The sequence below is a fragment of the Actinokineospora diospyrosa genome, from assembly GCF_024171925.1.
Classification (GTDB): Bacteria; Actinomycetota; Actinomycetes; order Mycobacteriales; family Pseudonocardiaceae; genus Actinokineospora; species Actinokineospora diospyrosa.
Genome location: NZ_JAMTCO010000002.1, coordinates 57,672 through 149,985, shown reverse-complemented (window position 1 = coordinate 149,985; position 92,314 = coordinate 57,672). Strand labels below are relative to the sequence as shown.

Below are 92,314 nucleotides of genomic sequence, written 5' to 3'. Positions count from 1 at the left end.
CGCCAGGACTTCCGTTTTCATTCACTTTCGCGGTCACTGGTTCAGGGGTGTCGTCTCCGTGCCTGCGCCGCACCGTGGCATCGTACGGAGCGGCTGGCGGGCTCACTTGGTGGCCACGCGGGTTCGGCTTGCGGAGTTGCCCGACGTCGCTGGGGCGTCATCGGGTGGCCCCCGTGGGGGGTGTGAAGACACCTACTCCCCCGATATGCCCCCAAATCCCCCTTGGTTCCAGCGTTCTTGCTGGTCAGTGCCGGTCAGTTGGATGCACTCAAAATCCGTCCAGTGTGCGTTCGAATCGCACCGGGGGCACGTACAGCATCCACAAGCGCCTGAGCCGTCCTGGCCGGGCGTTTCGTGTTTGTCGATCATGGTGTTGATGGTCTCGGCGGTGCTGATGATCTCCGGGAGGGTGTCGCCCGGTAGGCGGACGCTGATGGTGACGTGGGCGCCGTCGTCGGTGGGCGCGACGGACAGGCTGACCGCCTCGAACAGGCTTTGTAGCAACGGTTCCGGTGCTTCGGACAGGCGCCTCAGGACCTACCCGGGGAAGATGTCGTCCGGTGGGTCGAAATCGTCGTCGTCCTCGTGTGGGACCGTGGGGGCGTACTGCCTGATCTCACCTTCCCGGATCATCCAGACTCGGAAGAACGCCTGCTCTTGATCCAACAAGAACAGCTGGAACTGGTTCGGGTACCGCCACGGCGCCCCGCGGAACCAGTCGACCACCGCGCCCAGGTCGGCGTGGTTGAGCGTGCCCGCCCAGACGACGCACTCCGGGTATCGCGGGCCACCCCACTGCGTGCCCTCCCCGGTGATCAAACGAAGCGACCCGGTACCCCGTCGCCCCGGGTCGTTCCGCTTCGGCAGGTCGGCCCGGCACCACTCGTTGAACAGCTCCACAACACGGCTGTCCCCCATGTCGACCGAGACCATCACATTCGTCACACAGCTCACCGGTGCATCATCGCCCACCACCCTTGAGCATCCCGGCCACCAACCGCTTGCGGTACCGGGGCGGGCTCCGGAGTGCAGAGCATCGGGGTACGCGTCGCGGAAGCCGGGTGCCCTGGTTGCCCACTGTTCGGCTCGGGTTGGGGTGTGTCCGGCGGCGATGAGTCGGATGAAGACGAAGGCGGGGTCAATCCATGTGGCGCCGGTTCGCCACCACGCCCAGTCGATCACTCGCGCCGTGTCGGCTGTGAGGAAGTTCGCTGGGGTGAGGTCGGTGTGGATGAGGGCGGGGCCGTCCATGTGTTCCGGGGCTTGCGCTGCACTCGCGGACCGCCTCTACCAGGGCGGCGGTGTCCACTGTGGCCATGGCGGGCATCGGGTGGGCCGCAGAACACCGTGCTCCGCCACACGTACATACCGGTGCGCTCAAACCGCCACCCACTCGGGTCCGCCCGACGAGTCGCGCTGACGACCGGGGTGGGCGGCGCAGGGTGGCCGCACTCACACAAACTAACTAACTTGGTTAGTGACTTAGTTTGGTAGCCTTTTCGCTATGACTCCTCCAGCACCCGATGCCGACCGCGCAGGTACCGCGCCCGCCGTGGCCGCCGACCAGGTCGCGGGCAGGTGGCGGGTCGACTCGCCGGGGGTGGGCAACCCGGTCATGGAGCGCCTGCAGGAGGTCGGGGCGCTGACGCGGGTCATCGAGAAGCGGCTCAGCGGGGCGCTGGGTGTCAACGCCACGGGCTTGGCGGCGATGGAGCACCTCACCAGCGAAGGCCCGCTGACCGCGAAGGACCTCGCCGACCGGCTGCGGGTGTCGACGGCGGCGAGCACGCACATCGTGGACCGGTTGGAGAAGGCGGGGCACGTCGTGCGCCGCCCGCACGCCACCGATCGCCGCAAGGTGCTGGTCGAGCCCGTCCAGGAGTCGATGACCCGCATCTTCGAGCACCTCACCCCGCTGCTGAGCGGCGTCGAGAGCCTGGTCGAGGGGCTGAGTCCCGGCGACCGGGACGCGGTGGAGAACTTCCTGGCCGGGGTCGTGCGGATCTACACAGATACCGCCGACGCCCTGCCCCGCGACTGACCCCGCCCGCGGGCATCCCAACATCCACGCGGTTCGTGCCGGTGCCGTCCCCGGTCTGACCGCGTTGCTCAAGCACGTTCGGAGGAACGGACATGGCTGTGCCCGAGAAGACCACCCGGCCGAGGTCGGTGTGGTGGCTGCTGGCGACGGTGCTCGTCGTCGAGCTGATGGACCTGCTGGACTCGACGATCGTCAACGTGGCCGGTCCGGCGCTGGAGCGGTCGTTGGGGGCGAGCCCGGTGGGGCTGCAGTGGGTGATCGGCGGCTACGCGCTGACCCTCGGCGCGGGTTTGGTGCTGGGCGGGCGTTTGGGCGACCGCTACGGGCGCCGCCCGGTGTTCCTCTTCGGACTCATCGGCTTCATCGCCGCGTCGCTGCTGTGCGCGGTCGCCCCGAGCACCGGCCTGCTGATCACCTTCCGGCTGGTCCAGGGGGTGGCCGGGGCGATGATGTTGCCCCAGGGGTTGGGGATCCTGCGCGACAACCTCACCCCGCGCGAGCTGACCAAGGCCTTCGCCGTGTTCGGTCCCGTGCTCGGGCTCGGCGGTGTGCTGGGCCCGGTGCTGGGCGGCGCGCTCGTGGACTGGGACCTGTTCGGCCTCGGGTGGCGGCTGGTGTTCCTGGTCAACGTGCCGGTCGGCCTCGCCGCGCTCGCGCTGTCGTGGCGGCTGGTGCCCAGCGGTGCGAAGACCCGGTCGCTGCGGGTGGACATCGTCGGGGCCGTCCTCGTCGCCGGTGCCTCCGCGCTGCTCGTCCTCCCGCTCAACGAAGAGCAAGCCGCGGGCTGGCCACTGTGGACTTGGCTGTCCCTCACCGCGGCAGCGATCGGCTACGTGGCGTTCACGTTGTGGCAGCGCCGAATGGTGCGCCACGACCGCACCCCACTGGTCACCCCGAGCCTGTTCGGCAAGTCCGCGTTCACCGTCGGGCTGGTCGCGGTCGCGTTGTTCTTCGGCGGCCTGATCGGCACCCAGTTGGTGCTGACGTTCTTCCTGCAGATCGGGCAGGGCTTCACCGCCGGGCAGGCCGGGTTGGGCAACCTCCCGGTCGCGCTGGGCACGGCCATCGGCGGTGGCATCAGCGGCGGGCTGCTCGCCGCGAAACTCGGCCGCGCGGTGCTGCAGGTGGGCGCCGTGGTCCAGTTCGCCGGGATCGCGTGGCTGTGGCTCGCCCTGGCGGGCACCGGCGAGTTCACGATCTGGCGGATCGTGCCCGGCAGCGTGGTCGCCGGGATCGGCGCGGGCATCGTGATCGCCGCGGTGTTCAACACCGTCCTCGGCGCCGTCGCCGATGACGAGGTCGGCTCCGCGTCCGGCGTCCTGTCAGCGGTCCAGTCCATCGGCGGCTCGGTCGGCGTCGCGGTGTTCAGCACCGTGTTCTTCGCCGGTGCCCTCGCGGACCGGGCCACTGACAGCTTCCGCGACGCCCTCGTCGTCCAGGCGATCATCATCGGGCTGTTCCTGCTCATCTCACCGCTGTTCCCCCGTCGGGCCCGCCCCGAGGACACCGTTGTCGCGGAGGAGGAGATCCCATGTCCCGCAACGTCTTGATCTCGGGCGCCAGCATCGCCGGGCCCGCGCTGGCCTTCTGGCTGCACCGGTACGGGATGACCCCGACCGTGGTCGAACGCGCCGCCGAGATGCGGCTCGGCGGGCAGACGGTCGACCTGCGCGGCGCCGGCCGCACCGTCATCGAACGCATGGGGCTGGGGGATGCGGTCCGCGAGCGCATCACCCACGAAGCGGGCGTGCGCTTCGTCGACGGGCGCAACCGCGTCCGTGCGTCGTTCGGCAGCGACGGGGACGGGTTCGTCACCGAGCTGGAACTGCTGCGCGGCGAACTGGCCGACCTGCTCTACCAGCGGACACGCGACGACATCGAGTACGTGTTCGGCGACGAGATCACCGACCTGACCGAGACCGGCGACGGCGTGGACGTCACCTTCCGCACCGGCCCCGACCGCCGCTTCGACCTCGTCGTCCTGGCCGACGGGTTCCGCTCCCGCACCCGGGACCTCGTCTTCGCCGACATCGCCCGCACCCGGTCCTTCGGCCTCTACACCGCGTACTTCACCATCCCCCGCACCGAATCCGACGACGGCTGGGCGCGTTGGTACAACGCCCCCGGCCGCCGGGTCGTCCTCCTGCGCCCGGACAACCAAGGAACCACCCGCGCGTCGTTCTCGTTCCTCATCGGCCACAAAGGACTCGACCAGCTGCGATCTCCGTCCCAGAAGCAGTTCCTGCGCGACCACTACACCGACGCGGGCTGGGAAACCCCTCGCGTCCTGGATGGCATGGACAGCTCCTCGGACTTCTACTTCGAGTCCGTCGGGCAAATGCACCTCAAACACTGGTCCCGCGGCCGAATCGCCGCCGTCGGGGACGCGGGCTACTGCGCTTCTCCGCTCAGCGGCATGGGCACCAGCCTCGCCCTAGTCGGCGCCTACGTCCTCGCAGGCGAACTAGATAGGCACACCGACCACCGCGACGCCTTCCGCTCATACGAAGCCATCCTGCGCCCCTACGTCACCCAAGCCCAAAAAGTCTCGTGGTTCGCCCCTCGACTAGCAGCCCCCAAAACCCGAACCGGCATCCGACTCCTCACCACCGCCGCCGCCCTCGCCAGCACCCCCCAAGCCAGCCGCCTCACCTCCCGCTTCACCAACCCCCCAGCCGACGCCATCACCCTCCCCACCTACCCGACCTCGCCCTGAACACCCAGCCCGCGCGCGGACGACTTGGCAATACGACGTGGATCTAGTGGCGCGACCCAGAACGTCGACCATGTCTCGACCCGCCCACGACGCGCCTGGCGGCGTTGCCGGAAACGCCCAAGTACACCCAGTACGAGGACGTTCCGGCGCCTTGCCAGCCACGCCGTGGACCCGCCGATACACGGCCAACGTTCTGAGTCGAGCCACTAGCCGCACACTCCCCTGTCAGCGGCCGATTCAGCGGAGTGCATCCTGTACGAGTCGGGTGATCCTGCGCGGTTGCGGGCGGCAGGTCGTGAAGGCGGGGTTGAGGGGGCAGGGTGGCGGGGCTGCGGGTGGGGTGCGCGATGTGGACGCACAAGGTGTGGCCTGGGCGGTTCTTTCCGCCGTCGCTGCCTGCCAAGGAGCGTCTGCGGGCGTATGCCGGGTGGTGCAACGCGGTTGAGGGGAATACCACCTTCTACGCGATCCCCACGCGGAAGACTGTGGAGACTTGGGCACAGCAGACCGGTCCCGACTTCCGGTTCGTGGTCAAACTGCCCAAGGTCGTCACGCACGAGCGCCGGTTGGTCGGGGTTGAGAGCGAGATGCGGGCGTTCCTGGACGCGATCGAGCCCCTCGGGGAGCGGGCGGTCTTGTGGACCCAACTACCCGGCTCATTCGGGCCGTCGGACGTCGATGCTCTGGGGCGGTTCCTGCGCAGGCTCCCCGCCGGCCTCAGGCGCGCTGTGGAGGTGCGTCACCCCGAGTTCTTCGCCGACGCGGGGGCGATGCTGGAGGGAGCTCTCGCGCATGCGAACGCCGAGTGGGTGCCGTTCGACACCACGGTCTTCTTCCAGAGGCCGCCGACCAGCGAGGCCGAGCAGGACGCTTGGGCCAAGAAACCTCGGCTACCACGGCGGACCCAGGCGCTGACCGACCAGCCGATTGTCCGCTACCTCGGCCGGGACTCGATCGAGGAGACGGTCGAGGGCTGGCAACCGTGGACCGAGGTGGTCGCCAGCTGGCTACGCGAGGGCCGGTCGCCAACGGTCTTCTTGCACACCCCCGACAACGACGACGCACCCGCACTCGCCCGCCGATTCCACGACGACGTGCGAAAGCTGGTCCCCGGCCTCGACGCGCTGCCCGAGCCCGAGCCGGTGGAGCCCGCCACCCTGTTCTGAGCGGCGCCGCGATCGAGCAGGTCACCCACCGCCTCCGTTGCAATACGGTCGCATTGCAACGGCACCGTCCTGCTGGTCGACCACCCGCGCCGCCGAGCAGGAGGTCTTCCACGACCCGGCACACCCTTCGATCCTCGTGCTGCCAACCGCAGGCGGTTGACCTCGCTCCCCCGACCCGCGGCGGTGAGGATCGTTCACCGGAGACCGCGCGAGCCGAGTGCTGCGAAGGCACTGGTTCCGGTGCCATTTGTCGTTGTTCTGTCCTCTTGCGGAGGATCGGCCGAGGATATGATCTAGGGCTCGCGTCGCCTCGTCGAAGGGCCGTCGGAATGACGTTCTTCAGCCAAGGTGTGCTTTTGTGGATCCTCGCGGGCGTCGGGGGGTTGAGCATCACGCTCTACGTGGTGCGCAAGACCAAGTGGTTCTTCGGCAAGTACGGCCGCTTCCTAGTCGACGCCGTTTTCTGGGGCGCGGAGCGGTTCGCGGGCCCGAAGGTCCGCTCCCAGGTCAGCATGAAGCGCTACTGCCAGGTCTGGCTCGACGCCGACGCCACCAAGTACCTCCAGGTGCCGGGCAAGCGGAACGTGTCGCTGCCGGTGGACGAGGTCTTCGTGCCGCTGTCGTTGGAGGTCGCGGGCAACGAGACCACCTACACCCACGCGACCCTGCTGGACGCGGGACGTCGGTTGCTAGTCGTCGGCGATCCCGGGTCCGGTAAGTCGACGCTGGTCCTGTGGTTGTTCCGGGACATGTGCGGGCAGGCCCGGCGGCATCCGCGCAAGTGGTGGCTGCCGGTCCGGCTCGAGCTGCGCACCCTCGACCCGCCGGAGGCGTTCCAGAGCGACGCCGAGGCGGGCGAGTGGCTGCTCGATCGGGTGCGCGGCACCGTCACCGCGGTGGAGGGCTTCGAGATGGCCGCGTTCTTCGACTCGGTCGTCAGCGGTACCGGGGTCCTGGTCCTGCTCGACGGTCTGGACGAGGTGTCCCGGGAGCGCTACCCAGCGGTGGCCTCCGGCCTGCGCGGGCTCGCGGCGCTGCTGGCGGGCCGCAGCAGTTGGAACACGATGATCGTGACCATGCGGAGCCAGTTCTACCAGGAGGTCCAGTACGACCTCGGCGGGTCGTTCCCGCAGACGCTGCACGTCCGCCCGTTCACGCCCAACGAGATCTACGTCTTCCTGCGCAAGTGGCCGTTCGAGAAGCGCTCGGAGGTCGAGCGCGTCTACGCCGACCTGTCCGACCGGCCGACCCTGCGCGAGATGTGCACCAACCCGCTGGTGCTCGCCATGTACGTGGTGTACCACCGCGAGTCGCGGCGCGAGGAGCTGCCCGACACCCGGACCGAGTTCTACCGCAGCGTGGTCACCGAGCTGCTGATCACCCGCAGGCGGCGGCAGACCGGCGACGACCTGGGCCGCAGGCGGCGCGCCGAGCGGGAGGCGATCCTCGGCGAGTTGGCGTACAGCAACCTGACCGACGACACGCAGCCCGCCAACTCGTTGTCCTGGGACCAGGCTGTCAAGGTGGCGGGCCGGGTCTGGCAGTGCGACGAGGTCGACGCGTGGCGCCGGTTGAAGGAACTGTCCACCGAGACCGGCATCTTCACCATGGAGCGCCCGGACGAGACGTTCCGGTTCATCCACCTCACGTTCTGCGAGTTCCTCGCCGCGGTGCACGCCGTCGAGTACAAGCGGCGGGGTTGGCGCGCGCTGCTCGACCGGCACCAGGTCTTCGTCGCGTCCGGCGAACCCCAGGCGCGGGCGCGCCTGGTCGAGACCATCCCGTTCGCCCACGGGCTGATGCGCGCGGTCGACCGGCCGGAGGTGCTCGCCACGATCGCGGCGCTGGGTGACCAGCTCGTCCTCGGCCGGTGCTTCCTCGAGACGCAGATGTACGACAGACCCGAGTGGGAGCGCTACTTCGCGGCGGAGAAGGCGTACCTGACCAGTCGGGCGGAGCAGGACTGGAACACCCCGCAGCTGAGCAGGTTGCAGCTGTTCACCGTGGTGGTTCGCGACCAGCTCGCCTGGACGGGACTGGGCGAGCGGGAGACCAGGCTCGCGCAGCTGTTCGCGAGCATCGTCAAGGACAACCGCGGGGTGCTCGTCAGGGTGTTCAGCTCATACGCGAAGCAGGACGCCACCGCGGCGTTCCGACTCGCCGACCACGTCGGCGTCGACATGCTCGAGGAACACCCGCAACTGCTGGTCGGGTGCTGCCAGGACGACGCTTTCCTGAACCTGGCGGTGCAACGCCTCGAAGCGGGGCGCGACGAGCGCTGGCGACCGATCCTGGCGGAGGCGTCGCTGCTCTACACGATGGCGGCGAAGGCGTTGAGCGACATCGAGGCGCGCAACCCGTGGCCCGTGAAGGACCCCATGCAGCGCCGGGTCAGCAGGGTTGTCCGGTTGACGGAGGAGACCTCGATGTACGTGGTGTGCCTCGAACGGACGCTGCTCGCGGCTCCCGCGGGTGAGTTCCCGGCCGTCGACCTGGTCCGCGCCAACCTGCGGCCGCTTGCCCGCGCCGCCCAGGTCGCCGGTGCCACGGCGGGGACCAGTGTCGTGCTCGTGGTGGCGTCAATAGCGCTGTTGGTCGCGTCACGGGTCTTCGATTGGGCGCTCGGCTTGACCTGGACCGGGTGCGCGGGCATCCCCCTGGGCTTCGTGATCGGGTACTTCTCGGTCCGGCTGGACGACAGGTTGCGCTACCTCATGCGACGTCCGCTGTCCGGCGTCGACATCCAACGGGTCATCCGCCAGCCCTACCTCTTCAGCAGGATGACGACCTTGGACAGGGCTGTGCGGAGCATGGCGACGTTGCGCGGGGAGTGGAACGCGGCGCGGGACCGCGCTTCGTGATCATGGCTCCGGGATCCGGCGATCTCCGCGCGCGGGTTCCCGCCGGACCAGCCGACCGGGCTCGCGTTGACCTGCGAGACCACCAGTTCCGCGGACCAGCGCGAGCGCACGGCGGAGGGCCGAGCGATTCCCAGTGCGCCCTACAGCAGTGCCAGGTCGACGGCTTGGGCCATTGCGCGGTGGCCTGCGTCGTTGGGGTGTAGGCGGTCACCGCTGTCGTAGGTGGGGTTGAGGGCGTCCGGATCGGCGGGGTCGACTAGGGCGCGGTCGAAGTCGACGACGCCGTCGAACTCGTGGGAGGTGCGGATCCAGGTGTTGACCTGGTCGCGGACCTCCTCACCGCGGGGGCGGTAGTAGTCCGAGCCCTTGTACGGCAGCAGGGTGCCGCCGATGATCCGGACGCCCTTCGCCCGGGCTTGGCGGATGATCTTCCGGTAACCGGCGATCACCTCCGCGGCGGTGACCCGGGTGTTGGGCAGCGCGCACTCGAAGTCGATCTCGCTCATGCCGATGTCGTTGATGCCCTCGAGCAGGATCACCGTGCGCACCCCGGGCTGGGCGAGCGCGTCGCGGGCGAAGCGGTCGACGGCGCGGTCGCCGAAGCAGGTGGAGTCGTTGAGCACCCGGTTGCCGCCGATGCCCGCGTTCACCACGGGCACCCGGCCCTTGAGGCGCTCGGCCAGTTCGTCCGGGTAGCGGTTGTCGCCGTCCGGCGTGGACCCGGCGCCCTCGGTGATCGAGTCGCCGAAGGCCACCACCACGTCGCGCCGCGGCGACAGGTCGACCACGTCGACGCCGCTGACGTAGTAGAAGGACTGGGTGGACTCACCGAAGGCACCCGCGCCCACGTCCGCCCGGTGATCACCGTGGGCGTGGTAGCTCGACGCGTCGGCGAAGGTGTGGCCGGTGACCCGGCCGGTCCTGGTCGGGAAGTAGAGCGTCACGCTCAACCGCTGCAAGGGGGCCACGGGCAGGAGAGCGAGGTCCGTGACGACCTCACCGCCCGGTGGAACGACCACGGTCCGCTTGCCACCGAAGGTCAGGTTCCGCACCGTGGCGGGCCGCACGGCCGCGCCGTCCGCGGCCAGCGCGACGGTCGCCCCGCCCACCGTCAACGCGGTGGAGCTGAAGGCGTTGGACAGGCGCACCCGCACCGCGGGCCCACCCGCGCTGATCCGCACGACCTGCCGAACGGTGTCGTTGTCGAAGCCGTCGACCGCCCACACCGGGCTGACCAGGGGGTGCGGCTCTTGCGGCGACGACGCCCAAGTCGCCGCCCACCCCCGCCCCGACTCCGCGGTGGCCGTGGGCGCCACCGCCACCAATCCCGCCACGACCGCGCACGCCAGCACGACGAGCCTGTTCATCCGCGCTACCCCCGATAGCCGTTGTGGTTCAGACCAAAGATCAACCTACCGGCACCGCGGGCCGCCCTCCAGCACTCTTTCGGCCGAACCCTGCCCGGTGCCGCCAGGTCGACCAGTCGACGCCGCGCCCCGGCCAGGTGACCTCGTGGTGATCGTCGCGGGCTCACCGCCCGGGGACCGCGGACCCGATCCGGGGAGCACTGCTGTCCACAGTGGATGAACTGGCGACCCCGGTTGTCCACCGGCTCGGCGCTCCGAGCCGGGTGTCGTGGAACGCCTGGGGCGGGGTGGACAACTGCCGTCCACCCCGCCCCAGGCATTCGATCGGAGACGCTAGAACTGCGCTCTCGGTGGGAAGGTGGAGGCGGCCACGCCGATGGCGACGGCGACCGCGGTGAAGTAGGCGTCGTTGAGCACGCCCGCGGTCAGGTAGCTCGGCTTGACCTGGTTGGTGTTGGCCGGATCGGCGACCTCGCCCGCGATGTCGACGATCTCGTCGGCGCCCTGGTCGGTGTAGCCGATCACCAGGGCGGCGTTGACCTGCTGGCGGACCACCTCCCGCGGGTCGGACGGGGCGAGGCCCAGAGCCGGGATCGTCGTGACGATCACGTGCACCAGCGATCCGTCCGAGCGGCGGACGTTGCGCAGGGCGCCCGCGTTCGCCTGGTGCATCACCGAGCGGAAACCCGCCAGGATGTCGTCCTTCGACCGCCCCGCCAGCACGTCGTTGGCGCCGAGGGCGACGACCACGGTGCGCAGGTTGGGCTGACCGTAGACGTGCCGGTTGAGCGTCTCGGCGGCGTCGACCAGGGACGCCGAGCCGACGCCGGTCTGAGCGCCCGCCACCGAGTCACCGCGGTGCAGCACCTTGGCGTCCACCGCGGTCGACGCGCCCTCGAACAGGCGGACATCGGTGATGGAGCCGGGGAAGTACGTCGACACCGCGCCGCCGGAGAGCTTCAGGCCGCCGATCGCCAGCGGGCCGGTGCCGGTCCACGTGGCGGTCGACACGGTGGGCGAGCCCACCGCCTGACCGTTGACGTACAACGAAAGCAGCCGGGTGGCGCTGTCGTAGGTGCCGACCAGGTGCGTCCACGTGTTGAGCGTGGGCGCGGGGCCGACCACGGTGGCCGTCGCGGCCCCCGCGCTGTCGGTCGCCGGGCCGACCAGGACCCAGGCGTTGGCGGGCTGCGAGTAGCGCAACATCATCGAGCCGGTCGCGGTGCCGCCCTGGGCGAGCACCGTCGCGGTCGCCGCGGTGGACTCCAGGTTCACCCACGCCGAGACGGTGTAGCTGCGCGCGGTGTTGAGCACCGCGCCGCTGGTCGCGGCGACCCCGGTGGTGCCGTTGAAGTCCACCGCCCCGCCGCGGTCGGTGGTGCGGGTGTAGCCGCCCGCCAACGTCGCCGGGGCGGACCCAGCCGCGTCGTTGAGCGTCGTACCGCTGGTCTCGGCCATCTTCCACGCCGAGGTGGCGGCCAGACCGGTGCGGCTGGCGTTGACGATGCTGCCGGGCAGTGGCACCCCGGCCGTGTTGAGCGTGCCGGGCAGCCGGTCGACCCAGGTGTTGCGGTGCCCGGCGGTGCCGTCCGCGCCAGCTGCGGCGGCGTACTGGTCACCCAGCACGACAACCGTGCCCGCCGATGTGTCCGATGTGGACACCTGGACGCCGGAGAGCAGGTAGCTGCCGGTGGCCGCGGTGGTGAACCCGCTCGGCGAGGTCGCCGCGGTCAGGTCGCCCGCCCCGAAGCGCACCGGCGCGGTCGCGTTGGCGTGCACCGGGATCGTGCCGACCGCGCTCGCGTGGTGGACGCTGACGACGAGGTTGCCGGTGCCGCCCGCGGTCGCCGGGAAGGCGACCGCATCGCTGGTCACCTCACCACCGGCCGGGATGGTCACCGCTGCGGTACCGCCGAAGGCCAGTGCCGTCGGGGTGGCCAGGGCCTCGACCCCGGTGCCCTTCTGCGCGCCGACCGAGGCCTTGGTGACGGTGATCGGGTTGGGGTTGAGCGAGTTGGACAGCGTCACGCGCACCTGCGAGCCGGTGACGGTGGGGTGCACGACGGTCCGCACGGTCTGGTTGGCCAGACCCGCGCCACCCGGCGGGGCGGTGATGGTGTCCGCCGGGGCCGACCACGCGCCGAGCCAGCCGGTGGCGACCGGGCGCGGTGCGATGGCGAGCACGTGCATGGCAGGCGCACCAACGCAACCGGGCATGAACGTCGTGCCGTAATTGGGCAGCGTCACCGACTTGACGACCTTGGTCGGGTCGGCGGGCACGAAGATCGTGAACAGCCGCGGCTGGCCCGCCGTGCTCGTGGCGGTGCCGAGGGTGAAGTGCGGCAACACGACCTGCGCGGTCTCCCTGGAGCCCATGAACCAGTCCGGCACCGGCGGGAACTGCGGCCGGTCGGTCGTGTTGTCCAGGTAGTTGACCCCGCCCGCGCGCTGCGGGCTGCTGTAGCAGGTGTTGACCACGAGCAGGCCGATGGCGCTGGACTTCACCTGCTGCGCAACGGGAAGCGGGATGGTCTGGCCGTACGCGACGACGTTGTCGTTGCCGTCGGGCCGGTGTGCGGGCATCACGAAGGTCGCGCCGTCAACGGTCAGCGACGCACCGGGGGCGAGGCCTGCGGCGGCCATGGTCTGCGCCGAGATGCCCTTGACACCGCTGCCGTCGAGGTCGGACCCGGTTCCCTCGGGGGCGATGCCGTTGTTGTTCATCGCCGAGGCGAAGTCGGCCGCGGTGGCGGCGCCGATCGCGACCGCGCTGAGGTAGTCGACGCCGACCTTCCAGCCGGTGGCCGAGGTGTGGCGACCGGACACCTTGAACTTCACCTTGTGCGTGCCCGCGGTCAGGTGCACACCGCCCAGCGGCAGGTACGCCGTGCCCGCCGCGGCCTGGTAGCCGTCCCAAGGGGTCGTGTCCGTGGTGGCCAACGGGACGTCGTTCACCGAGATCGCCACCTTGGCCTGCTGCGGCCCCTTGGTGAGGTTGGCACCGAGGGCGTAGTCGGCCTCCTGGGCGATCTTGACGGCCAGCTCGACCGAGGCGCTGTCCGCGGTCGCGTCGAACGCCAACTGCGCGCCCTCCGACCACGACGCCGTGCCCCCGGCCTGGTTCTGCGGCGCGACGGCCATGCTCTGGCCCGCGGGCTGGGTCGGGGTGACCTGGCTGGCCTGCTCGGCCTCGAAGCGACCGGTCGGGTTCAGCTGCAGGAAGTCGATGCCCGCGTGGAAGCGGTCACCGACGGCCCCCGCGTTGGCGCCGGTCAACTTCACCGTGAGGGTGTGCGCGCCCGCGGTGAGCCGCTTGGTACCCAACGAGATCTGCCGCGTGCGCACCACCGGGTCGTAGTGGTCGAAGGAGCCGACCGGTCCGGTGTCGGTGGGCTGGCCAAGAGCCACCCCGTCGATGGAGTACTGGGTCTGGCCGTAGTCCATCGACCGGGTCACGCCGAGGCCGAGTTCGTAGTCGCGCTCGGTGGCCACGGTGAACCCCAGCGAGAACTGCTGGTTGACCGCCGTGCCTTGGAAGTGCACCTGCGCGCCGCCGGACCAGGTGACCCAGCAACAGGCGAGCTGGTTGGTGACGGGCACGTTCTGCCCACCCGGCTGCGAGAACGTCATCGCCTCGGCTTCGATCCTGGTCGAGGCGAACGGGCTGGGCGGGGCGACGTAGAACTGGTATGACTGCTCGGGTGAGAACTTGAGCGCGCTGTCGAAACTGCGCGCGTGCAAGGTGTGGTAGCCGGGGCTCAGGCCGGATGGCACCCGGATCGGTACGTTGACCTTGCCCGACACCCAGCCGCCGGTGGTGCCGAACTGGCGGTCGATCTCGCAGTCGACCGGACCCGGGATGGTCTGGGTGCCGGGGCCGGTGAACGAGTAGCTGAAGCCGAGGACGTCGGGGTTGGTCGGGTCCGAGAGCACGAACGTGCCCGGGTTGTTCGCGGTCGCGCCCCAGTTCTGCGCGGGGTAGTCGATGCTGCGGATCGTCGGTGTCGCCGGGATCGGTGTTGTGCGGACGATGAAGTAGTACGAGGTCGAGTACGCGGGCCCCCACAGGTACCGGGCCGGGACACCGGGGTACTGGTTGATGGCACCGACCTGGAACCGGTACATGCCATCGCCTAGCGGTGGTGTGGTCCACGCTCCCGTTGTGCCGGAAGCGATCTGCACCGAGTCAGCGGAGTTGGCGACCTGGATGCCGTTGCTGTTGAACACCTCGTAGCGCAGCACGATCGGCAGCGTGGGGTTGTTGTTGTCGGTCGCGGTCGCGGTCAGCGTGGGGGTGGCGGTACCGGTCGTCGCGGTGGCGCTGCACAGGTAGGCGCTCGGGACGGCCAGGCCGGTGGGCTGGTTGGGGCGGAAGCTGAACTCCACGATCGCCTTGGGCGCCGCGGCGCCGGAGGTGGCGAACTTCTTCCACTGCAGCTGGCTGCCCTCGTCCGGGGCGGTGAGGACCACGTGGATGTCGGGCCAGGAGCCGATGGAGGCCGCCTGGAGGTAGTCCTTGAGGCTGTCGGACTCGAACAGCACGCCGCCCGCGCCGCCGCACTGGTCACCCGCGCCGGAGGCCCTGGTGTCGAGCACGCCCTCCACCGCCGGGTTGTTCCAGCTCAGGCCGCTGGTGAACACACCGGTGCGGCGCAAGTGCACGGACTCGGCGACGCACAGGTGCGCGCCGTGGGTCTGGGTGGTGGACACCTGCGCCTTCCACACCACGGCGGGCCAGCCCGCGCGCGGGGCGAGTTCGGCGGTGTTGAAGCGGAAGTACGAGCGGGCGGTGGTGAGGTTGCCGCAGTCGTTGTTGCTGTTGTTGCAGCGGCCGACCTGGGCGTCCATGTTGGCGTTGAAGTAGTTCCAGCCGTTCTGGGTCGTCTCACCCCAGGCCAGCTGGTTGCCGGTCATCGACGGGTCGACGTACACCGGGAACGCCACGCCCGGCTTGGTCAGCGCGGCGATGTCGGGGCGGACGGTGACCTCGCCGGTCTCCACCTTCGCCGCCTTGCCCGCGGCGCGGCCCTGCTGCTCGGCCACCTTGGTGACGGCTACCTGCTTGACGGCTACATCGACGCGCTGGACCCGACCGCCCTCGGGGTCCTGGGCGGAGGGCTTGCTGTGGCCAGCGGGCGTGCTGGAGTCCCACTGGGTCGGCGTCGAGCCGCGGAACACCGGCTTGCCGGTGCCGTCGACCGCCGTCAGCGCCCCGTCGGCGCCGCTGGTCAGGGCGAGACCGGTGGCCCGGGAGGTCACCTTGATCTCCCGCAGCGCCGGGTTGGCCGCCGCGGTGGCGTCCCGCACGACGAGGACCTGCGAGTAGCCGAGGTCGGAGGCGGTCAGCACGAGGTCGACGCCCGGCAGCACGGCCGGGTAGGTCACCGAGGAGCCGCGCACCTCGGGCGCGGGCAGCGGCGTCGGCCAGGACAGCTCGACCCGCCCCTCCCCCGTCGGCGACGTGAGCGTCACGTACGGCGCGGTGCCACCCGCGGAGAACGCCACGTCCAGCGGGGTCGCGGCCGGGGCGAGGGTGCCTTCGGGCGTGGTGCGCAGGGTGCTGTCGACGGCGAGCCACTTGCCGTCGCGCTTGACCCGCTGCGGGGCGGCGCTCGACTCCAGGACGAACCTGCCGTCCGGCTGGGCCAGCACCTGGGTGGTCTCGGTGGTCCGCCCGAGGACCTCGACCGGCTTGCCGGTGGCCTTGGCCTGCCGCAGCGCGCTGTCCTCCGCGGCGGTCGGCGCCGCGGGCGCGGCGGGCGGGGGTGCGGCGGGGGTGGCCGCCTGGGCGGGGATCGACAGGCCCACCGCCCCGACGACCGCGGCCAGCAGGAGCGTGGCGGGTAGTCCTATCCGTTGTCGGGCAGCATGCAGCGACATCCGGGACGTTCTGCGCATCGTGAAACCCCAGGCTTTCTTGTCAGCGCAACATCTAGAAGTGCCTGGACCTTAACCCGCCTGCCGCGCCACAGGGAAGCATTACCGCGCACACGCGCTCAATTCGGCAATTAGCGCCGCTCAACGTCCCCGACGCTTCCCTTGTGGGCCTTGGATCTGGTAGGCGGGCAGCATGCGAACCGGGACGGGAAAATGCTTAACAGACTACGAGTCCGCATCGCTCGTTATTGCCGAAACGGGCGGTGGGGTGAAATCGGATCGAATATGCGTCGACGTGCTCAACGGAATCGAAAATGCGTCCGACTGACGGATATCCGCTAGTCCCTTCGGGCGAGCGCACCGCGCCCGGGTGGCGTGGTGCGCTCGACCCGGCGGGTCACTTGTCGCGGGCGAAGAGCTTGAGCACCTTGCCGTCGAGGTTGGCCAGCAGGTAGGCGCCGCCGTACTCGTCGGTCACGTAGAGCTTGAGCGCCGGGACGTGGTCGATGAGGCCGGTGTCGACGATGATGTAGCGCATGGTCGGCTTGGCCACGCCGAGGTCCTTGTCGGCCCGCTCCCACAGGGCGGGCAGCGCGTCCCAGTTGACCTTGTTGAGGTCGACCACGGCCCGGTCGGCGTCCACTGTGTCCGGTCCCTTGCGGGTCGCGGTCCCGTTGCGGTACTCGAAGTCGTCGAAGCCGTTCTTCACCGTGGCGGCGGGGGCGGTCGCCATCGCGTACTTGGCGTAGATGGTCAGGTCGGACACTTTGGTGCCGCCCATGACCCCGCTCAGGGCGGTGGCCACCTGGCGCGCGCCAGCCGGGGTGAGCAGGTCCTCCGGCACGGCGACCGCGGTGGTCGTCTTCGCCGTGGTGGTGGCGGGGGTGGCCTTCGTCGGCGGGGTGGCCGGTCCGCCGGTCTTGCTGGGACCGCCGGTCACCGACGGCGTGCTGACCTCGGTTCCCGGGCTGTCCGATCCGGTGCTGGACGGGTCGTCGCCCCCGGACAGGTAGTTGGTGAGCAGCACGGTGAGCGTGATGACCAGTGCCACCGCGACCAGCGACACCACCACCGCGGCCGTCCGCTTGCGGGTGGGCACCTGGTTCGGGCGCGACTGCCCGGGCGGCCAGTAGGCGGGGAACTGCTGCTGCTTCCACGGTCCGGTGCTGGGCGGGGAGAAGCCGGGGCCGGACTGGGTGGGGAACGGGGTCGACGGGGTCGGCTGGGCGGGGAAGGGAGTCGAGGGGGTCGGCTGCGCGGGGAAGGCGGGACCCGCCGGGGTGGGCGGGCCGAGGGGCATCGGCGCCCCGTGTTCGGCCGCCGCGAGCATCCGGTCGAGGACCTCGGGCGTCGGGCGGTTGGCCGGGTCGGGGACGAGGACCGCGCTGAGGGCGGCGCCGAGCGCGCCGGAGCGCCGCGGCGGCGGGACCGGCTCGGTCATCACCGCGGCGAGGGTGGCCATCGTGGTGGCGCGGCGCAGCGGGTGGTAGCCCTCGACCGCGACGTACAGCAGCATCGCCAGCGACCAGAGGTCCGACGCGGTCTTGGTCTCGTCGCCGAGCAGCCGCTCCGGGGCGATGTACTCCGGGGAGCCGATCACCTCGCCGGTCGCGGTGAGCTGGCCGGAGTCGTGCAGCGCGGCGATGCCGAAGTCGGTGAGCACGGCGCTGCCGTCCGGTCTCAGCAGCACGTTGCCCGGTTTGACGTCGCGGTGCAGGATGCCCGCGGTGTGCGCGGCGCGCAGGGCCCGGAGCACGTCGCGGCCGATCCGGGCGGCCTCGGCCGGGGCGAGGGTGCCCTCGCGCAGCCGCGAGTCCAGCGACGCGCCCTGGACCAGCTCCATCACGATCCACGGGTACGGGGTGTTGTCCTCGATGATCTGGTAGATCGACACGACGTTGGGGTGCTGCAGCCGGGCGAGCGCGCGGGACTCGCGCAGCACCCGCTCCCGCTGCTGGGCCGCCAGCGCCGGGTTGTGCTCGAAGAGCGCGGCGTCGGCCGGGCGCACCTCTTTGATGGCGACCTCGCGCTGCAGGCCCACGTCGCGGGCCCGCCACACCGTCCCCATGCCACCGCTACCCAGCGGCTCCAACAGCTCGAACCGGCCGCCCACTACGCGCCCGGTCTGCTCTCCCTCAGACACCGCGCAACGCTAGCAACCGCACCCACCCCGCCAACCGCCCGACCTGCGCTCATTCGCACTGGTAAACGAGCGGTCGGGGTGGGCGTGGCCCGCCCCGACCGCTCGCGGACCGGTCAGGACTCGCCGGTGATCCTGGCTGAATCGATCGAGGCGGCGGTGATCGCCCTGGCGGCGGTCTGGGTGGACGAACTGGAGTTCAGGGTGGTCAGGGTTGCCCGGTTGAGGGCGTGGACGACGAACTCGTAGGTGTTCACGGTCGAGGGTGAGCAGGGACCCTGGTAGCCGTAGAGGCTCGCGCTCCCCCGGTAGTAGATCTGCCTGGACCCCGCCGGGACCTGGGGTTGGTAGACGTGCTGGACGTTCTGCGGGAGGCCTGTCGCGCTCACCGGGATGTCGTAGATGACCCAGTGGATGAGGTTGGCGTTGTCGAGGTCACGCATGACGATCGCGTAGCTCTTGGCGGCTGTGGGGGCACCCGACCAGGCCAGGGGCGGGGACTCGTTCTTCTTGGCGGGGTCGTTGCCGCCGCCGCTGGTGCACTCGTGCACCTTGGGCATGAGGCCGCCGTTGGCGAAGGCGGTGCTGGACAGGGCGAACGCCGCGGGCGCGGCCGCCGCGGGCGAGAACCCGACGGCCCAGATGGCGAGCAAGGCGCACAGCACGATACGTGTTGTTCTCACTGGAGGCTCCTGAGGAGACTGGTGGTTCATCGGTACACGCGCCGGGGCCCCCAAGCCTAGGCGTCCGGTATTCACGCAGCCACAGTCACTTGTTCACACCCAGTAGCGGACTCCGCGCAGGAGGACGTGGTCGACCACTGCGGCCGGACGGCCACAAGCGAGTGCCCGCCGAGGGGAGGTCGGCGGGCACTCGGGTCGGATTGGCTAGGAGCGGGTTAGAACTGGGCTGTGGGTGGGAAGGTCGAGGCTGCTGCGGCGATGGCGGCGGCTACGACGGTGTAGTAGGTGTCGTTGGGTTGGCCTGCGGTGAGGTAGGTGGGGCTGATCAGGTTGGTGTTGGCGGGGTCGGCGACGGTGCCCGCGATGTCGATGACCTCGTCGGCGCCCTGGTCGGTGAAGTTGTTCAGGAGGTCGGCGTTGACCTGCTGGCGGACGATCTCGCGGGGGTCGTTCGCGGCCAGGCCCAGTGCCGGGATGGTGGCCACGATGACGTGGTTGAGGCTGCCGTCGGTGCGGCGGGTGTTGCGCAGCGCCTCGGCGTTGCCCTGGTGCATGACGTTGCGGAAACCGGTGAGGATGTCGGTCTTGTTGACGCCCGCCAGCACGTCGTTGGCACCCAGGGCGACCACCACCGTGCGCAGGTTGGGCTCACCGTAGGCGTGCCTGTTGAGTGTCTTGGCGGCATCGGCGAGTGACTGGGACCCGACACCGGCGCGGGGACCCGTCACGGCGTTGCCCCGGTACAGGACGCCCACGTCGGTCGCGGTCGCGGCGCCCTGGAACAGGGTCACCTCGCTGATGGACCCGTTGAAGTACCCCGAAACCACGCCACCGGCGGACTTCGCGGCGCCGATCACGAACGGTCCGGCGACATCGGCGGACACGCGGGGTGCGAACGCGACCAGTGCGCCGTTGACGTAGAGCCTCATCTCCTTGGTACCGACGTCGTAGGTGCCGACGAGGTGGGTCCAGGTGTTGAGCACGGGGGCCGGGCCGAGCACGAGCGCGGAGGCCCCACCCCCGTGGTTGCCCAGCGCCCATGCGTTGTTCGGCTTGGAGTACACCAACTCCAGCGAGCCTGCGCCGCCGGTACCACAGCTGAAGACCACCCCGGACCAGGTGGTCGACTCCAGCTTCACCCACGCGGAGATGGTGTAGCTCTCCGTGGTCTTGATCGGGTTCCCGGAGACGACGGCGTGACCGGTGCTGCCGTCGAAGTCCACCGCGCCACCGCGTTCGGCGGTGCGGGCACTGGTCCCGGCGAGCGTGGCGGGGAACGAGCCGCTCGAGTCGGTGAGCGTGGTACCGCTTGGCTCGTTCATCTGCCACGTCGCGGCGGCGGTCAGACCGGAGCGGGAGGCGTTGACGATGCTGCCGGGCAACGGCGTTCCGGCCGCGGTCAGCGCGCCGGGCAGCCGGTCGACCCAGGTCTTGGTGTGACCGGCGCTGGCGTCGGTGCCAGCCGCGGCGGACTGCTGGTCACCGAGGACCACCACGGTGCCGAGCGAGTTGTCCGATGTGGACACCTGGAGGCCGGACACCAGGTAGCTGCCGTTGGCGACCGTGGCGAACCCGGTGCCCGACGCCGTGGCGGTGAGGTCACCGGAACCGATGCGCACCGGCGCGGTCGGTCGTGAGTGCACCGGGACCCGGGACAGCGCCGTGGCGTGGTAAGCGCTGACCACGAGGTTGCCGGTTCCGCCCGCCGGGAAGGCGACCGCGTCGCTGGTCACCTCACCGCCCGCCGGGATCGTCACCGAGGCGCTGCCGCCGAAGAGGACAGCGGCGGGGGTGGCGACCGAGTCGACCCCGGTGCCCTGCTGGGCGCCGACGGAGACCTTGCTGACGGTGACCGGGGCCGGGTTGAGCGAGTTGGACAGCGTGACGCGGACCTGCGACCCGGTCAGGCTCGGGTGCACCACCGTGCGCACCGTCTGGTTGGCGAAGCCGACCCCGCCCGGCGGGACGGACGTGGTGTCCGGCTGCGCGGACCAGGCACCCAGCCACCCGGCTTGCACCGGCCGCGGCGCGATGGCCAGCACGTGCAGCGCGGGACCGCCCGCGCAGCCCGGCACGAACGGGGTGCCGTAGTTGGGCAGGGTGACCGACTTCAGCGTCTTGGTCGGGTCGGTCGGGACGAAGATCGTGTACAGCCGCGGCTGCCCGGTGGTGGCGATCGCGGTGCCCAGGTTGAAGTGCGGCAGCACCACGTGCGCCGACTCCTTGGGGCCCAGGAACCAGTCCGGCACGGTCGGGAACTGCGGCCGGTCGACGGTGTTGTCCACATAGGTCACCGCGCCGGAGCGCTGCGGCACCGCGTAGCAGGTGTCGACCACGAGCAGGCCGACCGCGCTCGACTTGATCTGCTGCGCGAGCGGCAGCGGGATCGTCTGGCCGTGCGCGATGACGTTGTCGTTGCCGTCGGCGCGGTGCGCGGGCATGACGAACGTGGCACCGTCCACGGTGAACGACGACCCGGGCGCGAGACCCGCCGCGGCCATGGTCTGCGCCGAGATCGAGGCGAGGCCGTTGGTGTCCAGGTCGGCCGCGGTGCCCTCCGGGGCGATGCCGTTGTTGTTCATCGCCGAGGTGAAGTCCACCGCCGTCGCCGCGGCGAAGGCCACCGCGCCGAAGTAGTCGACGCCGACCTTGTACCCGGACGAGGAAGCGTGCTTGCCCGTCACGGTGATCTTGACCTTGTGCGTGCCCGCCCCGAGGTGCGCGCCGCCGAGCGGGAGGTACGTGGTGCCCGCGGCCGCTTGGTAGCCGTCCCACGGGGTGTCGTCGGTCTTGGCCAGCGCGACGTCGTCGACCTTGATGGTCACCTGGCCCTGCTGCGGTCCCCTGGCGAGGTTGACGCCCAGGGCGTAGTCGGCCTCGACCGGCACCTTGAACGCGAGCTCGACCGAGGCGCCTGCGGCGGTCGCGTCGAACCCGAGCTGCGCGCCCTCCGACCAGTAGGTGCCACCGCCCGCCTGGTTCTGCCTGGCCACGGTCATCGACTGGCCCGGGGGCTGGGTCGGGGTGACCTGGCTGGGCTGCTCGGCCTCGAACCGGCCGGTCGGGGTGAGCAGCAGGTAGTCGACGCCCGCGTGGTAGCGCTGGCCCATGGAGTAGCCGTTGGTCCCGGTGACGGTCACCGTGAGCGTGTGCGCGCCCGCGGTCAGCCTTCTGGTCCCGAGCGGGACGTGCCGGGTGCGCACGACCCATTCGAAGAGTTCGAACGAGCCGACCGGGCCGTTGAGCGAGGGTTGCCCGACGGCCTGCCCGTCGATCGCGTACGCCACCTGCCCGTAGTCGGTGGACCGGGTGACGCCGAGGCCGAGGTCGTAGTCCTGTTCGGCGCCAACGGTGAAGCCGAGGGTGAACGACTGGTTCGCCGCGGTGCCGTAGAAGTGCACCTGCGCGTTGTTCGACCAGGTCACGCCGCAGCAGTTGGCCTGGGTGGCGATGGTGACGCCCTGCCCGCCCGGCTGCGACACCGTCATCGACTCGGCCTCGAGCTTGGTCGGCGAGAGCAGGGTCGTCGGCGCGACGTAGAACTGGTACGCCTGCGTCTCCGGCGATAGCTTGTGCGAGCGGTCGAAGCTGCGCACGTGCAGGGTGTGGTAGCCGGGCGAGAGACCCGCGGGCAGGCGGATCGTCGCCGAGGAGCCGGAGACCCAGCCGCCGGTGAGGCCGAACACCTTGTCGAAGTCGCAGTCGGTCGGGCCGGGGAGCACCTCGGTGCCGGGGCCGTTGAAGGTGTAGGTGAAGCCCTCGACCTCACCACCCGGGCTGCCCGGGTCGCTCACCGAGATCGAGCCGGGCGAGTTCGCCGGGGAACCCCAGGCGCCGCTCGGGTAGTCCGGACTCGGTTTGACCACCGGGGTGAGCAGCGGCGCGGTCCGGACGTTGAAGTCCAGGACCGACGAGTACGCCGGTCCCCACAGGTTGCGGTTGGCGTCGCCCGGGTACTGGCTGAGCGCGCCGACCTGGTAGCGGTAGTCGCCGTCGGGCAGGGTCGGTGTGGTCCAGGTCCCCGTCGTGCCCGAGGCGATCACGACGCTGTTGTTGGAGTGCGTCACCAGGGCGTTGGTGATCCGGTTGTAGATCTCGTAGCGCAGGATGACCGGCAGCGTCGGGCTGTTGTTGTCGGTCGCCGTGGCGTGCAGCGTCGGGGTGGCGGTGGCCACCGTCGCGCTGTAGGGCCAGCACTGCCCCGCGGCGGGGATGAGCAGGCCGGTGGGCTGGTTGGGGCGGTAGCTGAACTCGGCGACCAGCTTCGGCGCGGCGGCACCGGAGGTGGCGAACTTCTTCCACTGCGACTGCAGGCTCTCGTTGTCGGCCGCGAGGGCGATGGTGATGTCGTTCCACCCGCCGTTGGCGGCGGTCTGCACGAAGTCCTTGACCGGCGGCGCGGTGAACGGCACGCCACCCGCGCCACCGCACTGGTCACCGGCGGCGGAGTACACGGTGTCGAGGTGGCCCGACAGACCCGGGTTGTTCCAGGACATGCCCGAGAAGATGGGGCCGCTGCTCCACAGGCGGACCGGCTCGGCGGTGCACCCGTTCGCGCCGTGCACCTGGGTCGTGTAGACACCCGCGGTCCACACCACGGCGGCCCAGCCCGAGCGGGGCTTGATGGGCTCGGTGTTCAGCCGGAAGTACGACCGGGCGGTGGTCAGCGACCCGCAGTCGCCGTTGCTGTTGTTGCAGCGGCCGACCTGGGCGACCATCGCGGCGTTGAAGTAGCTGAAGCCGTTGGCGGTGGTCTCACCCCAGGCGAGCTGGTTGCCGGTCAGCGACGGGTCGACGTAGACCGGGTACTTCACGCCCGGTCGGGTCAACGCGGCCACGTCGGGGAGCACGGAGATCTCGGCGTTGCGCACCGCGGTGGTCTTCTTGCCTGCCGCGGCGGGCTGCTCGACGGCGACCTCGCGCGCGGTGACGGTGACCTTGTCCACCCGGGCGGCCTTGGGGTCGGTCGCGGTGGGGGCCGGGTCGGTCGCGGTCGGACGCGCGGAGTCCCACATGGTCGGGGTGGAGCCGGTGAAGACCACCTCGCCCTCGGCGTCGACGGCCGAGAGCGCGCCGTCCGCGCCGGTGCGCACGGTCAGGCCGGTGGACCTGGCGGTGACCTTCACCTGGCGCAGCGCCGGGTTGGCCGCCGCGTCGGCGTCGTGCACCACCAGGACCTGCTGGTAGCTCAGCGGTGAAGCGGCGAGGACGAGGTCGACGCCGGGCAGGACACCGGCGTAGGTCGCGGTGGAACCGTCCACCCGCGGCGCGGGCAGCGGGGTCGGCCAGTGCAGCGCGACCTGGCCCTGCGCCGACTTCAGCGTGACGTACGGGGCGGTGCCGCCGCCGGAGAACGAGACGTCCAGCGGGGCGGCGGCGGGGGTGAGGGTGCCGTCGGCAGCGGCGCGCAGGGCGGCGTCGACGGGCTGCCACTTGTCGCCGCGCTTGACCCGCTGCGGGGCGGCGCTGGACTCGTAGACGAACCGGCCGTCCGGCTTCACCAGGACCTGGCTCGTCTCGGTGACCGCGTCGGCGACCACCACCGGCTCCCCGGTGGCCTTGGCCTTGGCGAAGGCGTCCTGCTCGGCGCCGGTCAACGACGACGCGGCGGGCGCGGGGGCGGCGGTGGCCGTCGTGCTCAGACCGGCTACCGCGAGCGCGGCGATGAGCAGGGTCTGCCCGGTCCGCGCGGCGGCGCGGACGAACAGATCTCGTGTGGGCGTGCGGGAACTTCGGCGCATGTGAAACCCCCAGGAATCGGCGCGGTCGAACGGACCATAGCTGTCGGATCCGCACCGGGGGAAGTGCCAAACAATGTTTCGACCATCAAGTTCCGCCGGTTCGACTTACTCGAACAATAGTCCGTTTTGCCTGGTCACCAACTACTTGACGAGTGCCAATCGGGCCCGAATTACGCCGAATGCCCGAGCGGCGACGGCTGAACGCTCGCGTCACACCCGACCCTTATCACAATTGCCGCCTCATCCACAGCATTAATTCCCACCGCGTTTCCACTGACCGGTTCGCCACTTCGCAACAGGTTATTGCGACGTTTCGCCCCTCACCAACCACAGGGCCCGAAGACGTGCCACGACGGGACTTTGGGCGGCGGACGCGGGCCCGGTCGGGGACCGAGGCTTGCGGTACCGGACCCGGGGCGGGCGCCATGGGCACCGACCCGGTCCGGAGCGACCAAAGAGGACGGTGCGATGACCGCGGCCGAGGTGTTCCCCGACAACGAGACGGTGGTGACCGCCCTGCGGTTGGCGTGCTGCGCGCCGTCGGCGCACAACACCCAGCCGTGGCGCTGGCGGGTCGGCCGGTCCTCGATCCGCCTGCACGCCGATCAGACCAGGCGGTTGACCGCCGCCGATCCGGACGGCCGCGACCTGGTGATCAGCTGCGGCGCGGCGTTGCACCACCTGGTCACCGCGCTGGCGGCGTTCGGCTGGCGGTCGCGGGTGCACCGCGGGCCCGACCCGGCCGATCCGACGCTGCTGGCCGAGGTGGAACTGACTTCCGCACCCCCGAGTCGCGCGGAAGTCCTTGCGGCGTCAGCGATCATCCGCAGGCGCAGTGATCGCCGCGGCTACGCCGAGTGGCCGGTCGAGGACACCCCGCTGCGGGAGATGATCCGCGCGGCGGCGGAGTTGGGCGTGCTGGTCCAGGTGGTGACCGGCCCCGCCCGGGCGCGGCTCGCCGAGCTGACGAACCTGGCCAACTCGTTGCGGTCAAATGCTTCGCACGACGAGATGGCGGCGTGGTCCGGTAGGCACAGCGGATCCGTCGACGGGGTGCCCTCGGCGAACACGCCCCGGGAGGTCCGCTACGGCGACCTCGTCACGCGGCGGTTCTCCGCCCCCGGCCTGGCGTCGCCCCAGGGTGGCGCGGGGACGCTCTTGGTGCTGGGGACCGAATCCGACGACCGGGAGTCGAGATTGCGCGCGGGCGAGGCGACCAGTGCGGTGACGTTGGCGGCGACGGCTTCGCGGCTCGTCTCGTGCCCGATCACGCAGTCGCTGGAGTCCCCCTCGTCGCGCGCCCGGGTGCGGGCGGAGGTGGTGGGGAACACGATGGTGCCGCAGATGGTGGTGCGGGTCGGCAGGCCGATGGCGGGCGCGGGCGAGTTGCCGCGAACACCACGGAGACCGGTCACCGACGTCCTGGATTTCGTCTAGGAGCCTTCACCTTCAACGAAACCGAGCCGGACCACCCTTCCTGGGGCGGTCCGGCTCATGCGGGGTCAGCGCAAGGCGGAGTCAGCGAACGATCGATACCGGGCACGGGCTGTGCCGGATCAAGGCCTGGCTGGTTGACCCGAGCAGGAGTCCGGCGAAACCGCCCCGCCCACGCGATCCGACGACCACCAACTCGGCGTCGGCCGCCTGCTCGAGGAGCAGTCGGGCGGGCCGGGAGCGGGCAACGACCAGCTCCACGGGGACGGCGGGGAACTTGGCGCGCCAGGGCGCGACCCGGTCGGCGAGCAGCTCACCGGCCTGTGTGGACAGTTGCCCCCAGTCCAGCGCGGCGTAGCCCGCGGTGTGGGCGGCGTCGAGGAGGGTGTCGCTCCAGGCGTGGGTCGCGACGACGGTGTGGTTGGCGGTGGCCGCGTGCTCGAAGGCGAACGCCAGCGCGGCGTCATCGGTCGGCCCACCATCGACGCCGACCACGACGCGGGACCCCTTGCTCTCACCCCGGACCACGACGACGGGGCAGGCGCCGTGCGCGGACAACGCGACCGCGGTCGAACCGAGCAGCATGCCCGAGAAGCCGCCCAGTCCACGCGATCCCAGCACCAGCAGCGTCGCCCCCTCGCTCGCCGCGCGGAGTTCCGCCACGACGTCACCCTCCAGCGCGGCGGTGCGCACGAGCAGGTCGGGCGCTGTCACGTTGGCCGCGTCCCGCGCCTCGGCGAGGGTCGCGTGGGCCTGTTCCCGCAGACCCGCGAGCAACTGGGGGCCGGTGGCGGCGGCCTCGGGGAAACCGGTGATGGGCCACGGGTAGACGGTGACGACCCGCAGCCAGGTCTCGCGCCGGTGGGCTTCGGCGGCCGCCCACACCACGGCCTCGCGGGCGGACTCGGAGCCGTCGACGGCAACCGATACGGGGTGGCTCATACCGCACTCCTGTTCACTGTGGACGATTGCGGACCGCACCACCGACGGTAGTGGCGATGGTGGTCGGGTCACCGCTGTCCGAGGTCCTCAGCCACCCGGGACCTTGGTGCCGCGCACCGGGCACTCCGACCCGGTACTACTCGCGCACCCGGTTCAGGAAGGCCGCCAGGTTGGCGGCGGTGCGGTCGATCACCTCGGCGAGGGTGAGGGACTCGCGCAGGCGCCCGCCCGGCTCGGTCTGCTTCTTGCCGCGCAGGTAGAGCGAGCAGGCGAGGTCGGTGCAGATGTAGGTGCCCACGGAACTGGCGGACTGCCCGGGCTTGCGGGCCGTCATCAACGACACACCGGTGCCCGGGTGGGTGGTGAGGCACAGCGCGCACATGCCGCGCCGGACCTGGCCCGCCTGCGGGGCGACCCGCAGGGCGACGCCGACGAGGCGGTCGTCGGACTCGGCGACCAGGTAGGCGCGCTCGCGTGACGCCGGGTCGCGCCAGCCCAGGAAGTCCAGGTCGGCCCAGGGGCGTTCGGCGAGGTCGCGGGGGACGACCAGGCGCTTGGCCTCGCCCTTCGTGCAGTTGACGAAGGAGGCCCGGATGGCGTTCTCGGTGACCGGCAACATAGGGAGTAGCCTAATACCCCTAGGCAACTGAATAACCAACTTAGGTGGGAACGCATGGCGCGCGCTGGGGTGACGGTCGAGCGGCTGACGCTGGCGGCGGCGGAGCTGGCCGATGAGCTCGGGTTCGAGAACGTGACCGTCTCGACCGTGGCGCGGCGGTTCGGGGTGCGCGACGCGAGCCTGTACTCGCACATCAAGAGCGCCCGCGACCTGCGGGTTCGGGTCGCGCTGCTGGCCATGGCCGAGCTCGCCGACCGGGTCGCCGACGCGCTGGCGGGCCGGGCGGGCAAGGACGCGCTGGTCGCGTTCGCCAACGCCTACCGCGACTACGCGCTGCGCCACCCCGGCCGGTACGCGGCCGCGCAGCTCGACCTCGACGACGAAACGGTGGCGGGGAGCGCAGCCGGGCGGCACTCGGCGATGACCCGCGCCCTGCTGCGCGGCTACCAGCTGCCCGAACCCGCCCAGACCGACGCGATCCGGCTGCTGCACAGCACCTTCCACGGGTACGTGACCCTGGAGGCGGGCGGCCGCTTCCGGCTCACCCCGCGCGAGGTGGACGCGTCCTGGGCCGCGACCGTGGCGGCACTCGACGCGCTCCTGCGGAACTGGCCGAGCGCCTAGTGGCTCGACTCAGCTCGACTCAGAACGCCGCCAAGTGGGTCGAGGCACGGTCGACGTTCTGGGTCGCACCACTAGGAGAACGGCTGGGCGGGTGCGGCGCGCAGGGCCGCGGCGAAGCGGGCCCAGAAGGCTTGGGAGTCCGCGGGGGCGGCTGCGTCCGTTGCGCATCGGTCGGCGAGGGCCAGCACGTCCTGCAGCTGCTCCGGGGTGAACAGCGGGAAGAACTCCCACGTGCCGCGCCCGGTCGCGGCGGGGACTGCGGACTCGCGGCGGTGGCGGAGTTCCTGGTGGATGAGCGCGATCTTGAGCTGGTACTCGCGGCGGACCGGGTCGGCGCTCGCCTCGGCACGCAGGAGGTCGACGATGTTGTCGAGCACTGAGGTGAAGTGGTCGAAGTCGTCGACGGTCAGTTCGACGGTGTAGAAGAACTGCGTGGTGCTGACCCGGCCCTCGCGCTTCTGCCGCGCCCACACCGGTGCCAAGTCGTGCGGATCGGGCACCTGACCGGACAGGAGCCGCGCGGCGAAATCGCGGAGATTCCCCTCGCCGATGCCCTGGTGGTACTCGAACGCCACCCCGGGAAGGGTGATCAGCGTGGGGTGCAGTGCGCTGAAATGCTTGACCAGCGCGACTTGTTCCGGTTCGGCGAGCACTCCCCACTCGCCGTGCGGACCACCGCAGGTCTCGGCGAGTTGACCGAGGCAGAACGCGATGGCTTTGGGTTCGCTGTTGTCCCATTCGGTGGCGATCCAGCGGTCGAAATCGGTTCTCGGGGGCATCGGTGTCCTTCCGGTCCGCGGGGTCGACGCTGTGCTGAACGCTTTCTTGCCCGCGAGGTGACCGAGGCCGAGTTCCAACCGCCTCCGCAGGCCGTCGTGCCGGGAACGGGCGGCCGCGACCCCGGCGTCGGCGGCTTTCGCGTACCACTTCAGGGCGTCGGCGGGGTTGCCGAAGTGCTCCTCGTAGATCCGACCCAGGTACAGCGCGCCCGCGGGGCTGCCGAGGTGCGCGGACCTGGTGTACCACCGCAGGGCCCCGTCGACGTCCAGGGTCGCCGGGTCGGCCTCGCGACCGCTCAGCATGGCCTGCAACCGGCCCTCGACGATCAGGCCGTACTTGGCCATCGCGTCGACGTGACCAGCGCGCGCCGCCGCGTGCAGCAATTCCCGGATCTCCGCGAACGGGACCTCGACCTCCCACTCGAATTCGAGCCTGCGCGCGGTCTCGTAGAATTCCTCGGCCTGCGCCATACTGATATTGGGCACCTCGAACGGCGCGGAGCGGCCCGAAGTGAAGTGGTAGTTGTGGATGCCGCCGACGACCGAGCCGGTGAGCACGACATCGCCGGAGATCACCGCACCGGGGGCGATCTCGTTGTGCACCGGATTCCCCGACTCCGCCATTCAGCCACCCCGCCCGGTACGCCTCGGCCAGCCCCACCGAGGGTACGCGGCCGCCGATCCCCCGGGTGGGCTTTTCCGCGATCGGGCAGCGGCTCCGCCGATCGAGTGACGGCCGCCCGCATTCCGGTGAATCGCCGATGATCACCGGTGGCGCAATCCCGCGATTCCTAGCGTGCAGACAGACAACCGATCGGGGAGGTTCGGGGTGCGCAGACTGTTCACGCTCGTGGTCGCGGTGGCGGCGTTATCGGCCGGGATGGTGCCCGCGGCGGCGGAAGGGGGCACGAACGACTACCTGGTCGTGCTCAAGGACGGCCACTCCCCCACCCGGTACGCGGCCAAGGCGAAGCGGACGTTCAGCCGCGCGGTCAACGGGTTCTCGGCCGAGCTGACCGGCCGCCAGGCGCGCGAACTGGCCGCGGACCCCGCTGTGGCGAGCGTCCAGCCGAACCGGGTCGTCCGGGCGGACACGACGCAGACCAACCCGCCGTCGTGGGGGCTGGACCGGATCGACCAGAGCGGCGGTGAACTCGACGACGCCTACACCTACAACACCACCGCGTCGAACGTCACGGCCTACATCATCGACACCGGGATCTACACCGCGAACACCGATTTCGGCGGGCGCGCGGTGTGGGGCACCAACACCAGCGGCGACGGCAAGGACGCGGACTGCCACGGCCACGGCACGCACGTCGCGGGGACCGTCGGCGGGACCGGCCACGGCGTCGCCAAGGGGGTGCGGCTGGTCGCGGTGAAGGTCCTCGACTGCCGGGGCAACGGCACCACCGAGTCGGTCGTCGCCGGGATCGACTGGGTGATCGCGCATCACACGTCCGGGCCCGCGGTGGCCAACCTCAGCCTGGGCGGGGACCCGGACCCGGTGCTCGACGGCGCCATCCAGCGGCTGATCGCCGACGGGGTGAGCACGGTCGTGTCGGCGGGCAACGACAACGGCGACGCCTGCGCGCAGTCGCCCGCGCGGACGGCCGAGGCGATCACCGTGGGGTCCTCCAGCGAGGGCGACGCGCGGTCCTCGTACTCCAACACCGGCACCTGCGTCGACCTGTTCGCGCCGGGTGAGTACATCACCTCGGCGTGGACGGGCTACCCGTCGGCGACGAACACGATCAGCGGCACCTCGATGGCCGCGCCGCACGCCACCGGGGCGGCGGCACTGCTGCTCGCGGTCGACCCGGCAACCACCCCAGCGCAGATCGCATCGCACATCGTGCTGGAGGCGACGCCGAACAAGGTGACCAACGCCGGGACCGGCTCACCCAACAAGCTGCTCATCGTCGGCACCGGCAGCAGGCCCGGCTACCCGGTCGTGCCGAACCCCGGGTACCGCGCGCAGCGGACCGGGACACCGATGACCATCCAGCTGTCCGCGGCGGGCGGCACCGCGCCCTACACCTGGTCGGCGGCCGGGCTACCGACCGGGACGAGCATCGGCGCGGGCACCGGACTGATCTCCGGCACGCCCACGCAGACCCTGGTCAACAGCACGATCACCGTGTCGGCCAAGGACAAGGCGAACCGGACCACGACCGTGCGGTTCCAGGCGACGGTCGTCCCGCCGGGGTGGACGTGCCCGAGCGGCGGCCAGAAGTTCCTCAACCCCGGCTTCGAGAACGGCGACACCGACTGGTGGTCCAGCGGCTACTACATCGACCGCTACACCGGCGCCGAGGCCCCGCGCACCGGCTCGTGGGCGGCGAAGATCCCGACCTTCGGATCACTCGGCAACAAGATCACCCAGACGGTCACCATCCCGCGCGAGTGCGCTTGGTCGACGCTCACCTTCTGGGCCAAGGTCACCAACGCCTCCCCCGACACGTGGGACCGACTCGTGGTCCAGACCGACGAGCGGGAGTTGGCGTCATTCCCGGCGAAGGGCGCACCTGCGGGGTACAAGCAGTACACGGTGGATCTGTCGGGGTTCGCGGGGAAGACGGTGCGGTTGTGGTTTGACGGGTGGGGAGATACGGCGAATGTCGCCAACTTCATCTTGGATGACCTGGCGGTGAATGCTCGCTGAGTTGTGATGGGGTGGCCGTCCACAACCTCTTCTGTTGTCCACGACCTCTTCTGCTGTCCACGACCTCATTCTGTTGTCCACGAACTCTTCTGTTGTCCACAACGTCTTCTGTTGTCCACAGGGCTCTGGTTGCTGCTGCGGTTCTGTCGGGTTTGCTCGGTAGGCTGTATATCGGGGGCTCTTGTGGCAGATGATCTTGCGGGGCCTGGTTGTGGTGGTTTGTTTGTCCACAACGGTTCTGGTTGTCCACAGGGTGCTGGTTGCTGCTCCCGTTGTGTCGGTGCTGCGCGATAGGCTGTGTATTTGGGGGCTTTCGGTCAGGTTGATCTTGACGTCAGCCGTTGCTGGGGGTGCGGGGCAAGGGATTCGGGCCTTCGGCTCCGGTGGACGGCCTCGTCGCCTGGCGGCGACCTCGGCCACCGGGATCGGACGCCTCGTTGCCTAGCGGCAACATCGGGCCCGATCCGCGACAATGCGAAAAGCTCGATGCGGTGGACCTGTTTTGCGCGGGGCCCCTACGACACCCGTGGCAGGACCGCAAAGCAGGGGCCGAAAAGCATGGCCCTGCTGCGAACGACGCTACGGGTGTCGTCCCCCCACGCAAAACAGGTCCACCCCATCGAGCAGTTGGCACCAGCGAGTCCGACTGTCCAGGTGCTGGGTTGGCAGGGCAGCCGAGAGCGGGCTGGGATGGCACCGGACCTTCCGAGTGTCCAGGCGCTGAGCAGGTGGGTTGAGGCGGATCTGACGGGGGGCGGGCTGGCACCGCTGGGTCCGAGTGTCCAGGGGCTGGCACTGTGGGTTGGGGCGGACCTGACGGCAGCCGAGATGACACCGCCGGGTCCGAGTGTCCAGGCGCTGAGCAGGTGGGCTGGGGCGGACTTGACGGAAGTCCAGCTGGCACCGAGGGGGCCGAGTGTCCACGCGCTGAGCAGGTGGTTAAGGCAGACCTGACGGCAGCCGGGATGGCACCGTCGCGTCCGAGTGTCCACGGGCTAGGTGGGTGGGCTGGGGCGGAGCCGACCGGCTGGAGGGGATCCTCGCCGCGCCGCTGGTGGGCGCGCTGCGGCTGCAGACCAGGCAGTTCACCCCGAAGCAGGTCCAGCGGTTCGTGCGGCGCTGGTACCGGGCGGTGGAGCGGTTGAGCATCGAGGGCACCGACGAGGAGGTCAACACCCGCGCCGACGAGCTGAGCGCGGACCTGCTCGACAAGCTGCACGGCGCGCCCGGCCTCGCCGACTTCACCGCCAACCCGCTGCTGCTGACCATGATCGCCAACGTGCACCGGTTCCGCGGCGCGCTGCCGGGCAGCCGGGCGGACCTGTACCGGGAGATCTGCCAGGTCATGTTGTGGCGCAGGCAGGAGGCCAAGAAGCTCCCGGTCGCGCTCGCCGGGGAGAAGAAGGAGCAGATGCTGCGCGCGCTGGCCTTCCGGATGATGACCGCCGGGGTGACCGAGTTGCGCCGCGACGACGTGCTCGCCGAGTTCGCGCCGACCCTGCGCAAGCTGTCCACCCCGCTGACCGCGGCCGACGTGGTGGCCGACGCCTCGTCCAACGGGCTGCTCGTCGAGCGCGAGGCTGGCCTGTACGCCTTCGCGCACAAGACGTTCCAGGAGTACCTGGCCGCCGCGCACATCCGCGAGCACAAGCTGGACGAGCTGATCTACCGGGTCGACGACGCGTACTGGGAGGAGACCACGCTGCTCTACACCGCGGAGGCCGACGCCGACGACATCATCCGGGCGTGCCTGATCTCCGGGTCGCCGAACGCGCTGTCGCTGGCCTACAAGTGCCTGGAGCAGGGCGACGCGCTGGCGCTGGAACCGGCGCTGCGGCAGGAGTTGGCGAACCTGCTCGACACCAAGCGCTTCGAGCAGGCCACCGCGCAGCAGCGCAGGGCGACGGCGACCATCCTGGCCAACCGCTACGTCGCGGGGTGGGCGCACCCGCGGCGGGGGACGCGCATCGCCGACCGGCCGGTCCCCGCGTCGCTGTACCGGCTGTTCGAGCTGGAGATCGGCGTCAGCGAGCCGGTGGGCGGTGACCTCGACGGCGTCTGCTCCGGCGTGCCCGGCTACCGCGCCCAGCAGTTCTGCCTGTGGTTCAACTCCGTGCTCGACAGCGACCAGACCTACCGATTACCCCGGCGACGGGAACTGGAGGGCCAGAACCAGTTCCGCGGCGGGCACCCGGTGTGGACGGTGGACCAGGCGCTCGGGGTCTGGGCGTTCTCCGGGCAGCCCCACCTGGTGACCGAGGAGTCGTTGTGGGCCACGCTGCTCGACGACCTGGACGCGCCGTCGGCGTTCCTGTTGCTGGTGCTGCACGCCGTGAGCGCCGCGCGAACGCAGGTCGAGGGCGGCCGGGCGAAGGCTGTCACGGGCAGCGAACTGGTGTACCGGTTGGTGCGCGCGGCGCTGCGGGTGCAGGAACGGGCCGGGCAGGACTGGCTCTCGGTGGCCTCGCTCGAGGGCGGGTTGCCGCTGCTCACGGACTTCACGGCGGCGGTGGACATGCCGTACCACCTCGCCGCGGTCGCCGACCTGCTGGTGGCGGCGGTCGAGCGGGTCTACCCGGCGGCCGGGGTCCTGCACCCGCTGATCGGTCCGCTCGACGGGCTGGTGGACCAGTGGCAGGGCGACAACGGGTTCGCCTTCGCGGTGGGGCTCCGCGATGTCACGGAGCGCACGGTCGCCAAGATGTGGCTCAACGGGTCGGCGTTCACCAAGTGGAGCGGGTGGGACGCGCCCCCTGAGGCGTTGGACGGGCTGCTGCTGGCGGTGCTGGCCGCGGTGACCGGCCAGATCGGCGACCGCTGGAGCCGCGCGGCGTTGACCGTGCTGCACGAGCTCCGGGGGCCGTCGAGAGCGACGCGCCGGAGATCACCGAGCGGCAGGCCACGACCGCCCGGCTGGCGTGCCTGTACCTGTCCGCGGCGGTGCGCTACACCAAGGGCGACCTGGCGGTCCGGTTGATCGACTTCGCCGCGGGGGTCACCCTGCTGCGGCGGCGCGCGACCGGGGAGGCGCGGTCGGACGAGACGATCGTGCTGGTCGCGGACTGGCCGACCGACCGGGGGTGAGCGGTCACTATCATCGTTCGGTGATCGTCGACGACGAGTTCTTCGCGGAAGCCGCCGAGCTGCCGCAGCGGCAGCAGCAGATCCTGCTGGCCATCCGGGACTGGGTGGTGCGCCACGGCTACTCCCCCAGCACCCGCGAGATCGGCGACGCCGTGGGGCTGCGGTCGGCCTCGACGGTGTCGCGGCACCTGGCGGTCCTGGAGGACAAGGGTTTCCTGCGGCGCGGGACCTCGGTGTCGCGGCCGATCGACGTGCGCGCGTTCCTGGGGCCGCGCGAGCGGGAGTCCGACGGGTCGGTGAGCGTGCCGGTGGTGGGCGACATCGCCGCGGGTGTGCCGATCGCGGCCGAGCAGCACGTCGACGACGTGTTGACGCTGTCGCGGGAGTTCACCGGGCGGGGCACGGTGTTCGCGCTGCGGGTGCGCGGTGACTCCATGGTGGACGCGGCGATCTGCGACGGGGACGTCGTGGTCGTGCGGCAGGGGTCGGAGGCGCACTCGGGTCAGGTGGTCGCCGCGATGATCGACGACGAGGCGACGGTGAAGGTGTACCGGCGGCGCGGCGGGCACGTGTACCTGGAGCCGCGCAACCCGGCCTACGAGGTGATCGACGGGGACAACGCGGTGGTCCTGGGCACCGTCGTGTCGGTGTTGCGCACGATCTGACGACCTATGCTGGGGTGACCCGACCCGCGGAGGAGCACCCCAGATGAGCACGTCCCAGGGCGACGACGACCCGACCGTCGTGGACGCCGAGATCGTCGCGTCCCCCACCCCCGCGGTCGAGCTGCCCGCCGCGCAGTACTCGGAGTCGGGTGTGCCGAGCTTCGACTACGTGCGCGAGCGCATCGAGAACCGCGCCGCCACCGCCACCGGGTCGACCGAGCTGGCGGGCATCGGCGGCACCGGCCCGGACGTCAAGTCGCTCGACGAGCAACTGGCCGAGCGCGAGGAGGCCGGGCGGGCCCGGCTCGCCGAGATCCGCCGCGCCATGGGCAAGGACTGACCGCCCCCGGCGCCGGGTGGGCGCCAGGGGCGGCACAGGGACACCGAGTCAGTGGGTGGAGAGGGACCGATCCCGGCGTGTCTTGGGATTCTTGAGCGGTTTCCGCCTCTTATGCCGCTTGGGCAGTGGGGCGAAGGTGGCCTCTCCGGCGCTTAGGCGCGTGAACCGGGTCAGGGATGTCGGTGCTGCCGGTGGGCTCGTCGCCCTCACCGAGCAGCGCCGGGGTTTGTGGCGTCGGGCGGTCCTTGGTGAGCCGGGCGACGAGGTAGAGCAAGGCGAGGCCCGCCAAGAGGGGCAAGTGGGACGCGACCCTGGTGAAGGTAGCGGTGCCTTGCGCGAGGTCGTGGATGGAGAGGCCGACTAAGAGGGCCACGAATCCCGCCAACGTCGGGAGCAGTCCCGCTGCCCTTGTCACGCGGACGGCGGCGACGAGTAGGCCGATGCCGAGCGCGAGGTTCCAGGCGGCGCCCTCGTTGAACAGGTGGCCGGACAGGCCGTGGTCGCCGTGGCCCGACGGGGTGAGCAGTTGGGCGAGGGCGATCCAGAACTGGACCAGCGCCACGATGGCAAGCGCGAGCCTCGGGACGAGGGCGGCGGGCCGGGGGCGGACCGCCAACGCCGCTGTCACCAGGTCCGGTGGCTGCTCGGCGGGGCGAACGCGGATGGCCCTGGTGAGGGCCTGGGCCTTGACCTGCCAGCCCGCGCAGGCCGGGCACTGCGCCAAGTGCGCGTCGGTCTCGGCGGCGGGGGCGGGTTCGGCCTCGCCGTCGAGGCGGGCCGAGAGCGCTTCACGGCAGGTTGAGCAGTCCACGTCCCAATAGTCGCGCCATTCGGCCTACGGGTTCCCGACGGGGTGTGGTTACGATCCGGACTCGTGACCACAGCCGATGACGAGGTGACCCGCTGGGCACTGCGCGCGCGGACCGGTGACCGCGACGCCCTGGAGCGGTTCGTCCGCGCCACCCAGCGCGACGTGTGGCGCTTCGTCGCCCACCTCGCCGGGGTCGCGGTCGCCGACGACCTGGCCCAGGAGACCTACGCCCGGGCGCTGGGCAGCCTGCGCGGGTTCGCGGGCCGGTCCTCGGCGCGCACCTGGCTGCTGGTGATCGCCCGCCGCGTCGTGGTCGACCAGGTCCGGATGGCCCGCTCCCGGCCGCGGCTGGCCGGTGGGGTCGGCTGGGAGGCCGAGGCCGACCGGCACGCGGCGCCGTCGGGGTTCGAGGGGGCGGTGGAGCTGAACCTGCTGCTCGACGCCTTGGACCCGGATCGGCGCGAGGCCCTGGTGTTGACCCAGGTCCTCGGGTTGCCCTACGCCGAGGCCGCCGATGTGGTGGGCTGCCCGGTCGGCACGATCCGCTCGCGGGTGGCCCGCGCCCGCGACGACCTCATCCGCGCCGTGGGCGACCAGGCCACCGAGGCGGGCTGAACGCCCGGGAACTAACGCGATCGGGTGACCGACTCCATGATCGGGTGCGCCGCGCGCCCGGACTGGAGGACCGGTGACCGCGCTGCCCGTGCGCCTGAGCGGGGTCAGCTGCCGCTACGGCAGGCACCCCGCCGTGCTGTCGGCCGACCTCGACGTGCCCGCGGGACAGCGGGTCGCGCTGGTCGGGACGAACGGGTCGGGCAAGTCGACGTTGCTGCGCGCCGTGCTGGGGTTCCAGCCGGTCGCGTCCGGCACGGTGGAAGTCGGCGGCGTGGTGGCCCGCACGTCGGCGCAGTGGCGCGCGCGGCGGGCGGCGGTGGGGTGGATCCCGCAGGTGCGCTCCAGCGGGCGGTTCCCGCTGCTGTTGGACGAGTTGCTGGCCAGCGGGGGTGACCTAGCGGCGGCGCGGTCCGCGGCGGATCGGTTGGGGCTGGGCGGTTTGGGCGGGCGCGGGGTGCACACGCTGTCCGGCGGGCAGGTGCAGCGGGCGTGGCTGGCCCGTGCGGTGGGGTGCGTGGCCGCGGGGGCGGGGGTGCTGCTGGCGGACGAACCGACGGCGGCGTTGGACTTCGCGGGACAGGACGAAGCGGCGGCGGTGCTGGCCGGGTTACCGGTGACGGTGGTGGTGGCGACGCACGACCGGGCGGTGGTGCGGGTGTGCGACCGGGTGGTGGAGATGGCGGCGGGGCAGCTGCGGGAGGCGACGTGACCGCGGTTGGGGTTGGGGTGGGGGTGGGGGTTTTGGTGGGAGCGCTGGGGGTGGGGGTGCCGCGAGGCAGGGCGCATGCGCTGCGGGGTGCCTCGCCGTGGTGGGAGGCGCGGTGGGGGGAGGCGCGGCGGGGGGAGCAAGATCGAATCGCGCTGAGCAGCCCCCGATATACAGCTTACCGAAAGGCGCCGACAAGACGGGGTGAGCGAGCGGGTGGGCTGTGGACAACCCGGAAACGCGGAGAACTGTTGCGGGGCAAAGACACCCGACCGGGTGGTGAAGATAGCGGCCGGGCAGCCGCAGGAGGTGGCGCGACCGCGATGGGTTCTGCGGCATGGGTGCTGGCTTTGGTGGGAGCGCTGGGAATTGAGGTGCCGCGAGGAAGGGCGCCGCGGGGTGAGGCGCTGCAGGGAAACGCGGCGCGGGGTGGAGCACAGTGGGAGGAACAAGATCAAACCGCGCTCAGCAGCCCCCGATATACAGCTTACCGACAGCCACCGACGAAAGAGGGTGAGCGAGCGGGTCGCCTGTGGACAACCCGGGGACGCGGGAATGTGGGGCGGGGCAAAGACACCCGACCCAGTGGTGAAGATGGCGGCCGGGCAGCTGCAGGAGTCGGCATGACCGCAGTGGGGGTGGGGGTTTCGGTGGCGGCTCCGCGAGGGAGGGCACCGCGAGTTGATGCGCTGCAGGGGAACGGGCGGTGGTGTGAGGCGCGATGGGGGGAGCAAGATCAAATCGCATTGAGCAGCCCCCGATATACAGCTTACCGAAGGGCGCCGACAAAAGAGGGTGGGCGAGGGGGTGGGCTGTGGACAACTCGGGAAGGCGGGGATGTGGGGCGGGGTAAGGACACCCGGTCGGGTGGTGCTTGTTCTGAGCAGAGCACCGACAGAACGGGGCGGGTGTGGGGTGTGGTGGGGACAACTCCGGGGTGGTGGGTGGGATGAGTGATCTGGCGGAGTTGTTGGGGGTGGCTGCCGTGCAGCGGGCGGGGGTGGGGTTGGTGTTGGGGGCCATCGCGCTGCCTGCGGTGGGGGTGGTGATCGTGGGGTTGGACATCTACCCGGTGCGGTTCGCGATCATGCACGTCGCCCTGTTGGGGAGTGCGATCGGGCTGCTGACCGGGACGGACCCGGTGGTGTGGGCGTTGGTGCTGTGCGCGGCGGCCGGGGGTGGGTTGGCGCCGTTCGCGACTAGGCCGGGTGGGTTGAGCGGGGCCATGGGGTTGCTGATGAGCCTTGCGATCGCGGTGGCGCTGTTGGTGCTGTCGGTCTCGGGGGTCAACGCGAACGGGGCGTTCGAGTTGTTGTGGGGGTCGATCCTGTCCACCAGGCCGGTGGACCTCACCGTCCTCGGAGTGCTCGCGGTGGGGGTGCCCGCGCTGTTCTGGTGGCGGCGGCACGACCTGTCGCTCCTGTTGCACGACCGGGAGTTGGCGGTCGCGTCGGGGGTTCGGGCCGGGCCGCTGACCGTGGCGCTGCTCGTGGTGGTGGCGGTGGCGATCGCGGGGGCGATCAAGTTGACCGGCGCGCTGCTGGTGGACGCGTTGACCCTGTTGCCCGCGTTGGCCGCGCGGCGGATCGGGCGCGGGCTGACCGGGATGGTGCTCGCGGCGATGGCCATCGGGTTGGCGGTGGCGGTCGTCGGGTTGTTGTTGGCCCTGGTGCTCGACCAGCCGCCGGGGCCGATCTTGGTGTTGGTGGCTGGGGTGGTGGCGTTGCTCGCTCAGGTCGTGAAACGAGGAGAACCGTGAAGCTCGGGATCGTGGCGCTCGGCGCCGTGCTGGTGTTGACCGCGTGCGGGGACGCCCAAGGGACAGCCCAGCAAGCCACTGGGAATCAGGGCAAGAAGGTCGTGGCCGCCACCGCCTGGGAGGGGGCGTTGGCGAAAGCGGCCGGGGCGGGTGAGGTGAAGGTGATCGTCCCGGCGTCGGTCGTGCACGCGGCCGACTACGAGCCCAAGCCGTCGGACCTGGTGGCGGTCAGCGAGGCCGATGTGGTGCTGTACGCGGAGTTCGAGGGGTTCGCGGGCAAGCTGAAGGAGGCCGCGGGCGGGGACGCACGGGTCGAGGCGGTGGTGTTGGACAACAAGCCGGATGTGGTGCGGTCCGAGGTGCGCAAGCTTGCGGCCTTGCTGGACACCAAGCAGGCGGCCGAGGAGTGGATCGCGAAGTTCGACCGGAAGATCAGCGAACTCTCGGTGCGCAGCAAGGGAAAAGTCGTCAGCCAGGCGTTCGTGACCTACATGGCGGAGATCACCGGCTTGGAGGTGGTCGGCACGTTCGGGCCGCAGCCGATCACGCCCGCGCAGGTCGCCGACCTCGCCGCGAAGGAACCCGCTCTGGTGCTGGACAACGCGCACATGCCCACCAGCGGCGGCGTGCTGCCCGACACCGGCGCCAAGCAGGTCGAGATCGTCAACTACCCGGGGGCGGACCTCGACCTGCTCAGCGTCTACACCACCAACGCCGACCGGATCACCGCGGCGCTCGGCTAGCGATCAGCTCCTGGACGGCTCGGCGGTCCACTTTGCCCGCCGGGCCCAACGGCAGTTCCCCGAGCACGACCACGCGCTCGGGGAACTTCCGCGGTTCGAGTCCTTGCGCGGCGAGGTGCGCGGTCACCTCGACCAGCGGCAAGTCCCGGTCGGCGACGACGCAAGCGCACAACCGCTCCCCCAGAACGGGATCCGACACCGGCACGCACACGACGTCGCGTATCGCGGGGTGCGTGGCCAGCAGCCCTTCGACCTCCGCCGGGCTGATGTTGAGCCCGCCGCGGATGATGATGTCCTTGCGCCTGCCCACCACGTGCAGGTGCCCGTCCGCGTCGAAGTGGCCGAGGTCGCCGGTGCGCACCGACCCGTCGGTCAGGCGGTACCGGGCGTTGAGCTCGGGCGCGCCGACGTAGCGCATCGGGCTCATCGGCCCTAAAGAGACGATCTCGCCGACCTCGCCGTCGGGCAGCACGCGCAAGTCATCGTCCACAATGGAGACCCGGGCCACGTCGGGGTTCGGTCGACCGGCGCTGTGCGGCAAGCCATCGACGGCGGTGTGGCAGTTGACGCCATCGGCGGAACCGTAGACGTTGACCACTGAGCAGCCCAACGACTCGCGCACCCGGTCGGCGGTCGCCGGGTCCAAGGCGGCTCCGCCCAGGGCGACAACGCGCAGGCTGGACGTGTCGCGCCGAGCGCTGTTGTCGGTGATCATGCGGAACATCGTCGGCACAGCCAACACGTGCGTGGGTCGGTCTTCCTCGATGGCGGCTAAAGCGATGTCGACATCGAACTTGGGCCGGAGGATCAGGGTTGCCCCGTGGGTGGCGAGCGTGACCGCCGTTCCGTTGCTGCCATAGGACGACGCGAGCGGCACCATGATGTACACGCGCGGTTCAGGCGTTTTGCCCAGCAACACACCCATGAACCGGCCACGGCCGCCGATGAGCGCGTTGTGCGAGTACAGCACCATCTTCGGCTCGGCCTCGGACCCGGAGGTGACCAGGATGCGCGCGGGCCCGTCCGGATCGGGCGTCGAGGGCGTGAACCGCGCGGGGTCGCAGCGCAGCAGGGCTGACACCGGGACGCAGCCCGCCACCTCACCGCCCACGGCGATGACCGTGCGCAGGGAGGGCAGGTCGCCCAGCATCGCCCGTGTTCGCTCGGCGCAGAGGTAGTCGCCGTAGGAGGTGGCGGTGACGACGGCGACGGCTCGGGACCGGCTCAGCAGGCTCCACGCCTCCCGGTCACCGCGGCCGACCGGGTACGGCAGCGCGATCGCGCCCACCGCGGCGATGGCCAGGTCGAACGCGCAGGCCAGGTGCCCGTTGGGCAACTGCACGGCGACCACGTCCCGCTCCCCGACGCCGAGACCCGCGAGTCCGACGGCCAGGCGCTGGACGAGAACGTCCAGCTCGGCATAGGAAAGCACGCCGTCGGCGTCCAGAACAGCCGTGCGACCGGGATTCGTGGTCGCGTGCTCGTGGAACAGGGCGTAGATGTCCCGGTCCAGGTAGTTGCCCGCGGCGGCCCAGGAGCGGCGGAGTTCGTGCGGGACAAGGTCTTCCAGCAGCTGATCGGCGACGAGCTTCACAGGAACCTCCACGGTGCGGACAGGGCGGCTGCGCCGTGCTCGTCACGGCGCAGGACTGCGGCGAACGCGGGGTCGTCCAGCAGCGCGGTCAGGTCGGTGACCACGGGCACGCCCCCGATCCGGCCGTCCACCGGGCGGCGGAACCCGGCCGGTCGGCGCGCTGACCCGCCTTGGCTGAGCGCGGTCGCGGCGCCGAGGAGGCTGCTGCGCACCGAGACCCCGCGACCGGTGGCCCGGCGGGCCAGGAGGCCGACGAGGGTGGCCTCCGCGCCGATGAGGCCGCCGAGGACGTCGACGAGCGTCATCATCGACGGCGCCGGTTCCTCGTCGAGCGGTCGGACCAGGTGGGCGAGCCCGGTGCGGGCCTGCACCATGAAGTCGGTGCCCATCGGCAGGTCGGCATCGGGTGAGTCGGCCCAGCCGGAGGTGTGCACGTGGACGGTGCCCGGCAGGTCGGCGGCGGTGAGGCCCCAGCGTTCGGCGTTGCCGGGCGCCCAGTTGTGCAGGAACACGTCCGCCGCCCGCACCCGCTCGCGCAGCCACCGCCGCGCGGTCGGGTCCTTGAGGTCGATCTCCACGGCGTCCTTGCCCCGGTTGAGGGCCAGCCAGCGCGCGGAGAGCCCGCCGGTCGTGGGTGGCATACCGCGCAACGGATCCCCGTCCGGCGGCTCGACCCGGACCACCCGGGCACCGAGCAGCCGCAACAGGTTCGCGGCCATGGGCGCCTGGACCCGTCGGCCCGCCTCCCACACGGTGCCGAGGCCGACGTCGGGTGCCGGGTGGGGCAAGGTCGTGATCTGCCAGGGGTGTCCGCCCGCGGGCAGGTCAGCGGGTCCGCGCAGCACGCACAGGTCTGCCCCGCTCGCCCGCGCCGCCGCGCGCACCTGGTCGAACGTGGCCGCGCGGCTGATCTCGTACAGCTCGACGGGGAGCGGGGCGGTCGCGGTGGCGTAGCGGAACAGGAACGGCCGCCAGCCGACGGCGATGGCACGCGTGGGCGCGCCCAGCGCGGTCCAGAACCCGCCCCACCGCTCGGGAACGAGCGCCTCGATCTCGTAGCGCACCCCGTCAGCGGTCGTGAAGGGCGGACCGCCGGGGGCGAAGTCCTCCCCCGCGGCGGCCAGGTATTGGGAAACGGTCAGCAATGCGGCCTCGGCCACACTGGTCTCGACGACGTGCTCGCCGAGCGGGTCCCGCAGGGCGCTGGCCAGCAGACCGGTCACCGCCAGCACACCTGCCGCCGTGCCGCAGTAGTCGATGCCCAGGCCCCGCGGCGAACCGGTGCTGCGGCCGTGGACGTGCGCCACACCGCACGCGGCCTGGACCGTCGCCTCGTCGCGCAGCCCCGGCACGGCGACCGGGCCCGCCCAGTCGACCCGCACGACGTGCCGACCACCGGGAACGTCGAGGACGGCCTCGGCGGCCAGCTCGGTCGGCCCGCCCCGCACCACCTCCAGCCCCAGGAAGGCGAGGTGGTCGCGCAGCACCGCGGCGGCGGCGCTGGACCCGGACACGGAGACCTTGGCGTCGAGGGGTGTCTTGGTTCCCGTCATGCCCCACTGGTCGCACCGGGATCACCGCCGGTTCCCGCGGTGGTGTGATGTGCCGCGTGAATCGTGCGGTGGTGCGGGCGTTCGTCGACCGGGTGGTGATCCCCGCAGAGGCCGAGCTGGACGCGGGCCTGGACCTTCGGGGGGAGGCGAGGGCGGCGGGCCTGTGGGCGCTCCCGCTGCCCGCTGAGCTGGGCGGGGGTGGGTTGTCGTTGGCGCGGTACCTGGCATTGGCGGAGGACGAGGGGCGCAGCGACCACGGGCCCGCTGTGCTCGGGTCGGCCTCTTTGCTCACCGCGCGCACGTTGGCCGCGCACGCGGCTCCCGCGCTGCGTGAAGCGGTACTGCGGCCTCTTGTGGCGGGTGAGGTGACCACGGCGTATGCGATGACCGAGCCGGGTGTGGCGGGTTCGGACCCGACCCTGCTGCGCACGACCGCGACGCAGCGGCCGGACGGGTCGTGGGTGGTGGACGGCCGCAAGTGGTTCACCAGCGATGCCGCGCGCGCCGACTTGGTGCTGGTGGTCGCGCGGACCGGTGACTCGTTCTCCATCTTGGCTGTGCCAACGGGTTCGGCGGGCTTCCGGGTCGAGCGCGAGCTGGACGTACTTGGCGGCGGCGGTCAGTACGAGATCAGCTTCACCGCAGTGCATGTGCCCGGGGACAACCTGGTCGGCGAGGTCGGCCAGGGGTTGCGGTTGGCGGGTGAACGGTTGGCGCTGGGCCGGACGCTGCGGGCGTTGCGGTGGGTCGGGCAGGCGCAGCGGTGCCTGGAGCTGCTGGGGGCGCGGGCGGGCGCTCGTAGGCTGGGCGACGGGGTGCTCGCCGATCGGCAGTTGGTGCAGCGGCTGGCTTTCGAGGCCGAGTTGGTGGTCCGGTCGGCGCGGGCACTGGCCGGGGAGGCGGCTCGGTTGGTCGCCTCCGGTGAGCGGGCGGCGGTGGAGGTGAGCCTGGCCAAGACGGCCGCGGCGCGGGCCTTGGGGACCGCGGTGGACGCGGCGATCCAGGTGTACGGGGCGGAGGGGCTGATGGCGGAGTCCGGGTTGCCGCGGCTGCTGCGGGTCGCCCGGTCGGCGCGGATCCTGGACGGGGCGGACGAACTGCACATCGCGACCACCGGGCGGCGGTTGCTCAGCGGCTACCAGTGATCGGCGGACACGAGGCCGGTGAGCAGGGCGGCGCCGAGGGCGGTGAAGAACTCCGCCCAGATGACGCGCAAGCCGGTCTGGCCGTCGTACTCGGCGGTGCCCGTGGCGGCTTCCCGGAGCAGGCGTTCGCCGTTGGGGTGGTTGGCTTTGAGGAGGGCCATGGCGGCGATGGCGTTGGCACCGGCGTCATCGGAGGGGGTCGACCATTGTGCGATCAGGTCGCCACTCGGCCTACCTCCGTCCACTGCCGACAGGAGAAGCCACGCCGCTCCCCTGCGCCAGGTTGGAATCCCTTGTCTCAAGTGGGTTTCCAGGTGTCGCTGGGCTATGTCGTGGTGGCCGTGGGCTCGAAGGAGGGGGATCACTCCGGCGGCGCCGTCTGGTCGGATCGGCGGGCCGTCGGGCGCCAGTGCGGTTCCCCAGGGGATGGCGCCTAGGCGTTCGTCGAGGGCTTGGGCGAGGGAGTCGGCGACCGCGGCGGTGGTGGGTTCAGGAGGGTGCAGGCCCAGGCGTTCGCCGCCGCTGCCGTACCAGAAGATCAGGCCACGGCACACCGTGTCGGTATCGGCCCAGATGTCGAGGCGGCGGCGGACGGGCGCCGGGTCGCCTCCTTCCGCCATCGCTTTGAGCGCTAGCAATCCGGCCCAGAACCCGCCCGTCCACGAACCGCGGGCGGTGGTGCGCCACTGGTCCTGCTCGGCGGACAAGGGGAACCGGTCGCCCACCGCGGCCTCGATCTCCGCGACCCGGCTCCAGGTGTCCCGCAGGATCGCCTCGGCCCAGCCCGTCATCGCGTGCTCCGCGTGATCATGACCGCAACCGCGGCGGCGGCGAGGAAGGCGGCGCCAACGCAGACCCACAGCCAGGGGTAACCCGCTGCGTGCAGCACAAGGCCGGTCAGTGGCGGGCCAAGTGCGAAGCCGCCGAAGAAGCCCGCCGACGCCACGGCGGCGGCCCGTCCAGCCGAAGCGGGCGGGACCGCGCGCATCACCGCCACCATGGACACCGCGTTGCCGGAGACCGCGAACACGCCGACCCCCACCGCGCCCACCCACACCAGCCACGGCAGGGCATCCGCCACGGCCACGACCGCGATCGAACCCGCGGCTCCCAGCGCCAGCACCGGAAGCACCGAGGCCGAGTCATCCGCCCGGCCCGCCGCGCCGCTCCACAGCACCCGCCCGGCGATGCCGAGCACGCCCATGACCGCGATCAACCACGCCGCAACGGGGGCCGACAGCCCGAGCCGGTCCACGCCGTAGAGCACGAAGTAGGTGTTCACCGAGGCCAACCCGAAGCCCAAGGCCAGCGAGAACACGGCCAACGCAGGCACCCGGGAACCCAACTCCCCGCCACCCGCCTTCGGCGGCGAGTGCGGCACCGGCATCCGGGCAACGGGTGCGACCGCCAGGCACAGCAGGGCAAGCGCCGCCACACCCCATCGCCAGTCCACAATGGATGCAATGGCCGCTAGTGGCACACCGGCGACGAAGGCACCGACCTGCACCCCGGACTGCTTCCACCCCGTGACCCGACCGCGATGGGCAGGCTCGACCACAGCGAGAATCACCTTGTTCGTCGCCGGATTGGCCAATGCCTGCGGCACACCGCCGAGAGCCACACCCACCGCCACCACCCAGGCCGACGGCGCCACCACGATAACCCCCAACACAGCCGCCCCCACCACGAACAGCCCGACCAGGCTCCGCCCCGCCCCCACCCGGTCCACCAACGCGCCCGCGGGCAGCGACAACACCGCCGCCACCCCGAAACCCCCGGCGACGAGCGCGCCCAAGTGCCACTGCGCCAACCCGAACTCGGCGACCAGCACCGGCCCGAGCGCTCCCAGCACGAACAACGGCAACATCGACACAGCCATCGCCGCCGTGGACACCACGGTCACCTTGGTCCTCACCCGCCCATCCCAGCAGACCCGCGGCGCGACGGGATACCCCGTGTTTGCCGATGGTGTTTTGCCCCGGTCGACGAGGTGGGCCCGCCAAGGTCCTCGCCGCCGCACCGGCGTGGGATACGTTGACGTGGTGGGGAACTACCGACTGACCAGGGTCGACGCCGAGGGGATGCGCGGTGTCGAGGAGCAGTTGCAGGCGGTCTACCGGCGGTGCTTCGTCGAACCGCCGTGGTCCGAGGACGAGGAGCAGTTGGCCAAGCAGCCGGAGCGGTTCGCCGAGCACCTCGGTGAGCCGGGCGCGCACGGCGTCCTCGCCACGCTGGACGGCGTGGTCGTCGGGTCCATCCACGGCTGGCCCGCGGCGTCCGGCCGAGCGGGGACCCCGCTGTACGAGCGGATCTTCGCCGGGGTCGACGCCGCGCTGCACCCGCTGTTGGGTCCGCCCGCGCTGGAGGTCGTCGAGTTCATGGTCGACCCGGCGCACCAGGGGCGCGGGCTGGGCCGCGACCTGCTGACCGAGTTCGTCGCCGGGTACCCGCGGGCCTGGCTGTGCACCCACGCCGAGGCCCCGGCGCGCAGGCTCTACGACGCGGCGGGCTGGTCGGCCGTCGGCTCGTTCAGCTCGTCCGGCAGGGTGCCGCTGGTGGTCTACCTGAGCTGTACTTTCGGCTGATCCGCGCAGGTCAGGCGGCTCGTACACTGGGCGCGTGCTCGACATCCTCGGCTCGCTGTGGCGGGAACCGCGCCCCACCCCGGTACCGCCGCTGACGTGGTGGGACCGGGTGTTCATCGGGGCGCTGATCCCGATCGCCCTGGTGGAGGGGGTCACCCGGGCGGGGCCGCTCTCGACCGTGCTGGCGGTCGCGCTCGCGCAGGTGCTGTGGTGGCGGCGCGACGCCCCGCTGCTGACCGTGGTCATCGCGTTCGGCACCTGCGCGGTCGCGTCGGTGGTCGTGGGTCGGGACTTCCCGGACCTGCACGTGCAGGTCTACCTGCTGGTGCTGCCGTTCTCGCTGTTCCGGTGGGGGTCGGGCCGGGAGGCGGCGCTCGGGTCCGCGGTGATGGTGGGGCAGGTGGGGCTCGCGGTGCTGATGGGGCACCAGCGACCGACCGACGCCCTCGCGGGCACCGTCGTGCTGGCGGCGGCGATGGCGCTGGGGGCGGCCGTGCGGTACCGGGCGCGGTACCGGACCAGGGAGCTGGACCAGGTCAAACTCCTCGAACGGGAACGGCTGGCCCGAGACCTGCACGACACCGTCGCCCACCACGTCTCGGCGATGGCGATCCGCGCCCAGGCGGGCATCGCGCTGGCCGCGACCGACCCGGGGGCAGCGGTGGCGGCGTTGCGCGTGATCGACGCCGAGGCGGGGAAGGCGCTGGAGGAGATGCGGGGCATGGTGCGGGTCCTGCGCGCCGACGAACAGGCGGAGCGGGCACCGGGCCACCGGCTCGACGACCTGGACCAGTTGGCGTCCAACGGCCACCCGGCGATCGCGGTCGAGGTCGTCGGGGACACCTCCGGCCTCCCGTCAGCGGTGGGGGCTGCGGTGTACCGGATCGCCCAGGAGGCGATCACCAACGCACGGCGGCACGCGAAGAACGCGACCCGGGTCCGGGTGCGGGCGGTGGTGGACGCGACCACGGTGTGGCTGTGGGTGATCGACGACGGGGAGACCGCGGTGGCGCGCCCGCCGGGGTTCGGGGTGACCGGGATGATCGAACGCGCGGCCCTGCTGGGCGGCACGTGCACAGCCGGACCGGAAGACGGTCGCGGATGGACAGTCGCCGCAGCACTTCCCAAGGCGGCCCGATGAACATTCACGTAGTCACCGGTGGTACGTGCACGCCGGACCTAGCGGCCAAGAGCGACAGGGCGGCAGCGGTGGCATCTATGGTGGCGCGATGAACATCCGTGCGTGCACAGCACGGCTGCGGGGCAACCGTCTATGGACCGCAGTCCAGGCGAAGGTGGCGTGGTGAGCGTCCGCGTGGTCGTGGCCGACGATCAGGAGATCGTGCGGACCGGGTTGGCGATGCTCTTGGGGGCGCAGCCGGGGATCGAGGTCGTCGGCGAGGCGGGTGATGGGCTCGAGGCGATCGGGGTGGTGCGGGAGCTGCGGCCCGATGTGTGCCTGATGGACATCCGGATGCCGGGGCTCGACGGGATCGAGGCGACCCGGGTGTTGGCCGAGGAGGTCGCGGTGGTGGTCATCACCACGTTCGACCTCGATGAGTACGTCTACGCGGCGCTGCGGGCCGGGGCGCGCGGTTTCCTGCTGAAGAACGCGGGCGCCGACTTGCTCGCCCAAGCCGTGCACGCGGCCGCGCGGGGTGACGCCTTGATCGCGCCGAACGTCACCGCCCGGCTGCTCACCGCGTTCGCCGCCGGGGCGCCGTCCGCCGGGGCGCGGCTGGTCGACCCGCTGACCGAGCGGGAGGAGCAGATCTTGCTGGCGGTGGCGCGCGGGCGGACGAACAACGAGGTGGCTGGCGAGTTCCACATCACGCTGAGCACGGTGAAGTCGCACATCGCCAGCCTGATGACCAAGCTCGGCGCCCGCAACCGGGTCGAGATCGTGATCTGGGCCTACGAGACCGGGCGGGTCCGGTAGCCGAAAGTACGACGTCGGGGCCGTACCTGGTCCTGATGTGCCGGGCGCGCGCACAGCGGACCATTTTCCCCGTGCTCAAACACATCCGCGTCCCCGCCGCGCTGCTGCTGCTTAGTGCCGTGCCCGTCATCGCGGGTGCCGTCCGGCTCACGCGACTGACCGGTCCGGTCACCCAGGAAGGCGCCCGGTTCGCCGCCGCGCCGATCCCGATCGTCCTGCACATCGTCGGTGCCACCGTGTTCTGCCTCGCGGGCGCGTTGCAGTTCTCCCCCGCGCTCCGCCGCTTCGCCTGGCACCGGCGATCCGGCCGGTTGGTACTCCCTTGTGGACTGATCGCGTCGCTCTCCGGCCTCTACATGGCCATCACCTACCCGCACCCACCCTTCGACGCACCGCTGGTGACGGTCTTGCGGCTCGTCTTCGGCACAGCCATGACCGTCGCCCTCGTCCTCGGCTTCCTGGCCATCCGCCGCCGCGACTTCGCGGGGCACCGGGCCTGGATGATCCGCGGCTACGCGATCGGGATCGCGGCGGGCACCCAGGCGGTGGTCACCATCCCGTGGGTCGTCGCGTTCGGCCAGCCGGGTCCACTGCCGCGGGCCCTGCTGCTCGGCGTCGCGTGGGTGCTCAACTCGGTGGCCGCCGAATGGATCATCCGCGGACGAGTGGCGCAACCGGCGTTGGTGCGCTCGCCAGGCGCGGTCCCCGGGCGATCGGCCTAGTCGCGCCGCGCGGTCTCCACAGAGGATCGCGGCGGGGTGCGCCGGACGCCCGACGGGTCGCCGCCGAGTGGGCCGCGACGGGTGGGGAACGGTTGGTACAGCGGGGTGACAGGCATTCCTGTGGCCACTGACGGCGTGTGATCGTTCGCTCATCGAGTTGCGAAAGGGGAGTCGATGAGGAAAACAGCAGCACTCGCGGCCGCAGTGTTGACAGCGGCCGCCATGGTCAGCGGGGCGAGCAACGCCAGCGCGGGGATCTGGGGCTATGGCTACACCGGGCCGGTAGCCGACCAGGTGACTTGCGACGCGTGGTCCGACGCGGCGTGGGATCCGCCCTATTTCTACAGCTACGACTGCCGCTACTACACCGCTGATCCGGGTCCGTTCAACCGGGGCCCCGGCTGGTACTTCTGGTACCGCCAGGACATCCGCTGATCCAACCCGGGCCACCACACGGAGAAAGGGAGATCTAGTGAGGAGAACCCCAGCACTCGCCGCCGTCGTGCTGACGGCAGCCGCCTTGGTGAGCGGGGCGGCCACTGCCACCGCCACCACCAGCGGGGACTGGGCGTCCGGCTTCGAAGGGCCCTGGACGACCCAAGCGGAGTGCGACGCGACGTCCGACCTGTGGTGGTCCCCACCGGTCTACTACAGCTACGACTGCTCCTACCACGCCTCCGACCCGGGGTACGGGAACCGGGGGCCGGGGTGGTACTTCATCTTCCTGATGGACATCCGCTGACCATCCACACCGGACAGTGATCCAGCGGGGCGCCCGTCCGGTACCCGCCGGGTGGGCGTCCACTTCGGACGTTGCAGGCCCGGCGGGATGGGCTGCTCCGTTCGGGGAGTCCTGGGCGAATCGGCCCCCGGGGCGGGGCGGTGGACCGGATGGTGGGGGTTCACCCGCGCCCCCGGAGGGACGAGCATGGACGGTGCCGATCTCTGCCACAAACCCGCCACCGAGGTGCTCGCGCTGTTCCAGCGGCGGCAGCTGTCCCCGGTCGAGCTGCTGGACGCGCTGATCGCCCGGGCGGAGCGGCTCGAGCCGCGGCTCAACGCCTTCGCCACCACCTACCACGAGCGGGCCAGGGTCACCGCCCGCGCGGCGGAGGCCCGGTACCAGGCGGGCGGTGACCCGGCGCGGCCGTTGGACGGGTTGCCGCTGGTGGCCAAGTCGGACACCGACTCCGCGGTCGAGGGCACCGTGTCCAGCGACGGGTGCCTGTGGTTGACCGGGGCCGTGGACGAGCACACCAGCCCCACCATGGCGCGGTTGCTCGCGGCGGGCGCGGCACTGCACGCGCGCACGACGATGCCGGAGTTGGGCTGGGCGTGGACGTGCGACTCCCGGGCGCACGGGCTGACGCCCAACCCGTGGGACCCGACCTACTCCTCCGGCGGCTCGTCCTCCGGTTCGGCGGTGGCGGTCGTGGCGGGAACGACGACGGTCGCGATGGGCACCGACTGCCTGGGTTCGCTGCGGGTGCCGAGCGCGATGTGCGGCGTGGTGGGGTTCAAGCCGCCGTACGGGCGCAACCCGCTGCACCCGGGGGTGAGCTACGACTTCTTCACCCACATCGGCCCGATGACCAGGACCGTCGCCGACGCCGCGCTGCTGCAGAACGTCACCTCGGGCCCGCACCCGCTCGACCACACGTCACTGCCCGGCCGGGTGACCATCCCGCAGCGGCTCGCCGACGTGCGGGGGCTGCGAATCGCCTTCTCACTGGACCTGGGGTGCTTCCCCGTCACGGCCGACGTCCGGCGGGAAACGCTGGCGACGCTGCGGGCACTGGCCGACGCGGGAGCGCGGGTCGAAGAGGTCGAGGTGCCCTGGGCGGGCGACATCACCCGGGCAGCCTCGCGCTACACCGACCGCCTGTACGCGGAGGACTTCGTCCGGGCACTGCGCGAGCACCCGGACGAAGTAAGCGACTACACCGGGTACTACGCCCAGTGCGCGCTGGAGGTCGACCCCGACGAGCTGCGCAGGCTGCACGAACTGGCCGCCTGGACGTGGTACCACCACTTCGGCCCACTGTTCGAGCAGTACGACGCGTTCCTCTGCCCAACACTCGCGTTCCACGAGGTACCCGCAGCGAACCGCCCCTGGGAACGAACGATCGAAGTCAACGGCACCCACCACACCGACCACGACGGCGTGATGACAGGCCTGTTCAACGTATACAGCCGATGCCCGGTCCTAGTAGTGCCATCGGGCCAATGCGCCGGCTCCGGGCTGCCCACAAGCGTCCAGATCGCCACCCGCCCCTACGACGACGTGACCGCCTTCCAAGTAGGCGCGGCGATCGAACAGGCCCGCCCGTGGCCCAGTTGGTCCGAACCCGCCTCACGCCCCGCCCACAACCCGCCTGACCTCATCGCCATCCACCACGAGACCATCACAACCCCACCCCAGCTCGCCGGAGCGGGCCTGTCTCGCGCAGGAGAACAACAGCCATAACGTCATGCGCCGACAAATCCATGCTCACCGGCCTCTGCTCCATGAGCTCGACTCTGCCCCACCCTCACCCCCCACCAACCCCACCAACCCCACCCCTGTTCTTGCTCGATGGGGCGGACTTGTTTTGCGTGGGGGGACAACACCCGTAGCGTTTCCTCGCGGCAGGGCCAGTCTTTTCGGCCCCTGCTGTGCGGTTCTGCCACGGGTGTTGTAGGGGCCCCACGCAAAACAAGTTCGCCCCATCGAGCCAACCGCACTAGCAACCACCGCAGACCCTGTCGATGCTCGGCGCCATCGAGCCAACCGCACTCCCAACCCCGGCACGGACCCGCCCTACTGAGCCCACCGCACCCCCAACCACCCGCAGACCCGCCCCATCAAGCCCACCACACTCCCAGCACCCGTGGACCCCCACCGCACCGCTCCACCCAGGTGCATACCGAAGGCGAGCCGACCCACGCCCACCGCCCGAGCCGCCCCTACGTTCGCGCGAACCGCTCATAGCGAAACGGCCCGAGCACGTCATCCTGGCCCTCCCCCAACGCCTCAGCCGCAACCAGATCACCCGCGTGAACACTGAGCGTCGCACCACTGTGCGACACCGCGAAATGGAACGCAGGCAGCTCAGCAACCCGCCCCAACACCGGAAGCCCGTCAGCAGGGATCGGCCGCTCACCGACGCGCACGCTCTCCACGGTGGCGTCGCGCAGGCCAGGGTAGAGGTCTCTCCCAGCAGCGACCACGGCCTCGACGGCGGTCTGGTCGACCTTGGTCTTGCCCCGGGTGACGCGAGCAGCGGAATCAACCTCTTCGGTGTGCAACAACAGCCGCCCACCGCCGTCAGGGCGCAGGTGCACGTGCGGCGCGTGCACGACCCGCGACACGGAGACGGCGACCGGGGACGTGTAGATGAGCACTCCGAGGGTGTTGCGCATCGGCAGGGCGAGACCGGCCAGCTCGGCGATCCGCGCGGCGTGCGGCCCGGCGCAGTTGACGACCGCGTCGGCGGTGAGGCGCTTGCCCGAGGTGAGCCTGATCTTGGCCGAGTCGTCCACGTCGAGATCGATCACGGCGTCGTCGCGTAGCAACCGGGCACCCCGGGACAGGGCGGTCGCCAGCAGGTGCCCGATCAGACGCGTCGGTTCGACCCAGCCTTCACGAGGGAAGTAGGCGATCTCATCCTCAGGTAGCGCTACCGGATTGATGTCGGGCTCTAGCGCTACCACCTCTGCCCTCGTCAGCCACCGAGCGGCATATCCGTACTCGAGAACATTCGCCACCTTCGTCCGCAACCGCTCTTGCCCTACCTCGTCAGCGGCCCACTCAAGGTTGCCACCCTCGTGGTACCAGTCGGAGTGCGGTGCTTGTGCCGCCAACCGCTGGTGCGCGGCCATCCCGGCGACGCTCAGGTCGTGGTAGCTGCGCGGTTGCTTGCCGCACGAGTTGGTCCAAGAGAAGGTGGCCCCGGAGGTCCCGCCTGCAGGCGCACCTGCCTCCACCACCGTGACCCGGGCTCCCCGTCGAGCCAAGCCTGCCGCAACAGCTGCCCCATAGACCCCAGCCCCGATGACCACCACATGCCCAACCATGGCGAATCTTCCTCGACGACAACGGTGTCCTCTTTGCTTACCGATCACCGGGTTGGAGGGACAACCGCCAGCCGGGCACACCTCCCCCACGACCGGATGACAGTCGCTCACGCCGCTACTGGGGTTCGCCTACCGGGTGGCTATCGCGTAGCGCGCCATTGGGCGGCTAGCAGCCACATCAGGTAGACGCCGCCTACGGCGCCGGTGGCGAGGCCGACGGGGAGTTGGAAGTCCGGGATCGCTCGCTGCCCCAAGAGATCAGCCGCGGTGAGCAGGACGGCGCCGGTAAGGGTTGCTGGGAGGATGCCTGGTCCGCCTGTGCGGGTGAGGCGGGATGCCACCTGGGGCGCTGCAAGGGCGATGAAGCCGATGGGACCGGCAGCAGCGGTGGCGACAGCGGTGAGGGCAACACCGACGACGACTAGAGAGAGGCGGGTGCGTTCGGGGGAGATTCCCAGGGATTGCGCGGTGGCGTCACCCATCTCCAGCAACGACATGCGGCGACCGGCCAAGAGGACTAGTGGTACGAGGACCGCGAGGGATATCCACAACGGGGTCACCTGTTGCCAGGTGCGACCGTTGACGCTGCCGAGGAGCCAGAGCTGGGCGAGGCGGGCTTCTTGAGACGATGCTCGGGTTAGGAGGTAGCTGTTGACCGAAGCGAGGATTGAGCTGACGCCGATGCCGATGAGGATTAGGCGGAAGCCTTGGACGCCTCGTCGGTAAGCCAAGAGGTAGACGATGACGGCGGCCGCGAGGCCACCGACTACTGCGCCTACCGCCACGCTGGCTTGGCTGTCGCGGAAGACCAAGAGGGCGAAGACGGCGCCGGTAGCGGAGCCCGTGGTGAAGCCGATTACGTCGGGGCTGCCTAGAGGGTTGCGGGACACGCTCTGGAAGACGGCTCCCGCGGCGCCTAGAGCGGCGCCCGCACCGATGGCCACCAAGAGCCTGGGGAGTCGGAAGCGGTTGACGACCAGTTCAAGGCCGGGCGGGCCTTGTCCGAAGATGGTCCGCAGCACGTCGGAGACCGTGGCCGGGTAATCGCCCGTGGTGAGGGTGAAGGCGGCCAAGGTCGCGAGTGCGATCAGCAGGGCGGTGCCAACCACCAGCGGGCGGCGGTAGACACGGACGGAGAGCGGGCCCAGCCGCAGGATGGCGGCGCTCACAGGTGCGCGATCCGGCGGCGGCGGGCCAGGGCGATGAACACGGGGGCTCCCAGGAATGCCGTGACGATGCCGACCTGCAGTTCGCCCGGGGCACCGAGGACGCGACCGAGCACGTCCGAGCCCACGACCAGGACCGGGGCCAGGACCGCGGCGTAGGGCAGCACCCAGCGGTGGTCGGGGCCGGTGATCATCCGGGCCGCGTGCGGGACGGCGAGGCCGACGAACGCGACCGGGCCGACGGCGGCGGTGGCCGCGCCGCAGAGCAGGGTCACCGCCAGGGCACCGGCGAGGCGGACCTGACCGATCCGGACGCCGAGGGCGCGGCCGGTCTCCTCGCCCAGGGCCAGGGCGTTGAGCGGGCGGGCGAGCAGCAGCGCCACCCCGGTGCCCGCCGCGATGAGGGGCGAGACCTCGAGGAACACGTCCATGCCGCGGCCTGCGAGGGAGCCGATGACCCAGAACCGGAACCGGTCGAAGGTCTCGGCGTCGAGCAGCAGGATGATCCCGACGACGGCGTTGAGCGCGGCGGTGACGGCAGCCCCGGCGAGGACCATGCGGTCGGGGGTGGCGGCGCGGCCGCTGGCACCGAGGGCGTAGACCGCGACGGCGGTGACCGCCGCGCCCAGCAGCGCGAACCACACGTAGCCGCTGGGCGCGGTGACGCCGAGGAACGAGATGGCCACGACCACCGCGGTCGAGGCGCCGATCTCCACGCCGAGCAGGCCGGGGTCGGCCAGCGGGTTGCGGGTCAGCGCCTGCATGAGGGCACCGGCCAGACCGAGGGCGATGCCGACGGCCAGGCCGAGGACGGTGCGCGGGAACCGCAGTTCGCGCACGATGTAGGCGATCTCGCTGCCGTCGTCGTGCCACAGCAGCCGCCACACGGTGCCGATGTCGATGTCCTCAGCCCCGACGATCAGGCTGAACACGCACACCGCAGCGAGCGCCACAAGTGCGCCGACGAGCCCTAAGAGGCGCACGCTCACGGTCTTGACGCGGGGCCGCCCTTCCACCATTGGCAACCCCTCGTCGTTCCGCGCGATGTCACCGATCTCGGGACCGGGCAAGGCTAACAACTCCCTTTCACGCAGAGGACTCCGCCATGGCGACCGCGATCTTACGAGGTCCGGTAAAGGGTTCCCTGCCGTGCGCGGCCAACATGTTGTCCACTACCAACAGGTCGTCGCGCTGGTAGTCGAACCGGGTGGATGCGGCGCGGTAGCACTGTCGCAGGTGGGCAACCACATCATCCGGGATGACGCTGCCGTCGCCGTAGTAGGAGTTGTTCGGGAAGCCGTCAGGTCCATAGATCTCGGCGATGCCCTCGCGGACGTCAGTCGGGAGGCTGCTCTCGTGGAAGATGACGATGTGGTTGAACCACACCGGTAGCCCGGTCACCGGGTGCTTGTGCACGGCATCCCGGACGGCACGAGTGCGCAACCCGTCAGCGCCCACCCACTCCGGAGTGATACCGCCCGCGGCGCACTGGCGCTCGACCTCGGCACGGTCCTCAGTACCGAACGCGGTCCACCACCGCAGACCGACATCCTCACCGTAGTTGCGCACCACCATCCACCGACGCCGCTCGAACTCCGCCCGCACATCCGGATCAATACGCTCATAGACCTCACGAATAGACGCCAACGGAGTGGCACCCTCGGTCAACGGCGGCTCAACGCAGTGGAAGAACAGGGTAAGAGGCCAAACAGCCTGGTAAGACATCTCGGTGTGCAGCGGGATCTCCGCCTGCGCGGGATAAGAGGTCGACGTATAGACGTTGCCCTTGATCACACTGCGCGGCGACGACTGCTCGGTGTAGGTGAGCGGTTCGCCCGCTAGCGCCCGCACCGCGTCGGCCAGCCCGTCGGCACCGCCGATGTCGAAGCCGCGCAGCAGCAGCGCACCGTGCTCAACGAGCTTAGCCCGCAGGTCAGCGCGATCGTGGTCGATGTGCTCGACGACCGGGCCGGTGCCCTCGATCGTGTAAGCCAGGGTCATCGGTTCTCCTCTGTGGACGGTCGGCGCCGTCAGGCCTTGGTCGCCGCGGCGACGACCTTGGGCACGATCGCCTCGAGCGCGAACGGGATGCTCAGGGTGGACGGGAACGCCATGGACAGCGCCTCGCCGACCTCCAGCGGCACGTACGCGCCGCGCTTGACCGCGGGCAGCGCCTGGAACAACCGGTCGCCCTCGACCTGCTTGCGCTCGTCGGCGGTGCGGAAGGAGAACAGCACGACGTCGGCGTCGAGCAGCTTGGTGTTCTCCTGGGCCACGACCGCGCGCCCGGTGGGGCCCGCCTGCTGGAGGCTGGTGACCGAGTCGGCGAGCTTGAGGCCGAGCTGGGAGAGGAACTGGGCGGAGGCGTCGGTAGGCAGGATGACCGTGGCGAGCTGGCCCTCGGCGTTGAGCAGGCTGAAGGTAAAGGTCTTGCCCTCCAGCGCAGCCTTGTTCTTGTCCTTGGCGCTGCTGATCCTGGTCTCCACCTCGGCGATGGCCTTGGTCGCCGCGTCGGCCTTGCCCAGCGCGGCGCCGATCCGCTTGGCCCTGGTCTGCCAGGTGTCCTCCGCGACGTCCTCCTGGTAGGACAGGGTCGGGGCGATCGCGGTGAGGTTGGCGAAGTCGTCGGCCAGCGTGTAGCTGTCGGTGGCCAGGATCAGGTCCGGGGCGAGCTCGGTGATCTTCTCGAACGGCAGGTTGTCCTCGACCTCGAGCTGCTGGGGCGCCTTGGCACCGGCGAGCTTGGCCTCGACCCAGGGCGCGAGGCCGGAGTCGAAGTTGGTCTGCGGGGTGATCGCCAGCGGGATGACGCCGAGCGAGACGGCCTCGTCGACGTCGCGCATGAAGCCGACGGTGACGACCTTGGTGGGCTGGGCCGGGAGGACGGTCTTGCCCTCGGCGCCCTCCAGGGTCAGCGGGAAGCCGCCGGGTGCCGGGGTGCCGCCGCCCGCGGCCGGGGCGTTCGTCGGGGTCGGCGTGTCGCTGGAACCGCAGGCGGCCAGGCCCAGGGTCAGCGCGCCCGCGGCCGAGCCGGTCAGGAAGAGCCTGCGGGGGAACGGGCGCGGGGTGGTGTTGACCATGGACGTGCCTTTCTGCGGTGCGTACTCGTTCATCTGTCCTCGTCCGCTCTACTGATGGCGGCTGTGCTGATAGCGGTCGTGCTTACGGCGGCCGTGCTTACGGCGGCTGTGTTGATGGCGGCTGTGTTGATGGCGTCCGCGATAAGCGGGCCGACCGAGCGGAGGGCTTGTGGGGTCATCAACGCTTCGTGGGCGAAGTCGACCGTGTGGGTGGTGAGCTGCCCGGCCAGGTAGGGCTCCCACGCGGTGGGGTCGCCTCCTGGTGTTGCGCGCACTAGGAGGGCGTTTCCGTCATAGAGGCCGGGTTTGACGCTGGTATCGACGTTGGCGACTGCGCGCATACCGTCGGCGAGGTCGCGAATCCGGTCGGCGCCTAGACCCGCGAGGAGCCCTACCTCTGCGAGGTCCGCAGCGAGTTCGGGGGTCATGGTGGCCGGGTCGATGTCGTCGACGAGGTAGCCAGCGCGCAGGAGCCATTCGTGCAGAAAGCGTGACGCCGCTGCTGGGTCTTGCTCGACCAGTTGGTCCCCACCGGGGTAGCCATCGACTAAGACGAGGCTGGCGACTCGGTCGATGCGACAGGCAATGGCGTGGGCTAAGACAGCGCCGAGAGACCAGCCGAGAAGCCGGACCGGACCTGTGGGAGCGACGGTAGCGATAAGAGCTGCGTAGTGGTCCGCGACGCTATCGACCGTGGCAGGGCCGGTGATGTCTGTGGCCTGTAGGCCATAGACCGGGATCTGCTCGTCGAGATGAGCTAGGAGACCGGTGTAAGACCAGCTCAGACCTAGGCCGGGATGCACGCAGAAAAGCGGCGGCGCGGTGCCCGTCGGCCGCAGCGGGAACAGCGGGTCGAAAGCGTGGTCTTGGTCAGTGTCGTCGAGGCTCCGCGCGAGGGCGGCAGGGGTGGGGGCGGCGAACACGGCGCGCAGGCCCGGGGTGGTCCCCAGTTCGGCCCGGATGCGGGAGACGAGGCGGGCGGCGAGCAGGGAGTGGCCACCGAGGGCGAAGAACGAGTCGTCGACACCGACCTCGGGGACGCCGAGCAGATCGGCGAAGAGTCCGCACAGGACGCGTTCGGCGCGGGTGCGGGGTGCTCGGGTGACCGTGGTGGCGTAGGTGGGCGCGGGGAGCGCGCGGCGGTCGAGCTTCCCGTTCGGCGTCGTGGGGAGGGCGTCGAGCGCGACGATGGCCGCTGGCACGAGGTGGTCGGGCAAGGTCCTGGCGAGGGTCGAGCGGAGGTGGACCGGATCGAGGTCGATGGGGGCCACGTAGCCGACCAGACGGGTGATTCCCGCGTCGGTCCTGGCGATGACGGCGGCTTGACCGACGGCGGGGTCGGCGAGCAGCGCCGCCGCCACCTCGCCGGGTTCGACGCGGTGGCCCCGGATCTTGACCTGGTCGTCGGCGCGGCCGAGGAAGTCCAGGGTGCCGCTGTCGGTCCACCGCACGAGGTCGCCGGTGCGGTAGAGCCGGGTGCCGTTGTCAGCGGCGATGAAACGGCTGGCGGTCTCGGCGGGCCGGTTGTGGTACCCGCGTGCGACACCGGCGCCTGCCATGTAGAGCTCGCCGGGGACCCCGACCGGGACCGGGCGTAAAGCGGAGTCGAGCACTAGCGCGTCGGCGCCCGTGATGGGCCTACCGATGTGTGGAGAGCCTGGCGCGACGGTGGTCCAGGTGGCGTCAACTGTGCACTCGGTGGGCCCGTAGAGGTTGAGGGCTACGCCGTCGAAGGCGAGCAGGTCGTTCCATAGGCGCGGGCTGACGGCTTCAGCGCCGGTCGCGACGATGGAGAGGCCGGTGTCGAAGAGGCCGTCCGCGATGAGGAGTTCGAGTAGCGATGGTGGTGCGTCGACGAAGTCGATGCGGTGGCGGGTGCAGTAGTCGACGATGCCGGGTGAGTCGCCCATGAGGTGATCGGGCAGGACGTGGACGGTGTGGCCCGCGAACAGCCACAGCAGGGGGTCGATGGAGCCGTCGAAGGCGAACGAGAGCAGGTTGAGCGCGCGGAACCGCTTGGGCTGGTCGATGAAGGCGGCGCGGTGGGCGGTGGCGAGGTTGGCCACTCCCCCGTGGGTGGCGACCACGCCCTTCGGTTGGCCGGTCGAGCCGGACGTGAACACGATGTAGGCGGCGGAATCCGGGCCTATAGGTCCCGGCAGGTATATCGACTCGACCTGGGGCGCGAGCGTGGCGTCGTCGATGACCGCTGTTGGGCGTGCGGCGTCGAGGGTCGCGGCGATCCTGTCAGCGGGGTATGCCGGGTCGACAGGTACGACTACCGCGCCCGCTTTCCACACCGCGAGCATCGACACGATGACGTCAACCGAGCGTGGCAGCACCACCGCGACCCGATCTTCCAAGCCAACGCCTGTGGCGACTAGGTGCGCTGCGAGGTTGGTGGACCGTGCATCCAGTTCGCGGAAGGACAGGGCTACCTCATCGCAGGCGACCGCTGGTTCGTCCGAGTCTGCGTGTTCGGCGAAGAGGTCGAGGATGGTTTGACTGGGGGGCTCGATCGCGGCAAGTGCGGCCTTGCGCGGGCGGTTGACCTGCCCTAAGAGGTCGTCTTGGGTGAGGGCGTGCAGGGTGGCTAGGACCTGATCGCCCACCAGACGAGCGTGTTCTGGCGTTAGGCGGTGTTCCAATGCCAGGTTGAGGTGCTCGCCGGGTTCGGCGGTGAGGGTGAGCGGGTAGTGGGTGGCGTCATCGGTGTCGACACCTGTGGTGCGCACAGCCTTGCCATCGCGTCGCATGGCTTGGCGGACGTCGTCGATCGCATTGTCGTCGACCGGGTAGGTCTCGACGACCACGAGGGTGTCGAACAGGTCTCCGACACCTGCTGCGGCTTGGATCTCGCCCAGGTTGAGGTGGTGGTGGTCGAGCACGGCGGCTTGGGCGCGGTGCATCCGCTGAAGCAGCTCGGCGACTGTCAGCCAGGGGCTGAGCTTGATCCGCACCGGGATGGTGTTGATGAACAGGCCGACCATGGTGTCGGCGCCGGGGAGGTCGGCGGGCCTGCCGGACACGGTCGCGCCGAAGACGACGTCATCGCGTCCGGTGAGGCTGCCTACGACGATTCCCCACGCGGCGTGCAGGACAGTGCTGACCGTGACACCAGCGCGTCGAGCCAGCGCGTTGACCGCCGGTCCCAGACTCTCGGGTTCGGCGAGTTCGAGCCTCTCGGACTTACTCGTCGGCCTACTCGTCGCTGACGGTGCGACCAGGGTCACTTCGGTGATGCCATCCAAGACGTTCGCCCACGCCGCGAGGCCCGTCGCCTTGTCGCGCTTGGACAACCAGGCCAGGAAATCCCGGTAGGGGCGAACACTGGGGAGTGGGCTGCCGCTGTAGAGAGCGAACAGGTCGCGCAGCAGCAGCGGGCCCGACCAGCCGTCGAGGAGGATGTGGTGACTGGTGATGACGAGCCGATAGGTGTTCTCACCGGTGCGGGCGAGCAGAAACCGGATCAGCGGGGGCTTGTCGAGTGCGAATGGCTCATCTTGCGGTTCAGGAGCGCCGCGTAGGTCGACCTCGGTCCACGGCACTCGGACCCGCCTCAGCACGACCTGCACCGGGCCGGTGGGGTTCTGCACGAACGCGGTCCTCAGCACCGCGTGCCGCTGCACTAGTGCCTCTGCCGCGTCCCGTAGCCGGGCAGCGTCAACAGCGCCCTCTAGTTCCACCGCAGTGCGAACCGTGTAGACATCGTCGGCTGCGTCCAGCAGAGCGTGGAAGAGAAGCCCCTCTTGCAGTGGGGCGAGCGGCAGAACCTCTTCGATGTTGGACCGGCTCACAGTTCGCCCCACATGTCCTCGAACGCGTCGAGGCTGGCCTGGTCGATGTCGACCAGGGTCATGTCAGACGGCGTGTGACCGCCCACTGCCGAATCCGACGTCAGGGCTATTAGCGCTTCCCGCCAGCGGTTGGCCAAGTCAATGACCTCTTCGCGGGTGAGGACGCCCTCGGGGTAGGACCACGTGGCTCGCAGCACCGGGCCCGCCGAGGTGTCCTCCGTCAGCGCGGTGACCTCCAGGGTGTTGGGTGCCGGTGCGGTCGGGTCAAAGATGCCCGCCATATCGGCGTACTCGCCCGACTGCGTCCACGGCTTGCCTGCGTCGGTGCCGCCATAGCGACCGAGGTAGTTGAAGGTGATCTGGGCCGGGTTGGTGTCGTGGAGGTGGCCATACCCGATGCCCCGGTTCGGGACCGCGCGCAGTGCCTCTTTGACGTGCTTAAGGGCATCGCCGGGTTCGAGCGAACCGACATCGAGGCGGACTGGGTAGACGGTGGTGAACCAACCGACCGTGCGAGATAGGTCAGCACCATCGATGACACCGTCTTCGCGGCCATGGCCCTCGAGCTCGACCAAGGTTGGCCTACCGAAGGCCATTCCCAGGGCGGTTAGCAGGACGTCGTCGATCCGAGCGAAGTAGCGGTCTGGCACATCCGTCAGGACTGCTCGCGATACGTCGACCGGTAGTTCTACCCGCACGTCTCGCACAGTGGCGAGGACATCGCGGGTGGGGTCAAGCGGTCGACTGCCCAACGCGGTGTCAGGCCCGTCGAGGGTCGCGCTCCAGAAGTCCACTTCGGACGATCGATCGACCTCGGCAAGACCCGACGCCCAGGCGCGCAACGAGGTGCCGACCGGGGTGAGTTCGGGAGTCCGCCCCTCGACGGCGGCTTGGTAGGCGTCAGCGAGATCCGGTAGCAGGATGCGCCACGAGACGCCGTCGACGGCGAAGTGGTGGATCACGATCCCGATCACCTCGGGGAACCAGACGACCTGCAGCATCACGCCGGACGAGGGGTCCAAGCGGTCGGCCGCGGCATCCAACTCCGCGCGCACATCATCGCTACCAGGCCGAACGAGTCCGTCGACTTCGCCAGCCTTCGGCACTACATAGCGCCAAGTGTCACCGGTAGAGGTAACTACCGCTCGAAGCGCGTCGTGATGTCGCACTAGAGCTTCGACGGCGGTAGCTAGCGCCGCCGGGTCGAGGTTGGCTGGTGCCTCCACCACCGCTGCCTGGGCATACCGGCGTCGCAGGCCGTCCCGCGACAAGACAGTCCGCATGACCGGGGTGAGCGGCACCTCCCCCACCGCGTCCACGGTGGGGGCCTCAATAGCCACCGGTACGCGATCCGACACTAGGCGGGCGAGATCGCCTGCGGTGCGGCTGTCGAAGACATCGCGAGGTGAGATCGCCAAGCCTGCCGCGCGTGCTTTGGCGACGAGTTGCAGCGACACGATGCTGTCGCCGCCCAGCGAGAAGAACGAGTCGTCCACACCGACACGAGGTAGACCTAACACCTCGGCGAACAACGAACACACCAACTGTTCGACCTCGGTGACCGGCGTGCGGAGGCTCGCGGTGAAGTCCGGCGCGGGCAACGCTCGACGATCGACCTTGCCCGATGGGGTCACCGGGAGCGCGTCCAGCACCTGGATCGTCGGCGGGACCATGTGCTCGGGCAGCCGCTCCCCCAACCAGCCGCGCAGCGCGTGGCCATCGAGCGCGGTCCCGGCGCTCCCCGTCCCGGTGCAGTACCCGGCGAGCTGCGTGGCCCCGCTGGGGCCGCGCACGGTGACGACGACGGCTTGGCGCACGGCGTCGTGCGCGGCCAGGGCGGCCTCGATCTCCTGGAGTTCGACCCGCATGCCGCGGATCTTGACCTGGTGGTCGACCCGGCCGAGGAATTCCAGCGTGCCCCCGGCGGTCCAGCGCGCCAGGTCGCCGGTGCGGTAGAGCCGGGCGCCGGGGGTCCACGGGTCGGCGACGAACCGCGCCGCGGTCTGGGCCGGGTCGCCCACGTAGCCGCGGCCCAGCGGCAGACCGCCGGTGTAGAGCTCGCCCTGGACGCCGACGGGCACGGGGTTGAGCGCCGCGTCGAGGACGTGCACGCGGGTGTTCGGGTTGGGGCGGCCGATGCTGATGCCGCGGCGGACCGCGTCACCCCGGTAGAACTCGTGGCTGACGCCGATGGTCGCCTCGGCAGGCCCGTACCCGTGGTACATGGTGGCGTCGAGGGCGCGGCGGAACCGGTCGAAGAGTTCCGGGGTGAGCGCCTCGCCGCCACACCACACGTGCTTGAGAGTGTCGGTGACGGCGGTGATGCCGGGTAGCTGCAACAGCATGTCCAGCATCGACGCGACCAGGTAGGTGAAGCTGACCCGGTGCTCGGTGATGAGGTCGAGCAGGTACTCCACGTCCCGTTCTGCGCCTGGCGCCGCGACCACGACAGCGCCACCGGTGACCAAGGGCAAGAAGATCTCGTTGATGGAGATGTCGAACCCGAGTGGCGCCTTGAACAAGGCGGCGTCGCCGGGACCGAATCCCAACATCTCCCGCTGCCATAGCAACCGGGCCGCGATGGCCTTGTGCAGGATCATCGCGCCCTTGGGCGTGCCGGTGGATCCCGAGGTGTAGATGACGTAGGCGAGACCATCGGGGTGCAGCGGAGCCTCGACCACTTCGGTGGTCGAGAGCAGGTCGGCGACTTGCAGTACAGGCACGTCCAGGTCCGGTAGGGCCGCCTCGGACTCGGTGATGACCGCGCGAAGGCGGGCGCTGCCGTGGATATCGGTTACCCGCTGAGCGGGCCAAGAGGGCTCCAGTGGCACGAACGCTGCACCGATGCGCTGCACGCCAAGCATGGCGGCAATCAAGTCCGGCGACCGGTCGAGGTGCAAGCCAATGATGTCCTCACGACCGATGCCCCTGTCGGTGAGGGCAGCGGCAACAGCATTGGCAGCGCTATCTAGCTCCGCGTACGTGAGTTGGGCGTCGCCGCTGATGACGGCAACCGCGTCAGGAGTCTGCGCGACCTGAGCCGCGAACAACCCGGGCACAGTGACGTCATCGACCGGGGTGGCCGTGTCGTTCCACCCGCGCACCAAGAGATCCCGCTCGGTGGCGTCGAGGACATCCAGCCGCGACAGCGGAGTCGTTGGCTCTGCCGAGGCCGTTGCCAACACACGACCGAGCCGTCGGGCCAGGGTCTCCGCGCTGGCGTGCTCGAACAGGTCGGCGTCGAACTCCAGCGACCCGTCCAACGATCCGTCAGGCAACGACGCGAAGTTGAAGGCCAAGTCGAACTTCGCCCCGCCGATGAAGGCAGCGTCATCGACGACCGGACGGGCGCTCACGCCAGGTAGGGCTGCCCCGCCGAGATCGGTAGTGCGGAAGTCCACCATCGTTTGGAAAAGCGGGTGCCGCCCGGTAGCCCTATCAGGGTTGATCGCTTCGACGACGCGGTCGAACGGCGCGTCGGCGTTGGCGAAGGCGCCCAGCGCGGTTTCCCTTACCCGGGCGAGGACATCACGCAAGGTGGGGTCGCCGGAGAGGTCTGTGCGCAAGACGATCGTGTTCACGAAGAAGCCGACAAGGTCAGTGACAGCGTCATCGCCGCGACCGGCCACTAGCGCGCCGAGCGGGATGTCATTGCCCGCGCCGAGCTTGTGTAGCAGCGCGGTGACGGCGGCGGTGACCACCATGAAGTCGGTGGCTCCAACCTCGCGGCCTATCGCGCGCAGGCCGGTGACAACGTTCGCGGGCACCGCGAAGCGCACAACACCGCCCTGGCTGCTCTCCTTGGCAACGCGCGGGTGGTCAGTCGGCAGCGGGATGGCCTCGGGCAACTCCGACAGGGTGTGCGTCCAGTAGCCGAGTTGGTCATCGAGCAGCCCGTCGAGCAGGTCGTTCTGCCAAAGCGTGTAGTCGGCGTACTGAACCGCCAGCGGCGCCCACTCCGGCTCGATCCCGACGAAGCGGGCCTCATACGCATCGGCAAGGTCACGCAAGAGCGGACCGGTCGACCACTCGTCACTAGCGATGTGATGCACCACCAGCACGAACACGTGATCTATCGCGCCGAGTCGCAGGACGGTGGCTCGAATCGGAATCTCGCGCCCCAGGTCGAACGGGTAGTCGGCCTCGGTTTGTACCTGCGCCCACAGCGCGGACTCTGTCGTATCGCGAACCGCGAACGGTGTGTCGATCTCAGAAGCTTCGAGAATCTGCTGCCGGGGCACACCGCCGTCTTCTAAGAACACCGTGCGCAGGCTCTCGTGCCGGGCAATGACATCGCGGATAGCGGCCCGTAAGGCGTCGACGTTCAGCACGCCAGCGAGCCGGACCGCGAACGGCACGTTGTAGGTGCCGGAAGGGCCGTCGAGCTTGTGCAGGAACCACAACCGCGACTGGGCGGCCGACAGCGGTACCGGCTCCGGGCGTGGGCGTGCCACAAGGGCAGGCCTGCGGGAGCGGGCAGCTTGGTCGACGAGGGTGGCGAGACCGGCGACCGTGGGAGCCTCGAACACCGCACGCACGGACAGGTCGACATCGCGTTCTGACCGGAGCCGGGCAACGAGCCGGGCGGCCAGCAGCGAGTGCCCACCGAGGTCGAAGAACGAGTCGTCCGCCCCGACCTGATCGCGGTCGAGCAACTGGGTGAACACCCGTGCCACGGCCTTCTCGGTAGGCGTGTCCGGGGCCCGACCGTCTGCTACCTCCGGTGCAGGTAGTGCCTTGCGGTTCAGCTTCCCGTTAGGCAGCAAGGGGAACTCAGGGAGAACAACCACACGGGATGGCACTAGGTGCGCTGGTAGCGCCAACGCCACCTCATCGCGCACGGCAGCGCCATCAGTGCCCGGTAGCGCGGCCACGTAACCGATGAGAACGCCGCCACGCGCGACAACTACGGCCTGCCGAACATCGGCGACAGCGCTAAGAGCTGCCTCGACCTCACCTGGTTCGACTCGGTAGCCACGGATCTTGACCTGGTCATCGACACGGCCCAGGAACTCGACGGTCCCCGACTCGGTCCACCGCACCAGATCTCCGGTGCGATAGAGCCTGCCGTCGCCAAAGGGGCTGGCGACGAACCTGGCGGCGGTCTCCCCTGCCTTGCCGTGATAGCCCCGGGCAACGCCCGGCCCACCGACATAGAGTTCACCAGGAATACCTGGCGGGACCGGGTTCAGGAAGTTGTCGAGTACATAGAGCCGCGCGTTGGCGACCGGCCCGCCGATATGTGGGGCTGTCTCGAGCTCGATCCGCGCCCATGACGCGTCTACGGTGGCCTCGGTGGGGCCGTAGAAGTTCACGCCCAGCACGTCCGCCGCCGCGATCCGATCCCACAGCCTGGGGCCAACCGCCTCGGCGCCGGTCGCGACCACCTTCGGCCGGTGGTCTCCGTCGAGCAGCCCCTCGTCCAGGAGCAACTCCAGCAGAGACGGGGGCGCGTCCACGTAGTCGATGCCTGCGGACTGGACGTACCGGGTGATCGCGCGCGGGTCCCCCATGGCCTCTTGGGCGAGGATGTGCATCTCGTGGCCGGACAACAGCCACAGCAAGGGGTCCATAGCAGCGTCGAAGGCGAACGACACCGCGTTCAACACACGCAGCCGCTCTTGTGGCATCACCGTCTGGCGGTGTGACCAAGCGAGGTTGACCAACCCGCGGTGGGTAGCAACAACACCCTTGGGTCGGCCGGTGGAGCCGGAGGTGTGGATGAGGTACGCGGCCGAGTCCGGGCTCACGGCTCCGGCAGGGCTACCGGTACCAGTCCAGCTAGCCGGGTCCTCCAACACTACGGTCCTGCCGGGCACAGAAGCGCCCACGACCACTACGGGGTTCGCGTCGTCCAACACAAGGGCGATGCGGTCAGCCGGGTAAGTGGGGTCCACCGGCACGACAACGCCGCCGGCCTTCCACACAGCCAGCATCGCGACCACAACGCTCTTTGAGCGAGGTAGCACTACCGCGACCCGGTCCTCCGGGCCGACACCAAGCGACACCAGGTGCGCGGCGAGCCTGCCGGACAGGTCGTCCAACTCCCGGAACGTCGCCGTCCCGCCCCCCACCACGGCAGGCGAGTCCGGTGTGGCCGCCACCTGCTCGGCGAACAGGTCCAGCGCGGTGTGCTCGGAGCCGTGGGCTGCCTGGACAGCCCTGTCGTTCCACGCCGCCACCACGAGGTGGCGTTCCTGGTCGTCGAGCACGCTCACCTGTGACAACCGCAGGTCCGGGGTCGTGGCCATCGCCTCGACAACGCGTCGCAGCCGGACCAGGAGGCTCTCGACGGTGGCCCGGTCGAACAGGTCCTCGGCGAACTCCGCCGACACGAGCAGCTCGCCGCCGGAACCGGTGGTGACACCGAAGGCGAGGTCGAACTTCGGGGCGGCGGGCGCGCCAGGGTCCACCACGGTCGTGGCGAGTCCCGGTAGGCCGGTCGCGGCGCCGTCGGGTTTCCAGTAGTCGACCAAGGTCTGGAACAGCGGGTGGCGGCCCGGCTCGCGGCCCGGGTTCACCACCTCGACGACCTGTTCGAACGGCACGTCGGCGTTGGCGTAAGCGGCCAACGCGACCGCGCGGACCCGGACGAGCAGCTCTCGCGGTGTCGGGTCGCCGGACAGGTCGACGCGCAGCACCACGGTGTTGACGAAGAAGCCGACCAGGTCGGTGACGGCCTGCTCACCGCGCCCGGCGACCAACGCGCCCAGCGGGATGTCCGCACCGGCGCCCAGCTTGTGCAGGAGCGCGGCGACCGCGGCGTGGGCGGCCATGAGTTCGCTGGCGCCGGTGTCGGCCAGCACCGAGCGCAACCGGGCCACGGTCTCGGCCGGGATCGCGGCCCGGACTCTTCCAGCGCCCGCGATAGGGCTGCCTGGTCTCGGGCGGTCTACCGGCAGCGCGATGGCGTCAGGTGCGCCATCAAGCGCACGACTCCAATGCGCTAACTGCTCGCCAGCGACGCTCTCGAGAACCTTCTGCTGCCAGAGCGCGTAGTCCGCGTATTGGACCGGTAGCGCCGTCCAGGCAGGTTCCATGCCTACAGACCTGGCCGCGTAGGCGGTAGCGAGGTCGCGCAGCAACGGCCCGGTGGACCACTCATCAGCGGCGCTGTGGTGAATCGACAGCAGCAGCACATGCTCGCTGCTGCTAACGCGGAACACAGCCACCCGGATCGGGATGTCCCTATCGAGCTGGAAAGGCTCAGCGGCAGCCTTAGCCAAGCCCTTCCCGGGGTCGGTGGTGTCGACAACCGTGAACGGCACCGTTACCGCGTCGAGCACACGCTGGTACGGGACGCCGTCATGCTCCTCTAGGACCGTGCGCAGGCTCTCGTGCCGGGCCACGACGTCGTTGAACGCGAGACGTAGTGCATCGAGGTCGAGCGGGCCAGTCAGCCGAGACGCGAATGGCATCGTGTAGGCCGCTGACGGACCGTTGAGCTTGTCGTGGAACCACAGGCGTGCCTGCGCTGCCGACAGCGGGATCCGCTCTGGACGAGTCTCGGCTCTTAGAGCGGGACGACTGGGTCCTCCGGTGAGGCTGTCGAGGTGCGCGGCGAGCCCCGCGACAGTGGGGGTGTCGAAGACGGCACGGATCGACAGCGGGCCGTCGACCTCGGCGCGTAGCCGGGCGACCAGCCGGGCCGCGAGCAGCGAGTGCCCGCCCAACGCGAAGAAAGAGTCGTCCACCCCGATCCGCCGGGCATCGAGCAGTTCGGTGAACAGCCCGTGGACCAGGCGTTCGGTGTCGGTCGAGGGCTGCCGGACCGACTGCCCCGCGAAGTCGGGGGCGGGCAGCGCGCGGCGGTCCAGTTTGCCGTTGGGCTGCTGCGGCAGGGCCCCCAGCGGCACGATCGCGGCAGGCACCAAGTAGTCGGGCAACAGTCGGACGAGGTCGGCGCGCGCCTGCTCCGCGGACGCCGTGCCGGTCAGGTAGGCGACGAGCCTGCCGTCGCGGGCCACCACAGCGGCCTGCGTGACACCGGGGAGTCCGCTCAGGACGGATTCGACCTCGCCCGGCTCGACCCGGTAGCCCCGGATCTTGACCTGGTCGTCGACCCGGCCCAGGAACTCCACGGTCCCGGACTCCGTCCACCGCACCAGGTCCCCGGTCCGGTAGAGCCGCCCCGCACCGAACGGGTTGGCGACGAACCGAACCGCTGTCTCCCCCGGTCGCCCCAGATACCCGCGTGCTAGCCCGGCACCAGCGATGTAGAGCTCGCCCGGTACGCCTACCGGGACCAGTCTCAAGGCCGAGTCGAGGACGTAAGAGTGGCTATTGGCCACGGGGCGCCCGATGTGCGGATCGCCAGCGTCGACCAGTGTCCACAGCGCGTCAACCGTGCACTCGGTCGGCCCATAGAGGTTCAGCGCGGTCACATCAGCTTCGGCCAACTGATCCCACAACCGGGTGCCGACCGCTTCCGCGCCGGTGGCGACCACGCTAAGCGGCCCGTCGAGCAGCCCGGCGGGGATGAGCAGATCCATCAGGGACGGCGGCGCGTCGATGAAGTCGATCGCGTGGGCCCGGGTGTGGTCGACGATTCCCCTCGGGTCGCCGATCAGCTCGTCGGGCAGGATGTGCAGCTCGTGGCCGGCGAACAACCACAGCAGCGGGTCCACCGAGCCGTCAAAGGCGAAGGAGAGCACGTTGAGCGCCCGCACAGGCCGTCCCAACCGCTCGGCCGCCGGGTCGATGAAAGCCCTCCGGTGGGCGGCAGTCAGGTTCACCACGCCCCGGTGGGTCGCGACGACCCCCTTGGGCCTACCGGTGGAACCTGACGTGAAGACGATGTAGGCAGCCGAATCAGGTCCGACAGGTCCTTGTGGTTGTCCTTGTCCCGTCCACGTCGTGGACTCGTCGGCGAACACCGTGGGACAGGTAAATCTACCCAGTGCCCGGTGGGTGACTACAGCTACCGGGCTGGCTTCGGCCAGCACAGATGCCACCCGTTCTGCCGGGTAGTTCGGGTCGAGCGGGACGGTGACACCGCCTGCCTTCCACACGGCCAGCATCGCGACGATCACGTCGGTTGAACGCGGCAGCAGCAGACCGACCGGTGTCTCTTGCCCGACACCGAGCGACACCAGGTGCGCGGCAAGTCGATCTGACCGCTCGCCAAGGTTGGCGAAGGTAAGCGAAGAGTCCCCGCACACCACGGCGACCGCGTTAGGCGCTTGCTCGGCGATGAGGTCCGGCACAGTGACAGGCCGCACCGGCAGGTCTGTGTCGTTCCAGCGCAGCACCCGGTCCCGTTCGACCGCGCCGAGAACGTCCACCCGGGACAGGGCGGTGCCCGGATCGTCGGCGAACGCGCCCAGCACCGCGAGCACCCGGCTGAGGACCTGGGCGACGGCACCGCGCTCGAAGACGTCCGTGCGGTACTCGAGCTTGATCCGCAGCAGGTCGCCGTCGGGCATCAGCATGAGCGTCAGCGGGTAGTGCGTGTACCCGCGCGACCAGCCGACCTGGGCCGAGAGACCGCCCGCGCGGGTGGGGTCGAGCAGGTCGGCGGTGTCGAGCGGGAAGGTTTCGAAGACCATCAGCGTGTCGAACAGCCTGCCGGTGACCGGGGTCAGCGCCTGGATGTCGCTCAGCCCGACGTGCTCGTGGTCGAGGACGCCGGTGCGGGCGTCCTGCAGCCGGGCCAGCAGGGTCGCCACGGGGTCCGCCGGGGACCAGGCGACCCGGACCGGGACGGTGTTGATGAACAGGCCGACCATGGACTCCACGCCCGCCAACTCCGGTGGGCGGCCGGACACGGCCAGGCCGAACACGACGTCGTCGCGGCCGGTCAGCGCGCCGAGCACGACTCCCCAGGCGGCGGCGAGCACGGTGTTGAGCGTGACCCCGTGCCCGCGCGCGACCTGGGTCAGGCGCGCGGTCAGGTCCGCGGGAACGAGGTCGACGACCTCGGCGGGCAAGACGGAGGCGTCACGCAGGTCCGCGCTCGCGAGCAGGGTCGGTTCATCGACGCCAGCGAAAGCGTTTGCCCAGGCGGTAAGAGAGGCATCGTGGTCCCGGCGGGTCAACCAAGCCAAGAAGTCGCGGTAGGGGCGCGGCGGGACGGTCAGCGTGCGGTTCTCGTAAAGGGCGAACAGGTCGCGGACCACCAACGGTGTTGACCAGCCGTCGAGAACGAGGTGGTGGTTGGTCACTACGAGCCGGTGGTCGTCTTCACCTAGCCGGACCAGCGTTAGCCGTACCAGCGGCGGACACGTGAGGTCGAAGCGTGCTCGCCGGTCGGATTCGAGGAACTCGTCAAACTCCACAGTGGTCATGTCGAGCACGACCAGGCTGGGAGTCACTTCAGCTAAGACAACCTGTGCGGGGATGCTGGACTCGTCACTGAACGCCGTCCGCAGCACCGGGTGCCGAGCAACCAACGCGGTGGCAGCGGCACGAAGCCGGTCGACGTCTACCGGGCCATCGAGGTCGACAACCAGTTGGACGGAGTAGAAGTCGACCGCGTCGGCGTCGTAGTTGGCGTGGAACAGCAGGCCCTGCTGAAGTGGCGACAACGGCAAGACATCGCTTAGTCCTGGGAAGCGCGCTTCCCACAGCTCGACATCGGCCTGGGTCGCGCGAACCAGGGGCAGATCGGATGGCGTGCGTCCACCCAGGCCCTTGTACCCGGCAAGGGCAGTCAGCTCTGCCGCCCACAGGTCGGCCAGCCGAGTGATCTCGTCCTCGACAAACAGGCTCGCCGGGTAGCGCAGCTGGATCTCCAGGCCAGCACCGTCGGGTACCACCGCGTTGACCACAAGAGCCGCTGCCGCGGGCAGGCCGGGGTCGGCCGCGGGGGCGACGCCACCAAAGCCGATCTGGGCGAAGCCGAGCGGATCGTCGTTAGGCGGCGCCACACGGCCCATGTAGTTGAACAGGATCTGCGGCTCGGGGAACGCGTCGAGTCCGGAGTCGGTGAAGTGCCGCAGCAGCCCGTACCCGACCCCACGGTCAGGCAGGTCCGCGAGGTGTTGCTTTACGCGCTTCACGGTCGCGGCAGGGTCACCGGTGGCGTCTAAGCGAACCGGGTACTGCGTGGTGAACCAGCCAACGGTGCGGGACAGGTCGGCACCGTCAACGATGTGCTGTTCGCGGCCGTGGGCCTCGACGGTGATCAAGGTCGTTGGTTCGCCGGTGCCGCGCCAGGTGGCTACCGCACGCCCGAACGCGGCCATCAGGATTTCGCTGGGCCCGGTGTGGAACGCGGCGGGGACCACGGTGAGCAGCGCTTCGGTGACCTCGGCCGGGAGCGCGGCGGTGACTTGGCGGACGGTCTCGCGGGTGTCGCGGACGAGGTCGAGCCTGCCCGCGCCGAGGACCGGGTCCGGGCTGGCCACGATGTCCCGCCACAGCGGCAGTTCGGCGATTCGCGCCGCAGCGACGGCCGGGAGGCGCTCGGCCCAGGCGCGGAACGAGGTGAGCACCGGCGGCAGCGGTTCGCCGCGCAGTGCGGAGGCAAGGTCCTCGGCGAGGATCTGGCAGGAGTAGCCGTCGGTCGCCACGTGGTGGCAGGTCAGCAGTGCGAACCCGGGGTCGAACCAGGTCAGCTGGGCGAGCACGCCGCCTGCGCGGTCGAGCCGGGCGACGGCGGCGGTGTGTTCGCGGCGCAGCAGGTCGGGGTCGTCGGTCCGCTCGACCCGGTGGACCAGCGGCTCGGCGTCGACCGAACCGACCGAGGCGACGGTGAGCTCGTGCTCGTCGCCGAGGACGGACTTGGCCCGCAGCAGGTCGTGGTGCTCGAGCAGCACCCGTAGCGCCCCGACCACGGTGGACCGGGTGGCACCCGCGGGCACTGGGACCAGGACGGCTTGCGAGAAGCGGGCGAACGGCCCGCCCCTGGCCAGGAACGTGCGCATGATCGGCGTCGGGGTGACCCGCCCGGTCCCGTCCGCCTCGATCAGCCGCTCGGGGACAGCCGCAGCACCGTTGACCACAGCACCGTTGACCACAGCAGCGTCGACCGCGGCGGCGAGCTCAGCGACCGTGCGCAACTCGAAGACCTGCCGGGGAGAGAGCACGACCCCGGCTGCGCGGGCGCGGCCGACGAGCTGGATCGAGATGATGCTGTCGCCGCCGAGCTCGAAGAACGACTGGTCGACGCCGACGGTGTCGCGGCCGAGGACCTGCGCGAACAGGTCAGCGAGCAGCCGTTCTGTATCGGTGGAGGCCGCCCGGCCGGTGTTGGCACCGAAGTCCAATGGCGGCAACGCGCGACGGTCGAGCTTGCCGTTGCCAGTCAGCGGAAGCGCGTCGAGGACGACGAACCCGGCGGGCAACATGTGCTCCGGTAGCCGTGCCCGCAAGTGTTCGCGGATCGCGGGGATATCGGCCGAACCCACTAAGTAGGCCGCCAGGTGTGTTCCAGACGGCCCGTCAGCGCGGGCGACAACAGCACAGTGGGTCACGCCTGGCGCGGTGGCGAGAGCAGCCTCGACCTCACCGACCTCGATGCGGAAACCGCGAATCTTGACCTGGTCGTCAGCCCGCCCCAGGTACTCCAGCTCGCCGGACTCGGTCCAGCGGGCAAGGTCACCGCTGCGGTAGAGCCTGCTTCCCGGTTCACCGAACGGGTTGGCGACGAAGCGGGACGCGGTAAGCCCATGGCGGCCCAGGTAGCCCCGGGCAAGTTGTCCGCCTCCGACATACATCTCGCCCGGCACGCCTACCGGCACTGGTGCGAGGGAACTGTCGAGGACGTGAACAGTCAGGCCCGGCAAACCCAGGCCGATGACGCTGCCTGTCGCCGTTGAGTCCAACTCTCGGAAGGTGACGTGCACGGTGGTTTCGGTGATGCCGTACATGTTGACCAGCCGCGGGCCCGGGGTGAGCCGGGTCGGGTCCAATGCCTCTCCGCCGAAGATGACCACGCGCAGGTCGGGCAGCCCCACCGTGTTCAGTTGGTAGTAGGCGGAAGGGGTCTGGTTCAGCACGGTGACCCGCTGCTCGGCGAGCAGCGCCCGGAAGTCCTCCGGCGAGCGGCTGGTCTCGTGCGGGACGACGACGAGCCTGCCACCGGTGACCAGCGGCCCCCACATCTCCCACACGGAGAAGTCGAAGGCGAACGAGTGGAACAGCGTCCACACGTCGTCGGGGCCGAACCCGAACGACGGCTGCGCGGCGGTCAACAGGGTGACGACGTCCCGGTGGGTGACCACGACTCCCTTGGGGGTGCCGGTGGAGCCGGACGTGTAGATCACGTAGGCGACGTTGTCCTGGTCTGCACTGCCCTGGTCCGCACTGCCCTGATTGGCACTGCCCTGATTGGCACTGCTGCGGTGGGTGGGGATGGGGACGTCGTCGTCCAGGGCGGTGATGACGGCGACCGGGGCCGCGTCGTCGAGGGTCGCGCGGATGCGGTCGGCTGGGTAGCCCGGATCGATCGGCAGGTACCCCGCACCCGCCTTGACCACGGCCAGCGCCGCGATGACGAGGTCGGCCGAACGGGGCAGGACGAGGGCGACGAGGTCTTCGGGGCCGACCGGCAACCGCGCGGCGAGCGCTTCGGCCTTGGCGTCGAGTTCGGCGTAGGTGAGCGTGTCACCCTGGAACTCGACGGCGGGCGCGTCCGGTGTGCGGGCCACCTGGGCGGCGAAGAGTTCGGCCAAGGTGGCCCCGGGTGTTGGCACTGCCGGGATCGCCGGGGGCAGGTCGACGGCCACCCTGCCCAGCACGGCCACCAAGGCGCGCGGGTAGGTGACGATCTCCGCGAGCAGGTCCCGCAACCGGCCCAGCAGGCCCTCGGGATCGGTGACCAGGTCCGGTCGGTACTTGAGGGTGAACTCCAGGGTGTCGCCGCGCGGCATCACCATGAGCGTCACCGGGTAGTGCGTGGCGATGGGGCGCCCGGTCGAGGTGACCCGCAGCCCGGTCGAGGCGACGGCGGCATCGATGGCACCGGTGTCGAACGGGAACGACTCGAACACGACCAGGCTGTCGAACAGCTCGCCCACGCCGGAGCCGATCGCGCGCTGGACGTCGGCGAGGCCGACGTGCTGGTGGTCGAGTAGCTCTGCCTGCTCGTCTTGGAGCCGGGCCATCAGGTCGGTGACGGTCTCCCCCGGGTTCAGCCGCAGCCGCACCGGGATCGTGTTGATGAACAGGCCGACCATCGACTCGACGCCCGGTAGGTCGGCAGGCCTACCGGCCACGGTAGCGCCGAAGATGACGTCATCGCGGCCGGTCAACCTGCTGGTGAGGATGCCCCACGCTGCTTGGACGACCGTGTTGGTCGTGACCCCTTGGGCTCGGGCGAACGTGGTGAGCCCGGGGATGTCGAGCACCACTTCGCGGGGGAGGACCGCAGGGGCACTAACGGCGGCAGGCACGAGCAAGGTCGCTGAGTCGACATCGCCGAGAGCGTTCTTCCACGCGGCCGTTGACGCTGCCTTGTCGCGGTTGGCCAACCACGCCAGGTGATCCCGGAAGGGCCGCGCCGCAGGTAGGTGCTCCCCCGCGTAGAGGGCGAAGAGGTCACGCATGAGCAGCGGCGTCGACCAGCCGTCCATCACTAGGTGGTGGTTGGTCAACACGAGCCGGTGCCGCTCAGGGCCGAGCCCCAGCAGCATCGCGCGGATCAGCGGTGGCTGGTCGAGGTCAAACCGGGTGGCGCGGTCGGCGGCGAGCAACTCCGCGGCCCGCTCCTCGGTGGCCGACTCCTCGATCCACGGCACCTCGACCTGGGCCAGCACCACCTGGACGGGGTCGCCGACATCGCGCACGAACGCGCTGCGCAACGCCGAGTGCCGGGCGGTCAGACCGTTGACCGCGGCCCGCAGCCGCGCCGGGTCCAGCGGGCCCGCCAGGTCCAGCACCAACTGGGCGAGGTAGACGTCCTGCCCCGATTCGTCCAAAGTGGAGTGGAACAGCATCCCCGACTGCAGCGGGGACAGCGGGAGGATGTCCTCGATCGCGCTCACGAACGCTTCCACCTCGCCTCGAGGGCGTCGAGCTGCCCCTGGTTCAATGACACCAACCCGACATCCGACGGGGTGCGGCCGCCCGCGCCCGGCCCCTTGGCGTGGCTGACCAAAGCCTTGAGCGCGTCGATCCACCGCTGCGCCAGCGCGGCCACGCGCTCGGCGGTGAAGACCTGCTCGGCATACATCCAGTGCGCGGTAAGAGTGGGGCCGTCCTCGGCAACGGCGTTGACGACGAGTCCGGCGGGTAGCGCCATGTCCTCGGCATAAGCGGCACCGATTCCGCCTGCGGCTGGAGTCCAGTCCTTGTCAGAAGACTCGAAGCGGCCCAGGTAGTTGAAGCCCAACTGCGGATGCACGTCCAAGTCCGGGTGGAGGTGGCGCAGCATGCCGTAACCGATGCCGTGGTCGGGTAGCGAGCGTAGGTGTTCCTTGACCCTCTTGACCGCCGCACCCGCAGCAGCGCCACCGGCAAGAGCCTGCGCGACGTCGATGCCGGTGAGGTCGAGGCGGGCGGGGTGCTGGCTGGTGAACCACCCCAGGGTGCGGGACAGGTCAGAGCCCGGCACAGCCTGCTCCTCGCGACCGTGGCCCTCACGCAGTACCAGCGTTGTGCGCTCTCCAGACCAGTCCGCGACAGCCAACCCGAACGCGGCCAGCAGTACGTCATCGACCCCAGCGAAGAACGCGGCGGGCACCTCGGTCAGCACTGCCTCTGTCGAGGCAGCGTCAAGAGTCACGGTGTGGGTACGCACGGTGGACCAGGTGTCTGTAGCGGGATCCGGCAGCCGCGACCCAAGCACCGCGTTCGGCCCGCTAAGCACTGTCTGCCATAGAGGTATCTCGCCCGACCGCGCAGCAGCACCCTCGACCAGGCCACGCGACCACGTGCGGAACGACGTGCGGACCGCTGGCAGTTGACCGGACCGCCACGCGGCACCTAGGTCTTCGGCCAAGAGTCGAAGCGACACCCCATCGACGACCAAGTGGTGCGCGACGATCAGCACTCGGCGCGGGAACCACACCACGCGCAGCACAACACCGTCGACAAGAGACAGTTCGGCTGCCGCGCGCTCCAACTCTTCGGCGAGCTCGCCGGTCGCCGGTCGCACTACCGAGGCGGCGGTAACCTCACCGACCGGCCGGAAGCGCAGGTCCGGATCGGTTACCGCGCGCAGGGAGTCATGCCGGTCTAGCAGCAGCTGCACAGCCCGCTCTAGACGCGGCTGATCCAGCTCGGGACCGTCCAGCACCAACCACATGCGGTGCCGGTCACCGATCGGGCCGCGGTCGCGGAAAGTCCGCATGATCGGCGTCAGCTCCACCAGCCCAACACCGTCGTCAACGACAACCGGTGCCTGCTCAGCCTGTTCGACCTCGGCGGCGGCCGCGAGTTTGGCGACGGTCCGGTGCGCGAAGACGTCCCGCGGGGTGATCCGCAACCCTGCCTGCCGCGCCCGCCGCACCAACCGGATCGACACGATGCTGTCGCCGCCGAGCTCGAAGAACGAGTCGTCGACGCCGACCGCGTCGTGCCCGAGCACCTCGGCGAACAGGTCGGTCAGCGTCCGCTCGACGTCGTTGGCGGGCGGACGTGCCCCGGCCGAGGCGACCACCGGTGCGGGCAGCGCGCGCCGGTCGACCTTGCCCGACGGCGACAGGGGCAGCGCGTCGAGCACCGTGATCGTGGCCGGGACCATGTGTTCGGGCAGCTCAGCGGCGACGAACTCGCGCACGGCGGCGGGATCGGCCGACCCAACGACGTACCCGGCGAGACTGCGCTCGCGCACGGTGACCACGGCCTGGTCGACGCCGGGGTGCCGCAGCAACGCGGCCTCGACCTCGCCGAGTTCGACCCGGAAACCGCGGATCTTGACCTGGTCGTCAACGCGGCCGAGGAACTGCAGCGCCCCGGACGCCAAGCGGCGCACGCGGTCACCGGTCCGGTAGAGGCGGGATCCTGGAGCGCCCCACGGGTCGGCCACGAACCTGGCGGCCGTCAACCCGGGCCGCCCCAGGTACCCGCGCGCGACCTGGACGCCGCCGACGTACAGCTCGCCCACGACGCCCACCGGCAGCGGCCGCAGCCGGGCGTCGAGCACGACGCAGGTCGTGTTCTCCACCGGCGACCCGATCGGCACCGCGCCGTCGGCGACCGGGGCGGTCACCTCGTGCAGCAGGCACCCCACGGTCGTCTCGGTCGGGCCGTACTCATTGATCACGTCCAGCTCGGCTGGCGCGGTCCAGCCACCCAGCGCGGCGCCGTGCAGCGCCTCACCGGCGATCACCAGGGTGCCGTGGTCGGCGAGCCGCACCGACGCCAGCAGCGGCAGGTGGCTGGGGGTGATCTTGAGGAAGGTGGCGGTGCCGACGGCCTCGGCGATGGCGTCCGGGGAGTCCGCGCACAGCTCAACCGCGCCGCCTGCGACCAGGGTGCCCAGCAGCGGGGTCACGGTGAAGTCGAAGGAGATCGACGAGTGCAGCAGGGTGTGCCCGGTCAGGCCCTTGAACCGGCGCAGCGACCACGCCAGGTGGTTGCTTAGCGCGCGGTGCGACACGACGACGCCCTTAGGGACGCCGGTCGAGCCAGAGGTGTAGATGACATAGGCGGCGTGGTCCGGGTCTAACGGTGTCACGCGGTCGGCATCCCCGATGGGCGCGGCAGACTCGCCGGACAGATCGAGGGAGTCGAGCAGGACCCGGTCTACGCCGGGAATCGGTGGCAACGCGTCGGCGACGGTCAGCACGAGCCCGGGTGCGGAGTCGGTGAGCATCAACCGAACCCGGTCAGCCGGGTACTCGGGGTCGACCGGCACGTAGGCCGCGCCCGCCTTGGCCACCGCGAGGACGGCGACGACCATCGCCACCGAGCGCGGGATCGACAGGGCGACGGTGTTCTCCGGACCGACTCCGCGCGCGATCAGCGCCCGGGCAAGCCGGTTCGACCGCTCGTCGAGGTCGCGGTAGGTGATCCGCTCACCACCCGCCAGCACCGCGGGCGCGTCCGGGGTCCGGGCGGCTTGGGCGCTGAACCAGTCCGGCAGCGAGGTAACCGTCGGCGCGACTGCGGTGTCGTTCCAGTCGGGCTCGGTGCCGTCGTGCAGGTCGAGGTCGCCGACCGGGGAGTCCGGTGTGGACAGTGCGCCGTCGAGCAGCCGGTCGAGGTGCGCCAGCAGGCCCGCGACCAGCTCGACCGCACCCGCGGCGGCGGGGTGGTTGGCCTCGACGGTCAGGTCGTCGCCGTCGGTCTCGACCGCGAGGGTCAGGTCGAAGCGGGCGTCATCACCGGGGACATGCCTACGGGTGGCGCGCAGCCCAACGGCGCGGAAGGGCTCTAGCACCGGGGTGCGCAGCGACAACACGACGTTGAAGAGGCTGGCGCCGCCGCGAGTTCGATCTGGGTCGACCGCGCGGGCAACGTCATCGAGGTCGGCGTCTTGATGCGCGTAGCCGGCAAGGCAGACCTGCCGGGCTTGCGCGACTAAGGCGGTGAACGTGTCGGCAGGGTCAACTCGCATGCGCAAGGCGATAGTGTTGCCGAGGTAGCCGATGACGGCGTCGCCGCCGTCGATGTCGCGGTTGACCACGGGTGCGCCGATGAGCAGGTCGTCGGCGCCGGTGTAGCGGTGCAGCAGCGCGGAGGTCGCAGCGAGCAGCACCATGAACGAGGAGGCACCTTCGCGGCGCGCGAACTCACGGACCCGCCCAGCAGCACCCGGGATCAGCGGACGCGCTTGGTCGTGCCCACCCGCGCTGGGGCCAGCAGCGCTAAGCACGGGGAGCTCGACCAGGTCCGGTAGCGGGGACAGCGCCTGGCGCCAGTGATCGACCGCACCGGGCATCGCTGTCGGGGCGATCTCGGCGAACTGGCGGGCGGGCGGCAGGGTCGCACCCCGGTAGGCGGCCACCAGCTCACCGAAGAACACCGCGGACGTGCCGTCGTCCCAAGCGATGTGGTGCGCGACAACGACCAGGGTCAGCGCGTCGGGACCGGTCGCGATCGTGCGGACCCGCAGCGGGGAATCCACCGCCAAGTCGAACGCCTTGGCCGACAAGGACCGGCACAGCTCGCCGACCCGCTCCGGGTCACGCGCGTCGTGGTGGTCCACTGCGGGCGGCAGGTCGGCGTGCACGACCTGGCTGAGGTCGCCCTCGGTGCCCATGCGGTAGGTGGTGCGCAGGATGTCGTGCCGGGCCACCACGTCCCGCACGGCGGTGTGCAGCCGCTGGTGGTCGAGCGGGCCGACCAGGTCCAGCGCGATGCGGATGTTGTAGCCGACCGAGGTGGGGTCCAACTGCTGCAGCGACCACATCCGCCGCTGCCCGGGCGAGAGCGGGTGCTCGGCGCCCGCTCGGCCCGCGACCGCGGTGGGCGCCTCGGCGAGGCCCCGTTCGGCCAGCCGCCTGCGCAGCAGGTCACGGCGCAATGCAGCGCGGTCGGGACTGGGGGTGTCGGTGCCCACGGCCGGGTGCCTCTCGTGGTCGGAACTCTGGCTGGTCCGCGCTGTCCCGGGCGGGTCGGCAAGCAGGCGGCAGGTCGGCGGGCGGCTCTGGGGTCACGGGCTGAGCTGGGCGACCAGGTCGCGTTTGCTGATCTTGCCGACGGCGGTGAGCGGCAACCGGTCGAGCACGACGAGCTTGTCCGGCTGCTTGTAGCGGGCGAGGCCCAGTTCAGCCAGGTGCGCCCGCAACTGCTTGAGCTTGGGCGGCGTGCCAGCGGCGACGATCACCGCGCACACCAGCTCGCCGAGCGTCTCGTCCGGCAGCCCGATGGCGGCGGCCTGTGCGACGGCCGGGTGGGCCAGCAGCAAGTCCTCCAGCTCACCGGCGGGGACCTTCTCGCCGCCGCGGTTGATGACGTCCTTGATCCGGCCCTCGACGACCAGGTGGCCGCTGGGAAGTTGGCGCACCAGGTCGCCGCTGCGGTAGAAGCCGTCCGGGGTGAACGCGGTGGCGTTGTACTGCTCGGCCCGGTAGTAGCCGCGCAGCGTGTACGGGCCTCGGGTGAGCAACTCCCCCACGGCACCGGGTTCGACGTCGTGGCCGTCGGCGTCGACGACGCGGACCTCGTCGTCCGGGCTCAGCGGTCGCCCCTGGGAGTTCTCGAGCAGGTCGGTCGAGTCGCCGGGGCGGGTGTAGTTGAGCAGGCCCTCGGCCATCCCGAACACCTGCTGCGCGACGCAGCCCAGCGCGGGCGGCATCGCGCGGGCGAGGTCCGGGTCCATCTTGGCGCCGCCGACCTCGATCAGCCGCAGGCTGGACAGGTCCTCTGTGGACCACTCGGTCGCCTCGACCCACATCCTCGCCATCGGCGGGACCAGCCCGGTCACGGTCACGCCTTCCTTCTCCACCAGGGCGAACGCGACGTCCGGGCTCGGCGCGGGTGCCATCACAGCGGTGCCACCGACGCCGAGGATGCCGAGTACGCCCGGACAGGCGAGCGGGTAGTTGTGCGCGATGGGCAGGGCCACCAGGTAGCGGTCGGCGGAGGTGAGCTCGCAGACCTCCGCACTGGCTCGGGCGTTGTAGGCGTAGTCGTCGTGCGTGCGCGGGATCAGTTTGGGGCGCCCTGTGGTGCCGCCGGAGATCAGCAGCAGGGCGACCGAAGTCGGGTCGACCGGGTCCAGCTCACGTGGTTCACCAGCCACTGTGGACAGTGCAGTGTGCTCACCGGGGTCGCCGACCACCAGGACGTGGCGGACATCGAGCTCGGCGGCGAGGGTGCGATGGTCGAACCCCTGGAACACATCGGGGATGACGTAACCGACGGCGCTGGACAGCTCCACGAGGTGCGTGATCTCGGCGCGGCGGTGCGCGGGCAGCGCCATCACCGGGATGGCGCCGATCCTGGCCAACGCGAACAGCAGCACGACGAACTCGGTCACGTTCGGCAACTGGACCACGATCCGGTCGTCGCGGGCGATGCCGAGGTCGAGCAGCCCGGCGGCCAAGACATCCGCCCGGCGGTCCAGTTCGCGGTAGCTGACGCGCTCCTCGCCGCAGACCACCGCGATGTCGTCGCCGAAACTGCGCGCCCAGTCCCGCAGCAGCCCGCCGAGGGTGTCGCCGCGCCAGTACCCGCGTTCGCGGTAGCGGGCGGCGAACTCCTCCGGCCACCCGACCGCCCCGTCGATGAGCGTGCTCACGCCTGCGCCTCCGTCCGCTCGTCCGCCAAGCCGCCGACCACCTCGTCGTCGGAGAGCCCCTCGATCTCCCAGAACAGCTCGGCGACCGCCTCCAACCGACCCGCCGCGCGCTGCCCCCCGGCCAGCGCGGCCGCGAACCCGGCGATGGTCGGGGCGCCGAACAGCGCGCGGACCGACACCTCCGTGGTGTCCAATGTGGAGCGCAGGTGCGCCACGACCGCGGTCGCGAGCACCGAGTCGCCGCCGACCCGGAAGAACTCGTCGTGCACGCCGACCGCGTCGACCTCCAGCACCTCCCGCCACGCCAGGGCCACGACCCGCTCCAGCGGGGTGCGCGGGTGTGGGCCGCCCGCACGAGCGGGGTGACCGACCAGGTCCCGGACCGCGCCGCGGTCGACCTTCCCGTTGGCGGTCAACGGAACCGACTCGATCGCGACCACGACCTCCGGGACCATGTGCGCGGGCAACAGTTCTCCTGCCGCCGCGCGCACGGCAGCCTCATCGAACTCTCCTTCAGCGACGACACCGGCCCCCAACAGTCCCGCCGGGGTGGTGACCGCCACCGCCGCCCGGATCGCGGGGTTCGCCTGCAGCGCGGCCTCGACCTCACCCAACTCGACCCGGTAACCGCGCACCTTCACCTGGTGGTCACGACGGCCCAAGAACTCCACGACCCCGTCGCCGCGGTAGCGGGCCAGATCGCCGGTGCGGTACCAGCGAAGCCCGTCGCGGATGACGAACCGGTCGGCGGTGCGCTCGGGATCACCCCGGTACCCGGCGGCCACACCGGCACCGCCGATCCACAGCTCACCGGGCACCCAGTCCGGCGCGTCGCGGCCGAGGTGGTCGACCACGCGAAGCCGGACCCCGCCCAGCGGCGTGCCATAAGGCACTGAGCGCCAGTCTTCAGGCACCGGGCCGGATACCTCACACACCGTCGAGTGGATCGCGGTCTCCGTGGTGCCTCCGAGCGCGACGAACCGGCAGCCCGGGACCGCTGCGGCCAATCGACCCGGCAGGTCGACACCCACCCAGTCACCGCCGAGCAACACCACTCGCAGCGACGACCCCAAGGCCGCACCGGAGGACAGGAGCATGTCGAGCAACGCGGGCACGCAGTTGACGATCGTCACCCCGCGCGCGGCGACGAGCCCGCCCCAGGCCGCGGCGTCGCGGCGGTCTTCGGTCACCGGGACCACCGCGCCACCCACCGACAGCGGGGCGAACAGGTCGAACACGGAGAGGTCGAAGTCCAAAGCGGACAGTGCGAGGGTGCGGTCGTCGGGGCCGATGGCGAAGCGGGCGACGAGGTCGTCGATGGTGGCCATCGCGGCCTGGTGCGGCACCTCGACGCCCTTGGGCTCGCCGGTGGATCCTGAGGTGAACAGGATGTAGGCCGCCCGCGCGGGGTCGACGAACACCGGTTCCGCCAACGGTTCGCCATCGGGCAGCTCGGTGATCAGTGCCCGCGGCTTGGCCAGCGCGACGATCCGGTCGACCCGGGCCGGTGGCTGCTCGACGCCGATGGGGACGTACGTGCCGCCCGCGGCCAAGACACCCAGCACGGCGATGATCTGCTCCGGCCCCTTGGGCAGGGACACCGCGACCGTGTCGCCGGGGGTGACACCGAGGCGGACCAGTTCCCCCGCCGCTCGCAGGGCGCGGTCGGCGAGCTGACCGTAGGTGATCACCTCGTCGCCGAGGATCGCTGGCGCGTCAGGGTTTGCCGCGGCACAGGCGAAGAAGCCTTCGTGCAGGAGCCCGCGCACGCGCACCAGGGTCGTGTCGTTGGCCCGCTCGCGCCGGGCACGCTGCGCGTCGGGCAGTGCGGCGAGAACCGGTGCGTCCCAGGCGATCGGATCCGCCGCGAGCAGGTGCACCAGGTCGGCGAACGCGGCGAACATCGCATCCAGCACTCCGTCGGCGACCTCGTCGTCGCGGCAGTCCCAGTTGACCAGCAGACCGCCGTCGAGCTCGGTCACCTGCGCGTCCAGCAGCACCTGCGGGCCCTGCGAGATGATCCACACCGGCGCGCCGAAGCTCGCCCGGACCCGGTCGTCGAACAGCTCACCCAGGTTGAGCGCGCTGGTGAACACGACCGGCGCCAAGACCTGCTCGCCGTGCAGCCGGGTGAGGTCGCGCAACACCTCGACACCGCTGTGCGCGGCGTGCGCGGCGTCCTCGTGCGCCCTGGCCTGCACCTGGCGGACGCGCTCGGCGAAGGTCGCTGGCGCGGTCAGGTCCACCGCGAGCAGGATGGAGCTGGTGAAGTCGCCGACCAGCCGGGCGACATCGGGGTGCAGCGGCTCGCGGTCGAACATCGGCACGTTGAGCAGGAACTCCCCGCGTGCGCTCCACCGGCCGACGACCTCGGCGAACGCGGTGGCCACGGCCATCGCCACGGTCACCCCGCGCTCCTTGGCCCGCTCGGCGAGCGCCGCGCGTTCGGCGGCCGGGAGGACGACCGCGCGCCTGGTCACCCTCGGGCGTTCGGAATCGCGGGCGGCCCGGGGCAGATCAGGGGCGCCGGGCAGGGCGGTGAGGCGGTCGCGCCACCAGCGGGCGGCCTTGTCTTGTTCGTCCTGGCGCCGGGCCCCGCGATACTGGCGGTAGCTGTAGCCCAGGGGTTCGTCGTCGGTCTCGCCTTGGTAGTAGCGGGCGAGGTCGGCCAGCAGGACGCGGTAGCTGACCGCGTCGGCGGCGACCATGTCGACGTCCACGTGCAGGCGGGTGCGGCCGCCGGGGAGCAGGCTCAGCGCGGTGGCGAACACCTCACCGCGCTCGATGTCGAGCAGCTGGTGGGAGTTCGCGTCCCGGATGGCGGCGAGTTCGCGGTCCGCGTCGGCGGTGTCGCGCAGGTCGTGCACGGTGAGGCCACGCCAGCCGGAGGTCGGCGCGATCCGCTGGTCACCGTTGTCGGACAGGACCACGCGGAGCATGTCGTGCCGGTCGATCAAGCGCTCGACCGCCGCGCTCAGCCGCCCCGGGTCGACGCCGGCGCCATCGAACTCGGTGTAGAGGTGCGCGGCGACCCCACCGAGGCGCTGCCCGGGAGCTCGGCCGACCCAGTAGGCGTGCTGCAGCACCGCGAGCGGGAACGGACCGTCTACATCGGTCACCACGTCAGTCACTGCTTCGGCCGCTTCGGCTGGGGTGCCGCTCCGCTCGGCCAACAACGCGCTCCACGCCCCGAGAGTCGGGTTCGCGGCGAGCTCGGCGAAGTCGACGACCACCCCGGCCCGCCGCCACCCGCCGACCAGCTTCATCAGCGCGATCGAGTCCAGTCCCAGCTCGAACAGGTTCGTGCCCGCCGCGATGTCGCCGGGCTCCTCCTCGGTCAGCTCCGCGACCGCCGCCAGCAGCGCGTCGTAGTCCACCGCGCTCACCGCACGGCTCCCTTCGGTTCGACCGGCACGAGGAACCGGGAGATGCTGCGCAGCTTCTCGCAGGTCTCGGTCCACTCGCGTTCCGGTGTGGACAGTGCGATCACGCCCGCGCCCGCGCGCAGCCAGGTCTGCCCACCCGCGCTGAACACCGTCCGCAGCACCAGAGCCGCGTCGAGCGCGCCATCGGAGTCGACGGTCAGCACGGCGCCGCTGTAGAGGCCGCGGCGCGGTTCGTGCTTGGCGATGGCCTCGACGGCGGCGACCTTGGGGATGCCGGAGGCGGTGATCGAGGGGAAGAGGGCAGCGAAGGCGTCCCACGCGGTGCGGCCCGCGGCGAGCTCGCCGCGGACCCGGGAGGCCAGGTGCTGCACGCTGCCGCGCTCGCGCACCGTCATGAACTCCTCCACCCGCACCGAATCCGGCGCGCACACCCCGGCCAGCTCGTCCTGGGCGAGCTTCACCGAGATCGCGTGCTCGAAGATCTCCTTGGGGTCGGCGAGCAGCTCCCGCCGGGTTGCCAGGTCCCGCACGGGGTCCCCGACCAGGGCGCGGGTCCCGGCCAGCGGGCGGGTCGACACCCCGCCCGCGGCGTCGACCTCGACGACGGTCTCCGGGCTGAACCCGGTGGCGCGCAGGTCCCCCAGGTCGAGCAGGAACGAGCGGGCCGGGGTGTTGCCGCGGCGGCCCGCGACGTAGGTGGCCGCGAAGTCGATCTCGGTGGGGACCGCGACGACGCGCGACAGGATGACCTTGTCCGGGCCACCCGCCCGGATGTCGCGGACGGTCTCGACGACCGCGGCGAGGTAGGTCTCGTCCGGCGCCTCCGGGTCGACCAGGTCGGCGACCGGGTCGGCCCAGGGCAGGTCGGCGACCGGGCGCAGGCCTGCTGGCGCGGTGCCGTGCTCGTGCAGGCCGTCGGGGCCGATGACCAGTTCGTAGCTGGGGATCACCAGGTCCAGCAGAGGACCGTCCGCGCGACCGAGGTGCAGCAGGCGGGCCAGCTCGAACGCGGCCCACCCGTAGGCGCGCCAACTCGGGAGACCGCTTCCCGCGAGCAGTTCCGCCACCTGCCCCAGCGGGTCGGCGCTCAGCGGTAATCGCTGTTCGCGGGCGGGAGTGCTCCACGTGACCCCGGTGCCGTCCATCCGCAACCGGGCGCGCGCCCCCGCCGCCAGCACCCACCGGGCGTCGCGCTCGTAGAGCACGAACGGCGGCTCCGCACCGCGCGCGACCGCGGCGGCGGCGAGCAGCGGGTCGGCGGGCGCCAGCAGCGGGCTCGCGGTCACTAGGCCTGCCCCGACGCCATGCGCTCGACGAGGCTCGCCGGGCGCAGGTCGGTCCAGGCGCGCTCGACGTACTCCACACAGGACGACCGCGCCGCGGGCCCGTACACCGCGGTCCAGCCCGCGGGGACCTCGGCGAAGATCGGCCACAGCGAGTGCTGGTCCTCGGCGTTGACCAGGACGAGGAAGGTCCCGTCCTCGTCGTCGAACGGGTTGGTCGACATCGGCGCACTCCTTGCGGTCCTGGCTCGGGCGGTCCTGGCTCGGGCGGTCCCGGTCGGCGGGATCCCGGCTGTGGGCAGGCGGCATCGGCCGGGCGCACCGGGCGCACGGCTGGGACCTGGGGTTGGCAGCACCACCGGGATCGTCCTCACAGGACGGTGCGATCACCGTGGCACGTCGGGTGGCGGGCGCCGTTCCCCGCGACCGGGACACGGTCGTCGGGCGGCCCGCACCACCTGAGGTTAGCCTAGCCTATCTTTCACGGACGTGTAGAAGCAAGACCCTCAGGGGCCGGTCCACCCGGCGAGGCTGAGCAGCTCGAACAGGTCGTACACGCACTCGCCGGTCCACACGACGGTGCCGAGCGCCAGCAGCGGCAGGAAGACCCCGGCCCACCGACCACCCCGGCCGGGCGCGAACAGCGCGGCGACCCGGCGCGGCACGATCCCGGGGGCGGCGCCCAGCGCCATCAGCGACCCGGCGGGCCGCTCGGTCCGACTGCCCGCGGCGGCCAGCGCGGCGTGCCCGATGGCGCGGCCGACCTGCTCGCGGTCGCCGATCACCGCGGCCGCCGCCTCGTCGGCCGCGCGTTCGACCAGGTACTCGACCTGCTTGGCGACCGGCCGCAGCAGCGGGGTGGTGACCGCGGCGAGGCGGGCCCACCAGATCAGCCGGTGGTGACCGCCGTCGAGGTGGGCGCGCTCGTGGGCGAGCACGGCGCGGAACTGGCGGTCGTCGAGCAGCTCCCGCAGCCCGGTGGTCACCACGATCCGACCCGGCCGCCCGGGGACGGCGAACGCGTCCACCCTGGAGTCCTCGACGAGCACCACGTCGCCGTCGCCCGCCCAGTCGCCCCGCACCGCGCTCAGCTCGTGCCTGCGCCGGATCCACAGCCGCAGCGCCAACGCGAGCGCGGCGAGCAACCAGCCGGCGGAGAGCCACGACACCCACGGGACGTGCGCTGTGTCGGCGACCACACGCTGGTGCGACCACCCGCCCCAGGTCGCCACGACGGGCAACTCGGCGAGGGCCTTGAGCGCGAACGCCGCGAGGTTCACGACCGCGGCGGCGGCGGCGACAACGGCCGAGACCGCGAACACCCGCGCGGCCAGGTCCGGGCGCAGCCGGTCCACCAGCAGCCAGGCGACCACCAGCACCAGCGCGGGCGTGGCGAGCACGGACCAGGCGAAGTGGTCGAACACGGCGGCGGTCCCCCTCGATCGTCGGCCACGACATCCTGCCCGCCCCGCCACCGGAAAGTCCATTGGCGCAGGTAGCGCTATGTACCATGCGCGTGTGCAAGATGAGGACGACTCGAGCGGCAGGTCCGCCCCACGGCGCAGACCCGGCGAACTGGCCGCCCACGTGCTGAACACCCTCGCCGAGGCGGGCGAGCCGCTCTCCCCCGGTGAGCTGCTGGAACTGCTGGAACCGGCTGGGTCGCTGTCCTACAGCGCGGTCGTCACGACGCTGACCCGGCTGTACGAGAAGAAGGCTGTCACCCGCACCCGCGTCGGCCGGGCCTACCGCTACACCGCGGTCACCGACCCGTCGGCGCTGGTCGCCTGGCGGATGAGCAGGCTGCTCGACGCCGAGGCCGACCACACCTCGGTGCTCACCCGGTTCGTGTCCGGTTTGGACAAACGGGACGAGGAGACCCTGCGCCGCCTGCTCGGCGAGGGCTGAGCGCCGGGGTCAACCGCGCGGCTCGATGAGCTAGCCGGCGAAGGAACGCGCCACGGCGGTGCAAGCCTTTGCCACCAACGCGTACTCGGCTCGGATCGCGTCCAGCTCAGCGATCCCCCCGCCCGCGTTGTGCTCGAGCGCCGCGAACATGTCGGCCAAGGTCGACGCGCCGATGTTCGCGGCCGACCCCTTCAAAGTGTGTGCCTGCACCACGATCGACTCAACATCCCCGGCGACCACAGCGGCGGCAAGGGAATCCACCGCCGCAGGCGTCTTGGATGTGTAAGACGTGAGCAGGTGGGCCAGGAACTCGAGCTCGTCCGCGGGCGGATTGGGCCCGCTGATCTCCTCCAGCCGTGCCCGGATCGCCGTCTCGTGGTCCGGGGCCTCATGGATCGGCGCCTCAAGGGTCAGCACAGCGCCAGCAGCGGGAGCAGCGGCTCCGGACAGCGCGGCCACCAAGTCGGGGACGCGTACCGGCTTCGCGAGGTGATCATCCATCCCCGCTGCCAAGCAAGCCGCCCGGTCTTCCACCAACGCACTGGCCGTCAACGCGACGATCAGCGGCTGGCGGTCGGCGGGGAGTTCTGTGCGGATCAAGCGGGTGGCGTCCAAGCCATCCATCACCGGCATGCGGACGTCCATCAGCACGACGTCGTACGGGGCGCCGCGGAGGGCCTGGACGGCTTCGTGGCCGTTGGCGACGGTGTCGACGTGGTGGCCCAGACCCGCGAGCATCAGGCGGGCGACCTTCTGGTTGATGTGGTTGTCCTCGGCGACCAAGACCCGCAGGGGGCCGGTCGGGGACACCGGGGCGGTGCGCGGGGCGGCGGCCACGTCGGTGGCGATGCCGAGCAGGGCGGTCAGGGTGAAGGTGGACCCGACGCCCGCGATGCTGCTGACGGTGAGGTCGCCGCCCATGACGGCGGCCAGGCGCTTGCCGATGGCGAGGCCGAGGCCGCTGCCGCCGTAGGCGCGCGTGGTGGAGCCGTCGACCTGGCTGAACGGGGTGAACAGGGTGCCGAGCTTGTCCGCCGGGACGCCGACGCCGGTGTCGCGGACGGTGACGCGCAGCCACACGCGGTCGGCGGGGGCGGGGTGGACGTCGACGGTGGTCTCGATCTGGCCGCGTTCGGTGAACTTGACCGCGTTGTCGAGCAGGTTCACCAGCACCTGGCGCAACCGGGCCACGTCGCCGACCAGCCGGACCGGGCCGTCGCCGAGCACGACGACCCGGGTCCGCAAACCCTTGTCCGCCGCGGCGGCCGCGACCAGCGCGGTCGCGCTGTCGAGCAACTCCCGCACGTCGAAGCTGACGTGTTCCAGCTCGCCCTCGCCGGACTCCAGCTTGGCGAAGTCCAAGACGTCGTTGAGCACCCCCAGCAGCGCGGTGCCGCTGTCGCGCACGGTGTGCACGAGGTCACGCTGCTCACCGGTCAGCTCCGTGTCCAGCAGCAACCCGGTCAACCCGACGACGGCGTTCATCGGCGTGCGGATCTCGTGGCTCATCGTGGCCAGGAACGCCGACCGCGCGGCCGAGGAGGTGCGCAACACCCGCGCCGACGAGTCCAGCGCCGCGGCCATCCTGGCCAGTGCGGCGGGCCACGTCACCGCGGGCACCCGGACGTCCGACTCACCGGCGCCCATCCGCGCCGCGGCCTCGGTGACCGCCCGCACACCGGCGCTGACCTGCCGGATCGCCTGCCAGGTGTGCAGCCCGACCAGTGCGGCCGCGGCGACGCACGCCCACATGACGACGGTGCCGGTGGTCGGTTCGAACACCGCGCTCGCCACGACCACCACCAGGGCCAGACCCGCCAGGGCCAACCCCGCGCCGACCACCCGGTATGCGGACGTGCGGGGACCCGAGCGGTCCTCCGCACCCTGCAAACCATCCGTGGTCACCCCTGCGATATCGACACAACGGGCAGGCGGATGAGGCCGTCGCACAGCCGAGTGCACTTCACACGGCCCGGGTTTGCCCGGCGCGACCGGTTGGTAGCCGTGCGTGGAGGAGGTCCACCATGTCCACCGCACACCACTACCCGCACAGCTCTTCCCGCGACGCGACCACGGTGCTCCAGCCGGTCCGCGCGGCCGCCGTCCTCGTCGCGAGCGGGTTCCTGCTGGTCGGCGTGCTCGGGTTCGTCCCGGGCGTGACCAGCCACCTCGACGAGCTCACCTTCGCGGGCCACCACGGCGGCGCGCTGCTGCTGGGCACCTTCGCGGTGTCGGTCCTGCACAACCTGGTCCACCTGGCCTTCGGCGCCGCGGGGCTGGTCATGGCCCGCCGCGACGGCGGAGCGCGCGAGTTCCTGGTGGTCGGTGGGCTCGTCTACCTGGCGCTGTGGGCCTACGGGATGCTCATCGACCACGACGGCGCGGCGAACTTCATCCCGATCAACAACGCCGACAACTGGCTGCACCTGGGCCTGGGCGCGGCGATGGTCCTGCTCGGCATGGTCTTCGGCGTTCGCGTGCGCCGCACCCCAGTGCGCCTGGACTGAGCCAAACCCGTTGTCCTGCGGGAATTCTGCCCGCGCGGGCAGAGTTCCCGCCGGGGACCGCTGTGCCCTGTCCGCCCGATGATCACCGCGGCTACCTTGGCGGCACCTCGAGGAAAGGACGCCCCGGTGCGCTTGCCCGCCA

55 protein-coding genes (1 of these 55 running past the window's edge) are annotated in these 92,314 nt (G+C 70.7%); 27 read left to right on the top strand and 28 right to left on the bottom strand.

Translation table 11 applies throughout. The annotated features are described in order from the left end of the window. Positions 1-537: 537 nt before the first annotated feature. Complete coding sequence (locus LV75_RS03195) at positions 538-945, bottom strand: hypothetical protein (RefSeq protein WP_253885101.1); 408 nt, start codon at positions 943-945, stop codon at positions 538-540. Positions 946-1,504: 559 nt separating this feature from the next. Here LV75_RS03195 and LV75_RS03190 point away from each other — a divergent pair. The 5 genes from LV75_RS03190 to LV75_RS03170 all read left to right on the top strand — a co-directional run bounded on the left by LV75_RS03190 (position 1,505) and on the right by LV75_RS03170 (position 8,784). Then, complete coding sequence (locus LV75_RS03190; protein ID WP_253885100.1) at positions 1,505-2,041, top strand: MarR family winged helix-turn-helix transcriptional regulator; 537 nt, start codon at positions 1,505-1,507, stop codon at positions 2,039-2,041. A 92-nt stretch (positions 2,042-2,133) separates the two neighbouring features. Further along, positions 2,134-3,591 (top strand): MFS transporter, encoded by a 1,458-nt coding sequence (locus tag LV75_RS03185; RefSeq protein ID WP_253885099.1) that lies wholly within the window; start codon positions 2,134-2,136, stop codon positions 3,589-3,591. Beyond that, on the top strand, positions 3,573-4,757 hold the full coding sequence (locus LV75_RS03180; RefSeq protein ID WP_253885098.1) for an FAD-dependent monooxygenase: 1,185 nt from the start codon (positions 3,573-3,575) through the stop codon (positions 4,755-4,757). Before LV75_RS03185 ends, LV75_RS03180 begins: the two co-directional genes overlap by 19 nt. Before the next feature lie 320 nt (positions 4,758-5,077). Next, a complete protein-coding gene (locus LV75_RS03175) occupies positions 5,078-5,923 on the top strand; it encodes a DUF72 domain-containing protein (protein WP_504923256.1) in 846 nt (281 codons plus the stop codon). Positions 5,924-6,252: 329 nt separating this feature from the next. Further along, a complete protein-coding gene (locus LV75_RS03170; RefSeq protein WP_253885096.1) occupies positions 6,253-8,784 on the top strand; it encodes an NACHT domain-containing protein in 2,532 nt (843 codons plus the stop codon). 140 nt (positions 8,785-8,924) lie between these two features. Here LV75_RS03170 and LV75_RS03165 read toward each other — a convergent pair whose 3' ends face one another. From LV75_RS03165 to LV75_RS03145, 5 genes are all read right to left on the bottom strand, one after another. After that, positions 8,925-10,151, bottom strand: coding sequence for an SGNH/GDSL hydrolase family protein (locus tag LV75_RS03165; protein ID WP_253885095.1), 1,227 nt, complete (start codon positions 10,149-10,151; stop codon positions 8,925-8,927). A gap of 333 nt (positions 10,152-10,484) precedes the next feature. Next, positions 10,485-16,049, bottom strand: coding sequence for a LamG-like jellyroll fold domain-containing protein (locus LV75_RS03160; protein ID WP_253885094.1), 5,565 nt, complete (start codon positions 16,047-16,049; stop codon positions 10,485-10,487). 376 nt (positions 16,050-16,425) lie between these two features. After that, the gene (locus LV75_RS03155; RefSeq protein ID WP_253885093.1) at positions 16,426-18,171 is read right to left on the bottom strand and encodes a serine/threonine-protein kinase; all 1,746 of its coding nucleotides are present in this window, start codon (positions 18,169-18,171) and stop codon (positions 16,426-16,428) included. 113 nt (positions 18,172-18,284) lie between these two features. Further along, positions 18,285-18,833 carry a YbhB/YbcL family Raf kinase inhibitor-like protein gene (locus LV75_RS03150; protein WP_253885451.1) on the bottom strand — a complete coding sequence of 183 codons (549 nt, stop codon included), beginning with the start codon at positions 18,831-18,833 and terminating at the stop codon, positions 18,285-18,287. A gap of 233 nt (positions 18,834-19,066) precedes the next feature. Then, positions 19,067-24,592: a LamG-like jellyroll fold domain-containing protein gene (locus tag LV75_RS03145; protein ID WP_253885092.1), complete on the bottom strand. Its 5,526-nt coding sequence runs from the start codon at positions 24,590-24,592 to the stop codon at positions 19,067-19,069. Between the two features lie 468 nt (positions 24,593-25,060). Between LV75_RS03145 and LV75_RS03140 the strand changes: the two genes are divergently transcribed. After that, positions 25,061-26,029: an Acg family FMN-binding oxidoreductase gene (locus LV75_RS03140; RefSeq protein WP_253885091.1), complete on the top strand. Its 969-nt coding sequence runs from the start codon at positions 25,061-25,063 to the stop codon at positions 26,027-26,029. A gap of 81 nt (positions 26,030-26,110) precedes the next feature. Here LV75_RS03140 and LV75_RS03135 read toward each other — a convergent pair whose 3' ends face one another. Both LV75_RS03135 and LV75_RS03130 read right to left on the bottom strand, forming a co-directional pair. Further along, positions 26,111-26,968, bottom strand: coding sequence for a universal stress protein (locus tag LV75_RS03135; RefSeq protein ID WP_253885090.1), 858 nt, complete (start codon positions 26,966-26,968; stop codon positions 26,111-26,113). A gap of 136 nt (positions 26,969-27,104) precedes the next feature. Continuing rightward, on the bottom strand, positions 27,105-27,587 hold the full coding sequence (locus LV75_RS03130) for an FBP domain-containing protein (RefSeq protein ID WP_253885089.1): 483 nt from the start codon (positions 27,585-27,587) through the stop codon (positions 27,105-27,107). 54 nt (positions 27,588-27,641) lie between these two features. Between LV75_RS03130 and LV75_RS03125 the strand changes: the two genes are divergently transcribed. After that, positions 27,642-28,211 (top strand): TetR/AcrR family transcriptional regulator, encoded by a 570-nt coding sequence (locus LV75_RS03125; RefSeq protein WP_253885088.1) that lies wholly within the window; start codon positions 27,642-27,644, stop codon positions 28,209-28,211. A 71-nt stretch (positions 28,212-28,282) separates the two neighbouring features. On the opposite strand, the gene LV75_RS03120 is transcribed toward LV75_RS03125, so the two are convergent. Next, the gene (locus LV75_RS03120; protein ID WP_253885087.1) at positions 28,283-29,614 is read right to left on the bottom strand and encodes a tetratricopeptide repeat protein; all 1,332 of its coding nucleotides are present in this window, start codon (positions 29,612-29,614) and stop codon (positions 28,283-28,285) included. A gap of 205 nt (positions 29,615-29,819) precedes the next feature. Between LV75_RS03120 and LV75_RS03115 the strand changes: the two genes are divergently transcribed. The 5 genes from LV75_RS03115 to LV75_RS03095 all read left to right on the top strand — a co-directional run bounded on the left by LV75_RS03115 (position 29,820) and on the right by LV75_RS03095 (position 35,744). Next, on the top strand, positions 29,820-31,655 hold the full coding sequence (locus LV75_RS03115; protein WP_253885086.1) for a S8 family serine peptidase: 1,836 nt from the start codon (positions 29,820-29,822) through the stop codon (positions 31,653-31,655). A gap of 1,003 nt (positions 31,656-32,658) precedes the next feature. Continuing rightward, positions 32,659-34,632 (top strand): NACHT domain-containing protein, encoded by a 1,974-nt coding sequence (locus LV75_RS03110; protein WP_253885085.1) that lies wholly within the window; start codon positions 32,659-32,661, stop codon positions 34,630-34,632. Further along, entirely contained in the window at positions 34,596-34,739 is a 144-nt protein-coding gene (locus LV75_RS03105) for a hypothetical protein (RefSeq protein ID WP_253885084.1), read from the top strand. Before LV75_RS03110 ends, LV75_RS03105 begins: the two co-directional genes overlap by 37 nt. Positions 34,740-34,759: 20 nt before the next feature. After that, complete coding sequence (gene lexA, locus LV75_RS03100) at positions 34,760-35,404, top strand: transcriptional repressor LexA (RefSeq protein WP_253885083.1); 645 nt, start codon at positions 34,760-34,762, stop codon at positions 35,402-35,404. A 43-nt stretch (positions 35,405-35,447) separates the two neighbouring features. Further along, positions 35,448-35,744 carry a hypothetical protein gene (locus tag LV75_RS03095; RefSeq protein ID WP_253885082.1) on the top strand — a complete coding sequence of 99 codons (297 nt, stop codon included), beginning with the start codon at positions 35,448-35,450 and terminating at the stop codon, positions 35,742-35,744. Between the two features lie 109 nt (positions 35,745-35,853). Here LV75_RS03095 and LV75_RS03090 read toward each other — a convergent pair whose 3' ends face one another. After that, positions 35,854-36,555: a zf-HC2 domain-containing protein gene (locus LV75_RS03090; RefSeq protein ID WP_253885081.1), complete on the bottom strand. Its 702-nt coding sequence runs from the start codon at positions 36,553-36,555 to the stop codon at positions 35,854-35,856. Positions 36,556-36,618: 63 nt separating this feature from the next. On the opposite strand from LV75_RS03090, the gene LV75_RS03085 reads away from it, so the two are divergent. The 4 genes from LV75_RS03085 to LV75_RS03070 all read left to right on the top strand — a co-directional run bounded on the left by LV75_RS03085 (position 36,619) and on the right by LV75_RS03070 (position 40,378). Next, positions 36,619-37,170, top strand: coding sequence for a sigma-70 family RNA polymerase sigma factor (locus tag LV75_RS03085; RefSeq protein ID WP_253885080.1), 552 nt, complete (start codon positions 36,619-36,621; stop codon positions 37,168-37,170). A 73-nt stretch (positions 37,171-37,243) separates the two neighbouring features. Next, entirely contained in the window at positions 37,244-37,879 is a 636-nt protein-coding gene (locus LV75_RS34735) for an ATP-binding cassette domain-containing protein (RefSeq protein ID WP_308210841.1), read from the top strand. A gap of 946 nt (positions 37,880-38,825) precedes the next feature. Continuing rightward, complete coding sequence (locus LV75_RS03075) at positions 38,826-39,635, top strand: metal ABC transporter permease (protein WP_253885079.1); 810 nt, start codon at positions 38,826-38,828, stop codon at positions 39,633-39,635. Further along, on the top strand, positions 39,632-40,378 hold the full coding sequence (locus tag LV75_RS03070; RefSeq protein WP_253885078.1) for a metal ABC transporter solute-binding protein, Zn/Mn family: 747 nt from the start codon (positions 39,632-39,634) through the stop codon (positions 40,376-40,378). The genes LV75_RS03075 and LV75_RS03070 overlap by 4 nt, the downstream gene beginning before the upstream one ends. Here the strand turns inward: LV75_RS03070 and LV75_RS03065 are convergent. Continuing rightward, positions 40,359-41,972 carry a class I adenylate-forming enzyme family protein gene (locus LV75_RS03065; protein WP_253885077.1) on the bottom strand — a complete coding sequence of 538 codons (1,614 nt, stop codon included), beginning with the start codon at positions 41,970-41,972 and terminating at the stop codon, positions 40,359-40,361. The two genes, LV75_RS03070 and LV75_RS03065, sit on opposite strands and share 20 nt — an antisense overlap. Further along, positions 41,969-43,525, bottom strand: a complete 1,557-nt coding sequence (locus tag LV75_RS03060) for a CoA transferase (protein WP_253885076.1) — start codon at positions 43,523-43,525, stop codon at positions 41,969-41,971. The genes LV75_RS03065 and LV75_RS03060 overlap by 4 nt, the downstream gene beginning before the upstream one ends. Before the next feature lie 56 nt (positions 43,526-43,581). Between LV75_RS03060 and LV75_RS03055 the strand changes: the two genes are divergently transcribed. Beyond that, positions 43,582-44,670, top strand: coding sequence for an acyl-CoA dehydrogenase family protein (locus tag LV75_RS03055; RefSeq protein WP_253885075.1), 1,089 nt, complete (start codon positions 43,582-43,584; stop codon positions 44,668-44,670). Here LV75_RS03055 and LV75_RS03050 read toward each other — a convergent pair. Both LV75_RS03050 and LV75_RS03045 read right to left on the bottom strand, forming a co-directional pair. Continuing rightward, complete coding sequence (locus LV75_RS03050) at positions 44,661-45,461, bottom strand: hypothetical protein (protein WP_253885074.1); 801 nt, start codon at positions 45,459-45,461, stop codon at positions 44,661-44,663. The genes LV75_RS03055 and LV75_RS03050 overlap by 10 nt on opposite strands. Next, complete coding sequence (locus LV75_RS03045; RefSeq protein WP_308210840.1) at positions 45,458-46,585, bottom strand: MFS transporter; 1,128 nt, start codon at positions 46,583-46,585, stop codon at positions 45,458-45,460. The genes LV75_RS03050 and LV75_RS03045 overlap by 4 nt, the downstream gene beginning before the upstream one ends. Before the next feature lie 127 nt (positions 46,586-46,712). Between LV75_RS03045 and LV75_RS03040 the strand changes: the two genes are divergently transcribed. The 7 genes from LV75_RS03040 to LV75_RS03010 all read left to right on the top strand — a co-directional run bounded on the left by LV75_RS03040 (position 46,713) and on the right by LV75_RS03010 (position 52,383). Continuing rightward, entirely contained in the window at positions 46,713-47,255 is a 543-nt protein-coding gene (locus LV75_RS03040) for a GNAT family N-acetyltransferase (RefSeq protein ID WP_253885073.1), read from the top strand. Positions 47,256-47,289: 34 nt separating this feature from the next. After that, positions 47,290-48,396 carry a sensor histidine kinase gene (locus LV75_RS34730; protein ID WP_308210839.1) on the top strand — a complete coding sequence of 369 codons (1,107 nt, stop codon included), beginning with the start codon at positions 47,290-47,292 and terminating at the stop codon, positions 48,394-48,396. Between the two features lie 162 nt (positions 48,397-48,558). Further along, the gene (locus LV75_RS03030; protein WP_253885072.1) at positions 48,559-49,194 is read left to right on the top strand and encodes a response regulator; all 636 of its coding nucleotides are present in this window, start codon (positions 48,559-48,561) and stop codon (positions 49,192-49,194) included. Positions 49,195-49,265: 71 nt separating this feature from the next. Then, positions 49,266-49,916, top strand: coding sequence for a DUF2306 domain-containing protein (locus tag LV75_RS03025; protein ID WP_253885071.1), 651 nt, complete (start codon positions 49,266-49,268; stop codon positions 49,914-49,916). A 174-nt stretch (positions 49,917-50,090) separates the two neighbouring features. Beyond that, positions 50,091-50,351 (top strand): hypothetical protein, encoded by a 261-nt coding sequence (locus LV75_RS03020; protein ID WP_253885070.1) that lies wholly within the window; start codon positions 50,091-50,093, stop codon positions 50,349-50,351. 37 nt (positions 50,352-50,388) lie between these two features. Continuing rightward, complete coding sequence (locus LV75_RS03015; protein ID WP_253885069.1) at positions 50,389-50,658, top strand: hypothetical protein; 270 nt, start codon at positions 50,389-50,391, stop codon at positions 50,656-50,658. Positions 50,659-50,844: 186 nt separating this feature from the next. After that, the gene (locus tag LV75_RS03010; protein ID WP_253885068.1) at positions 50,845-52,383 is read left to right on the top strand and encodes an amidase; all 1,539 of its coding nucleotides are present in this window, start codon (positions 50,845-50,847) and stop codon (positions 52,381-52,383) included. A gap of 479 nt (positions 52,384-52,862) precedes the next feature. Here the strand turns inward: LV75_RS03010 and LV75_RS03005 are convergent, their stop codons facing one another. The 13 genes from LV75_RS03005 to LV75_RS02945 form a co-directional block, all read right to left on the bottom strand. Next, entirely contained in the window at positions 52,863-53,972 is a 1,110-nt protein-coding gene (locus tag LV75_RS03005; protein WP_253885067.1) for an NAD(P)/FAD-dependent oxidoreductase, read from the bottom strand. A 140-nt stretch (positions 53,973-54,112) separates the two neighbouring features. After that, the gene (locus LV75_RS03000) at positions 54,113-55,141 is read right to left on the bottom strand and encodes a FecCD family ABC transporter permease (protein ID WP_253885066.1); all 1,029 of its coding nucleotides are present in this window, start codon (positions 55,139-55,141) and stop codon (positions 54,113-54,115) included. Further along, on the bottom strand, positions 55,138-56,157 hold the full coding sequence (locus LV75_RS02995; protein WP_253885449.1) for a FecCD family ABC transporter permease: 1,020 nt from the start codon (positions 56,155-56,157) through the stop codon (positions 55,138-55,140). The genes LV75_RS03000 and LV75_RS02995 overlap by 4 nt, the downstream gene beginning before the upstream one ends. A 67-nt stretch (positions 56,158-56,224) precedes the next feature. Next, the gene (locus LV75_RS02990; RefSeq protein WP_253885065.1) at positions 56,225-57,139 is read right to left on the bottom strand and encodes a TauD/TfdA family dioxygenase; all 915 of its coding nucleotides are present in this window, start codon (positions 57,137-57,139) and stop codon (positions 56,225-56,227) included. Positions 57,140-57,168: 29 nt separating this feature from the next. Continuing rightward, complete coding sequence (locus LV75_RS02985) at positions 57,169-58,251, bottom strand: ABC transporter substrate-binding protein (RefSeq protein WP_253885064.1); 1,083 nt, start codon at positions 58,249-58,251, stop codon at positions 57,169-57,171. Beyond that, the gene (locus tag LV75_RS02980; RefSeq protein WP_253885063.1) at positions 58,248-62,015 is read right to left on the bottom strand and encodes a non-ribosomal peptide synthetase; all 3,768 of its coding nucleotides are present in this window, start codon (positions 62,013-62,015) and stop codon (positions 58,248-58,250) included. Before LV75_RS02980 ends, LV75_RS02985 begins: the two co-directional genes overlap by 4 nt. Beyond that, positions 62,012-76,942: a non-ribosomal peptide synthetase gene (locus LV75_RS02975; RefSeq protein WP_253885062.1), complete on the bottom strand. Its 14,931-nt coding sequence runs from the start codon at positions 76,940-76,942 to the stop codon at positions 62,012-62,014. Before LV75_RS02975 ends, LV75_RS02980 begins: the two co-directional genes overlap by 4 nt. Next, positions 76,939-81,405 carry a non-ribosomal peptide synthetase gene (locus tag LV75_RS02970; protein WP_253885061.1) on the bottom strand — a complete coding sequence of 1,489 codons (4,467 nt, stop codon included), beginning with the start codon at positions 81,403-81,405 and terminating at the stop codon, positions 76,939-76,941. The genes LV75_RS02975 and LV75_RS02970 overlap by 4 nt, the downstream gene beginning before the upstream one ends. A gap of 93 nt (positions 81,406-81,498) precedes the next feature. Next, entirely contained in the window at positions 81,499-83,088 is a 1,590-nt protein-coding gene (locus LV75_RS02965) for a (2,3-dihydroxybenzoyl)adenylate synthase (protein ID WP_253885060.1), read from the bottom strand. Next, positions 83,085-86,474, bottom strand: a complete 3,390-nt coding sequence (locus LV75_RS02960; RefSeq protein WP_308210838.1) for a non-ribosomal peptide synthetase — start codon at positions 86,472-86,474, stop codon at positions 83,085-83,087. The genes LV75_RS02965 and LV75_RS02960 overlap by 4 nt, the downstream gene beginning before the upstream one ends. Further along, the gene (locus tag LV75_RS02955; protein ID WP_253885059.1) at positions 86,471-87,760 is read right to left on the bottom strand and encodes a salicylate synthase; all 1,290 of its coding nucleotides are present in this window, start codon (positions 87,758-87,760) and stop codon (positions 86,471-86,473) included. The genes LV75_RS02960 and LV75_RS02955 overlap by 4 nt, the downstream gene beginning before the upstream one ends. Continuing rightward, positions 87,760-87,981, bottom strand: a complete 222-nt coding sequence (locus tag LV75_RS02950; protein ID WP_253885058.1) for an MbtH family protein — start codon at positions 87,979-87,981, stop codon at positions 87,760-87,762. The genes LV75_RS02955 and LV75_RS02950 overlap by 1 nt, the downstream gene beginning before the upstream one ends. 282 nt (positions 87,982-88,263) lie before the next feature. Continuing rightward, complete coding sequence (locus tag LV75_RS02945; RefSeq protein WP_253885057.1) at positions 88,264-89,181, bottom strand: M56 family metallopeptidase; 918 nt, start codon at positions 89,179-89,181, stop codon at positions 88,264-88,266. 94 nt (positions 89,182-89,275) lie between these two features. On the opposite strand from LV75_RS02945, the gene LV75_RS02940 reads away from it, so the two are divergent. Beyond that, positions 89,276-89,665, top strand: coding sequence for a BlaI/MecI/CopY family transcriptional regulator (locus LV75_RS02940; protein ID WP_253885056.1), 390 nt, complete (start codon positions 89,276-89,278; stop codon positions 89,663-89,665). 30 nt (positions 89,666-89,695) lie between these two features. Here the strand turns inward: LV75_RS02940 and LV75_RS02935 are convergent, their stop codons facing one another. Then, the gene (locus LV75_RS02935; RefSeq protein WP_253885055.1) at positions 89,696-91,570 is read right to left on the bottom strand and encodes an ATP-binding protein; all 1,875 of its coding nucleotides are present in this window, start codon (positions 91,568-91,570) and stop codon (positions 89,696-89,698) included. A 119-nt stretch (positions 91,571-91,689) separates the two neighbouring features. On the opposite strand from LV75_RS02935, the gene LV75_RS02930 reads away from it, so the two are divergent. Further along, a complete protein-coding gene (locus LV75_RS02930) occupies positions 91,690-92,172 on the top strand; it encodes a DUF4383 domain-containing protein (RefSeq protein WP_253885054.1) in 483 nt (160 codons plus the stop codon). A 126-nt stretch (positions 92,173-92,298) separates the two neighbouring features. Next, positions 92,299-92,314: the 5' end (the start) of a hypothetical protein gene (locus tag LV75_RS02925; protein ID WP_253885053.1), read on the top strand. It continues 443 nt past the right edge of the window; the window shows 16 of its 459 coding nt (coding positions 1-16); its start codon is at positions 92,299-92,301; the stop codon falls past the right edge of the window.

What these genes read in the sequence shown, in the direction of transcription:
- LV75_RS03190 (WP_253885100.1), top strand. Translation starts at nt 1,505, where the DNA reads ATGACTCCTCCAGCACCCGATGCCGACCGCGCAGGTACCGCGCCCGCC.
- LV75_RS03185 (WP_253885099.1), top strand. Translation starts at nt 2,134, where the DNA reads ATGGCTGTGCCCGAGAAGACCACCCGGCCGAGGTCGGTGTGGTGGCTG.
- LV75_RS03180 (WP_253885098.1), top strand. Translation starts at nt 3,573, where the DNA reads ATGTCCCGCAACGTCTTGATCTCGGGCGCCAGCATCGCCGGGCCCGCG.
- LV75_RS03170 (WP_253885096.1), top strand. Translation starts at nt 6,253, where the DNA reads ATGACGTTCTTCAGCCAAGGTGTGCTTTTGTGGATCCTCGCGGGCGTC.
- LV75_RS03165 (WP_253885095.1), bottom strand. Translation starts at nt 10,151, where the DNA reads ATGAACAGGCTCGTCGTGCTGGCGTGCGCGGTCGTGGCGGGATTGGTG.
- LV75_RS03160 (WP_253885094.1), bottom strand. Translation starts at nt 16,049, where the DNA reads ATGCGCAGAACGTCCCGGATGTCGCTGCATGCTGCCCGACAACGGATA.
- LV75_RS03145 (WP_253885092.1), bottom strand. Translation starts at nt 24,592, where the DNA reads ATGCGCCGAAGTTCCCGCACGCCCACACGAGATCTGTTCGTCCGCGCC.
- LV75_RS03140 (WP_253885091.1), top strand. Translation starts at nt 25,061, where the DNA reads ATGACCGCGGCCGAGGTGTTCCCCGACAACGAGACGGTGGTGACCGCC.
- LV75_RS03135 (WP_253885090.1), bottom strand. Translation starts at nt 26,968, where the DNA reads ATGAGCCACCCCGTATCGGTTGCCGTCGACGGCTCCGAGTCCGCCCGC.
- LV75_RS03130 (WP_253885089.1), bottom strand. Translation starts at nt 27,587, where the DNA reads ATGTTGCCGGTCACCGAGAACGCCATCCGGGCCTCCTTCGTCAACTGC.
- LV75_RS03125 (WP_253885088.1), top strand. Translation starts at nt 27,642, where the DNA reads ATGGCGCGCGCTGGGGTGACGGTCGAGCGGCTGACGCTGGCGGCGGCG.
- LV75_RS03120 (WP_253885087.1), bottom strand. Translation starts at nt 29,614, where the DNA reads ATGGCGGAGTCGGGGAATCCGGTGCACAACGAGATCGCCCCCGGTGCG.
- LV75_RS03095 (WP_253885082.1), top strand. Translation starts at nt 35,448, where the DNA reads ATGAGCACGTCCCAGGGCGACGACGACCCGACCGTCGTGGACGCCGAG.
- LV75_RS03075 (WP_253885079.1), top strand. Translation starts at nt 38,826, where the DNA reads ATGAGTGATCTGGCGGAGTTGTTGGGGGTGGCTGCCGTGCAGCGGGCG.
- LV75_RS03060 (WP_253885076.1), bottom strand. Translation starts at nt 43,525, where the DNA reads ATGACGGGAACCAAGACACCCCTCGACGCCAAGGTCTCCGTGTCCGGG.
- LV75_RS03050 (WP_253885074.1), bottom strand. Translation starts at nt 45,461, where the DNA reads ATGACGGGCTGGGCCGAGGCGATCCTGCGGGACACCTGGAGCCGGGTC.
- LV75_RS03020 (WP_253885070.1), top strand. Translation starts at nt 50,091, where the DNA reads ATGAGGAAAACAGCAGCACTCGCGGCCGCAGTGTTGACAGCGGCCGCC.
- LV75_RS03010 (WP_253885068.1), top strand. Translation starts at nt 50,845, where the DNA reads ATGGACGGTGCCGATCTCTGCCACAAACCCGCCACCGAGGTGCTCGCG.
- LV75_RS03005 (WP_253885067.1), bottom strand. Translation starts at nt 53,972, where the DNA reads ATGGTTGGGCATGTGGTGGTCATCGGGGCTGGGGTCTATGGGGCAGCT.
- LV75_RS02995 (WP_253885449.1), bottom strand. Translation starts at nt 56,157, where the DNA reads ATGGTGGAAGGGCGGCCCCGCGTCAAGACCGTGAGCGTGCGCCTCTTA.
- LV75_RS02990 (WP_253885065.1), bottom strand. Translation starts at nt 57,139, where the DNA reads ATGACCCTGGCTTACACGATCGAGGGCACCGGCCCGGTCGTCGAGCAC.
- LV75_RS02985 (WP_253885064.1), bottom strand. Translation starts at nt 58,251, where the DNA reads ATGAACGAGTACGCACCGCAGAAAGGCACGTCCATGGTCAACACCACC.
- LV75_RS02950 (WP_253885058.1), bottom strand. Translation starts at nt 87,981, where the DNA reads ATGTCGACCAACCCGTTCGACGACGAGGACGGGACCTTCCTCGTCCTG.
- LV75_RS02930 (WP_253885054.1), top strand. Translation starts at nt 91,690, where the DNA reads ATGTCCACCGCACACCACTACCCGCACAGCTCTTCCCGCGACGCGACC.